Source organism: uncultured Ramlibacter sp. (assembly GCF_936925435.1).
Taxonomy (GTDB): Bacteria; Pseudomonadota; Gammaproteobacteria; order Burkholderiales; family Burkholderiaceae_C; genus Ramlibacter.
Genome location: NZ_CAKZHQ010000005.1, coordinates 54,957 through 164,777, shown reverse-complemented (window position 1 = coordinate 164,777; position 109,821 = coordinate 54,957). Strand labels below are relative to the sequence as shown.

General features: G+C 67.4%; 108 protein-coding genes, 1 pseudogene and 1 riboswitch (2 of these 110 running past the window's edge). Of the genes and pseudogenes, 48 read left to right on the top strand and 61 right to left on the bottom strand.

What is annotated here, in order from left to right; all coding sequences use genetic code 11:
- From Q0632_RS06170 to Q0632_RS06140, 7 genes are all read right to left on the bottom strand, one after another.
- Positions 1 to 575: the 5' portion of an ROK family transcriptional regulator gene (locus Q0632_RS06170; protein ID WP_298925813.1), read on the bottom strand. 568 nt of this gene lie to the left of the window's left edge; 575 of the gene's 1,143 nt are visible here — the first part of the coding sequence; its start codon is at positions 573 to 575; its stop codon lies off the left edge, out of view.
- Positions 576 to 588: 13 nt separating this feature from the next.
- Complete coding sequence (locus Q0632_RS06165; protein ID WP_298925810.1) at positions 589 to 1,362, bottom strand: ATP-binding cassette domain-containing protein; 774 nt, start codon at positions 1,360 to 1,362, stop codon at positions 589 to 591.
- Positions 1,359 to 2,549: an ABC transporter permease gene (locus Q0632_RS06160; RefSeq protein ID WP_298925807.1), complete on the bottom strand. Its 1,191-nt coding sequence runs from the start codon at positions 2,547 to 2,549 to the stop codon at positions 1,359 to 1,361. The genes Q0632_RS06165 and Q0632_RS06160 overlap by 4 nt, the downstream gene beginning before the upstream one ends.
- Positions 2,550 to 2,617: 68 nt before the next feature.
- On the bottom strand, positions 2,618 to 3,640 hold the full coding sequence (gene xylF, locus Q0632_RS06155; RefSeq protein ID WP_298925804.1) for a D-xylose ABC transporter substrate-binding protein: 1,023 nt from the start codon (positions 3,638 to 3,640) through the stop codon (positions 2,618 to 2,620).
- 138 nt (positions 3,641 to 3,778) lie between these two features.
- Positions 3,779 to 5,632: a potassium transporter Kup gene (locus tag Q0632_RS06150; protein ID WP_298926039.1), complete on the bottom strand. Its 1,854-nt coding sequence runs from the start codon at positions 5,630 to 5,632 to the stop codon at positions 3,779 to 3,781.
- Between the two features lie 235 nt (positions 5,633 to 5,867).
- On the bottom strand, positions 5,868 to 6,056 hold the full coding sequence (locus tag Q0632_RS06145) for a hypothetical protein (protein WP_298925800.1): 189 nt from the start codon (positions 6,054 to 6,056) through the stop codon (positions 5,868 to 5,870).
- A 268-nt stretch (positions 6,057 to 6,324) separates the two neighbouring features.
- Positions 6,325 to 7,350: a phosphotransferase gene (locus tag Q0632_RS06140; protein WP_298925798.1), complete on the bottom strand. Its 1,026-nt coding sequence runs from the start codon at positions 7,348 to 7,350 to the stop codon at positions 6,325 to 6,327.
- Between the two features lie 197 nt (positions 7,351 to 7,547).
- On the opposite strand from Q0632_RS06140, the gene Q0632_RS06135 reads away from it, so the two are divergent.
- The 4 genes from Q0632_RS06135 to Q0632_RS06120 are packed head-to-tail and all read left to right on the top strand — an operon-like array spanning position 7,548 to position 10,951.
- Positions 7,548 to 8,201, top strand: coding sequence for a GntR family transcriptional regulator (locus Q0632_RS06135; RefSeq protein WP_298925795.1), 654 nt, complete (start codon positions 7,548 to 7,550; stop codon positions 8,199 to 8,201).
- A complete protein-coding gene (locus Q0632_RS06130; RefSeq protein ID WP_298925792.1) occupies positions 8,188 to 8,820 on the top strand; it encodes an isochorismatase family protein in 633 nt (210 codons plus the stop codon). The genes Q0632_RS06135 and Q0632_RS06130 overlap by 14 nt, the downstream gene beginning before the upstream one ends.
- 15 nt (positions 8,821 to 8,835) lie before the next feature.
- On the top strand, positions 8,836 to 10,032 hold the full coding sequence (locus Q0632_RS06125) for a CoA transferase (RefSeq protein ID WP_298925789.1): 1,197 nt from the start codon (positions 8,836 to 8,838) through the stop codon (positions 10,030 to 10,032).
- Position 10,033: 1 nt separating this feature from the next.
- A complete protein-coding gene (locus Q0632_RS06120) occupies positions 10,034 to 10,951 on the top strand; it encodes a hydroxymethylglutaryl-CoA lyase (protein ID WP_298925786.1) in 918 nt (305 codons plus the stop codon).
- 15 nt (positions 10,952 to 10,966) lie between these two features.
- On the opposite strand, the gene Q0632_RS06115 is transcribed toward Q0632_RS06120, so the two are convergent.
- The 5 genes from Q0632_RS06115 to Q0632_RS06095 form a co-directional block, all read right to left on the bottom strand.
- Positions 10,967 to 12,469: an amidohydrolase family protein gene (locus Q0632_RS06115; protein WP_298925783.1), complete on the bottom strand. Its 1,503-nt coding sequence runs from the start codon at positions 12,467 to 12,469 to the stop codon at positions 10,967 to 10,969.
- Positions 12,466 to 12,873: a DUF3830 family protein gene (locus Q0632_RS06110; protein ID WP_298926037.1), complete on the bottom strand. Its 408-nt coding sequence runs from the start codon at positions 12,871 to 12,873 to the stop codon at positions 12,466 to 12,468. Before Q0632_RS06110 ends, Q0632_RS06115 begins: the two co-directional genes overlap by 4 nt.
- 100 nt (positions 12,874 to 12,973) lie before the next feature.
- Positions 12,974 to 13,954 carry a tripartite tricarboxylate transporter substrate binding protein gene (locus Q0632_RS06105; RefSeq protein ID WP_298925780.1) on the bottom strand — a complete coding sequence of 327 codons (981 nt, stop codon included), beginning with the start codon at positions 13,952 to 13,954 and terminating at the stop codon, positions 12,974 to 12,976.
- Between the two features lie 93 nt (positions 13,955 to 14,047).
- Positions 14,048 to 14,995, bottom strand: coding sequence for a dihydrodipicolinate synthase family protein (locus tag Q0632_RS06100; RefSeq protein ID WP_298925777.1), 948 nt, complete (start codon positions 14,993 to 14,995; stop codon positions 14,048 to 14,050).
- A 91-nt stretch (positions 14,996 to 15,086) separates the two neighbouring features.
- Positions 15,087 to 15,809 (bottom strand): FadR/GntR family transcriptional regulator, encoded by a 723-nt coding sequence (locus Q0632_RS06095; protein ID WP_298925774.1) that lies wholly within the window; start codon positions 15,807 to 15,809, stop codon positions 15,087 to 15,089.
- A gap of 134 nt (positions 15,810 to 15,943) precedes the next feature.
- Between Q0632_RS06095 and Q0632_RS06090 the strand changes: the two genes are divergently transcribed.
- Positions 15,944 to 16,915, top strand: a complete 972-nt coding sequence (locus Q0632_RS06090; protein ID WP_298925771.1) for a tripartite tricarboxylate transporter substrate binding protein — start codon at positions 15,944 to 15,946, stop codon at positions 16,913 to 16,915.
- A 42-nt stretch (positions 16,916 to 16,957) separates the two neighbouring features.
- Here the strand turns inward: Q0632_RS06090 and Q0632_RS06085 are convergent, their stop codons facing one another.
- From Q0632_RS06085 to Q0632_RS06070, 4 genes are all read right to left on the bottom strand, one after another.
- Positions 16,958 to 17,752 carry an HAD family hydrolase gene (locus Q0632_RS06085; protein WP_298925768.1) on the bottom strand — a complete coding sequence of 265 codons (795 nt, stop codon included), beginning with the start codon at positions 17,750 to 17,752 and terminating at the stop codon, positions 16,958 to 16,960.
- A 57-nt stretch (positions 17,753 to 17,809) separates the two neighbouring features.
- The gene (locus tag Q0632_RS06080; protein WP_298925765.1) at positions 17,810 to 17,953 is read right to left on the bottom strand and encodes a hypothetical protein; all 144 of its coding nucleotides are present in this window, start codon (positions 17,951 to 17,953) and stop codon (positions 17,810 to 17,812) included.
- A 52-nt stretch (positions 17,954 to 18,005) separates the two neighbouring features.
- Positions 18,006 to 19,634, bottom strand: a complete 1,629-nt coding sequence (locus Q0632_RS06075; protein ID WP_298925762.1) for a peptide chain release factor 3 — start codon at positions 19,632 to 19,634, stop codon at positions 18,006 to 18,008.
- Between the two features lie 78 nt (positions 19,635 to 19,712).
- Positions 19,713 to 20,750, bottom strand: coding sequence for an ATP-dependent DNA ligase (locus Q0632_RS06070; protein ID WP_298925759.1), 1,038 nt, complete (start codon positions 20,748 to 20,750; stop codon positions 19,713 to 19,715).
- Between the two features lie 76 nt (positions 20,751 to 20,826).
- Positions 20,827 to 20,895, top strand: a riboswitch (S-adenosyl-L-homocysteine riboswitch).
- A 70-nt stretch (positions 20,896 to 20,965) separates the two neighbouring features.
- On the opposite strand from Q0632_RS06070, the gene ahcY reads away from it, so the two are divergent.
- The 5 genes from ahcY to Q0632_RS06045 are packed head-to-tail and all read left to right on the top strand — an operon-like array spanning position 20,966 to position 25,159.
- Positions 20,966 to 22,408, top strand: a complete 1,443-nt coding sequence (gene ahcY / locus Q0632_RS06065) for an adenosylhomocysteinase (protein WP_298925756.1) — start codon at positions 20,966 to 20,968, stop codon at positions 22,406 to 22,408.
- Between the two features lie 4 nt (positions 22,409 to 22,412).
- A complete protein-coding gene (locus Q0632_RS06060; RefSeq protein WP_298925753.1) occupies positions 22,413 to 23,213 on the top strand; it encodes a TlyA family RNA methyltransferase in 801 nt (266 codons plus the stop codon).
- Complete coding sequence (gene metF / locus Q0632_RS06055) at positions 23,210 to 24,037, top strand: methylenetetrahydrofolate reductase [NAD(P)H] (RefSeq protein ID WP_298925750.1); 828 nt, start codon at positions 23,210 to 23,212, stop codon at positions 24,035 to 24,037. The genes Q0632_RS06060 and metF overlap by 4 nt, the downstream gene beginning before the upstream one ends.
- Entirely contained in the window at positions 24,037 to 24,474 is a 438-nt protein-coding gene (locus tag Q0632_RS06050; protein ID WP_367181171.1) for a septal ring lytic transglycosylase RlpA family protein, read from the top strand. The genes metF and Q0632_RS06050 overlap by 1 nt, the downstream gene beginning before the upstream one ends.
- 49 nt (positions 24,475 to 24,523) lie before the next feature.
- Positions 24,524 to 25,159 (top strand): hypothetical protein, encoded by a 636-nt coding sequence (locus Q0632_RS06045; protein ID WP_298925747.1) that lies wholly within the window; start codon positions 24,524 to 24,526, stop codon positions 25,157 to 25,159.
- Positions 25,160 to 25,174: 15 nt separating this feature from the next.
- Here Q0632_RS06045 and Q0632_RS06040 read toward each other — a convergent pair whose 3' ends face one another.
- Genes Q0632_RS06040 through paaA form a run of 5 tightly spaced genes read right to left on the bottom strand, consistent with a single transcriptional unit; the run spans position 25,175 to position 28,821 of the window.
- Positions 25,175 to 26,278, bottom strand: coding sequence for a 2Fe-2S iron-sulfur cluster-binding protein (locus Q0632_RS06040; protein ID WP_298925744.1), 1,104 nt, complete (start codon positions 26,276 to 26,278; stop codon positions 25,175 to 25,177).
- Positions 26,279 to 26,280: 2 nt separating this feature from the next.
- Complete coding sequence (gene paaD / locus Q0632_RS06035) at positions 26,281 to 26,781, bottom strand: 1,2-phenylacetyl-CoA epoxidase subunit PaaD (protein ID WP_298925740.1); 501 nt, start codon at positions 26,779 to 26,781, stop codon at positions 26,281 to 26,283.
- Positions 26,775 to 27,524 (bottom strand): 1,2-phenylacetyl-CoA epoxidase subunit PaaC, encoded by a 750-nt coding sequence (gene paaC / locus Q0632_RS06030; RefSeq protein ID WP_298925737.1) that lies wholly within the window; start codon positions 27,522 to 27,524, stop codon positions 26,775 to 26,777. The genes paaD and paaC overlap by 7 nt, the downstream gene beginning before the upstream one ends.
- On the bottom strand, positions 27,521 to 27,814 hold the full coding sequence (paaB, locus tag Q0632_RS06025) for a 1,2-phenylacetyl-CoA epoxidase subunit PaaB (RefSeq protein ID WP_298925733.1): 294 nt from the start codon (positions 27,812 to 27,814) through the stop codon (positions 27,521 to 27,523). Before paaB ends, paaC begins: the two co-directional genes overlap by 4 nt.
- A complete protein-coding gene (gene paaA, locus Q0632_RS06020; RefSeq protein WP_298925730.1) occupies positions 27,811 to 28,821 on the bottom strand; it encodes a 1,2-phenylacetyl-CoA epoxidase subunit PaaA in 1,011 nt (336 codons plus the stop codon). Before paaA ends, paaB begins: the two co-directional genes overlap by 4 nt.
- 45 nt (positions 28,822 to 28,866) lie before the next feature.
- Between paaA and Q0632_RS06015 the strand changes: the two genes are divergently transcribed.
- Positions 28,867 to 29,208: a CAP domain-containing protein gene (locus Q0632_RS06015; protein ID WP_298925727.1), complete on the top strand. Its 342-nt coding sequence runs from the start codon at positions 28,867 to 28,869 to the stop codon at positions 29,206 to 29,208.
- Here the strand turns inward: Q0632_RS06015 and Q0632_RS06010 are convergent.
- Positions 29,205 to 30,125: a 23S rRNA (adenine(2030)-N(6))-methyltransferase RlmJ gene (locus tag Q0632_RS06010; protein ID WP_298925723.1), complete on the bottom strand. Its 921-nt coding sequence runs from the start codon at positions 30,123 to 30,125 to the stop codon at positions 29,205 to 29,207. The genes Q0632_RS06015 and Q0632_RS06010 overlap by 4 nt on opposite strands.
- A gap of 217 nt (positions 30,126 to 30,342) precedes the next feature.
- Here Q0632_RS06010 and rplM point away from each other — a divergent pair, with 217 nt between their 5' ends.
- The 5 genes from rplM to erpA all read left to right on the top strand — a co-directional run bounded on the left by rplM (position 30,343) and on the right by erpA (position 32,823).
- The gene (gene rplM, locus Q0632_RS06005; protein WP_298925719.1) at positions 30,343 to 30,798 is read left to right on the top strand and encodes a 50S ribosomal protein L13; all 456 of its coding nucleotides are present in this window, start codon (positions 30,343 to 30,345) and stop codon (positions 30,796 to 30,798) included.
- Positions 30,795 to 31,187, top strand: a complete 393-nt coding sequence (gene rpsI / locus Q0632_RS06000; RefSeq protein ID WP_298925716.1) for a 30S ribosomal protein S9 — start codon at positions 30,795 to 30,797, stop codon at positions 31,185 to 31,187. The genes rplM and rpsI overlap by 4 nt, the downstream gene beginning before the upstream one ends.
- A gap of 77 nt (positions 31,188 to 31,264) precedes the next feature.
- On the top strand, positions 31,265 to 31,969 hold the full coding sequence (locus tag Q0632_RS05995; protein ID WP_298925713.1) for a DUF6776 family protein: 705 nt from the start codon (positions 31,265 to 31,267) through the stop codon (positions 31,967 to 31,969).
- 31 nt (positions 31,970 to 32,000) lie between these two features.
- Positions 32,001 to 32,396, top strand: a complete 396-nt coding sequence (locus tag Q0632_RS05990; RefSeq protein WP_298925710.1) for a polymer-forming cytoskeletal protein — start codon at positions 32,001 to 32,003, stop codon at positions 32,394 to 32,396.
- 61 nt (positions 32,397 to 32,457) lie between these two features.
- Positions 32,458 to 32,823, top strand: coding sequence for an iron-sulfur cluster insertion protein ErpA (gene erpA, locus Q0632_RS05985; protein ID WP_298925707.1), 366 nt, complete (start codon positions 32,458 to 32,460; stop codon positions 32,821 to 32,823).
- On the opposite strand, the gene Q0632_RS05980 is transcribed toward erpA, so the two are convergent.
- Both Q0632_RS05980 and Q0632_RS05975 read right to left on the bottom strand, forming a co-directional pair.
- Complete coding sequence (locus Q0632_RS05980; protein WP_298925704.1) at positions 32,820 to 33,932, bottom strand: anhydro-N-acetylmuramic acid kinase; 1,113 nt, start codon at positions 33,930 to 33,932, stop codon at positions 32,820 to 32,822. The genes erpA and Q0632_RS05980 overlap by 4 nt on opposite strands.
- 35 nt (positions 33,933 to 33,967) lie before the next feature.
- Positions 33,968 to 35,281, bottom strand: a complete 1,314-nt coding sequence (locus Q0632_RS05975) for a M23 family metallopeptidase (protein ID WP_298926035.1) — start codon at positions 35,279 to 35,281, stop codon at positions 33,968 to 33,970.
- A gap of 205 nt (positions 35,282 to 35,486) precedes the next feature.
- On the opposite strand from Q0632_RS05975, the gene tyrS reads away from it, so the two are divergent.
- Positions 35,487 to 36,722 (top strand): tyrosine--tRNA ligase, encoded by a 1,236-nt coding sequence (gene tyrS / locus Q0632_RS05970; protein ID WP_298925701.1) that lies wholly within the window; start codon positions 35,487 to 35,489, stop codon positions 36,720 to 36,722.
- Between the two features lie 92 nt (positions 36,723 to 36,814).
- Here tyrS and Q0632_RS05965 read toward each other — a convergent pair whose 3' ends face one another.
- The 4 genes from Q0632_RS05965 to Q0632_RS05950 all read right to left on the bottom strand — a co-directional run bounded on the left by Q0632_RS05965 (position 36,815) and on the right by Q0632_RS05950 (position 40,234).
- Positions 36,815 to 37,477: an ankyrin repeat domain-containing protein gene (locus Q0632_RS05965; RefSeq protein WP_298926033.1), complete on the bottom strand. Its 663-nt coding sequence runs from the start codon at positions 37,475 to 37,477 to the stop codon at positions 36,815 to 36,817.
- Positions 37,478 to 37,548: 71 nt separating this feature from the next.
- Positions 37,549 to 38,040 carry a heme-binding protein gene (locus Q0632_RS05960; protein ID WP_298925698.1) on the bottom strand — a complete coding sequence of 164 codons (492 nt, stop codon included), beginning with the start codon at positions 38,038 to 38,040 and terminating at the stop codon, positions 37,549 to 37,551.
- 101 nt (positions 38,041 to 38,141) lie between these two features.
- Positions 38,142 to 38,786, bottom strand: coding sequence for a response regulator (locus Q0632_RS05955; RefSeq protein ID WP_298925695.1), 645 nt, complete (start codon positions 38,784 to 38,786; stop codon positions 38,142 to 38,144).
- On the bottom strand, positions 38,783 to 40,234 hold the full coding sequence (locus Q0632_RS05950) for an ATP-binding protein (RefSeq protein WP_298925692.1): 1,452 nt from the start codon (positions 40,232 to 40,234) through the stop codon (positions 38,783 to 38,785). The genes Q0632_RS05955 and Q0632_RS05950 overlap by 4 nt, the downstream gene beginning before the upstream one ends.
- A gap of 33 nt (positions 40,235 to 40,267) precedes the next feature.
- Here Q0632_RS05950 and Q0632_RS05945 point away from each other — a divergent pair, with 33 nt between their 5' ends.
- The gene (locus tag Q0632_RS05945) at positions 40,268 to 41,182 is read left to right on the top strand and encodes a cation diffusion facilitator family transporter (protein ID WP_298925690.1); all 915 of its coding nucleotides are present in this window, start codon (positions 40,268 to 40,270) and stop codon (positions 41,180 to 41,182) included.
- A complete protein-coding gene (gene dtd, locus Q0632_RS05940; RefSeq protein ID WP_298925687.1) occupies positions 41,179 to 41,619 on the top strand; it encodes a D-aminoacyl-tRNA deacylase in 441 nt (146 codons plus the stop codon). The genes Q0632_RS05945 and dtd overlap by 4 nt, the downstream gene beginning before the upstream one ends.
- A 3-nt stretch (positions 41,620 to 41,622) precedes the next feature.
- On the opposite strand, the gene ybeY is transcribed toward dtd, so the two are convergent.
- Together ybeY and Q0632_RS05930 are read right to left on the bottom strand one after the other, a co-directional pair.
- Positions 41,623 to 42,072 carry an rRNA maturation RNase YbeY gene (gene ybeY, locus Q0632_RS05935; RefSeq protein WP_298925684.1) on the bottom strand — a complete coding sequence of 150 codons (450 nt, stop codon included), beginning with the start codon at positions 42,070 to 42,072 and terminating at the stop codon, positions 41,623 to 41,625.
- Between the two features lie 54 nt (positions 42,073 to 42,126).
- Complete coding sequence (locus Q0632_RS05930; RefSeq protein ID WP_298925681.1) at positions 42,127 to 43,062, bottom strand: PhoH family protein; 936 nt, start codon at positions 43,060 to 43,062, stop codon at positions 42,127 to 42,129.
- Positions 43,063 to 43,115: 53 nt separating this feature from the next.
- Between Q0632_RS05930 and ruvA the strand changes: the two genes are divergently transcribed.
- Positions 43,116 to 43,694: a Holliday junction branch migration protein RuvA gene (gene ruvA, locus Q0632_RS05925; RefSeq protein WP_298925678.1), complete on the top strand. Its 579-nt coding sequence runs from the start codon at positions 43,116 to 43,118 to the stop codon at positions 43,692 to 43,694.
- 13 nt (positions 43,695 to 43,707) lie between these two features.
- The gene (gene ruvB, locus Q0632_RS05920; RefSeq protein ID WP_298925673.1) at positions 43,708 to 44,766 is read left to right on the top strand and encodes a Holliday junction branch migration DNA helicase RuvB; all 1,059 of its coding nucleotides are present in this window, start codon (positions 43,708 to 43,710) and stop codon (positions 44,764 to 44,766) included.
- On the opposite strand, the gene Q0632_RS05915 is transcribed toward ruvB, so the two are convergent.
- The 5 genes from Q0632_RS05915 to ttcA form a co-directional block, all read right to left on the bottom strand.
- A complete protein-coding gene (locus tag Q0632_RS05915; protein ID WP_298925670.1) occupies positions 44,709 to 46,478 on the bottom strand; it encodes a lysoplasmalogenase family protein in 1,770 nt (589 codons plus the stop codon). The two genes, ruvB and Q0632_RS05915, sit on opposite strands and share 58 nt — an antisense overlap.
- A gap of 243 nt (positions 46,479 to 46,721) precedes the next feature.
- Positions 46,722 to 47,918, bottom strand: coding sequence for a DSD1 family PLP-dependent enzyme (locus tag Q0632_RS05910; RefSeq protein WP_298925667.1), 1,197 nt, complete (start codon positions 47,916 to 47,918; stop codon positions 46,722 to 46,724).
- The gene (locus Q0632_RS05905) at positions 47,887 to 48,531 is read right to left on the bottom strand and encodes a histidine phosphatase family protein (RefSeq protein WP_298925662.1); all 645 of its coding nucleotides are present in this window, start codon (positions 48,529 to 48,531) and stop codon (positions 47,887 to 47,889) included. Before Q0632_RS05905 ends, Q0632_RS05910 begins: the two co-directional genes overlap by 32 nt.
- Positions 48,532 to 48,563: 32 nt before the next feature.
- Positions 48,564 to 49,154, bottom strand: coding sequence for a DUF4136 domain-containing protein (locus tag Q0632_RS05900; protein ID WP_298925659.1), 591 nt, complete (start codon positions 49,152 to 49,154; stop codon positions 48,564 to 48,566).
- A 33-nt stretch (positions 49,155 to 49,187) separates the two neighbouring features.
- Complete coding sequence (gene ttcA, locus Q0632_RS05895; protein ID WP_298925656.1) at positions 49,188 to 50,111, bottom strand: tRNA 2-thiocytidine(32) synthetase TtcA; 924 nt, start codon at positions 50,109 to 50,111, stop codon at positions 49,188 to 49,190.
- A gap of 112 nt (positions 50,112 to 50,223) precedes the next feature.
- Between ttcA and Q0632_RS05890 the strand changes: the two genes are divergently transcribed.
- On the top strand, positions 50,224 to 51,057 hold the full coding sequence (locus Q0632_RS05890) for a hypothetical protein (protein ID WP_298925653.1): 834 nt from the start codon (positions 50,224 to 50,226) through the stop codon (positions 51,055 to 51,057).
- A gap of 12 nt (positions 51,058 to 51,069) precedes the next feature.
- Here the strand turns inward: Q0632_RS05890 and Q0632_RS05885 are convergent, their stop codons facing one another.
- Entirely contained in the window at positions 51,070 to 51,438 is a 369-nt protein-coding gene (locus Q0632_RS05885; protein ID WP_298925650.1) for a dihydroneopterin aldolase, read from the bottom strand.
- A 55-nt stretch (positions 51,439 to 51,493) separates the two neighbouring features.
- Positions 51,494 to 52,270 carry an SDR family oxidoreductase gene (locus tag Q0632_RS05880; RefSeq protein ID WP_298925648.1) on the bottom strand — a complete coding sequence of 259 codons (777 nt, stop codon included), beginning with the start codon at positions 52,268 to 52,270 and terminating at the stop codon, positions 51,494 to 51,496.
- Between the two features lie 17 nt (positions 52,271 to 52,287).
- Here Q0632_RS05880 and Q0632_RS05875 point away from each other — a divergent pair, with 17 nt between their 5' ends.
- Together Q0632_RS05875 and Q0632_RS05870 are read left to right on the top strand one after the other, a co-directional pair.
- The gene (locus Q0632_RS05875; RefSeq protein WP_298925645.1) at positions 52,288 to 53,382 is read left to right on the top strand and encodes an SAM-dependent methyltransferase; all 1,095 of its coding nucleotides are present in this window, start codon (positions 52,288 to 52,290) and stop codon (positions 53,380 to 53,382) included.
- Between the two features lie 2 nt (positions 53,383 to 53,384).
- Positions 53,385 to 53,579 carry a DUF2905 domain-containing protein gene (locus Q0632_RS05870; RefSeq protein WP_298925642.1) on the top strand — a complete coding sequence of 65 codons (195 nt, stop codon included), beginning with the start codon at positions 53,385 to 53,387 and terminating at the stop codon, positions 53,577 to 53,579.
- Between the two features lie 4 nt (positions 53,580 to 53,583).
- Here Q0632_RS05870 and Q0632_RS05865 read toward each other — a convergent pair whose 3' ends face one another.
- Entirely contained in the window at positions 53,584 to 54,474 is an 891-nt protein-coding gene (locus Q0632_RS05865) for a hypothetical protein (protein ID WP_298925639.1), read from the bottom strand.
- A gap of 80 nt (positions 54,475 to 54,554) precedes the next feature.
- Here Q0632_RS05865 and Q0632_RS05860 point away from each other — a divergent pair, with 80 nt between their 5' ends.
- On the top strand, positions 54,555 to 55,478 hold the full coding sequence (locus Q0632_RS05860) for an ROK family protein (RefSeq protein ID WP_298925636.1): 924 nt from the start codon (positions 54,555 to 54,557) through the stop codon (positions 55,476 to 55,478).
- A 1-nt stretch (position 55,479) separates the two neighbouring features.
- Here the strand turns inward: Q0632_RS05860 and Q0632_RS05855 are convergent, their stop codons facing one another.
- From Q0632_RS05855 to Q0632_RS05835, 5 genes are all read right to left on the bottom strand, one after another.
- On the bottom strand, positions 55,480 to 56,712 hold the full coding sequence (locus tag Q0632_RS05855) for a multifunctional CCA addition/repair protein (RefSeq protein WP_298925633.1): 1,233 nt from the start codon (positions 56,710 to 56,712) through the stop codon (positions 55,480 to 55,482).
- A gap of 21 nt (positions 56,713 to 56,733) precedes the next feature.
- Complete coding sequence (dapA, locus tag Q0632_RS05850; RefSeq protein WP_298925631.1) at positions 56,734 to 57,630, bottom strand: 4-hydroxy-tetrahydrodipicolinate synthase; 897 nt, start codon at positions 57,628 to 57,630, stop codon at positions 56,734 to 56,736.
- Positions 57,627 to 58,310 (bottom strand): glutathione S-transferase family protein, encoded by a 684-nt coding sequence (locus tag Q0632_RS05845; protein WP_298925628.1) that lies wholly within the window; start codon positions 58,308 to 58,310, stop codon positions 57,627 to 57,629. Before Q0632_RS05845 ends, dapA begins: the two co-directional genes overlap by 4 nt.
- A 78-nt stretch (positions 58,311 to 58,388) precedes the next feature.
- On the bottom strand, positions 58,389 to 58,889 hold the full coding sequence (locus Q0632_RS05840; RefSeq protein ID WP_298925625.1) for an MgtC/SapB family protein: 501 nt from the start codon (positions 58,887 to 58,889) through the stop codon (positions 58,389 to 58,391).
- Positions 58,890 to 58,905: 16 nt separating this feature from the next.
- Positions 58,906 to 60,900, bottom strand: a complete 1,995-nt coding sequence (locus Q0632_RS05835; RefSeq protein ID WP_298925622.1) for a lytic transglycosylase domain-containing protein — start codon at positions 60,898 to 60,900, stop codon at positions 58,906 to 58,908.
- A 9-nt stretch (positions 60,901 to 60,909) separates the two neighbouring features.
- On the opposite strand from Q0632_RS05835, the gene Q0632_RS05830 reads away from it, so the two are divergent.
- Positions 60,910 to 61,497 carry a 5-formyltetrahydrofolate cyclo-ligase gene (locus tag Q0632_RS05830; RefSeq protein ID WP_298925620.1) on the top strand — a complete coding sequence of 196 codons (588 nt, stop codon included), beginning with the start codon at positions 60,910 to 60,912 and terminating at the stop codon, positions 61,495 to 61,497.
- A gap of 11 nt (positions 61,498 to 61,508) precedes the next feature.
- Positions 61,509 to 62,459 carry a DMT family transporter gene (locus tag Q0632_RS05825; RefSeq protein WP_298925617.1) on the top strand — a complete coding sequence of 317 codons (951 nt, stop codon included), beginning with the start codon at positions 61,509 to 61,511 and terminating at the stop codon, positions 62,457 to 62,459.
- Here Q0632_RS05825 and Q0632_RS05820 read toward each other — a convergent pair.
- Positions 62,456 to 63,439: a LysR substrate-binding domain-containing protein gene (locus Q0632_RS05820; RefSeq protein ID WP_298925614.1), complete on the bottom strand. Its 984-nt coding sequence runs from the start codon at positions 63,437 to 63,439 to the stop codon at positions 62,456 to 62,458. The genes Q0632_RS05825 and Q0632_RS05820 overlap by 4 nt on opposite strands.
- A gap of 133 nt (positions 63,440 to 63,572) precedes the next feature.
- Between Q0632_RS05820 and Q0632_RS05815 the strand changes: the two genes are divergently transcribed.
- From Q0632_RS05815 to Q0632_RS05795, 5 genes are all read left to right on the top strand, one after another.
- Positions 63,573 to 64,085: a DUF2917 domain-containing protein gene (locus tag Q0632_RS05815; RefSeq protein WP_298925612.1), complete on the top strand. Its 513-nt coding sequence runs from the start codon at positions 63,573 to 63,575 to the stop codon at positions 64,083 to 64,085.
- Between the two features lie 92 nt (positions 64,086 to 64,177).
- Positions 64,178 to 64,777: a TetR/AcrR family transcriptional regulator gene (locus tag Q0632_RS05810; RefSeq protein WP_298925609.1), complete on the top strand. Its 600-nt coding sequence runs from the start codon at positions 64,178 to 64,180 to the stop codon at positions 64,775 to 64,777.
- Complete coding sequence (locus Q0632_RS05805; RefSeq protein WP_298925606.1) at positions 64,774 to 65,274, top strand: gluconokinase; 501 nt, start codon at positions 64,774 to 64,776, stop codon at positions 65,272 to 65,274. The genes Q0632_RS05810 and Q0632_RS05805 overlap by 4 nt, the downstream gene beginning before the upstream one ends.
- Positions 65,275 to 65,308: 34 nt before the next feature.
- Entirely contained in the window at positions 65,309 to 66,298 is a 990-nt protein-coding gene (locus Q0632_RS05800; protein WP_298925604.1) for an MBL fold metallo-hydrolase, read from the top strand.
- 96 nt (positions 66,299 to 66,394) lie between these two features.
- On the top strand, positions 66,395 to 66,715 hold the full coding sequence (locus Q0632_RS05795; protein WP_298925599.1) for a hypothetical protein: 321 nt from the start codon (positions 66,395 to 66,397) through the stop codon (positions 66,713 to 66,715).
- A gap of 30 nt (positions 66,716 to 66,745) precedes the next feature.
- On the opposite strand, the gene Q0632_RS05790 is transcribed toward Q0632_RS05795, so the two are convergent.
- On the bottom strand, positions 66,746 to 67,618 hold the full coding sequence (locus tag Q0632_RS05790; protein WP_298925596.1) for a DUF6279 family lipoprotein: 873 nt from the start codon (positions 67,616 to 67,618) through the stop codon (positions 66,746 to 66,748).
- 18 nt (positions 67,619 to 67,636) lie between these two features.
- Here Q0632_RS05790 and glmU point away from each other — a divergent pair, with 18 nt between their 5' ends.
- A complete protein-coding gene (gene glmU / locus Q0632_RS05785) occupies positions 67,637 to 69,037 on the top strand; it encodes a bifunctional UDP-N-acetylglucosamine diphosphorylase/glucosamine-1-phosphate N-acetyltransferase GlmU (RefSeq protein WP_298925593.1) in 1,401 nt (466 codons plus the stop codon).
- 23 nt (positions 69,038 to 69,060) lie between these two features.
- On the opposite strand, the gene Q0632_RS05780 is transcribed toward glmU, so the two are convergent.
- Positions 69,061 to 69,543, bottom strand: a complete 483-nt coding sequence (locus Q0632_RS05780) for an Lrp/AsnC family transcriptional regulator (RefSeq protein ID WP_298925591.1) — start codon at positions 69,541 to 69,543, stop codon at positions 69,061 to 69,063.
- A gap of 146 nt (positions 69,544 to 69,689) precedes the next feature.
- Between Q0632_RS05780 and glmS the strand changes: the two genes are divergently transcribed.
- A complete protein-coding gene (gene glmS, locus Q0632_RS05775; protein ID WP_298925588.1) occupies positions 69,690 to 71,537 on the top strand; it encodes a glutamine--fructose-6-phosphate transaminase (isomerizing) in 1,848 nt (615 codons plus the stop codon).
- Position 71,538: 1 nt separating this feature from the next.
- Here glmS and Q0632_RS05770 read toward each other — a convergent pair whose 3' ends face one another.
- The 4 genes from Q0632_RS05770 to Q0632_RS05755 are packed head-to-tail and all read right to left on the bottom strand — an operon-like array spanning position 71,539 to position 78,110.
- Entirely contained in the window at positions 71,539 to 72,468 is a 930-nt protein-coding gene (locus Q0632_RS05770) for an FUSC family protein (protein ID WP_298925583.1), read from the bottom strand.
- Positions 72,469 to 72,508: 40 nt separating this feature from the next.
- Positions 72,509 to 73,615: a porin gene (locus Q0632_RS05765; RefSeq protein ID WP_298925580.1), complete on the bottom strand. Its 1,107-nt coding sequence runs from the start codon at positions 73,613 to 73,615 to the stop codon at positions 72,509 to 72,511.
- A 24-nt stretch (positions 73,616 to 73,639) separates the two neighbouring features.
- Entirely contained in the window at positions 73,640 to 75,337 is a 1,698-nt protein-coding gene (locus Q0632_RS05760) for an aspartate:alanine exchanger family transporter (RefSeq protein WP_298925577.1), read from the bottom strand.
- 31 nt (positions 75,338 to 75,368) lie between these two features.
- Entirely contained in the window at positions 75,369 to 78,110 is a 2,742-nt protein-coding gene (locus tag Q0632_RS05755) for an aminotransferase class I/II-fold pyridoxal phosphate-dependent enzyme (RefSeq protein ID WP_298925574.1), read from the bottom strand.
- 408 nt (positions 78,111 to 78,518) lie between these two features.
- Here Q0632_RS05755 and Q0632_RS05750 point away from each other — a divergent pair, with 408 nt between their 5' ends.
- Genes Q0632_RS05750 through Q0632_RS05740 form a run of 3 tightly spaced genes read left to right on the top strand, consistent with a single transcriptional unit; the run spans position 78,519 to position 81,895 of the window.
- Positions 78,519 to 79,550, top strand: coding sequence for an extracellular solute-binding protein (locus tag Q0632_RS05750; protein ID WP_298925571.1), 1,032 nt, complete (start codon positions 78,519 to 78,521; stop codon positions 79,548 to 79,550).
- A gap of 16 nt (positions 79,551 to 79,566) precedes the next feature.
- Positions 79,567 to 81,216: an iron ABC transporter permease gene (locus tag Q0632_RS05745; protein ID WP_298925568.1), complete on the top strand. Its 1,650-nt coding sequence runs from the start codon at positions 79,567 to 79,569 to the stop codon at positions 81,214 to 81,216.
- A 1-nt stretch (position 81,217) separates the two neighbouring features.
- Positions 81,218 to 81,895, top strand: coding sequence for an ABC transporter ATP-binding protein (locus Q0632_RS05740; RefSeq protein WP_298925565.1), 678 nt, complete (start codon positions 81,218 to 81,220; stop codon positions 81,893 to 81,895).
- A gap of 36 nt (positions 81,896 to 81,931) precedes the next feature.
- Here the strand turns inward: Q0632_RS05740 and Q0632_RS05735 are convergent, their stop codons facing one another.
- The 4 genes from Q0632_RS05735 to Q0632_RS05720 all read right to left on the bottom strand — a co-directional run bounded on the left by Q0632_RS05735 (position 81,932) and on the right by Q0632_RS05720 (position 88,736).
- Positions 81,932 to 83,377 (bottom strand): efflux transporter outer membrane subunit, encoded by a 1,446-nt coding sequence (locus Q0632_RS05735; RefSeq protein WP_298925562.1) that lies wholly within the window; start codon positions 83,375 to 83,377, stop codon positions 81,932 to 81,934.
- A 1-nt stretch (position 83,378) separates the two neighbouring features.
- The gene (locus Q0632_RS05730) at positions 83,379 to 86,612 is read right to left on the bottom strand and encodes an efflux RND transporter permease subunit (RefSeq protein ID WP_298925559.1); all 3,234 of its coding nucleotides are present in this window, start codon (positions 86,610 to 86,612) and stop codon (positions 83,379 to 83,381) included.
- Positions 86,609 to 87,823, bottom strand: coding sequence for an efflux RND transporter periplasmic adaptor subunit (locus Q0632_RS05725; protein WP_298925556.1), 1,215 nt, complete (start codon positions 87,821 to 87,823; stop codon positions 86,609 to 86,611). Before Q0632_RS05725 ends, Q0632_RS05730 begins: the two co-directional genes overlap by 4 nt.
- Positions 87,824 to 87,902: 79 nt before the next feature.
- Complete coding sequence (locus Q0632_RS05720) at positions 87,903 to 88,736, bottom strand: alpha/beta hydrolase (RefSeq protein WP_298925553.1); 834 nt, start codon at positions 88,734 to 88,736, stop codon at positions 87,903 to 87,905.
- Between the two features lie 111 nt (positions 88,737 to 88,847).
- Here Q0632_RS05720 and Q0632_RS05715 point away from each other — a divergent pair, with 111 nt between their 5' ends.
- Both Q0632_RS05715 and Q0632_RS05710 read left to right on the top strand, forming a co-directional pair.
- The gene (locus tag Q0632_RS05715; protein WP_298925550.1) at positions 88,848 to 89,765 is read left to right on the top strand and encodes a LysR family transcriptional regulator; all 918 of its coding nucleotides are present in this window, start codon (positions 88,848 to 88,850) and stop codon (positions 89,763 to 89,765) included.
- 50 nt (positions 89,766 to 89,815) lie between these two features.
- Positions 89,816 to 90,511: a hypothetical protein gene (locus Q0632_RS05710; RefSeq protein WP_298925547.1), complete on the top strand. Its 696-nt coding sequence runs from the start codon at positions 89,816 to 89,818 to the stop codon at positions 90,509 to 90,511.
- 8 nt (positions 90,512 to 90,519) lie between these two features.
- On the opposite strand, the gene Q0632_RS05705 is transcribed toward Q0632_RS05710, so the two are convergent.
- The 5 genes from Q0632_RS05705 to Q0632_RS05685 are packed head-to-tail and all read right to left on the bottom strand — an operon-like array spanning position 90,520 to position 96,717.
- Positions 90,520 to 91,401 (bottom strand): NAD(P)H-hydrate dehydratase, encoded by an 882-nt coding sequence (locus tag Q0632_RS05705; protein WP_298925545.1) that lies wholly within the window; start codon positions 91,399 to 91,401, stop codon positions 90,520 to 90,522.
- Between the two features lie 2 nt (positions 91,402 to 91,403).
- On the bottom strand, positions 91,404 to 92,162 hold the full coding sequence (locus Q0632_RS05700; RefSeq protein ID WP_298925543.1) for a histidine phosphatase family protein: 759 nt from the start codon (positions 92,160 to 92,162) through the stop codon (positions 91,404 to 91,406).
- A 17-nt stretch (positions 92,163 to 92,179) separates the two neighbouring features.
- Positions 92,180 to 94,696: a DNA ligase D gene (gene ligD, locus Q0632_RS05695; RefSeq protein WP_298925540.1), complete on the bottom strand. Its 2,517-nt coding sequence runs from the start codon at positions 94,694 to 94,696 to the stop codon at positions 92,180 to 92,182.
- Between the two features lie 11 nt (positions 94,697 to 94,707).
- A complete protein-coding gene (locus Q0632_RS05690) occupies positions 94,708 to 95,769 on the bottom strand; it encodes a DNA topoisomerase IB (protein WP_298925537.1) in 1,062 nt (353 codons plus the stop codon).
- 15 nt (positions 95,770 to 95,784) lie between these two features.
- Positions 95,785 to 96,717, bottom strand: coding sequence for a PA2169 family four-helix-bundle protein (locus Q0632_RS05685; protein ID WP_298925534.1), 933 nt, complete (start codon positions 96,715 to 96,717; stop codon positions 95,785 to 95,787).
- 270 nt (positions 96,718 to 96,987) lie between these two features.
- Here Q0632_RS05685 and Q0632_RS05680 point away from each other — a divergent pair, with 270 nt between their 5' ends.
- The 7 genes and pseudogenes from Q0632_RS05680 to Q0632_RS05650 all read left to right on the top strand — a co-directional run bounded on the left by Q0632_RS05680 (position 96,988) and on the right by Q0632_RS05650 (position 105,476).
- Positions 96,988 to 97,458 (top strand): hypothetical protein, encoded by a 471-nt coding sequence (locus tag Q0632_RS05680; protein ID WP_298925531.1) that lies wholly within the window; start codon positions 96,988 to 96,990, stop codon positions 97,456 to 97,458.
- Positions 97,455 to 98,342, top strand: a complete 888-nt coding sequence (locus Q0632_RS05675) for a hypothetical protein (protein ID WP_298925528.1) — start codon at positions 97,455 to 97,457, stop codon at positions 98,340 to 98,342. Before Q0632_RS05680 ends, Q0632_RS05675 begins: the two co-directional genes overlap by 4 nt.
- A gap of 416 nt (positions 98,343 to 98,758) precedes the next feature.
- The gene (locus Q0632_RS05670; RefSeq protein ID WP_298925525.1) at positions 98,759 to 99,469 is read left to right on the top strand and encodes a hypothetical protein; all 711 of its coding nucleotides are present in this window, start codon (positions 98,759 to 98,761) and stop codon (positions 99,467 to 99,469) included.
- A gap of 102 nt (positions 99,470 to 99,571) precedes the next feature.
- A complete protein-coding gene (locus Q0632_RS05665; protein WP_298925522.1) occupies positions 99,572 to 103,834 on the top strand; it encodes an RHS repeat-associated core domain-containing protein in 4,263 nt (1,420 codons plus the stop codon).
- 66 nt (positions 103,835 to 103,900) lie between these two features.
- Positions 103,901 to 104,359, top strand: coding sequence for a hypothetical protein (locus Q0632_RS05660; protein ID WP_298925519.1), 459 nt, complete (start codon positions 103,901 to 103,903; stop codon positions 104,357 to 104,359).
- 135 nt (positions 104,360 to 104,494) lie between these two features.
- A pseudogene (locus tag Q0632_RS05655) lies at positions 104,495 to 105,043 on the top strand (IS3 family transposase); the annotation flags it as partial.
- 106 nt (positions 105,044 to 105,149) lie between these two features.
- Positions 105,150 to 105,476, top strand: a complete 327-nt coding sequence (locus Q0632_RS05650) for a sterol desaturase family protein (protein ID WP_298925516.1) — start codon at positions 105,150 to 105,152, stop codon at positions 105,474 to 105,476.
- A gap of 516 nt (positions 105,477 to 105,992) precedes the next feature.
- On the opposite strand, the gene metK is transcribed toward Q0632_RS05650, so the two are convergent.
- On the bottom strand, positions 105,993 to 107,177 hold the full coding sequence (metK, locus tag Q0632_RS05645) for a methionine adenosyltransferase (RefSeq protein ID WP_298925513.1): 1,185 nt from the start codon (positions 107,175 to 107,177) through the stop codon (positions 105,993 to 105,995).
- A gap of 132 nt (positions 107,178 to 107,309) precedes the next feature.
- Between metK and Q0632_RS05640 the strand changes: the two genes are divergently transcribed.
- Positions 107,310 to 108,134, top strand: coding sequence for a lysophospholipid acyltransferase family protein (locus tag Q0632_RS05640; protein WP_298925510.1), 825 nt, complete (start codon positions 107,310 to 107,312; stop codon positions 108,132 to 108,134).
- Positions 108,131 to 108,997: a lipid A biosynthesis acyltransferase gene (locus Q0632_RS05635; protein ID WP_298925507.1), complete on the top strand. Its 867-nt coding sequence runs from the start codon at positions 108,131 to 108,133 to the stop codon at positions 108,995 to 108,997. Before Q0632_RS05640 ends, Q0632_RS05635 begins: the two co-directional genes overlap by 4 nt.
- A 42-nt stretch (positions 108,998 to 109,039) precedes the next feature.
- Here the strand turns inward: Q0632_RS05635 and Q0632_RS05630 are convergent, their stop codons facing one another.
- A protein-coding gene (locus Q0632_RS05630) for an alpha/beta hydrolase (protein ID WP_298925504.1) crosses the window boundary here: on the bottom strand, positions 109,040 to 109,821 show its 3' portion. It continues 121 nt past the right edge of the window; the window shows 782 of its 903 coding nt (coding positions 122-903); its start codon lies off the right edge, out of view — the gene reads right to left on this strand; it ends in the stop codon at positions 109,040 to 109,042.

Below are 109,821 nucleotides of genomic sequence, written 5' to 3'. Positions count from 1 at the left end.
ACCGGAACCTCGGGCAGGCCGGCCGCCGCCAGCGCGCGTGTGAGCAGAGGCAGGAAGTCCACATTGCGCCAGCCCAGGTTGGGCGCGAAGCGCACCACGCCCGTGGCCTCGTCGAAGGCGCCGGGCAGGCCCAGGCCCACGCCCGACAGGCGCAGGCCGCGCGCGGCCATGCCGTCGTAGGCCAGGCGCGCCAGCCGCGCCGCCTGGGCGCACGCGGCCGCCGGCGCCGTGCTGGCCAGGGGCTCCTCGCCCGACCACCAGACTTCGCCCAGCAAGGACACGGCGACCACCCGCACGCAATCGACGGCGGTCTCGATGCCGATGATGCCGCGCGCATGGGGATGGATGCGCAAGGGCGTGGAAGGCCGGCCGATGCCGGCCGTGGTCGTGGCCGGTGCCTCACCGAGCCAGCCCTGCTCGACCAGTTCGCGCACCAGCAGGCTGACGGTGGATTTGGTCAGTCCACTGTGGCTGGCCAGTTGCGCGCGCGACAGGCCGGGGCGTTCGCGCACCAGTCGCAGCAGCACGCTGCGGTTGATGCGCTTGACGAGTTGCTGGTCGCCCGTGGTCTTCATGCGGGGCGCGGCGTCAGGTGCAGGTCCGCTCGGCCTGCGCCTTGCCCTCGGGCTTGCGCCCGCCGATGATCATGCCCAGCACCTCGTCCTCGGTCACGTCGGCCGTGTTGTAGGTGCCGACCAGGCGGCCGTTCTTCATCACCGCCAGGCGGTCGCTCAGGGCGAACACGTCGGGCATGTCGTGGCTGATCAGGAAGATGCCCACGCCCTGCGCCTTGAGCTCGCGCACCAGGGCGCCCACCATGGCGGTCTCTTCCGGACCCAGTGCGGCGGTGGGCTCGTCCATGATGAGGATGCGGGCGTTGAAATAGATCGCCCGCGAGATCGCCACCACCTGGCGCTGGCCGCCCGACAGGCGCCGCACCGGCGTGCGCACATTGCTGAAGTTTTTGTTCAGGCGCAGAAAGACCTTGCGTGCATCCGCATCCATGCGGTGGTCGTCCAGCGTGCGCCAGGGCGTCAGCAGCTCGCGGCCCAGGAACAGGTTGGCCACAGCGTCCAGATTGTCAGCCAGCGCCAGGGTCTGGTAGATCGATTCGATGCCCAGGCGCTGCGCATCCGACGGCGTGCGGATCTGCACCTTTTCACCTGCGACACGGACCTCGCCGCTGTCGATGGGGTAGGCCCCGGCCAGCATCTTCATCAGCGTCGATTTACCGGCGCCGTTGTGCCCAAGCACGGCCACCACCTCGCCGGGATACAGATTGAGGCTGACGCCGTCGACAGCGCGCACGCCGCCGAAGGATTTTTCGATGTGGCGCAGCTCCACCAGGCACCGTGCCGTCATGCTGTGTCCCCCGTCAGCTTGCGGTAGAGCACGTCGAACACCACGGCGACGATCAGCACCTGGCCAATGATGACGTAGCGCCAGCCGATGGCCACGTCCAGCAGCAGCATGCCGCTGTCGATGGACTGCATGATGAGGGCGCCCAGCACCGAGCCCAGGATGGATCCCGAGCCGCCCGACAAGGCCGTACCGCCGATGACGGCCGCGGCGATGACGTACAGCTCCATGCCCGTGCCCAGCGAGTTGGTGCCGGCGTTCAGCCGCGCGACCGAGACGACGGCGGCGACGGTCAGAAGCACGCCCATCAGCGCGAAAAGCATCAGCGTCACGCGCCGCACCGGGATGCCCACCAGGGCCGCGGCCTCGGGGTTGCCGCCCATGGCGAACACATAGCGGCCGAAGCGCGTGCGGTGCACCAGGAAGGACAGGCTGAAGGCCACCACCGCCCAGATCAGCACGGGCACGGGGATGCCCTGTGCGGCGTCCTTGTTGGGGATGCGGTAGCTGTTCATCGCGGCGGCGAAGCCCAGCACGATGGCCACAGGCACCAGCACCGCCAGCGTGTCCAGCCAGGCCGGATTGTTGGGCACGCCGTGCCTGTGCCTGGCGCGGCGCCGGGCCAGCATCAGCAGCACCAGGACGGCGCTCATCAGGCCGGCCAGCAGCCAGCTGGCCGTCACGCCGATGGCGCCGTCGTAACCGCCGCCCAGGCTCAGGAAGAAGGGATCGCTGATCGGCTGGGTCTTGCCGTCGGCCACCAGGAAGGCCGCGCCGCGAAACGACATCAGCCCGCCCAGGGTGACGACGAAGGAGGGCACGCCCAGCATCGCCGTCAGCGCGCCCTGGTAGACCGAGACCAGGATGGCCACGGCCAGCCCGGCCAGTGTGGCCTCGTACCAGGACCAGCCTGCCGTGTACTGCAACGCGGCGACCAGCACGCCGACGAAGCCCATCACCGAACCCACCGACAAATCGATGTGCCTGGCCACGATGACCAGCACCACCACGGTGGAGACGATGCCCACCACGGCCGTCTGCTGGGCGATGTTGTAGAGGTTCTCGGGCGACAGGAAGATGCCATCCGACAGCACATGGAAGACCAGGGCCACCAGCACCAGCACGGCGCCCATGAGCACCAGCCGCCAGTTGATGGCGGCCTGTTTGAAAGCGGTCAGGACATGGGTCATGGGGGCTATGGGGTCTTGAAACGAAACCGCGGGCCGGAGCCCGCGGAAATCCTTGGCGCAAGGCAGGGTTACTTGCAGGCAGCAGGCGCGCTGGCGCCCTGGACGCCCTTGCACAGCACGTCCTTCTTGATCCAGCCGGCCTTGAGCACGGTGTCCAGGTTCTGCGCGGTGATGGCGACGGGCTTGAGGAACTGGGCCTGCAGCGCCATCTTCTTCTCGCCGCCGCTCCAGCTGCTGGCGCCGTCCACCTTCTTGCCGCTGGCCAGGGCCACGGCAGCCGCAGCGGCGTCACGCCCCAGGTCGCGCGCGTCCTTCCAGACCGACACGGTCTGGCTGCCCAGCGCCACCCGGTTGAGCGCCGCATGGTCGCCGTCCTGGCCCGACACCGGCACGCCCTTGATGCCCTTGGCCGTGAGCGCCGCCACCACGCCGCCGGCCGTGCCGTCGTTGGAGGCCACGACCGCGTCGACCTTGCCGGCGTTCTTGGTCAGGATCTGCTCCATGTTCTTTTGCGCCACCTCGGGCTTCCAGCCTTCGGTGTATTCCTCGCCGACGATCTTGATATCGCCCTTCTTCACGGAGGCGTCGATCACCTCCTGCTGGCCGGCGCGCAGGAAGTTGGCGTTGGGATCGGTGGGCGAGCCCTTGATCATCACGTAGTTGCCCTTGGGCTTGGCGGCAAACACGGCGCGCGCCTGCATGCGGCCCACTTCCACGTTGTCGAAGGTGATGTAGAAAACACCCGGCGCCTCGATCAACCTGTCATAGGCCACGACAGGGATCTTCTGCTGGTTGGCCTTGTTGACCGCCGGCAGGATGGCGTCCTTGTCCATGGCCAGGATGATCAGGGCCTTGGCGCCCTTGGAGATCAGGCTGTCGATGTCGGCCAGCTGCTTCTCGGGCGAGCCGCCCGCATCGGCGCTGATGTATTTGGCGCCCGACTTGGCCAGCTGGGCCTTGATCGCGGCCTCGTCGGTCTTCCAGCGTTCCTCCTGGAAGTTCGACCAGCTGACGCCGACCGTGACCTGGGCCAAGGCGCTGACAGCGGACAGGCCAAAGGCCAGGCCGGCAAGACATTGTTTGATCTGCATGAAGGTCTCCCTGGGTTAGTTCGAGCAACGCACAAATTGTGGTGCGGCCCATGGCACAAGCCATTCGGGACTAACCCTTAGGATGTATTGACGGCCGGGCTGGCCATCACCAGAACCCGGACGCTGGGGCATCGCCGCTCAAGTGGTGGCAGGGCGCCGCCCCAACTCCACCACCCGTCCGGCCGGCAGGCCGAAGTAATCCGAGGCCCGGCCCGCGTTGCGGTGCAACCAGGTGAAGAGCATCTGACGTACCCGCCCCATTTGCGCCAGGCCGCCGGTACCCAGCGTCTCGCGCGAGGTGAAGTACGAGGTCGCCATGGCCTGCGCGGCGATGCCGTGGCGGTAGGACAGCAGCTTCATGAATTCCGGCACATCCGGACGCTCCATGAAGCCGTGGCGGAACACCACCTGCCAGATCCCCGCAGCCAGCGCCTGCGCTTGCACCCGATCGGCCGGGTCCACCCGCGGCGTGTCGGCGGCCTCCACCTGCAGCACAACCACGCGCTCGTGCAGCACCTGGTTGTGCTTGAGGTTGTGCAGCAGGGCATGCGGCACGGCGCCGGCATCGGAGGTGAGGAAGACCGCCGTACCACGCACCCTGTGCGGCGGCTGCGCGGCCAGGGCTTGTGCGAAGGGGGCCAGCTCCACACGGCCGGCCTGCGCAGCCTGCCGGTTCAGGTTGCGCCCGCGCGCCCAGGTCGTGAAGACCAGCAGCACCACGGCCGCCACCACCAGTGGCAGCCAGCCGCCGTCGGCGATTTTCAGGCTGTTGGCGACGGCGAACATCAGGTCCACGGCCAGCAGCGCTGCGGCGCCCACGCCCACCAGGACAGGGTTCCAGCGCCACAGCTTGAGCGCCACCACCGCGGCCAGCGCCGTGGTGCTCACCATGGTCAGGGCCACGGCGATGCCATAGGCCGCCGACATCGCGCCCGAGGTCTTGAAGCCCAGCACCAGGGCCAGCACGCCGGCCATCAGCAGCCAGTTGACGGCGGGCAGGTAGACCTGGCCCATGGCATCGCCCGAGGTCTGCACGATGCGCAGCCGCGGCAGATAGCCCATGCGCATGGCCTGCGCCGTCAGCGAGAAAGCACCGGAGATCACGGCCTGCGAGGCGATCACCGTCGCCGCGGCGGCCAGTACCACCATGGGCACGATGGCCCAGGACGGCACCAGGCGGAAAAAGGGGTTGTCGATGGCGCTGGGGTCGCGCAGCACCAGCGCACCCTGGCCGAAGTAGTTGAGCACCAGCGCCGGCAGCGCGATCAGGAACCAGGCCTGGCGGATGGCCCGGGCGCCGAAGTGGCCCATGTCGGCATACAAGGCCTCGCCGCCCGTGACCGACAGGAAGACCGCGCCCAGCACCACCAACGACTTGGCAGGATGCTCGGCCAGGAACTGCACGGCCCACATGGGGTTGATGGCCTGCAGCACCTGCGGCGCCTGCGCGATTTGCTGCAGGCCCAGCCAGGCCAGCGTGCCGAACCACAGCAGCATGACGGGGCCGAAGATCTTGCCCACCAGGCCCGTGCCGTAGCGCTGCACTGCGAACAGGCCGAACAACAAGCCGATCGCCAGCGGCAGCACGAAACGCTCGAAGGCCGGCGTCGCCACCGTCAGGCCTTCCATGGCCGACAGCACGGAGATGGCCGGCGTGATCAGGCTGTCGCCGTAGAACATGGCGGCGCCGGTCAGGCCCAGCGCGCCGATTGGCAGCCGCCAGCGCCGGCCCGCAGAAGCGCCGCCGACCGCGTGGCGGGCCAGGGCCTGCAGCGCCAGGATGCCGCCTTCGCCGTCGTGGTCGGCGCGCAGCACCAGCAGCACGTATTTGAGGGTGACCACGATGGTCAGCGCCCAGAAGATCAGGGACAGCAGGCCGAGCACGGCCGCCGGCGTGAGCGCCACGCCATGCGCGGGGCTCAGGGTTTCCTTGAAGGCGTAGAGGGGAGAGGTGCCGATGTCACCGTAGACGACACCGAGGGCGGCCAGCATCAGGCCGGCCTGCAGGCGTTGGCCTGCGGGAAGCGCGCCCGGTTGGGGCGGCAGGGTCAAGGCATTCATACATGCGATAGAAGTGGAACAGGGGGCGAAGCTTAGACCTGTTTGCTGCGGTGCAGCAAACGTCTGCAAGACAGAAAAGTCGATAGCGATCCGGCGCTTATGACTTTGCGGATGAGGCCATGCAGGAATCGATACCAAAGGCCACGGACATCCGTCAGCCCTGCCTTTAGCGCTGCACTTTCCAGATGTTCCCTGCCTCGAGCCTGGTGCTACCCGCTTCCGGCACCAGGAAGTCGACCTCCACCTCGTCACCCGGCTTGAGCGATTCGAGGTCCAACACGCGGTCGTTGATGTGGACGACAGCGGTACGGCCGCTTTCATCGCGCAGCTGCAGGGTGTCGGTCTTCGCGTCCACTCCGGCTACGACAAACACCCCCGGGTAGGCTCCCGACGCCACGCCAGCTTGCGAATCGAAGCGGCCTGGAGCCAGAGGCAGTCCCGGACGCTGGCCCGGTGGGCGTGCGATGGGATGCGCTGGACGCTGCGCGAGGGCGTTGGAAACCAGGCAGATGCCAGCCGCTGCGATGCCCGCGCGGCCGAGTCCAGAAACGAAGGTGCGTCGCTGCAGCATGTAGACCCTTTTGACTTTCAGCTGGCCGCTATTGTGCTCCGCGGGCAGGCCGTCAGGCGCGCAGGTCCAGCCCCTGCCACGCCTTGAACACATCGACCTGCTTGCGCAACCAGTCCACAGGCACGGAGTTCGTCCCCCAGTGGTGCAGCCGCCCGGCCGCCTCGCCAAGATTCCACAGGTGCCGCAGCTGAAGGAACAGGGGCAACGCCGCCAGGTCGCGCTCGCTCACCTGGCCACCGCCCGCGCGGTAGCCGCGCAGGTAGTGCATCCAGCGCTCGCGCAGCGCGTCGTCGGGTTCCTTCAGGCTTTTGCGAAACAGGTACGACCAGGGCAGCACGCTCAGGTCGTAGGCCAGGAAACCCGGGCCGGCATCGTCGAAGTCGAAGAACACGTTCTTCCTGGCGCCGGCCGAGTCCGCTCCCACATGGTTGTTGAAGCCGTGCGTGTCGCCGTGGCAGAGCACGCGTGTCAGCCCGCCCTCGGCCGCGGCCAACTCTGCAAGCAGGCGCTGGACCAGCCGTTGGTAGGTTTCGAACAGCTGCGCGCCCAGTTCCGGGTAGACCTGCAGGTAGCCCAGGGTTCGGCCGGCCAGGTGATGGCCGTCCAGCGTGTAGCGGCTTGGCGGGCCCGCGTAGTCGCGCGCCGCCCCGTGAATCTGGGCCAGGGTGCGGCCGGTCAGTTCGAAGTCTTCCAGCGTCTCGGGAATCTCGCCTTCGGCATGGCGGAACAGTGCCAGGGCGCGCTGGCCTTCGGGGAACTGCAGCTGGACGCCTGCGCGGCCGTCCGCAGCCGGCACCGCTGCCGCCACCCCCACGCCCCTGGCTTGCAGGTGGGCAAGCAGCGCGACTTCGAAATCGACATTGAAGCCGCCGCGCGGGCGGATCGAGTACAGCCGCGCCACATAGCGGGTTCCGTCGGCCGAGCGCAGCGCGTAGTTGTCGTTCAGGCCGCGGCGAATCAGGTGGCACTCCTGCACCGCAAGGCCGTGGTGGCGCGCCACCCAGCGTGCGATGGAGGAGGGGGCGGCGGTGGTGTGGGTGGGGATGAGATCAGGGTCGTGTCGCGGGGTGTCGGGCATGGCGCATTGTCCTTGCAGCGCTGCGCCACCTGTTTTGTCGGTCCCGGAGCGGGGGGTGAAGAGGGTTTCAGTGCCTGAATTGTCGACAATGAATAGCCGTCTCCGTTTGAGATTGGCTTTATCTCCAATGGAGATTGGATGATGCGCATTTTCAATGTGTACAATTTGTCGGAAATCTCCACCCAAGGACTGAAGCCGTGGAAACCGTCGCCGCGCGCATCCATGGCGCGATCAAGGAACAGATCATCGAGGGCCGCTACCCGCCAGGGGCGCGCATCACCGAGCAGAATGTGGCTGCCGAGTTCAGCACCTCGCGCACGCCGGTGCGCGAGGCGATGCGCCAGCTTGTGGCCGACGGCTTCGTCCGCTTCAAGCCCAACAGCGGCACCGTGGTGCGTGAGTGGTCCACCGAGGAGATGCGCCAGATCTTCGAGTTGCGCATCCTGATCGAAAGCGAGATCGCCGGCCACGCGGCCCAGCGCATCACGGATGCGGAGATTGCCCAGCTGGCGGGCATCCAGGACGACATCGAGTCCGGCGGCGCCGATACGGACCCCGAGAACGCCGCACGCATCGGCCGTCTCAACCGCGAGTTCCACCGCATCCTCGCCCAGGCCAGCCACAACGAGCGGCTGATCGCCATGCTGGCCAGCGCGATCGAGATGCCCATCGTGCAGCAGACCTTCCGGCGCTACACGCCGCAGCGGCTGGCGCGCAGCTTCAGCCACCACCGCGAACTCATCGACGCCCTCACTGCGCGCGACAGCGCCTGGGCCAGGAGCGTGATGAGCAGCCACATCCATTCGGCCAAGCAAACCCTGTTGGGAGAACAAAAGCATGGAAACACCTGACACCCAATCGCTGCACGCCAACTACGGCCGCGGCGCGTTCGGCGCCGGCCTCGGTCTGGGCACGCGGCAAGCCCTACTGATGGTCGACTTCGCGCAGGCCTACTTCGTGCCCGAATCGCCGCTGTTCGCGAACAGCCCTGAGGTGGTCGGACGTGCAGCAGCCCTGCTGGCCTGGGCCCGCGGGCGCGGGATGCTGGTCTGCCACACCCGGGTGGAGTACCGCGCCGACGGACTGGACGGCGGCGTCTTCTTCCGCAAGATCCCGGCGCTCAAGGCCTTCTGCGCTGGCAACCCGCTTGCCGACTACGTGCCAGCGCTCGCACCGCAGGCCGAAGAACCTGTGGTCACCAAGCAGTACGCCAGCGCCTTCTTCGGCACCTCGCTGGCCAGCCTGCTGCGCGCGCAGGGCGTGGACTGTGTGCTCATCGCCGGCATGAGCACCAGCGGCTGCGTGCGTGCGAGCGCGGTCGATGCGATCCAGAACGGCTTCATCCCGGTGGTCGTGGGCGAGGCCTGCGGCGACCGCCACCCCGCACCGCACGAAGCAAACCTTTTCGACCTGAACGTGAAATACGCCGACGTCGTCTCTTTGGCGCAGCTGCAGTCCGCGCTGGCCTGAACCAACGGAATCCCCATGGCACTCGAACACATCACCGTCCTGGACCTCACCCACATGCTCTCCGGCCCCTACGGCACCATGCTGCTGGCCGACCTGGGCGCGCGCACCATCAAGGTGGAGCCGCCCGGCGCCGGCGAAGGAACGCGGCGCTTGCTGGAGAACGACCCCGACTACTCGCGCGACGGCATGGGCGCCTACTTCCTCACGCTCAACCGCAACAAGCAGAGCGTGTGCATCGACCTCAAGAGCGAAGCCGGCCGCGCCGTGTTCCTCGACCTGGTGCGCCAGGCCGACGTGGTGTTCGACAACTTCAGCGTGGGCGTTCCCGCGCGCCTGGGCATCGACCACGAGACGCTGGCGGCTGTGAACCCGCGCATCATCACCTGCAGCGTCACCGGCTTCGGCGAGACCGGGCCGGACACGCAGCGACCGGCCTTCGACCAGGTCGTGCAGGCCATGGGCGGCGGCATGTCCATCACGGGCTCACCCGAGACCGGACCGATGCGCAGCGGCATTCCCATGGGCGACCTCGGCGGCGGCATCTTTGGCGCCATCGGCGTTCTGGCGGCGATCGCCGAACGCGAGCGCAGCGGCCGCGGCCAGCATGTGGACATTTCGATGCTGGACGCGCAGGTCTCGATGCTCAATTACATGGCCACCATGCACCTGATGTCGGGCAAGGTGCCCCAGGGCATAGGCAACGGCCACTTCGTCCACGTCCCGTACAACTGCTATCCCACGGCGGACGGCCACATTGTCGTGGCCTGCATCGGCGACGCGTTTTTCGAGCGCTTCGCGCAATTCATCGGCATCCCGGAGCTGCTGGACCCGGAATTCAAGAAGCAGCCGGTGCGCTACGCCGCCAAGGAGCGCATCGATGCGCTGGTGTCGGAGCGCCTGCGCACCCAGCCGACAGCGCACTGGCAGCAGCGCTTGCAGGAGGCACGCATTCCCTGTGGCCCGGTCAACAATTTCGCCCAGGCGCTGGACGACACGCAGGTGCGCGCGCGCGACATGGTGGTGGACGTCGCCCTGCACACGGGCGAGACCGTGCGCATGCCAGGCAACCCAGTGAAGCTCTCCGGTGCCGCCGGCACCGCCTTCAGCGCGCCGCCGCTGCTGGGCCAGCACACCGACGCGGTGCTGATGGATGTGGTCGGCTACGACGCCGAACGCGTGGCAAGCCTGAAGGCCAAGGGCGCGGTGGCCTGAGATGGAACGCATCCACATCACCGACGTGGCGCCGCGCGACGGCTTGCAGAACCAGGCCGTGGCCGTGAGCACCGCGGACAAGCTGGCCCTGGTGGAACGCCTGGCCGCGGCCGGCGTTGCCAGCGTGGAAATCACCAGCTTTGTCTCGCCCAAGGCCGTGCCGCAGATGGCCGACGCCGGCGAGCTGCTGCCCCTGGTGCAGGCCAGGCTGCCGGCCCTGCGCAGCTCGGTGCTGGTGCCCAATCTCAAGGGGCTGGAGCGGGCGCATGCGGCCGGCGCGCGTGAGATCGCGGTGGTGCTGTCCGCCACCGAGACCATGAACCGCAAGAACATCAACATGGGGCTGGAGCAGGCGGCCGAGGTCAGCGAGCAGACGCTGCGGGCGGCGCAAGCCCTTGGCCTGCACACGCGCGCCTATATCGCCGTGGCGTTCGAGTGCCCGTTCGAAGGAACGACCCCGCTGGATGCGGTGGTGGCGCTGGCGCAGCGCATGGCTGCGGCGGACGCCGGCGAGATCGTGATCGCCGATACCATCGGGGCTGCGGCACCTGCCGAGGTCAAGCTGCGGCTGGCGGCGCTCATCGCCGCGATCCCGGCCGAGCGTCTGGCCGTGCACTTCCACGACACCCGTGGCCTGGGCGCCGCCAACGCCTGGGCCGCGCTGGAAGCAGGCATCCGCCGCTTCGACGCCAGCGTGGGCGGCATTGGCGGCTGTCCCTTCGCGCCCGGCGCGGCCGGCAACCTGGCGACCGAGGACCTGGTGCTGATGGCTGAGCGCAGCGGCTTCGCCACCGGCATCTCGCTCGACGGGCTCATGGGCGCCATCGACCTGGCCCAGGACCTGCTGCAACGGCCGCTGGGCGGCCGCTCCATCGCCTGGTTGCGCCGCCAGCGCGACAAGCAGCAAGCCCTGGCCTGACCAGACCCCTGCGACTCAGCCGTCCAGCGGCCGTCCGCCGTGCACGTGGAAGGGCGTGCGGCCTATCCCGCAGCAGAACGCGCTGACCCAGGGCCGCATCGCCTGCGCGAGATGGCGGCCTTCGGTGTTGAGCGCATCCAGCCGGTCGGCCGCCGCCTGCGCGTCGCGTCGCAACTGGGCCTCATCGATGGTGAGCACGCGGCCGCGGTCGACCACCACATCGCCCGCGACCAGCACGCGGTCCACCGCTGCGCCGTTTTCGCCGTGCACGAGTTGCCGCACAGGATGGCGCAGCGGGACGTAGATAGGTTGGGCCAGGTCGAGCAGCACCAGGTCGGCCTCAAAGCCGGGGGCGATGCGGCCGATCCGGTCGCCCCAGCCCAGCGCATGGGCACTGCCTTCGGTTGCCATGCGCAGCGCCTCAGCGGCATTGATCCAGCGGTCCTCATCGGGGGTCATCACCCGCGACAGGAAGGCGGCGAGCCGCGTTGCCTCGAAGAGATTCTGCGTGTCCGAGGTGTTGGCGCCGTCGCTGCCGACCCCCACGCGCAGTCCGCGCTCGAGCATGCGCCGCACCGGCGCGATGCCCGAGCCCAACCGCAGATTGCTCAGGGGGTTGTGGATCGCGGTCACGCCGGCCGCCGCGAGCCTGTCGATGTCGTCGTCGGAAATCCAGATGCTGTGGGCCGTGCTCAAGCGGGGACTGAGCAGCCCGAGCTCGGCCAGGTGGGCGACCAGGCTTTTGCCATAGCGCTGTTCGCCGAACACCGCCTGCATCTTGCTCTCAGCCAGATGCGTCTGCATCGGCAGGTCGTGGGCCTGCGCCAGGCGCGCGCATCCCAGCATGAACTCGTCGGAGCAGTGCAGCGGAATGGTTGGTGCGATGCCGGGACGCACGCGGCTGCGATCGAAGGGCCAGTCGCGTGCCGCGGCGTCCACCGCGGCGAGGCAGGCGTCCGGCAGCGTGGCCTTGAGCGCAGCGGCGCCCGCGCGCAGCGGCTCGGGCAGGCTGGAGAGCAGCTCCGGGTAGGCCTGGTACAGCGTGCGGTCGGCGAGCATGGGCGAGACCACAGCCCGGATGCCCAGCCGCATGTAAGCGCCGGCCACCGCGTGCAGCCCCTCGGTCGTGGGCAGGGGGAACTGCGTCGTCATGTCGAAGAGCGCGGTGCAGCCCTTCTTCAGAAGCTCAACGCCGGTCAGCGTCGCGCTCAGCGCCAGGTCGTCGAGCCCGCGCTGGCCGTTGATCGCCGGCGATGCAGCGAGGAAGCCTTCGAGGGCGACGTCGTCCACCGCGCCGCGGCCCAGGCCGCCGTGGGCGTGGGTGTGGCCATTGACCAGGCCGGGGATGACGAGCCTGTCGGTCGCGTCGATGCGCGGCACTGCAGCATCCACGCCGGAGGCGCCGCGCTCGGTGATGGCGAGAATGCGGCCGTCCTCGATCAGCAGGTCGGCCGCCTGTGGCGCAGATGCGGCGTCGGCGACGACCAGTCCGCCTTCGACCAGCAGCCGGCCTTTCACAGCGAGAACTCCACGTCCTGCGCGCCTTCCCAGAGCGTGCGCGTGCCCAGCTCCCGCAGGTGCTCTCGGCCCTCGACGATGGTCAGGAAGTGGTTGCCGGCGAGCTGGCCCATCTTGCTGGAGAAGCTGCAGCTGCCGTAGGCCAGGATGATCTCGGTCTCGCTGTAGCCGCCGGGGTAGAACAGGATGTCGCCCACCGAAGGGTGGCTGGTGTGGTTCTCGTAGCCCACGCCCAGCTCGAAGTCGCCCATCGGGATCCAGCAGCCTTCGCCGCTCCATCGCACGTGGATCAGCTTTTGCCGGTAGGGCAGCAGCTTCAGGAATGCGGCCACGGTCTGGGGCGCGTCGGGGTGGGTTTCGGCGACGAAGCGGTGACCGCCGGCGGTCATGTGGATGCGTGTCATGGTGTTGAAGGTCAGGAACCGGGTTGGGCTGCTGTCCATTGGCTCACAACGAAGAACACCAAGGGCACGCAACCGGGGCTATACGCCCCGGGAGCAAGAATCAGTCCAGGCCGGCGCCCGATTCCTTGACCGCCAGCTTCCAGCGCGCCACTTCCTTCTTCAGGAAATCGCTGAACTCGGCCGGGTTGTTGGCGACGATGTCGAAGGCCTGGTTGGCCATGCGCTCCTTGACGTCGGGCGCGGCCATGGCCTTGACCGCGATCTGGCTCAGGCGCTGCACGATGGCCGGTGGCGTGCCGGCCGGCGCGGCGAAGGCCTGCCAGCTGGTGACCTCGATGTTGGCGCCGGTCTTCGCGGCGATCGGCACGTCGGGCAGCTGCGTTGCCGGCTTGGCGGCCGTCAGCATCAGGGCCTTCATCTTGCCAGCCTTGATGAAGGGCATGGCCGGGCCCAGGTTGCTGAACATGAAGTCGGCCTGGCCGGCAATGATGTCCTGCATGGCAGGCGCGCCGCCGCGGTAGGGGATGTGGACCGCATAGCCGCCGATGGCCTTCTTGTACAGCTCCGCCGTCAGGTGGTCGGACGAACCCGCACCGGAGGATGCATAGGACAGCTTGCCGGGGTTCTTCTTCATGAAGTCCGCCAGCTCCTGCGCCGTATTGAACTTCGAGTTGGCCGGCACCACCAGCACGTTGGGCGTGGAGACCAGCACGGAGATCGGCGCGAAGTCCTTGAGCGGGTCGTAGGGCAGCTTGCTGTACAGGCCGGCATTGATGGCGAAGACACCGATGCTGCCAACCAGCAGGGTGTAGCCGTCCGGCGCCGCCTTGGCCACCACCGCGGCGCCGACGCCGCCGTTGGCGCCCGAGCGGTTTTCCACCACCACCGTGGCCTTGAGCTCGTCACCCAGGGCCTTGGCGACGATGCGGCCGATCTGGTCGGAAGCGCCGCCGGCCGGGAAGGGGACGATGATCTTGATGGTCTGGCCGGGTGCCGGCCAGGGTGCCTGGGCCAGCGCGCCCAGGGGCAGCAGCGCGGCGGCCGCCAGCGCGATCAGGGATTTGCGTTTGATGAGGTTCATGTCTTGTCTCCTTGTTTTTGAAATCAGATGGCGCCGTGCGCTTCCACGTACAGCGCGTACAGCGAGTGCGAGCTGGCCATGTACAGGCCGCACTCAGGCGGCTTGGCGCTGCTGTCCGAGGGCCGCGTCGTTGTGCGCCAGCAGGGCGCGCGCGATGGGCGCCAGTTCGGCCAGCACCTTGGGGTCGCCGATGACGGAGAGGAACTCGCCGATCGGGCCGGTGGCTGCGATGCCGGCCAACTCCACGGCCGCATGCAGGATGCGGATGGGCGAGTACTTGTCGCGTGCGTCTTCCAGCGGGATGAACAGTTCGCGCGTGGCGGCGGCGCTGGCATCGTCGTTGGCGTGCAGGGCTTCGCGGATGCGGTTGGACAATGCCGGCGCCACGCAGGTCGAGCCCGAGGTGAAGGCGCGCAGGCCGAAGCTGCGGAAGTGGTCGATCACCGGCCGCTCGCCGATGCCGCTGATCAGGATGTTGGGGTCGACGCGCTGCACCAGGTCGGCCAGCACAGCGTCCTTCTTCGGATCGTCGCGCACGATGGCGTACTTGACGGCGCAGACCGCGCCGTCCTTGACCAGGGCGGCCAGTTCCTTGTTGTCGATGTAGCCCTCATCCTTGACGTAGGCGATCACCGGCTTGCCGTAGCGCGCGGCCAGCTTGCCGATGCCGCTGGCGGCGCCAGCCGGCGTGGCCGGGAAGCGCAGCGGCAGGACCATGGCGGTGGGAAAGGCGCGTTCGCGCAGCAGGTCGATCTGCTCGGCGGCCTTGCCGTAGTCGGCGCCCACCGAGGGGATCAGCCAGTCGCCCGCTGCCAGCAGGGGGGTCAGGCTGTCGAGCACGCGGCCCAGTTCGGCCACACCCAGGTTGTAGAAGTTGGCATTGCCGCCATACATGAAGGTGGTGACGCTGCCGGCGCGCAGGTGGGCCAGCACGCGGCGGTTGCCTTCGGCGTGGAAGCTGCCGTCCGCATTGCGCGGCATCGGGGGAACGGCGAGGACGGAGCCGCGCAGGTCGGCGGGCGTGACGGAGGTGGTTTTCAAGATGCAGTCCTGGAAAAGTTGGGCGCAAACAGGCGCACGCCCATTTGTTTGACAACTTTACCAATCAACCGCGAAGTTGTAAACCTGGGGTTTACCTGTCCAGATGCCGGTCCAGCAGGCGGTTGCGGGCCTGGTCCAGGTGGTAGCGCATGGCGATGCCGGCGCTGTCGGCGTCACCGATGCGGATGGCATGGACGATGCGGTCGTGCTCGTCCAGCACCCGGGCGCGGCGCTGGTCCGAGGCCTCGCGGGTCAGCGACAGCGTCACGTTCATGCCGCCCTTGACGCGGTCGGCCAGCTGGTCGAGCGCCTCCACCAGCATGGGGTTGCCCGAGCCCACGGCAATGGCGCGGTGGAAGGCGTAGTCGGCTTCCTTGGCCTGCGGCCCCTGGCCAAAGACCTGGTGCAGGGCCAGCCGGGTCTGCTCGATGCTGCGCAGCTGGTCTTCCGTGCGGTTGCGCGCCGCCAGCCGGGCCGACAACTCTTCCAGCGCCAGCCGCAGCTCCAGGCATTGCAGCACCTCGTGCAGGCTGTATTCGCTGGTGAGTTCGGCCACGCGCTGCGAGGGGCTGCGCTGCACATAGGTGCCCGAACCCTGGCGCGAGATCACCACGCCGTCGGTCTGCAGGCGCTGCAGCGCCTCGCGCACCACCGGCCGCGACACCGAGAAGCGCTGCGCCAGCTGCAGCTCGGTGGCCAGGCGGTCGCCCGGCGCCAGCCCGCCGGCCATGATGTCCTGCAGCAGCTGGCCATAGACCGTGTCGGACAGGCGCGGCCGTTCGATGGGGGAGGGTGGAAGCTCGGCGGCGGACATGGCGGGTGGCGCGATTCTACAAATGCGCGTGCCCAGCTTGTTCTGCACAGCGAGCGGGCACAGCCGGGAGAGTCCCGATTGCCCGTGCCGCAAGAGGCGGGTCCAATGGCGGCAACCATTTCAGGAGACCTTCCATGCGCCGCCGCCACCTCGTCCAGCTTGCCGCCGCAAGCCTGGCCGCCCCCGCCATCCACAGCTTTGCCCAGTCCGCCACCACCTTCCCGGCCAAGCCCATCAAGCTGGTCATCGCCTTCCCCGCCGGCGGTCCCACGGACATCACCATGCGCCAGCTGGCCGACAACGCCGGAAAAATCCTGGGCCAGCAAGTGGTGGTGGAAAACAAGCCCGGCGCCGGCGGCACCCTGCCGGCCCAGCAGCTGCAGTCCTCGGCGGCCGACGGCTACACCGTGGCGCAGATTCCGCTGGGCGTGTTCCGCCTGCCCTACACCACCAAGATCAGCTGGGATCCGGTCAAGGACATCAGCTACGTCATCAACGTCACCGGCTACGCCTTCGGCATCGTCGTGCCCAATGACAGCCCGATCAAGAACTGGGCCGACTTCGTCGCCTATGCCAAGGCCAACCCCGGCAAGCTCAGCTACGGCTCGACCGGCACCCTGACCAGCCCGCACCTGACCACCGAGCTGATCGCCCAGCAGCTGGGCATCCAGCTCAATCACATCCCGTTCAAGGGCAGCGCCGACCTGGCGGTGGCCATCAGCGGCGGCCACATCATGGCGGCGGCCGACTCCACCGGCTTCGCGCCCCTGGTGCAGGCCGGCAAGATCCGCGTGCTCAACACCTGGGGCGAGAAGCGCCTGGACAAGTTCGCCGATGCGCCCACGCTCAAGGAGCTGGGCATCAACATCGTGCAGAACTCGCCCTTTGGCATCGGCGCGCCGCGCGGCACGCCGACCGACGTGGTGGCCAAGTTGCATGACGCCTTCAAGAAGGCGATGGAAGACCCCAGCTACGTCGCCGCCCTGGCGCGCTACGACATGCTGCCCATGTACATGAGCAGCAGCGCGTACACCAAGTTCGCGCAGGACACCTTCGCCACCGAGAAGGCCCTGGTGGAGAAGCTGGGCCTGGCCAAGCCCGGCTGATTGCTCATCTTTCGATAGCGCCTCGCGTCCATTGGACGGGGGCTAGCGGCCTGTTTGGCTTGAAAGAAGGGCCTGCACGACCTCGCCGAAGCCCTCGCCGCGCTCGCTGGGCGTGATATAGCGCGGCGCGTGCGTCAGCTGCGCCTCGAAGCGGCGGATGTTGGCCACGCCCACGCTGTGCGGGAAGTGCTCGAACATCAGCACGTCGTTGGTCGAGTCGCCCACATAGACCCAGCGGTCGATCTCGGCGTCCAGCGCGCGGCCGAACAGTTCGCGCAGGATCCAGCGTGCACCGGCCAGCTTGTTGTGCCCGCCGTACCAGCCGTTGATGTGGATGGAGCTGACGGTGGCGTTCATGCCCGCCTCCTGCATCAGCCGCACGGCCTGGGCGATGCCCTCGGCCGGCAGGTGGACGAACTCGCTGTGGTCGATGGCGATGTCGGTCTCGCGGCCCACGCTGTCGCGCGAGATGGTGGCGCCGGGCACCTCGCGCACCACGCGCTGCGCCACCTGCTGCATGCGCGCGTAGTTGGCAGTGCGGGTGGCTTCGTCCTGCTGGTAGAGCTTGCGCAGGCTGCCGTCGTCCTGGCGCACCAGTGCCACGGCGCCGTTCTCGGCGACGATGGCGTCGACTGGCCAGGCCAGGGCGAAGGGCTCGCTCCAGCCCACAGGCCGGCCGGTGATGGGAATGACGTGCAGGCCGGCATCGCGCAGCGCCGTCAGCGAGCGCAGCACGCTGGCGGGCACGGCGCCGTCGGTGGTCAGGGTGTCGTCGATGTCGGTGAAGACGCCGGTGATCTGGCCCGGCGCGGGCCGGAAGTCGCCAAGGGGTTGCATGTCAGGACGGTAGGGAACGGGCCCCGCGCCGCGGCGGCGCGGTGGCAGGGCAAAAGCCTATTTCTGGTTGCAGACTTCCGGGCTGCCGTTGCAGGTGCCGGCGTTGTCGCCGCCACCGCCGCAGCCCGCCAGCAGCGCGGCGAGCACTAGCAAGATGCCGGCGCCGGTGCGGCGCAATGCTTGCCTGTGGGTACCCATCATGGTGCCTGCTCCTGTGCGGTTGGAATCCGCGCGATTATCCACGCGCGCCGCCTCAGCCCGCGTTCTGCAGCGCCAGGCCGGCGTGTTCGCGCAGCGGGTGGAAGTGGATCTTGGGAAAGCGCTCCTGCGCCAGCCGCACGTCGTAGGGGCTGGTGCACAGAAAGGCCAGGGTGTTGGCCGCGTCCAGCGCCATGCGCTGCGGATAGGCGTCGGTGAAGGCCCGCAGCTCGGCCGGGGTGTCGGCCGTGATCCAGCGCGCGCCTGTGTACTGGCTGGACTCCAGCCGCACGTCGGCGTCGTACTCGGCCTTCAGGCGGTGCTGCACCACCTCGAACTGCAGCTGGCCGACCGCGCCCAGCAGCATGGCGCCGCCGATCTCGGGGCGGAAGACCTGGATCGCACCTTCCTCGCCCAGCTGGGCCAGGCCCTGCTGCAGCTGCTTGGTGCGCAGCGGGTTCTTCAGGATGACGGTGGTGAACAGCTCGGGCGCGAAAAAGGGCAGGCCGGTGAACTGCAGATTCGCGCCGTCGGTGATGGTGTCGCCCAGCTGCACGCCGCCATGGGTGGTGAAGCCGATGATGTCGCCGGCGTAGGCCTCGTCCACCGCCTCGCGCCGCTGCGACAGGAAGGTGACGACTGAGGTCGGCCGCAGCTCTTTGGAGGTGCGCTGGACCTTGAGCTTCATGCCTGGCGTGTACTTGCCCGAGGCCATGCGCACGAAGGCGATGCGGTCGCGGTGGTTGGCGTCCATGTTGGCCTGCACCTTGAACACCACGCCGGCGAAGTTGGCGTCCTCCGGCCTGATCTCCTTGACCACCGGCTGCCTGTTGACCAGCAGCTGCGAGGTGCGCGGCTGCGGCGAGGGCGCCAGGTCAACCAGGGCGTCCAGCACTTCCATCACGCCGAAGTTGTTGACGCCCGAGCCGAAGAACACCGGCGTCTGCTTGCCGGCCAGGAAGGCCTCGTGGTCCCAGGTGGGCGAGGCGCCGATGGCCAGCTCCATGCTCTGCTCGGCGGTCTCGAACTCGTGGCCGAAGCGCTTGAGCAGCTCCTCACGGTTGGCCAGGTCTATGGTCTCGAACTCTTGCGGCAGGCGTTCCTTGCCCGAGTCGAAGACCGTCATGGTTTTCGTGCGCAGGTTCATGATGCCGCCGAAGGTCTTGCCCTGGCCGACCGGCCAGGTCATGGGCACGCAGGGCATGCCCAGCTCGCGTTCGATCTCGTCCAGGATGTCCAGGGGCTCGCGCACCTCGCGGTCCATCTTGTTGACGAAGGTGATGATGGGCGTGTCGCGCTGGCGGCAGACCTCGATCAGGCGCCGGGTCTGGGCTTCGACGCCGTTGGCCGCGTCGATCACCATCAGGGCCGAATCGACCGCCGTGAGCACGCGGTAGGTGTCTTCGGAGAAGTCCTTGTGGCCCGGCGTGTCCAGCAGGTTGATGACGTGCTCGCGGTACAGCATCTGCATCACCGAGGAGGCGACGGAGATGCCGCGCTGCTTTTCGATCTCCATCCAGTCCGAGGTGGCGTGGCGTGTGGCCTTGCGCGCCTTGACCGAGCCGGCGATCTGGATCGCGCCGGAGAACAGCAGCAGCTTCTCGGTCAGCGTGGTCTTGCCGGCGTCCGGGTGGGAAATGATGGCAAAGGTGCGGCGGCGGCGGGTTTCGGCGGCGAAGGACAAGGCGGAATCCGGTGGGAGAGGACAGGGGCCGGCCCGCGGGGCCGGCGCGACCGCCGGTGGCGGCGCGAAGCCCGGATTTTAAGGCCTGGGCCCGCTTTTGCGGCCACCGGCCAGGACCTGCGCCAACTCGGTGGGCGTGGCCACCTCCAGCTGGCCGTAGCCGCAGTCGCGCGGCGCCTTGTCCTCGCGCCAGCGCACAAAGACGGTGGCGTCGCGGAAACGCTCACCCTGCAGGTGTTCGTACTGCACTTCCACCACCCGTTCGGGCCGCAGCGGTTCCCAGCCCTGGGTCGCGTCTTTCCAGGGATGGTCCTGCAGGGCGTTGGCACGCAGCGGTTCGAGCTCCAGCGCCAGCTGGCGGCGCGTCTCCATGCTGAACGCCGAGGTGACGCCGGCGTTTTGCAGCACGCCGGCATCGTCATACAGGCCCAGCAGCAGCGAGCCGACCACGCCTTCGGTGAATTCCTTGTGCCAGCGAAAGCCCGCCACCACGCAGTCGGCGGTGCGCTCGTGCTTGATCTTGAACAGGGTGCGCTTGCCCGGCTGGTAGGTCGCGGCCCCTGGCTTGGCAATCACCCCGTCCAGCCCGGCGCCGGCGAAGCGCTGCAACCAGTCCTGCGCCTGGGCGCGGTCGCTGGTGGCCGGCGTCAGGTGCAGCGGCGCCCGGGCCTGGCCCAGCAGGCGCTCCAGCCGCAGCCGGCGCTCCGATTGCGCCAGCGCCATGGTGCTGGCGCCGCCGGCGGCCAGCAGGTCGAAAGCGACGAAGGCGGCCGGCGTTTCCTTGGCCAGCCGCGCGATGCGCGAGGGCGCCGGATGCAGGCGCTGCTGCAGGGCATCGAAGTCCAGGCCGCCGGCAGCGGCGACGACGATCTCGCCGTCGAGCACGCAGCCTCGGGGCAGCTGTTCGACCAGCACCTTTTCGAGTTCCGGGAACTGGCGGTTCAGCGCCTTGCCGTCACGGCCTTGCAGGGTGACGCCGCTGGCGTCGCGAAAGACCAGGGCGCGGATGCCGTCCCATTTGGGCTCGAACAAAAAGCCTTCGCCGGTGGGCAGTTCCTGCGCCACCTTGGCAAGCATGGGTTCGATCGGCGGTCGGATTTGGGTTGGTTGGGACATGGGGTGTTTGTAACGCATGCCGGGCCTGCTAGGCGGATTGCTTACGGTCGGGCTGGCCGCTTCCGTATAATTGCGCCTGTCCGAGGAGCGTTGCAGCACCGCACGGTGCGAGGCTCGGATTCATTCGCAACGACGCTCGCCCACTGGTCCGTGTGAGGTGAGCCTTCTCCCCCAATGCCCGTGGTCCTTCTTCGAAACTGCTTTTGGAGCATGCAATGAACGCCGTTCTCAAACCCACCGCCGTCGCCACCCAGGACTGCGCCATCGCCGATCTGTCGCTGGCCGCCTGGGGCCACAAGGAAATCCGCATCGCCGAGACCGAGATGCCCGGCCTGATGGCGATCCGCGATGAATTCGCCAAGACCCAGCCCCTGAAGGGCGCGCGCATCACCGGCTCGCTGCACATGACGATCCAGACCGCCGTGCTGATCGAGACGCTGGAAGCCCTGGGCGCCACGGTGCGCTGGGCCTCGTGCAACATCTTCTCCACCCAGGACCACGCCGCCGCCGCCATCGCCGCCAACGGCACGCCGGTCTTCGCCATCAAGGGCGAGACGCTGGAAGACTACTGGGACTACACCCACCGCATCTTTGACTTCGGCCCCAAGGGCAGCGAAGGCGAAGGCCCGAACATGATCCTGGACGACGGAGGTGATGCCACGCTGCTGATGCACCTGGGCCAGAACGCCGAGAAGGACGCTTCCCTGGTCGCCGGCAACGGCGCCAGCGAGGAAGAGCGCATCCTCTTCGCCGCCATCCGCAAGAAGCTGGCCGAAGACGCTACCTGGTACACCCGCAAGGCTGCCCAGATCATCGGCGTGACCGAAGAGACCACCACCGGCGTGCACCGCCTCAACGAGATGTCGGCCAAGGGCACACTGCTGTTCCGCGCCATCAACGTCAACGACTCGGTCACCAAGAGCAAGTTCGACAACCTCTACGGCTGCCGTGAATCCCTGGTCGATGGCATCAAGCGCGCCACCGACGTGATGATCGCCGGCAAGGTCGCCGTCGTGGCCGGTTACGGCGACGTGGGCAAGGGCTCAGCCCAGGCCCTGCGCGCCCTGTCGGCCCAGGTCTGGGTCACCGAGATCGACCCCATCAATGCCTTGCAGGCGGCGATGGAAGGCTACCGCGTGGTGACCATGGAATATGCCGCCGACAAGGCCGACATCTTCGTGACCACCACCGGCAACAAGGACGTGATCACCCACGCCCACATGCTGGCCATGAAGGACCAGGCCATCGTCTGCAACATCGGCCACTTCGACAACGAGATCCAGGTCGCCTCGCTCGAGAAGTACCAGTGGGAAGAGATCAAGCCCCAGGTCGACCACGTGATCTTCCCGGACGGCAAGCGCATCATCCTGCTGGCCAAGGGCCGGCTGGTGAACCTGGGCTGCGGCACGGGCCACCCCAGCTATGTGATGTCCTCCTCCTTCGCCAACCAGACCATTGCCCAGATCGAGCTGTTCACCAAGCCCGATGACTACCAGGCTGGCAAGGTCTACGTGCTGCCCAAGCACCTGGACGAGAAGGTCGCGCGCCTGCAGCTGTCCAAGCTCAACGCCCAGCTGTCGGTGTTGACCGACGAACAGGCGGCCTACATCGGTGTGAGCAAGTCTGGCCCTTACAAGCCCGACAGCTACCGTTACTGACCGGATGCGCGCCGACCAGTTGTTGGTGGAGCGCGGTCTGGCAAGCAGCCGCTCCCAGGCCCAGCGCATGATCACCGCCGGCGTGCGCTGGCGGCCGGCCGGGCAGGACGATGTCGCCTGGAAGGCCGTTGTGCGCAACCGCGACGAGCTGTCCGATGACGCGCAGATCGACCTGATGGATGGAGCCGAGGCGCGCTATGTCTCGCGTGGCGGGCTCAAGCTCGAAGGCGCGCTCCAGTCCACCGGCATCGCGGTGCAAGGCAAAACCTGCCTGGACGTGGGCCAGTCCACCGGCGGCTTCACCGACTGCCTGTTGCAGCAGGGCGCGGCCCATGTGACCGGCGTGGACGTGGGCCAGGGCCAGCTGCACGCCAGCCTGCGCGAGGACCCGCGCGTGCTGTGCATCGAGAGCGTCAACGCCCGCAACCTGCAGGCGTCCGACCTGCTGGATGCGCCGGACCTGATCGAGGAAGACGAGCAGCCGCAGCAAGATGCGCCCAGTTTTGACCTGATCGTGGGGGACCTGTCCTTCATCTCGCAGACCCTGGTGCTGCCGGCCCTGGTGCCCATGCTGGCGCCCGGCGGCGACCTGTTGATGCTGGTCAAACCGCAGTTCGAGCTGCAGCCCGGCCAGGTCGGCAAGGGCGGCATCGTCAAGGACGAGGCCTTCTATCCGCTCATCGAGCAGCGCATCCGCGATTGCTGCGCCGACCTGGGGCTGGAGGTGCGGGGCTGGCACGACAGTGCCATCGAGGGCGGTGACGGCAACCGCGAGTTCTTCGTCCATGCGAGAAGGACGCCATGAAGCTCCCGATCAGCCTTGAATTCTTTCCCCCCAAGACGCCCGAAGGCGCGGCCAGGCTGCGCCAGGCGCGCCAGGCGCTCTATGCGCTGGAACCCGAGTTCTGCTCCGTCACCTTCGGCGCTGGCGGCTCGACCCAGGACGGCACGCTGTCGGCGGTGACCGAGATCATGGCCGAGGGCCGACCGGCCGCACCGCACCTGAGCTGCATCGGCCAGACCCGCGACAGCATCCGCGAGCGGCTGGCGGCCTACAGCGCGGCCGGCATCGAGCGCATCGTCGCGCTGCGCGGCGACTTGCCCAGCGGCTACGGCGCCAGCGGCGAGTTCCGCTATGCCAGCGAACTGGTGGCCTTCATCCGCAGCGAGACCGGCAAGCGCTTCCACATCGAGGTGGCGGCCTATCCGGAAGTGCATCCGCAGGCGAAGTCGCCGCAGTCCGACGTCGACGCCTTCATCGCCAAGGTGGAAGCGGGAGCGGATTCGGGCATCACCCAGTACTTCTTCAACGCCGACGCTTACTACCGCTACATCGACGAGCTGGACAGCCGCGGCGTGCGCGTGCCGGTGGTGCCGGGCATCATGCCCATCACCAGCTCGACCCAGCTGATGCGCTTTTCCGATGCCTGCGGCGCCGAGATTCCGCGTTGGATCCGCCTGCGCCTGCAGTCCTTCGGCGATGACACGGCTTCCATCAAGGCCTTCGGCCTGGACGTGGTCAGCGGCCTGTGCGAACAGCTGGCGGCCGCCGGCGCGCCGGGCCTGCACTTCTACACCATGAACCAGGCCCAGGCGACGCTGGAAATCTGCCGGAGGCTGGACGCGTGATGCGGCGCGCGGCGCCCTGGCTGCTGCTGGCGCTGGCCTGCGTGGCCCAGGCGCAGGACGACGGTGAGGGCGAGGGCGACAGCCAGCGCCATCCGGCCTCGGGCGAGATCCCACTGACCATCGAGGCGGCGCCCGCCGCTGGCGAGATCGGCCGCGGCATCGCGTCCTGGTACGGCCCGCGCTTCCATGGCCGGCGCACGGCCAGCGGCGAGCGCTTCGACATGCATGCGCTCACGGCCGCCCACCCGAGCCTGCCCTTCGGTACCGTGGTGCGGGTGCGCAGCCTGGTCAACGGCCGCGAGGTCGAGGTGCGCATCAACGACCGTGGCCCGCACATCAAGCAGCGGGTGATCGACCTCAGCCGCGCCGCTGCCAAGTCGCTGGGCCTTCTGGACAGCGGCGCCGGGACCAAGCCGGTGCTGATCAGCCTGCCCTGAGCATTCTTTTTGCTAGCATTCGCTCAGGGAATGCAATCAGAGGAACGGGATGCAAAAAGCAGCGGCAATCTGCCTGGCACTGGCCGGGCTGACGGGATGGGGCGGAGCGCAGGCACAGATCTACAACTGCCGCACCAGCGCCGGCACCAACTACCAGTCCGCCCGGCCTTGCGCGGCCACCACCGGCACGCAGGTGTACTCCAATTCAAGCTCGAGCCGCAATGGCAGCAGCAGCGGTAGCAGTGTCACCTACTACGGGCCGACTGAAAGCGACAGCCGGCCCCGCTACCAGCCGCCAACGCCTTCCGTTGGCGAGGCGCCGGCCCACATCAGGTACATGAGCCCGCGCTGCAGCAGCCTGCACGATGCCTTGCGCACTGCGTCGGCCCGGGGGCTCAAGCATGAAACCGTCAACGAGATGCGCAGGGGCTACCAGGTCGAATGCTCGGAAGACGAGCGCGAGGCCTACACCGCGCTGTCGCAGGAGCGCGGTGAAAAGAACCAGCAACGCCGCGCCGAGCAGAGCGCCAACATGGCCCAGAAGGAGCGCACCGCCTTGCAGCAGCAGCAGTGCGGCGAGTCCAAGCGCATCCTGGTCACCAAGCGCGCCCGCACCGACCTCAACGAGGGCGAGAAGGCGGAGTTGCAGCGCTTCGAGGACAACTACCGCGCCCGCTGCAGCTGAAGGCTGCCGGCGGCCTCAGCGCTCGTCGTAGCTCAGGACGACGCGCTCGGTCAGCGGCCGCGCCTGGCAGGTCAGTACAAAGCCCTGGGCGGTTTCCCAGGGCTCCAGGGTGAAGTTCTTCTCCATCTCGACCCGACCCTCGAGCAGGCGGGCCCTGCAGGTGCAGCAGACACCGCCGCGGCAGGAATAGGGCAGGTCCAGGCCGGCCTCGAGCGCCACGTCCAGCACCCGCGCGTCCGGCGCCATGGCCAGGTGGTGGGTTTTGCCGTCCAGCACCACGTCCAGCCGGATTGCGGCATGTTTTTGGGCTGTAGCCGGCGGAAATACTGCCTGTGCCGCTATCAAATTTGAAGCGGAAGGGGTGCCCGCGGCGAAGAAGCGCTCGCTGTGGATGCGTCCGGGCGCGACGCCGGCGGCCAGCAGGGCGCGCTGCACCGCCTCGATCATTCCCTCGGGCCCGCACAGAAAAGCCTCATCGATGGCGGCGGCCGGCAGCACCGTGCGCAGCAGTTCGGATGCCTTGGCCTCATCCAGCCGGCCATGGAGCAGGGCCACTTCCTGCGGCTGGCGCGACAGCAGGTGGATGAGGCTCAGGCGCGCCGGGTAGCGGTCCTTCAGATCGGCCAGCGCCTCGTTGAACATGATGCTGCCCACCCGCTGGTTGCAGTAGACCAGGCTGAAGCGGGACTGGGGCTGGGCCGCCAGCGTGCTGGCGATGATGGACAGCAGGGGCGTGATGCCCGAGCCGGCGGCAAAGCCCACGCGATGGCGCGCGCCCGCCACGCGCGGCGTGAAGCGACCGTCCGGCGGCATCACCTCCAGAGTGTTGCCGGGCGCCAGTTGCGCCAGTGCCCAGCGCGAGAAAAGGCCGCCTTCGACCGGCTTGATGCCCACATCGATCTCGCCTTGCTGGTCCAGGCGCTGGCGCGGGCTGCAGATGGAATAGCTGCGCCGCGTGTCGGCGCCGGCGATCTGGGCGCGCAGGGTCAGGAACTGGCCAGGCCGGAAGTCGAAGGCTTCTCGAAGTTCTTCGGGAACGGCGAAGGTGATGGCGGCCGAGCCGGCGGCGTCGGGCGTGACGCGCTTGACGCTGAGCGAATGGAAATGCGGCGAGGCCATGCTCAATACGGTTTGAAATGGTCGAAGGGTTCCAGGCAGTCCAGGCACCTGTGCAAGGACTTGCAGGCGGTGGAGCCGAAGTGAGAGGTCTCGGTGGTGTTGGCCGAACCGCAGCGTGGGCAGGCAACGGCGTCGGGCCGGGCGGCGCTGCGCATGAACTGCAGCGCGGTGCTGCCAGCCGCCTGCGTGTGTGGCGGTGCGATACCGTAGGCGCGCAGCTTGTCTCGCGCTTCCAGCGTGATCCAGTCGGTGGTCCAGGCCGGTGCCAGCCGCGTGACGACGGTGGCGTCCATGGCGTTGGCGGCGAGCGCGGCGCGCACGTCGTCCTCGATCTGGCCCATGGCGGGGCAGCCGCTGTAGGTGGGCGTGATCACCACCTCCAGCACGCCCTCGCGTTCGTTGACTTCGCGCAGGATGCCCAGCTCGCGGATCGACACCACCGGGATCTCCGGGTCCGGCACGGCTTCGAGCACGTCCCAGGCGCGTTCCACCGCATTCACCACTGTGTCCCAGGATGCTGGCGCGCCAGGCTTTGCATCTCGGCCAGCAAAAAACCCAGGTGCTCGGAATGCAGGCCTTCCTTGCCGCGCGGCACATGGCCGCCAGCGGCCGGCCGCTGCAGCGTGGCCTCGGCCAGCGCTTCATCGACCAGGGTGTCCCAGGCCGCTTGCAGCGCCGCGGTGCGCGCATCGGCGCCACTCCAGAACTCCTGGGTGTAGGGCATGAGGTGGTCCAGCGCCGCCTGCATACGCGCATGCGAGGCGTCGGTGCCGTCGCCCAGGCGCAGCAGCCAGTCGCGCGCGTGGCGCAGGTGGTAGCGGGTTTCCTTGAGCGACTTGGCGGCGATCGCGGCCAGCTGCGCGTCTTCGTGGGCCTGCAGCCCATCCCATAGCAGCAGCATGTGGGCGCTGTACAGGAAGTTGCGGGTGATGGTGACTGCGTAGTCGCGGTCGGCCGCGGCCGTGGCGGCCAGCGGGCCATGGTGCGGCAGCTCCAGCAAGGTGAAGTTGCGGAACTCGCGGGCGTCGCGGAAGTAGGCCAGGCTGTCTTCGGTCGCGCCGTTGCCGATCAAGCTTGCTGCATGCTGGTAGAGCATGCGCGCCTGGCCGACCAGGTCCAGGCTGATGTTGGCCATGGCGATGTCTTCCTCCAGCACCGGGCCGTGGCCGCACCACTCGGCGTTTCGCTGGCCCAGCACCAGGGCGTTGTCGGCCAGGTGCAGCAGGTAGTCGCTCTGCGCCGTCACATATGCCCCACGTCGTCTGGGATGGCGTAGAAGCTGGGATGGCGGTAGATCTTGTCGGCCGCCGGCTCGAAGAACTCGGCCTTGTCGTCGGGCTCGCTGGCCGTGATCAGGGCGGAGGGGATGACCCAGATGCTCACGCCCTCCTGCCGTCGCGTGTAAACGTCGCGCGCCATCTGCAGGGCCTGCTGCGCGTCCACCGCATGCAGGCTGCCGCAGTGCTTGTGCTCCAGCCCCTGCTTGCTGCGCACAAAGACCTCCCAAAGAGGCCACTCGTTGCGGGCGTCGCTCATGCTGCCTCCTTCAAGGCGCGGGCCTGTTGCTTGCGCGCATGGGCCAGGGCGGCGTCGCGCACCCACTGGCCGTCTTCGTGCGCCTTGACGCGGGTGGCCAGGCGCTCCTTGTTGCAAGGGCCATTGCCGTTGACCACGGCCCAGAACTCGTCCCAGGCTATGGCGCCGTAGTCGTGCTGCTGGCGCTCTTCGTTCCATTGCAGCTCGGGGTCGGGCAATGTCACGCCCAGGATCTTTGCCTGCGGCACGGTGGCGTCGACGAACTTCTGGCGCAGTGCATCGTTGCTGATGCGCTTGATGCCCCAACGCATGCCCTGGGCGCTGTTAGGGCTGTCGGCGTCGGGCGGGCCGAACATGGCCAGCACCGGCCACCACCAGCGGTTGGCCGCGTCCTGGACCATGGCGCGCTGGGCCGGTGTGCCTTGCATCTGCACCATCAGGCTCTCGAAGCCCTGGCGCTGGTGAAAGCTTTCTTCCTTGCAGATGCGGATCATGGCGCGCGCATAGGGCCCGTAGCTGCAGCGGCAGATCGGCACCTGGTTCATGATGGCCGCGCCGTCGACCAGCCAGCCGATCATGCCGACGTCGGCCCAACTGAGGGTGGGGTAGTTGAAGATGGAGCTGTACTTGGCCTTGCCGCTGTGCAGGGCCTCGACCATCTGGTCGCGGCTGGTTCCCAGGGTTTCAGCCGCGCTGTACAGGTACAGGCCGTGGCCGCCCTCGTCCTGCACCTTGGCCAGCAGGATGGCCTTGCGCTTGAGGCTGGGCGCGCGGCTGATCCAGTTGCCCTCGGGCAACATGCCGACGATCTCACTGTGGGCATGTTGGCTGATCTGGCGCAGCAGGGTGCGCCTGTAGGCCTCTGGCATCCAGTCCCGCGGCTCGATCTTGCGTTCGGCGTCGATTTTGGCGTCGAACTGGGCCTGCGCTCCGGCGGCGTCCGCAGGCGAGGCAGGGGCCTCCTGGGCTTGCTGGGGGTCGGGAAGGTCCAGGGCCTGGGTGTACATGGCGCCAGTCTAGCGCATTCACCGACCGACCGGTCGGTGAATTGTATGGATCGCGGTTTCTTCCGACAGCGCCGGGAATTCGGCGCGGCCAGCCGTCACTCTGGCGATATGGCGCGGCATGACTGCTTCTCGCACAGCGGGCGCGACGGTAGCCGCGTCAGCGACCGCGTCACGGCCCAGGGCTATGCCTGGGAGGCTGTGGGCGAGAACATCGGCGGGGGAGACACATCGGCCGACGCGGTGATCACCGGCTGGCTGGCCAGCCCGGGCCATTGCCGCAACATCATGAGCCCGGCCTTCGCCGAGGTGGCCCTGGCTTGCGTCCAGCGGCCAGGCACGCAGTGGGGCCGTTACTGGACCTTGGTGCTGGCCAGGCGCAAAGCCTAGCCGCCGTGTTCCACGGCCTGGCCCTTGCCGCGGCCGCGGCCCAGCACTTCCAGCAGCTGTGGCAGTGCCAGTTGCAAGGCAGCTTTCAAGGTGTGGGGCGGATTGACGATGAACATGCCGCTGGCCGTCAGGCCGGGCCGGCGCTCGGGCTCGCCGATGACAGACTTCTCATCGCGCTGTCCGATCGCCAGGGTGGCATGCAGCCAGGGCTTGCCGGCCTGGTTGGACAGGGTCTTGAGCCGGCGCGGCAGGTCGTGGGCCTCCGGCCGCGGGATCACCGGGTACCAGACGGCATAGGTGCCGGTGGCAAAGCGCTTCAGGCTGTCTTGTATGCAGGCACTCACTTTACCGTAATCGTTCTTGATCTCGTAGCTGGGGTCGATCAGCACCATGGCCCGGCGTGAGGGTGGCGGCAGGAAAGCCTTGAGGCCTTCGAAGCCGTCTTCCCGGGCCACGCTGACCTGGCGGCCGGCTTCCAGCTGGGCCACGTTGGCGGCCAGGGCCTTGCCGTCGGTGGGGTGCAGCTCGAACAGCTTGAGCTTGTCGCGCGCTTCGGTGCGCAGCAGGCCCTGGACCACAAAGGGCGAGCCGGGATAGACCTTGAGGGTGCCGCCGGGGTTGAAGCCGGCCACCATGGCCATGTAGTCCTCGATCAGCGGCGCTACATCTTTGATAGCGGGCTGTGCTTTGCCGGCGGGGGCTAGCGCCGAAAAAAGCTTCAAAATCCCGTCTTCGGCCTCGCCCGAGGTGCCGGCATAATCGCCGTCCAGCCGGTACAGGCCGGCGCCGGCGTGGGTGTCGATCACCGTCAGGGCGGCGTCCTTCTGGGTCAGGTGCTTGAGGACGGCAATCAGCACCATGTGCTTGAGCACGTCGGCGTGGTTGCCGGCGTGGAAGGCGTGGCGGTAGCTGAACATGCCCCAATGGTACCCCGCGGCTGGGGCGGGTTGCGCCAAGTCCTTGATTCTTCGTATAATCTTGGGCTATGCAGCGCCTTTGTGGTCCCGCGGCAGAGCAATGAGAGGCAAAACGACACTACGTTTTGCCAATCTGAACACCCACCTAAGAGATTCCCGTCAGAGGAACGCCGACCGTGGAAAAGGACCCGCCAAACCCTCTTTCAAGAGAAAACTCATGACCAAAACGTTCAGCGCCAAGCCCGCTGACGTGACGCACGAGTGGTTTGTGATTGACGCGACCGACAAGGTCCTCGGACGAGTAGCCAGCGAAGTTGCTCTCCGTTTGCGCGGCAAACACAAGGCCATTTACACGCCTCACGTCGATACCGGTGACTTCATCGTCATCATCAACGCAGCCCAGCTGCGCGTCACCGGCGCCAAGTCGATTGACAAGGTGTACTACCGCCACTCCGGTTACCCGGGCGGCATCACCGCGACGAACTTCCGCGACATGCAAGCCAAGCATCCCGGCCGCGCGCTGGAAAAGGCCGTCAAGGGCATGCTGCCCAAGGGCCCGCTCGGCTACGCCATGATCAAGAAACTCAAGGTGTATGGCGGTGCTGAGCATCCCCACACCGCGCAGCAACCCAAGGTGCTGGAGATCCCGGCGCTGTCGAAAGGCGCCCAATGATCGGTGACTGGAACAACGGCACGGGCCGCCGCAAGAGCAGCGTCGCACGCGTGTTCATGAAAAAGGGCACGGGCAAGATCACGGTCAATGACAAGGACATCGAAGAGTACTTCGGCCGTCAGACCTCGATCATGATCGTCAAGCAACCCCTGTTCCTGACCAACCATGTCGAAACCTTCGACATCAAGGTCAACGTGCACGGCGGCGGCGAATCCGGCCAGGCCGGCGCCACCCGCCACGGCATCACGCGCGCCCTGATCGACTACGACGCGGCCCTCAAGCCCGCCCTGTCGCAAGCCGGCTTCGTGACGCGTGACGCGCGCGAAGTGGAACGCAAGAAGGTCGGCCTGCACTCCGCACGCCGCCGCAAGCAGTTCAGCAAGCGTTAAGCAACGCAGCGCTATCTGTTCAGGGCCGCACAAGTTCGCTTGTGCGGCCTTGTCGTTTCAGGCCATCATCCAGCCCCATGCGTTTCAAACTCCTGCGTCGCCGCCTCACCATCAGCGCCCCCCGCATGGCCGTGCGCAGCGCCATGCCCTGGCCGTTGCGCTGGGCGGTGGTGGCCATCGTGCTGGGCTTTTGCAGCGCCATCGGCCTGTGGGCCTTCGAATTCGGCAAGAGCATCGCCGGCCTGGACAGCGGCGCCAAGGAGGAGCTTGTGCAGCTGCGCTCCGAGGTGGCCCAGCTGCGTGACGAGCGCGACAAGGCCCAGTCGGTGCTCAACACCTCGTCCAGCCTGATCACCTCCGAAAAGGCTGCCCAGGAGCGGATGGCGGCCCAGATCAGGGTGCTGGAGGCCGACAACCGGGCCTTGCGCGACGACCTGGGCTTTTTCGAGAAGCTCATCCCCGCCAGCGCCGAGGGCGTGGCCATCCGCGGCCTGCAGGCCGAGGTGCTGTCCGGCGCCCAGCTCAAGTGGCAGGTGCTGGTGATGCAGCCGGTGCGCAATGCGCCCGAATTCCGCGGCCGGCTGGAGATCAGCATCTCGGGCACGCTCGACGGCAAGCCCTGGATGATGGACCTGCCCGACGCCGCCCAGGCTCTGCAGTTCCGCCAATACCGGCGGATCGAGGGAATGGCCGTTTTGCCGGCCCAAGCCGTGGTAAAAAACGTTTCGGCCAGGGTGGTGGAAGGAAGCACCGTCCGGGCCGCGCAGAGCGTCAAGCTCTGATCCCCAAAAACCGCGTCGTTGAGGTGAATCCATGTTTGGCAAGAAAGCACAGCCGCCGATCAAGAGCCTGATCGCCCAGGGCAGCCGCATCGACGGCGATCTGACGTTCACCGAGGGCCTGCGCATCGACGGTGAGGTGTTCGGCAGCATCCGCGCCAAGCCCGACCAGCCCAGCATCCTGGTCATCTCGGAAGCCGCTGTGGTGCAGGGCGAGATCCAGGCCGACCACGTCATCATCAATGGCAGCGTGCGTGGCCCGGTGCTGGCGCGCGAGCTGCTGGAACTGCAGCCCAAGGCCCGGATCGAGGGCGATGTGTCCTACGCCGCGCTTGAAATGCACCAGGGCGCCGTCATCTCCGGCCAGCTGCGTCCGCTGGCGGACAGCGAGGAAAAGCCCTTACTCAAGCTGGCGGCAAACAATTTCTGAGCGGCCCGCCGGGCCGTAACGCAGTACCATCGAAGCCAAGAGTCACCCTGGAGAGCCATCCATGAGCGCAGTTGCCGAAAACATCCAGACCGAAATGCCCGCCGCCTTGCTGTTCACAGACAGCGCCGCGGCCAAGGTCGCCGACCTGATCGCCGAAGAAGGCAATCCGGAGCTCAAGCTGCGCGTCTTCGTCCAGGGCGGCGGCTGCTCGGGTTTCCAGTACGGCTTCACCTTCGACGAGATCACCAACGACGACGACACGGTGATGACCAAGAACGGCGTCTCGCTGCTGATCGACGCGATGAGCTACCAGTATCTGGTGGGGGCCGAGATCGACTACAAGGAAGACCTGCAGGGCGCCCAGTTCGTCATCAAGAACCCCAACGCCACCACCACCTGCGGCTGCGGCTCGTCGTTCTCGACCTAAGCCGGATAGACCGCACCCAGGACACGGGCGCCTCTGGCGCCCGTTGTGCTTTCCAGTTCCAGTTTTTCACGCAGCACGGTCTTGCGCGCCAGCCAGGCAAAGGCTGTCGCCTCCACCTGCAAGGGCGGCAGGCCGTGGTCTGCGCTGGAGCGCACCTGCGCCTGGGGCAGCAGGGCCTGCAGGCGCTGCATCAGGTGGGTGTTGAGCGCGCCGCCGCCGCAGACGATCAGGTGCCGCAGGTCCGGTTCGTGGCGCAGCACCTCGTTGGCGCAGGCCAGGGCGCTGAGCTCGGCAAGGGTGGCCTGGACGTCGGCGGCCGCGGCGCTTGCCCCCCGCACTTGCAGGCAGGCCTGCAGCCAGGCCATGTGGAACAGGTCGCGCCCGGTGCTCTTGGGTGGGGCCAGAGCGAAATAGGGCTCGGCCAGCAAGGCATCGAGCAGGGCCGGCAACACCGCGCCGCTGGCCGCCCAGGCACCCTGGTCGTCATAGGGGCGGCCCGTGTGCGCGCTGCACCAGCCGTCCATCAAGGCGTTGCCCGGGCCGCAGTCGAAGCCCAGCACGGCGCCGCCGGGGCGCAGCAGGGTCAGGTTGGAGATGCCGCCCACATTCAGCACACCAACGGTCTGGCCGGGCCGGCTGAAGAAGGCCTGGTGGAAAAACGGCGCCAGCGGGGCGCCCTGGCCGCCGGCGGCGACGTCGCGGCTGCGGAAATCGGCCACCACGTCGATGCCGCTGCGCTCGGCCAGCAGGGCCGGCTGGTTCAGCTGCAAGGTGTAGCCCGTGCCGTCGAACTGCTGGGGCCGGTGGCGCACGGTCTGACCGTGGGCGCCAATCGCACGCACCTCGTACGGCTGGATGCTGGAATCCGCCAGCAGGGCGTCCACCACCTGGGCATAGACCCGGACCAGCGCGTTGCCCGCCAGCGCGGCGCGGTGAAGCTCGTTGGGCCCGGCGCTATTGAGCGCCAGCAGTTCAGCACGCAAGGCGTCCGCAAAGGGCGCGCTGGCGTGGGCGATGACCAGGGGCGAGGAAGGGGAGAAGTCGGCCAGCACACCGTCGACGCCGTCGAGCGACGTGCCGGACATGAGGCCGATGTAGAAATCAGGCATGTGCGATGGTAGCGGGCCGCGGCCCGCCCACGCGCTTACTCGGCGCTGGCCAGGGTGGTGGCTGCTGCGCTCAGCTGTGTGCGCATGGACTGCGCGAGGCGGTCGAAGGCGGGACGGGCAGCCGCCGAGACCGGGGGAGCCGCGCCCTTGGCCACGGTGGTCGGGTCCTGGTGCACGCCATTGACGCGGAATTCAAAGTGCAGGTGCGGGCCGGTGGCCCAGCCGGTGGAGCCGACGTTGCCAATGCTCTGGCTCTGGCTGACCTTCTGGCCGACCTGGACGCCGATGCGGCTCAGGTGGGCGTAGACCGTCACATCGCTCTTGTTGTGGCGGACCATGATGACGTTGCCATAGCCGTTCTGCACGCCGGCGAACTCCACCACGCCGTCGCCTACGGAACGCACGGGCGTGCCGGTGGCCGCGCCGTAGTCCGTGCCCAGGTGGGCGCGCCAGGACTGCAGGATGGGGTGGAAGCGCATGGAGAAGCTGCTGGTGACGCGCGAGAACTCCATCGGCGAGGCCAGATAGGAGCTTTGCAGGCTCTTGCCGTCCAGCGTGTAGTAGCCGCCCTTTTGGCCCGGCTCCTGGAACCAGACGGCCTGAAAGGTCCGGCCGTTGTTGGCGAACTCGGCCGACAGCACGCGGCCGGCGCGCATCGGCTCGCCGTCGGCTTCCAGCGTCTCGTAGACCACGTTGAAGCGGTCGCCCTTGCGCAGCGCGCGGTGGAAGTCGATATCGCCCGAGAAAATCTCGGCCATCTGGATCGCCACAGCGTCCGGCACGCGCGCGTCGTCCGTCGCCTGGAACAATGTGGTGCGGATGCTGCCACTGCCCAGGCGGGCCGATGCGGCCAGCGGCGCGCTCTCGATGTGCGAATCAAAGCCCTGCGGCTGGCGTTCCACCACCAGGCGGCGGAACTGGCCGTCGTCTTCGGGTGTCCAGCGCACGGTCAGCCGGTCCAGGGTGTGGCCCTCGGTGGCTTCGATGCTGACCATGCGGCCGGTGCGGCCCAACGCCTGGGCGCGGAAATTGGGGTCGTTGCGCAGGTACATGGCGGCCGCGTAGTCGCTCACGCCCATGCGGGCCAGCAGCGACTCCACCGTGTCATTGGCGCGGGTCAGGTCGGAGCGAAACAGCCGCAGGCTGTGCAGGTCCAGCGCCTCGGACTGGGTGTGCAGCGGCAGCGGCTCGACCGCTTCCAGCACCTCTTGCACCGGCAGGGTCGCGGCATCCGGACCGAACGAGGCCACGGCAAAGGCGCCGCCGCCGCCGCCCAGCAGCAAGGCGGCCACGAGGGCCGTCACATGTTTCGGATGGTGCTCAAGCGCATGAACCGCGCGCGACAACATTTGTTGGGCCGCGGTGATCAAAGCTTTTTTCAATGGATATGTCCTTACACAGGGGCTCTGGTGGGTCCTACGGCTTTGTAGGCAGATCCCTACAGGTCCAAACGGAGGTTCCATAGCAACAAAGGTGCCCGGAACTAGAATCGCCTGGACGCAAACTGCCGCCAGTATAGCCAGCCCGGCTGCAGTCAATCTACGAAAAATCCTTATGAATCAAGCGCTTGTTACAAATAAGTACCCAGTCACGGACCGGGTCAAGGAGGCAATGGCGGTCTCTTTGCGAGGTTGTGAGGAATTGATTCCGCAGGACGAATGGCTGCAAAAGCTGGCCCGGGCGGAGGCAACGCAGGTTCCGCTGCGCATCAAGTTGGGTCTTGATCCTACAGCGCCTGACATTCATGTCGGGCATACGGTTGTCCTGAACAAAATGCGGCAGCTGCAGGACCTGGGCCATACGGTCATTTTCCTGATCGGCGACTTCACCTCTTTGATCGGCGACCCTTCCGGCCGCAACAGCACCCGGCCGCCGCTGACGGAGGAGCAAATCCGCGCCAACGCCGCGACCTACCGCGTCCAGGCCGACAAGATCCTGGACCCCGAGAAAACCGAGCTGCGTTACAACAGCGAGTGGAGTGACGCCCTGGGGGCCCGCGGCATGATCCAGCTGGCGGCCAAGTACACCGTGGCCCGCATGATGGAGCGCAACGACTTCCACGACCGCTTCAAGGCCGGCACCCCCATCAGCGTGCACGAGTTCCTCTACCCGCTGATGCAGGGCTACGACTCCGTCGCCCTCAAGAGCGACCTGGAGCTGGGCGGCACCGACCAGAAGTTCAACCTGCTGATGGGCCGCCACCTGCAAGCCGAATACGGCCAGGAGCCCCAATGCATCCTGACCATGCCCCTGCTCGAAGGCCTGGACGGCGTGGACAAGATGTCCAAGAGCAAGAACAACTACATCGGCGTCACCGAAGAACCCAACACCATGTTCGCCAAGGTGCTGTCGATCTCTGACGACCTGATGTGGCGCTGGTACACCCTCCTGAGCTTTCGCAGCGAGGCCGAGATCGCTGCACTGCGCAAGGAAGTGCAAGGCGGGCGCAACCCCAAGGACGCCAAGGTGCTGCTGGCCAAGGAGATCACGGCGCGCTTTCACAGCGCTGCCGCCGCCGAGGCCGCCGAGCAGGACTTCAACAACCGCAGCAAGGGCGGCGTGCCCGACGACATCCCCGAGGTGGCGCTGTCGGGCGCACCGCTGGGCATCGCGCAATTGCTCAAGCAGGCCGGCCTGGCGCCCTCCACGTCGGAAGCCACCCGCCTGATCGACGGCGGCGGTGTGCGCATCGACTCCACCGTGGTCAGCGACAAGGGCCTGAAGCTGGAGGCCGGGGTCTACGTGGTGCAGGTGGGCAAGCGCAAGTTCGCCAAGGTCACGCTGGGTTAATTCGCCCCCACGCTCGCGCACTGCGTGTAGCTCGCTGCCCCCCGAGGGGGCCGTCGCGTCTTGGGGCGGCCCAGCGGTGCTCTCAGGCCTGCTCAGGTCGCGCCGGCCGCCACCAGCATCTGCACCATGGCCGCATAGCCGCGGGCACGGGCCAGTTGCAGCGGCGTCAGGCCCTGGCGGTCCGCCAGTTTGAGATTCGCGCCGGCGGCTATCAGGGCGGCCAGGCTGCGCTGGTGGCGCGGCCCGCCGTCGCCCAGCACGACCACCTCGATGGTGGCCGTCCAGTGCAGATTGTTGACATGGTCCACCGGCGCGCCGGCGGCGACCAGCTGGCGCACCACGCCGTCGTGGCCCAGGTGGGCAGCGGCGATCAGAGCCGTGCCGTCGTAGCGGCTGGTGACCAGCTTGGCGCTGGCGCCTAGCGCCAGCAGCGCTCGCAATGTCTCCTCGTCGTCGGCGACCGAGGCGATGGTCACGGCGTCGTAGCGGTCGTTGTCCAGCAGTTCGAGCTTCGCGCCGGCTTTGGCCAGTGCACGGATGGCCTCGCGTTGGCGTGCGAAGGCGGCCACGTGCAGCGGCGTGCGGCCATTGGTGTCGCGCGCGTTCAGGTCGGCGTTGGCCGCCACCAGCGTGGCGATCTTGTCGGTATTGCCTTTGTGGGCTGCCGCATGCAGCCCCTGGTAGGCGGCTGCCTCGCTGGGGCTGGGCGCGGTCTGGGCCCATGCGGCCTGCGGCGCGACCATGGCGCAGGCCATGGCCAGCGCCATCGCCTGCAGGCTGGAGCGGAAGGGGATGGCGGCCATGGCTGTTCCTTGCAGTGGGTGGATTACTTCAGCTGGTCCTTGATCTTGTCCAGCGCGGCGACGGCGCAGGCCTCGTCCAGGTGGCCGCCGGGGGCGCCGCCGACGCCGACGGCGCCGATCACTTCATTGCCCACGCGCACCGGCACGCCGCCGCCCAGCAACAGGAAGCCGGGGATGTCGGTCAGGTTGGCGGCGGCCGGATTCTTCTGCGCACCTTCCATCATGACCAGGGTGTTGTTCTTGGCGGAGGCCGAGGTGTAGGCCTTCTGCAGGCTGGCGCCCAGGGTGTGCGGACCGGCGTTGTCGGCGCGCTGGACGGCGCGCACGCTGCCGGCGCGGTCCACCACTGTGGCGGCGACGGCGTAGCCGCTGGCCGTGCAGCTGGCGACGGTGGCCGCGGCGATCTGGTTGGCCAGCTCCAGCGACATGTTCTTCTCGGTGCGCACGGCCTGGGCGTGGGCGGCGGCGCCGGCCAGTAGCAGGGCGGCGAGGGCGGAAACTTGGATCTTGGTCATGCGTTTTCTCCGTTGCAACCGGTTCGATCAACCGTGGGAGAACTTTAAGAATCCGTGCAGCTTCGGGCCATTCGTGCGGCTACGCGAAGCGCTGCGTAGAACTACGCAGTGTCGGTCTCGTCGGCCAACGCGGCGTAGTGGCGGATCAACTGCGCCAGCGACTGCGCCTCCAGCTTGGCGAACAGGTTGGCGCGGTGGGTTTCCACCGTGCGCGGCGACAGCGTCAGCGCGCGGGCGATGTCCTTGTTGGTCAGGCCGGCGACGATCAGGCCCAGCACCTCGCGCTCGCGCGCTGAGAGCTGGGCATAGCGCTCGCGGGCACGCCGGTCGGCCTGGTTGCGCTCGCGCGACTTCACATGCTGGCGCACCGCGTTCTGCAAGGTCTCCAGCAGGGCTTCGTCGTCAACCGGCTTTTCCAGAAACTCCGCCGCGCCGGCCTTGAAGGCGCGCCGGCACATCTCCACCGTCCCATGGCCGGTCATCATGATCACCGGCTGGTCCACGCCCTGGGCCACCAGGGTGTCCAGCACCGTCAGGCCGCTGATGCCCGGCATGCGCACGTCCAGCAAGATGGCGCCGATGCTCTCGCGGTCGAAGCCAGCCAGGAAGTCACGCGGATCGGGCCAGGGCTGCACGCGCAGGCCCACCGTGCCGATCAGCAGTGCCAGGCTGGCGCGCACGGCCTCGTCGTCGTCGATCAGATGGACCAGTGGCGACAGCGAATGGGCCCCGTGCGGATGGCTCATGGCACTGTCAAGGGCAGGGTCAGGCGAAACAGCGCGCCCTGCGGCGCATGGTGGGCGGCGACCAGGCGCCCGCCCATGCCCATGGCCAGGGTCTCGCACAGGCTCAGGCCCAGGCCCAGGCCTTTCTCGCGGGTGGTGAAGAAGGGCTCGAAGACCCGCGCCAGCACTTCTGGCGCCATGCCGGGACCGGTGTCGGCCACGCTCAGCGCGCCCTGCTTGCCTTCGGCTGCCACGCTGATGTGCAGGCTGCGCTGGGCCTGCGGCACCTGCTCGAGCGCCTGCAAGGCGTTCATCAACAGGTTGTGGATGATCTGCTCCAGCGCCACCGGCTCGGCCTGCACCGCCAGCGGCGTGGCCGGCGCCTCCAGCCGGGACTTGAGGCCCAGGCGCAGCATCTCGGGCTCGAGCAGGTAGAGCGCGTCGCGCACCGCGTCCTGCAACACCATGGGTTGCAGCTGCGCTGGATTGGCGCGCTCGACCACGCGGCGCAGGCGCCCCACCACCTCGGAGGCGCGCCGCGCCTGCTGCGCCGCCTGGTCCATGGCGGTGCGCACCGTCTCCATGTCGGGGGTGTCGTCACGGAGCAGGCGCGCCGCCGCCTGCGTGTTGGCCAGCACCGCGGTCAGCGGCTGGTTCAGCTCGTGCGCCATGCCCGCCGCCAGTTCGCCCAGGGTGTTCAGGCGCGCAACCTGGCCCAGCCGCAGCAGTTCCTCGGCGCGCCGGCGCTGCTCGCGCTGGCGCTGCCAGGCCCGCAAGCCGGCCAGCAATGCCGCCACCGCCAGCGACCAGGCAGCGATCCAGAGCCAGGGCAGTTCGCCCCAGCCCACCTGGCGGGTGGCGACCACATAGAAGGGCTGGCTCTCGGCCGCCAGGTGCTTGCTGAACGCAAAGCGCCAGCCGCCATCGTGCAGCGTGCCGGGCTGCAACACGAAGGTCTGGCTGGCATGTTCCAGGACCACCCGCACCGGGCTGGTCCTGGGCGCCATCGGCCATTCGTTCCAGGGCACGACGGTCTGCAGGTCCATCAGCAGGACGAAGCTGGCCGGCTCGGAGGCCAGCACCAGCTCGTAGCGGCCGCGCGCGAGGTCCAGTCCGGCCAGCACCGGCCGGCGCAGGTCGCGCGACAGGGTTTCGGCGGCGCGTTCCTGGGCGTCGGGCCAGTTGGCCTCGCGCTCGCGCCGGTGCACGGCCAGGATTTGCGGGTAGAGCGCCGGCAGCTTCAGCTCGGGCTGCACGGCCTGCGCCGGCGGCTGCAACAGGGCCAGGGTGTTGAGCACCGCATCGTGCTGCACGACGCGCTGGCTCAGGAGGCGGTGGGCGATGCGCATGTCCACCTCGAAGACCTCGCGCAGGCGGGCCAGCTGCGTGCTGGACAAGACAATGGCTCCCAGCACGGAGGCAGCGAGCCAGACCGCGATCCAGATTGCATGCTGCCGCAGCCATGACATGGACGAATTGTGCCCTGCGCGACAATGCGCAGGATGCTCGCCGCACTGCCCCAAACCCTCACGCCCCAGGTGCTGCTGCGTGCCTCGATCGTGGTGGCGCTGCTGACCATCGCGCTCAAGGGCCTGGCCTGGTGGATCACCCAGTCGGTGGGCCTGCTGTCCGATGCGATGGAGTCGCTGGTCAACCTGGCCAGCGCAGCCTTTGCCCTGCTGATGGTGACCATCGCCCTTCGCCCGGCCGATGCCGAGCATCCCTACGGCCACAGCAAGGCCGAATACTTTGCCGCCGGCTTCGAGGGCTTGATGATCATCATTGCCGCGCTGGGCATCGCCTGGGCCGGTGTGCAACGCCTGCTGCAGCCGCAGCCCATCACACAGCTGGGCCTGGGCCTGGCGCTGTCGGTGCTCAGCTCGGCCCTCAACGGCGGCCTGGCCTGGCTGATGCTGCGCTCTGCCAGGCTGCACCGCTCGATGGCGCTGGAGGGCGACGCCCGCCACCTGCTCACCGACGTCTGGACTTCGGCCGGCGTGCTGCTGGGCGTGGGCCTGGTGGCCCTGACCGGCTGGCAATGGCTGGACGCCGCAACGGCCATCGCGGTGGCACTGAACATCCTGCGTGAGGGCGCGCACCTGATGTGGAAGTCCTCGCAGGGCCTGATGGACGAGGCCTTGCCGCCCGAAGTGCTGGCCACCGTGCAGGCGACGCTGGCGCAGTTCCAGCACCGCAGCGTGCGCTTCGACCACGTCATCAGCCGCGGCTCCGGCGCGCGGCGCTTCGTCGCGCTGCACATGCATGTGCCGGCCGAATGGACCCTGGGCCGGGCGGCCGCCATGCGCGGCGCGGTGGAAAGAGCGCTGATGGACAGCGTGCCGGGGCTGCGCGCCACCATCGAGCTGCTGCCCACCGATGTCGAGGCCCATGCGGCCACCGAGGAGGAATTGAATTGATCAGTGTGATCCAACGCGTGCGCCAAGCGCGTGTCGATGTGGCCGGCGCCACCATCGGTGAAATCGGCGTCGGCCTGCTGGTGCTGGTCTGCGCTGAACGCGGCGACAGCGAGGCCCAGGCCGACAAGCTGCTGGCCAAGCTGCTCAAGCTGCGCATCTTCAGCGACGAGGCCGGCAAGATGAACCGCAGCGTGCAGGACGTGAACGGCGGCCTTTTGCTGGTGAGCCAGTTCACCCTGGCGGCCGATACCAGCGGCGGCAACCGCCCCAGCTTCACCGGCGCCGCCGCGCCGGATGAAGGACGCAGGCTGTACGACTATTTCGTGGCCCAGGCGCGGGCTGCGCATCCCGAGGTGCAGACCGGCGAGTTCGCCGCCGACATGCAGGTGCATCTTGTCAACGACGGGCCGGTGACGATCCCGCTGACCGTGCGCTGAGGCTCAATAGGGGTTGGGCAGGCCCAGGCTGGCCAGCAGCAAAATCTCCGCCGCCTCCATTGCCAGCGCATCGCGCTCGTTGGTCTCGTGGTCCCAGCCCTGGGCATGCAGGGTGCCGTGCACCAGCAGATGGGCGTAGTGGTCCTTGAGCGCCTTGCCCTGGTCCTTCGCCTCACGTTCCAGCACCGGGCCGCACAGCACCAGGTCGGCCATCACCACCGGCTCGCGCGTGTAGTCGAAGGTCAGCACGTTGGTGGCGTAGTCCTTGCCGCGGTACTGCAGGTTCAGGGCCTGGCCCTCGGCCTCGCCGACGATGCGCACCGTCATCTCGGCCGGCCCTTGCAGGGCGTGGGCGATCCAGCGCGCCACCTCGGCGCGTTTGAACAGCGCCTTGTGGGCAGCGGCGCCGGCAAAGCTGCCAAATTGCAGCGACAAGTCGAGATTGGGAGTCATATCGGGCTGGAGCTCCCGGAAAATGGTCCTGGATTGCTATGCATTTGAGAGCAATCAGGCTTTGCGCGCGGCATCATAGGCGTCGACGATGCGCGCCACCAGGGGATGGCGCACCACGTCCTTGCTGGTGAAGCGGGTGTGGGCGATGCCCTTGACGCGCTTCAAGATGTGCTCGGCCTCCACCAGGCCCGACAGCTGGCCCTTGGGCAGGTCGATCTGGCTGACGTCGCCGGTGACCACGCACTTGCTGCCAAAGCCGATGCGCGTCAAAAACATCTTCATCTGCTCGGGCGTGGTGTTCTGCGCCTCGTCCAGGATGATGAAGGCGTTGTTCAGCGTGCGCCCGCGCATGAAGGCCAGGGGCGCGATCTCCAGCGTGTTGCGTTCGAAGGCCTTGGCCACGCGGTCCGGTCCCATCAGGTCGTACAGGGCGTCGTACAGCGGCCGCAGGTAGGGGTCGACCTTCTGGCTCAGGTCGCCGGGCAGAAAGCCCAGCTTCTCGCCGGCCTCCACCGCCGGGCGGGTCAGCACGATGCGCTGCACGCTGGCGCGCTCCAGCGCGTCCACCGCCATGGCCACCGCCAGGTAGGTCTTGCCGGTTCCGGCCGGCCCGATGCCGAAGGTGATGTCGTGGCTGGCGATGTTCTCCAGATAGACGCTCTGGGTGGGCGTGCGGGCCTTGAGGTCGCTGCGCCGGGTCTGCAGCAGCATGGCGCCATCGGCGTCCTGCGCCATCTCGCCGTCGCCGGCCAGCATCAGCTGCACCTTGTCGGCCGCGATCGGCCGCGCCGCGATCTCGTACAGCGCCTGCAGCACCTCCAGCGCGCGGTTGGCCTTGGCCTTGGGGCCGTCGATCTTGAACTGCTCGTGGCGGTGCGCGATGCTGACCTGCAGGCCGGCCTCGATGGTGCGAAGGTGTTCGTCCATCGGCCCGCACAGATGGGACAGGCGGGCGTTGTTGGGCGGCGCGAAGGTGTGGCGGACGATCAAGCTGATAATTCCGGTGAGCAAACAAGAAAGCTGGCTTTGTGCCAGGGGACCCCATGATAGGCAGATTGACAGGAACGCTGGCCGACAAGAACCCGCCCCAGCTGCTGGTGGACTGCAACGGCGTCGGCTACGAGGTCGATGTGCCCATGAGCACCTTCTACAACCTGCCCGGCGTGGGCGAGAAGGTCTCGCTGCTGACCCACTTCGTGGTGCGCGAGGACGCCCAGATTCTCTACGGCTTTGGTTCGGCCGCCGAGCGCGAGGCCTTCCGCCATCTGATCAAGATTTCCGGCGTCGGCCCGCGCACGGCTCTCTCGGTGCTGTCGGGCCTGAGCGTGGCCGACATCGCCCAGGCCGTGACGGCGCAGGACGCCGGCCGGCTGGTCAAGGTGCCTGGCATCGGCAAGAAAACGGCCGAGCGCCTGCTGCTGGAGTTGAAGGGCAAGTTCGGCGCCGACCTGGGCGCGCCAGCCGGTGGCCCCGCCGCCAGCGACAGCCAGGCCGACATCCTGCAGGCCCTGGTGGCCCTGGGCTACAGCGACAAGGAGGCCCAGGCCTCGTGCAAGGCCCTGCCCAAGGACGTGGGCGTGAGCGAAGGCATCAAGCTGGCCCTGCGGGCCCTGACCAAGTGATGAAGGGCGCGGCGTGAGCATCCAGACCGACGACTTCGCCATGCCGCCGCCCGAGCGGGTGGTCTCGGCCGCGCCGGCCTCGCCCAACGAGGAAGCGATCGAGCGGGCCCTGCGGCCCAAGCTCTTCGACGACTACGTGGGCCAGTCCAAGACCCGCGAGCAGTTGGAGATCTTCATCGGCGCCGCCAAGAAGCGCGGCGAGGCGCTGGACCACGTGCTGCTGTTCGGCCCGCCCGGCCTGGGCAAGACCACGCTCAGCCACATCGTCGCCCACGAGTTGGGCGTCAACCTGCGCCAGACCTCGGGCCCGGTGCTGGAAAAGCCCAAGGACCTGGCGGCCCTGCTGACCAACCTCGAGAAGAACGACGTGCTCTTCATCGACGAGATCCACCGCCTGTCGCCAGTGGTCGAGGAAATTTTGTACCCGGCGCTGGAGGACTACCAGATCGACATCATGATCGGCGAGGGGCCGGCGGCGCGTTCCATCAAGCTGGACCTGCAGCCCTTCACCCTGGTGGGCGCGACCACGCGGGCCGGCATGCTGACCAACCCGCTGCGCGACCGCTTCGGCATCGTCGCCCGGCTGGAGTTCTACACCCCCGAGGAACTGGCGCGCATCGTCAAGCGCAGCGCAGGCCTCTTGAACGCACCGATGGACGAAGAGGGCGGCGCCGAGATCGCCAAGCGCTCACGCGGCACGCCGCGCATCGCCAACCGCCTGCTACGCCGGGTGCGCGACTACGCCGACGTCAAGGGCACGGGCCGCATCACGCCCGAGATCGCGCGCAAGGCCCTGGCCATGCTGGACGTGGACCCGCAGGGCTTCGACATCATGGACAGAAAGCTGCTGGAGGCGGTGATTCACCGCTTCGACGGCGGCCCGGTGGGGCTGGACAACATCGCCGCATCCATCGGCGAAGAGCCCGGCACCATCGAGGACGTGATCGAGCCCTACCTGATCCAGCAGGGCTTTTTGCAGCGCACGCCGCGCGGCCGCATCGCCACCCTGGCGGCCTACCGCCACCTGGGCGTCATGCCGCCCAAGGCTGCGGGCGAGCTTTTCTCCGAGTAGCCGGCCGTCGGCACCGTGTTGCAGGCGATCAGCACCTGCGCGACGTAGTAGGTAGCGAGCACCCAGAACTGCGCCATCGGCAGCGGGAAGGCGAAGCGGTTGGTCGCCAGCAGCGAGTCGCTGAGCATGAAGAAGGCCGCGCCCACCGCCACCGCGATGGACTGCTTGTCACGCAGCACCAGCGCGCGGCCGATGGCTTGAGCCGCCATCAGCGCGATCACGATCACATAGGCGGCCACCGCCACCTTGAGCACAGCGTTCAGGCCGGGGAAGAGAAAGGCGTACATGGCCGCGCCCAGGCCCAGCGTGGCGGCCAGTGCGCGCTTGCTGGGGAACCAGGCCATGCCCTGCTTGAACACGGCGATGTAGAACAGGTGGGCGATGAGGAAGGCCACCAGGCCGGGAATGAACATGCCTTGCAGCATCAGGAAGCAGTCGCCGGCCAGCGAAAAAGCCAGTCCCAGCAGCAAAAATGCATTGAATCGGCCCCATCCTCCCGTGGAATGGACGCGGGTTGCTACCAAAAACAGAGCAAGCAGCAAGGCCAGCGGCTTGAAAACCAGGTGCGCTTCGACCATGCCCTGGGCCGATGTGGCCGTGGCCAGGGCGCAGGATTCGACCAGCAGCACGGTGCTGATGTGGATGCGGCCCTGCATCACGGCCCCCACCGCCCACAGGCTGGCCACCAGCGCCGCCAGCCAGACCGAAGACTGGGCCAGCGGCATCTGGTCCGCATGCCAAAGGAAGAGGGCCACGCCGCCTAGCAGCAGCAGGAACTGCAGGCCGCCGAACCAGGCCACGGCCGCCGTCATGGGCGGGTGGTAGCGCTGCACGGCTGCGATCTCGAAGGCCGGTTTGGGAAAGCGCTGTGCCACGTCGGCCGGCCGCCAGCCCGGTGGCTTGAACCAGACCCGCAGCTTGTCGGCCCAGCTGCGCGCATGCCAGCTGTCTTTGGCCAGGGCCCAGTAGACCTCGCCGTTGGACCACAGCGGGTCCCAGCTGTCCAGCGGGCTGCGCGTGCCGTAGACGCAGCGCTCGTCTTCTTCCTTGAAGCTGCCGAAGAGGCGGTCCCAGACGATGAGCATGCCGCCGTAGTTGCGGTCCAGGTAGCGGTCGTTCACCGCGTGATGGACGCGGTGGTTGGAGGGCGAGCAGAACCAGCGGTCGAACCAGCCCAGTTTGGGCACGTGCTCGGTATGCACCCAGAACTGGTAGAGCAGGTCGACCAGGGCCACCACACCGAACACCAGCGGCGGCACGCCGGCCACCGCCATCGGCACATAGAACAGCCAGCCGAGCAGGACGCCGCTGGAGGTCTGGCGCAGGGCGGTCGAGAGGTTGTAGTCCTGGCTCTGATGGTGCACCACATGGGCGGCCCAGAAGACGGCGCTCTCATGGCCGGCGCGGTGCAGCCAGTAGTAGCAGAAATCGTAGAACACCAGGGCCAGCAGCCAGCCGTACCAGGCCGTCCAGAAGGCCTCGTTGTGCCAGACCGCGACCAGGCTGTGGATGGCGGTGTAGATGCCGATGGTCAGCAGCTTCATGAACACCGCCGTCACCTGGCTGAGCATGCCCAGGCTGATGCTGTTGACCGCGTCGTTCAGCCGGTAGGTGTTGCGCCCCTTGGCCAGCCCCCAGGCGAACTCGATCGCGATGAGCAGGAAGAACACCGGTGTGGCCAGAACGATGATCTGGCTGGGACTGAGTTGCATCTGCGGATTGTCGCGCCGCGGTCGCCGGCTTTTGATGGCGGACAACCCTGAGCGTTGTTCGTGCAGCCTCTCTAGGTTTTGTCATCCCGGACTTGATCCGGGATCCATCGCTCCCTGCCACCTCGCTCGCACCGACCGGCGCGGGATCGATGCTGTTGGCGTGCTTGCAGTGGTCGGCCCATCGGCCATCCCAGGCGCACCGCTTTGACGGGGCTTCGACAGGCTCAGCCCGAACGGAATTCGCTAGGTCAAAGCCCCGCGCGCATCGACGCGGATGATGCGCGAGACCTTGCCCGTGTCCAGGCCGCCCTTCACGCCGATCAGGCAGTCGTGCAGGTTGACCGTGGGGTCGCAGTGGCCGGGGATCAGCCACAGCATCTGGCCGAGGGCGGGCACGCGGATGCCGGGGCCGGCGGGGCGCAGGATGCCGTGCTCGTCGCCGCCGTTGAAGTAGTTCAGGGTGTGGGCGTCGTCGGGCGCATGGACCTTGGGCAGGCCCGAATCGATGGCGTGGCTCTTGTGGCCGGCGTCGCAGACGGCGTGCTGCACGCCGCTGCTGATCACCTGGGTCTTGACGAACAGCGCGTGCTCGAAATGCGGCTGGGCCGGGTCGCGCTCGTTGGCCGCGTAGTCGGCGTCCATGAACATGAAGGAGCCGGCCTGCAGCTCGCCATAGACGCCGCTGGCGGCCTCGCAGACCATGCTGCCGGTGCCGGCGCCGGTGACCAGTTCGACCGGCACGCCCTCGGCCTCGATCAGCTTGCGGGTGAAGACCACGTCCTGCGCCGCGATGGCGATCAGGTCGCGCCGCTCCTGCGCGCTGCGCACGTGCTGCGCCTTGCCGTGGTAGGCCTGCAGGCCGGCAAAGCGCAGGGCCGGGTGCTTGCGGATCTCATGCACCAGGGCCACTGCGGCGCTGCCCGGTGCCACGCCGCAGCGGCCCTGGCCGACGTCGATCTCCACGAAGACGTCGATGCTGATGGGGTTGCCGCCGCTGGTGCGGCTGTCGTTCATCGCCTGCGCCAGCCGCGACACGCCTTCGACACTGTCCACCGCGATCGCCAGCTTGCCGTTTTCGGTCGCCAGCCGTCCAGCCAGGGCCGCCACGCGGGCCAGCTTGGCCGGTGCGATGACTTCGTTGCTGATGTAGATGTCGTGCACGCCGCCGGCCGCCATGGCCTCGGCCTCCGAGGTCTTTTGCACGCAGACGCCGATGGCGCCGGCCTGCATCTGCAGCCTGGCCAGGGCCGAGCTCTTGTGCATCTTGGCGTGGGCGCGCCAGCGCACGTCGTGCTTCTTGGCAAACTCCGCCATCCGCGCGAGGTTGCGGTTCATGGCGTCGAGGTCGACGACGAGGCTGGGGGTGTCGATGGCGCTGACCGGTTTCCCGACCAGTGGCTTGAGCTGCTCAGAAAGAGGTGTTTTCGTCAACAGGTGCATGGTCCAGGTGCTGGGTGTCGGACCAGCCGACCAGCGTAAAGCCTTCTGATGTCCAGAGCAGGCGGTTGATGGCACCGTTGGGCAATTGCCAGGTGCGCGGTGAATTGACTTCCTGGCCGGTGGCCACGCGGTACAGCGTGTCGAGCACGCCGCCGTGCGCGACCACCACGATCTGCTCGCCCGGATGGCGCGCCGCCAGGGCGTGCATGGTGCGGGTGACCCGCTCGCGCAGCTGCAGCAGCGACTCGCCGCCCTCGGGCGGCTCCCACTCGGGGATGCGCTTGCGCCAGTTGTGCGCATGGTCTGGCCAGGTGGCGTGGATCTCGTCGAAGGTCTTGCCCTCGAACATGCCAAAGCCGCGCTCGCGCAGGCCCTTGTCGGAGACCACCGGCACGCCGGTGGTCTCCGCGATGGACTGGGCGGTCTGATGGGCGCGGCCCAGGTCGCTGGAATAGACGGCGGTGATGGGTTCGGCGGCCAGGGCCTGGCCGACCCGCTGGGCCTGCCAGCGGCCGGTGTCGTTCAGGCCGATGTCGGTCTGGCCCTGGATGCGGGCATCGACGTTCCAGGCGGTTTCGCCATGGCGCACGGCGATGATGCGGGTGGCTTCCATTGGTGCTGATTGTAGGTGGGGGCCTTGCCACGTCACCTGGGGGTCGGGGCAACCTGCACGTTCACCCGGCGCGGGCCCGCCGGCGCGGCCGGAAAACCCTGCAACGCTGCATCAAACATGGCCGGCAGCACCAGCTCGTTGTTGAACCAGGGGCCGTCGCTGTGGGCATGGCTTTCGTAGACCACCTGGTTGCTGCCCAGGTCGCGCAGCACCACGCCGATCTCGCGCTGGTACCAGGGCGAATCCATGGCGGGGAAGGGCGCCCACAGGCCGTAGCCCGGGCCATAAAAGCCCCAGCCGCCATACCAGGGATCGGCATAGGGCGACATCACGCGCTGCACGCGGGCCGTGACCTGAACGCTGTACCGGGGCGCGGCGTCGTCGCGCCGCAGGCCGGCGCGGTGCAGCGCCGGGTCGGCCAGCAGCTCCAGCTGGGGCTGCATGGGGGCGGCCTGTTGCGAGGGCAGGCGCTCGAAACGGTAGCGCGGCTCGGACGGTACCGCCGGCAGGCTGGAGAACGACTGCACGTTGCTCTCGACCAGGAAGGGCCCGGCGCAGCCGGCCAGCAGCGACGCCGCAGCCAGCAGCAGGGCGCCGGCCCCGCGCGAAAGAATGCGCTTCATACCGAACCTCCCCGATCAAACAAGGGACAGGGGCTAGAGCTTGACGACTTGCAGGCCGGGCAGCGAGACGGGTGCAGGGGCGAAGTCCTCGCTGTCGAAGGCCTTGTCGCCGTCCTCGCTGGCCATGCCGGTGGGCGTCAGGCTCTTGAAATCGTAGTGCTTTCCGTCGGCCAGGTGCGAGGGAACAACATTCTGTAACGCGGTGAACATGGTTTCCAGGCGGCCCGGGTACTGCTTTTCCCACTCGCGCAGCATGGCGCCGACCTGCTTGCGCTGCAGGTTCTCCTGGCTGCCGCACAGGGTGCAGGGAATGATGGGGAACTGACGGTGCTCGGCCCAGCGCACCAGGTCTTTTTCGGCGACGTTGGCCAGGGGCCGGATCACGACGTGCTTGCCGTCGTCGCTGACCAGCTTGGGCGGCATGCCCTTGAGCTTGCCGCCGAAGAACATGTTCAGGAAGAAGGTCTGCAGCATGTCGTCGCGGTGGTGGCCCAGGGCGATCTTGGTCGCGCCCAGCTCGTCGGCCACCCGGTACAGGATGCCGCGGCGCAGGCGCGAGCACAGGCTGCACATGGTCTTGCCTGGCGCGATCTTGTCCTTGACGATGGAGTAGGTGTCCTGGTTCTCGATGTGGAAAGGCACACCGGTCTTGGCCAGGTACTCAGGCAGCACGTGCTCGGGAAAGTCGGGCTGCTTCTGGTCGAGGTTGACGGCGACCAGCTCGAAGTCGACCGGCGCGCGCGCCCGCATCTTTTGCAGGATGTCCAGCATGGCGTAGCTGTCCTTGCCGCCGGACATGCAGACCATGACCTTGTCGCCCTCTTCGATCATGTTGAAGTCGACGATGGCCTGGCCCACCTGGCGGCACAGGCGCTTCTCGAGCTTGTGGGTTTCCCGCTCGATTTTTGCGTCCCGCGACAGGGGGACAGGGTCGTTGTCAATCCAGACGGCACTCATGCCCCGATTGTCGCATTGCGGCCTTTTCCGGCCAGATGGGCCCAAATGCCCATGGCTGGGGCCTGGGGAGACGCGCAGAATGGGTTTCGCCTTCCAGGCGCAGGAGCATTTCATGCAAGCCTCTCTCAGGACCCGGTTGACGGCCTTGGCATGGGCTGCCGCCTGTACAGCGGCATTGGCGCCGGGCGGTGCCAATGCCCAGGCCGCCGGGTCGGTTAACTGGCGTTATGCGCTGTCGGTGTACGGCTACTTTCCCAGCGTGGACGGCCAATCCAACATTCCCACCGGTCCCGGCGGCGGCGACCTGAACATCAGTTCCGGCAACTTCATGGACAAGCTGCAGGGCGCTTTCATGGGCTCATTTGGCGCACACAACGGCCGCTGGGGCGTGTTCACCGACTTCATCTACCTGGACTTCGGCGACAGCCGCAGCGGCAGCCGCGACTTCAGCATCGGCAATGCCGGCCTGCCCGCCAGTACCTCGGCCAACCTGGGCCTGGACCTCAAGGCCAAGCTGTGGACGCTGGGCGCCGACTACCGCATCGCCCCGGACCCGGCGTTGACCGTGGACGTATTGGGCGGCGTGCGCATGCTGGACATCAACCAGTCGGTGCGCTGGGACATCTCCGGTGCGCTCGGGTCCATCGCCCCGGCGTCCCGGTCGGGCAGCTACGAGTCCAGCCAGACCCTGTGGGACGCCCTGGTCGGCGTCAAGGGCCGCTACGCCCTGGACAGCGCGGGCAAGTGGGCCGTTCCCTTCTACCTGGATGTGGGCGCGGGCGAGAGCCGGCTGACCTGGCAGGCCGCCACCGGCATCAGCTATGCCTATTCCTGGGGGGAACTGAGCGGCATGTGGCGCTATCTGGCCTATGAGCTCAAGCCCGGCAGCGCGGTCCGCGACGTGAACTTCAGCGGGCCGATGCTGGGGGCCACCTTCCGCTGGTGAGCGGCAGCCCTCCTACCACTGCCCGGTCTCGACCCGGATCGCCACTTCGCAGTCGTCGAAGATCTCCAGCTTGGCGATCTTCACGCGCACGCCCAGCACGCCGGGCAATTGCATCAGGCGGTGGCCCAGCCTGCCGATCAGGCTTTCCAGCAGGTTGACGTGTTGCGCCGTGCACTCGTCGATGATGATCTTGCGCACCTTGCGGTAGTCCAGCACGTGGCTGATGTCGTCGTCGCGCGGCAGCAGGGGCTGGGGACCGAGGTTGAGTTCTGCATCGACCCGGATGGGCTGCGGCGCGGCCTTCTCCTGGTCCAGGATGCCCAGGCTGGCGTCGAAGCGCAGGCCGGTGAGGGTCAGGGTCTGGTTGCCGGTGTCGCGCATCTTGGCCTTTCGATCAGTAGGGGTCAGAGCGCAATGCGTGGTCCGGCCCGCAAGCTCACATCATTGAAAAATCGCGGTCGAACTTCATCAGGTGCTGGCCGCCGTCCACCAGCAAGGTGGTGCCGGTGATGGCGTCGTTGTCCAGCGCGAACTGCACGGCCGCCGCGATGTTGGCGGGCAGGGAGGAGCGGCCCAGCGGCGCCAGCTTGTGCAAGGCCTCGAACCTGGCCTGGGGCATCAGGTGGCTGGTGATGGTCAGGCCGGGTGCCACGCCCACCACCCGCAGCTGCGGCGCCAGGGCCTGGGCCAGCATGGTGTTGGCCGCCTCCAGCGCCGCCTTGGACAGGGTGTAGCTGAAGAAGTCGGGGTTCTGGTTCCACAGCTTCTGGTCCAGCATGTTGACCACCACGCCCTGGGCGCCGCGCTGCACCAGGTGGCCGTGCAGGGCCTGGGCCAGCAGCACAGGCGCGCCGGTGTTGGCCGCCAGGTGGGCCGCCAGTGCCTGGTAGCTGAAGCTGGCAGCCGTGTCGTGCTCGAACAGCGAGGCGTTATTGACCACGGCATCGACGGCGCCGAAGCGCGCGACCACGCGCGGCAACAGGTCGCGCGCAGCGCTTTCCTCCGCCAGATCCGCCTGAAATGCATCGAACTGGACTGTACCTCCCGCCAATGCTGCGCAGTCTGCTACTGTTTTGCTAGCGTCTGCGGCCGATTCGCGGTAGTGCACAGCCACCTGCCAGCCGGCCTTGGCCAGCGCCAGCGCGATCTCGCGGCCCAGCCTTTTGGCGGAGCCGGTGACCAGCACGGTGCGCGCTCGGGACGGGGCGTTCATTCGGGGACAATCCGGGGGTGAAGACAGAAGCAACGAGTTTAACGAGCGCCCTGCAGGCCCTGCTGGAAAAATCCATCGCCCGCGCCGGCGGTTGGCTGCCCTTCGACCGCTTCATGGCCTTGGCCTTGTACGCGCCCGGACTGGGCTACTACGCCAACGGCTCGCGCAAGTTCGGCCGCGGGCCGGCATCGGGCAGCGACTTTGTCACCGCGCCGGAGATGACGCCCTTATTCGGCCAGACCCTGGCGGCCCAGGTGGCCGACGCGCTGCATGCCACCGGGACCGACGAGGTCTGGGAGTTCGGCGCCGGCACGGGTGCGCTGGCGGCCCAGCTGCTGGAGGCACTGGGCGACACCGCGCGCCGCTACACCATCGTCGACCTGTCGGGCAGCCTGCGCGCGCGCCAGCAGGAAACGCTGGCGGCCTTTGGCGACAAGGTCCAGTGGGCCGATGCCCTGCCGGAACGCTTCAAGGGTGTGGTCGTGGGCAACGAGGTGCTCGACGCCATGCCGGTCAAGTTGCTGCAGCGCAAGGATGGCGTCTGGCACGAGCGCGGCGTCGCCGTGCACGAAGGCCAGCTGGTGTTTGCCGACCAGGCCACGGCGCTGCGCCCGCCGGTCGCCATCGCCGGCGAACACGACTATCTGACCGAGATCCACCCCCAGGCCGAGGCCTTCGTGCGCACCCTGGCCGACCGGCTGGAGCAGGGCGCGGCCTTCTTCATCGACTACGGCTTCAACGAGGCGGAATACTTCCATCCGCAGCGTCACATGGGCACGCTGATGTGCCACAAGGGCCACCTGGCCGACCCGGACCCGTTGCGCGATGTCGGCCTGAAGGACATCACGGCCCACATCAACTTCAGCGGCCTGGCGTTGGCGGCGCAGGAGGCCGGCCTGCTGACCCTGGGCTACACCACCCAGGCGCGCTTCCTGATCAACTGCGGTCTTGTGCCCCTGCTGGCGGACGCGCCGCTGGCCGAGCGCATCGCCGGCCAGCGCCTGGTCCACGAGCACGAGATGGGCGAGCTGTTCAAGGTCATTGGCCTGCACAAGGGCAAGTTCTGGGACGCCCTTGGCTTTCGCGACGGCGACCGCACCCATACACTCTGAACATGCTTCGCTGGATCATCGTCATCTTCCTGGCCCTGATGCTGATCAGCTGGTTCACGCCCCTGCTGCAACGCATGGGCTTTGGCAAGCTGCCCGGCGACCTGCGCTTCAGGCTCTTCGGCCGCGAGTGGTTCATCCCGCTGACCACCACCATCGTGCTCAGCCTGGTGGTGGGCGTGATCGCCAAATTCGTCTGAGGCCTCAGCGAACGGGCTGGCCGGAAGCCACGTCCACCACCGAGCCGTCGGCCAGGTTGATGCGGTAGAACTCGCGCAACACATTGCCCGAGAAGGCCAGTTCCACGATGGACACATTGCGGAACGTGGTGGTCATGCCCTCGGGCAGGATCTTGTTGAAGTCCGCCGCCACCTGGTTCATGCCTGCCTGCACCTGGGGTGTGAACAGCGCCATGCTGTAGACCAGGGTGTTGTGCGGATTGTGCGGGCGCAGTTCCTTGCCATCCTTGACCACGTTGACGCCGCTGACGCCCACGGTGCGCACCAGCTCCTTGCCGGCATCGCCCATCTTGGCGTAGACCGGACCGGTGACGCGCGGCAGCGGCCCGTCGCGCAGCGGCGCGAGGGCGGCGGTGGCGCGGGTGTTGAAGGCCATCATGTCTTCATAGGCCTTGCCGGTCTTGACGATGCCCAGGTCCAGCCACCAGGGGTGGCCGGCGTCCTTCGCGGCCTCGGTGGTGTAGAAATTCTTCAGCACCACGCCGTCGAGCACCGGCGGCAGGGGCGGCATGGCCTTGAGCATCTTCATCGGCGTCGTGGGATCGGCGCTGTGGATGTGCACCACGGTGACGTGCGGCAGGTTGAAGGCCTGGGCCTCGGCGTTCAGGCCCATGCGCACCAGGTTCTGCTGCAGCGGCGTCGTGATCTTGGCCTCCATCACGTCGACCACGTCCTTGGGCAGGCGGTAGACCAGGCCGTAGGTGGCGACGTGGGTGCGAAAGGCAGGCTGGCCGATGGCGCTGTTGTCGATGGCGGGCGCGCTGGCGCAGGCGCCCAGCAGGGCCAGGGGCAGGGCGAGCACCAGGGCGGTGCTCAATCGGGTCCAGCGGCTGCGCTCTGTCGTCTTGCAATGCATCGATCACTCCTTGGGTTGGGGCTGAAAGGCCAGCGGCTGGTGTCATGCACCAGCCGTGCCAGCCAGCCTACACTCCAAATATGAAAGCCTGCATCGACATCGGCGGAACCAAAGTGGCCGTCAGCCTCAACAGCGGCGCCGGCCTGGAGCTGCTGGCGCGTCGCAGCGAGCCCACGGCCAAGACCGGCAGCAACGACGCCCTGGCGCGCCAGGTGCTGCGCCTGGTGGATGAAGCCTGCGCCGAGGCCGGCATCGATGCGGCCGGTGTGCATCGCGCCGGCGTCTCGTCCTGTGGCCCGTTTGTCCTGAACGCCGGCCTGGTGGAAGTGGCGGCGCCCAACATCTGCGGCGGCATGGCCGGCCCGGCGCGCGGCCTGCCCAACGACTGGACCACGGCCCTGCTGGAGGCGCCGCTGCGCGAGCGCTTCGACGAGCTGCGGGTGGAGAACGACTGCATCGCTGCGCTGGAGGCCGAGCGCCGCTGGGGCGCGCTGCAAGGCCAGGACCATTGCGCCTACGTCACCTGGAGCACCGGCATCGGCGTCGGCCTGTGCGTGGACGGCCATGTGTTGCGCGGCAAGAACGGCAACGCCGGCCACGCCGGCCACATGTTCGTCTCGGACAACAGCGACGCGCTGTGCGGCTGCGGCAACATCGGCGACGTCGAGGCCCTGGTGGCCGGCAATGCCGTGGCGCGGCGCTTTGGCGCCGGTGCGGCGCAGCTGCTGGAGAGGGCCCAGGCCGGCGACGCGCAGGCCGCCGCCACCGTCGACGAGTTGTGCCGGGTGCTGGGCCGGGCCCTGTACAACCTGGTGGTGACGCTGGACCTGCAGCGCATCAGCCTGGGCGGCAGCGTCTTCTGGCACAACCGCGAGTACCTGCTGCCGCGCCTGCAAGCCCAGGTGGCCGGCAAGATGCCGGCGCTGACGGCCGGCTGCGAACTGGTGGCCGCCGGCCTGGGCATCAGCGTGGGGGACTACGCGGCCTTGGCGCTGCTGGTCTAGCTCAGGCCGGCAGGCCCAGCGCCTGCGCCACGGCGGCAACCCGTGCCGCATGGATCATTTCACCGACTTTCGGACCGCTAAGCCCCGCAGCTTGGGCCTGGGCAGCTATTGAATTGGTAGCAACCGACTGCGCTGCGGCCAGCGCCTGCAGCAGGCGCTGGCGCTGCGGATAGGCCTGCTCCTGCAGCCCGCCGCGGCCGCGGGCATCGCATTCGCAAGCCAGCAAGACCTGCTCGAAGCGCTGGGGCTTGCGCATCGCATCGCAGCGCTCGAGCAGGCGCATGGTGGCGGTCGCGCCCAGATCGCCGCTGCGGTGGATGTTGCCGTGCTCGCGCGCCACCACGTCGGCCAGCTCACGGCAGTCGGTGGGCACGCGCAGACGCTCGCAGACATCCTTGAGCAGGCGCGCGCTGCGGCCTTCGTGGCCGATGTGGCGCGGCAGCACGTCGGCCGGCGTCGTGCCCTTGCCCAGGTCGTGCGTCAGGCAGGCAAAGCGCGCCGCCAGCGGCGCCTCCAGCCGTGCGCTCATGTCCAGCACCATCAGCAGGTGCACACCGGTGTCGACCTCCGGGTGGTAGTCGGCGCGCTGGGGCACGCCCCACAGGCGGTCGACCTCGGGCAGCAACACGGCCAGGGCGCCGCAGTCGCGCAGCACCTCGAACATGCGGGACGGCCTGGCCTCCATCAGGCCGCGCGCCAGCTCCTGCCAGACACGCTCGGCCACCAGGGCATCGGCCTCGCCCTCGGCGACCATGCCCCGCATCAGGTCCATGGTTTCGGGTGCGACGGAAAAGTCGGCAAAGCGCGCGGCGAAGCGGGCCAGCCGCAGGATGCGCACCGGGTCCTCGCGAAAGGAGTCGGTCACGTGGCGCAGCACGCGCTGGCGCACATCCTGCTGGCCGTGGAAGGGGTCGATCAGGCTGCCATCCGCGGCCTGGGCGATGGCGTTGATGGTCAGGTCGCGCCGCGCCAGGTCGTCCTCCAGCGTGACGCCGGGCTCGGTGTGGAAGGCGAAGCCGTGGTAGCCGCGCGCGGTCTTGCGCTCGGTGCGCGCCAGGGCGTACTCCTCCTTGGTCTGCGGATGCAGGAAGACCGGGAAGTCCTTGCCCACCGGCAGATAGCCCTCGGCCATCATTTGCTCGGGCGTGGCGTCCACAACCACCCAGTCGTGGTCGTGCACAGCCAGGCCCAGCAGGGCATCGCGCACCGCGCCACCGACCATGTAAATCTGCATGGCCGGAGTTTATAGGCGCGCTCAGTCCTGCAGTTGTGCCCAGACTTCGCGTGCGCGGTCCTCGGTGTCCGGCGGTGCCGGCGGCAGGGGGGCGCGGCATTGCCCCACCTCCTGGCCCAGGGTGCGCAGCATGGCCTTGATGGCCATCGGGAAAACGCAGTCGTCGCTGTTGACGTAGCGAAACGAGGGCTGCAGCCTGGCGTTGATCTCGCGCGCGGTGCGCAGATCGCCGCGTTCGAAGGCCTCGAACATGCGGCGAAACTGCGGCCCGGTCCAGTGGGTGCTGGTGCCCACGATGCCGACCGCGCCCACGGCCAGCAGCGGCAGGGTGTAGGGGTCGTCGCCCGAGTACAGGTCGAAGTGCTCTCCGGCTTCGGCCAGCAGGGCGGCGGCGGCGGGCGGGTCGCCGGTGGCGTCCTTGAAGGCGACGATGTTGGGCACCTCGCGCAGCAGGCGCAGCAGCACTTCCTGGGCGATGCGCCGGCCGGTGCGCAGCGGCACGTCGTAGAGCATCACCGGCAAGTCCGTGGCCGCCGCCATGGCGCGAAAGTGCGCCTCGATGCCGGCCTGGGGCGGCCGGTTGTAGTAGGGGCTGACAGCGATCACGCCGGCCGCGCCCAGGCCCTGGGCGCGCTCCGTCAGGGCGACGCTGTGGCGGGTGTCGTTGCTGCCGGTGCCGGCGATGACCGGCACGGTGACGGCCTCGCAGACCGCGCGCACCAGGTCGCAGCGCTCGTCGTCGTCCAGGGTGGATGCTTCACCGGTGGTGGCGGCCAGCACCAGGCCATCGCTGCCATGGGCCGCCAGCCAGTGCGCCAGGCGCTGCGCGGCGTCCAGGTCCAGCCGGCCCTGGGCGTCGAAGGGCGTGACCATGGCCGTGAGCACCTTGCCCCAGGTGCGGCAGATGCCGGCGTTCATCGCGAAGTGCGGTAAGGCTCGTCGAAGACGACGAATTCTTTCTCCAGCAGGGCTTCGTCGATCCAGGCTTTGACGCCGGGCAGCTCGCAGACGCGGCGCACGTAGTCGGTGATGTGGCCGGGCACGGGCAGGGCGTAGTTCTTGATGCGCATGCACACCGGTGCGAAGTAGGCGTCGGCAATCGAGAACTCGCCAAACAGCATGGGACCCTTGAACTCCTCCAGCAGGCCGGTCCACATGGCGACGATGCGCTGCACGTCGGCGCGCACATCGGGCTTGTCGCGCCAGGCCAGGGCGCCGGCCTGGGACAGCGAGGCCTCGATGTTCATCGGGCAGGCGCCGCGCAGGGCGCCAAAGCCCGAATGCATCTCGGCGCAGACACTGCGCGCGCGGGCGCGCGCCCTGGCGTCGCGCGGCCACAGCTGCTGCTCGGGGAAGGTCTCGGCAAGGTATTCGGCAATCGCCAGCGTGTCCCAGACGGCCAGGCCCTCATGCACCAGCACAGGCACTTTGCCCACCGGACTGACTTGCGCCACCTTGGCCTTGAAGGCCGAGTCGCCGTCGAAAGAGTCGAAGCGGGCCATCACCTCCTCGAAGGGGACGCCTGCCTGCTTGAGCAGCACCCAGGGCCGCATGGACCAGGATGAATAGTTCTTGTTGCCGATGTAGAGCTTGAGCATGGGTTCTCCTCGATGCAGGGATGCTATCGGGCCGCTCCGGGTCTATTGATGCAAAAAAGCGCGGCGATTGATGCCGGGCTAGTCCGGCCTGCCCGGCTTGCGGTTGCCCAATAGCCGGACCAGGGGGGCTTCGGCCCGCAGCACGGCAAAGGCCAGCAAGGCGCTGAGCAGGGCCGTCATCTCGCGGCCCATGCCGGCCGCCAGGCCGATGGCCGCGGTCAGCCACAGGCCTGCTGCCGTGGTCAGGCCGCGCACCTGGTCCTCGTCCTGCGACTTGAGGATGGTGCCGGCGCACAGGAAGCCGACGCCGGCGACCACGCCCTGGATGACGCGGCTCAGGTCCGCCGTTTCCATGCCGGCCTGCAGCGGCACCAGCACGAAGATGGCGCCGCCCAGGGCCACCAGGATGTGGGTGCGCAGGCCGGCAGCCTTGCCCGCACGCTCGCGCTCGAGCCCGAGCAGGGCGCCGAGCACGGCCGCCACCAGCAGGCGCACCGTGACGCGGGTCAGTTCCTCCAGGTCCTTGATGTCGGAGAACTCCGAGGCGATGGTGCCGGCGATGCGGTCCCAGGCGTTCATCGGGCCAGGGTCCGCTTCAGGGCAGGTCGCGGTTGGGTTCGGGCTGGGCCGCCTCGCGCGGGCCCACCGTGCCCAGCCTGGCCTTGAGCGACTGCGGCTGGCCGCTGAGGACGGCGGCATAGGTCGTGGTGTTGGCCAGCACCTTCTTGACGTAGTCGCGGGTCTCGTTGAAGGGCACGTTCTCGGCCCAGGCCGCCGCCTCGATCACCGGGCCGTTGCGCCAGCTGCGCGGCCGTCCGGGGCCGGCGTTGTAGGCGGCCGCGGCCATGGGCATGGAACCGTTGAAGTCGTCGAGCACCAGCTTGAGATAGCCGGTGCCGATCGCGATATTGGTCTCGCGGTCGTTGAGCTGGTCGATGGTGAAGCTGCCCATGCCGATCTTCCTGGCGGTCCAACGGGCCGTGGCCGGCATCACCTGCATCAGGCCGGACGCGCCGACATGCGAGCGCGCGTCCATGATGAAACGGCTTTCCTGGCGGATCAGGCCGTAGACATAGGCCGGATCGAGCTTGATCTCGCGGCTGCGCCGCACCACCGCATCCCGGTAGGGCATGGGAAAGCGCTGGTCGTAGTCGAACTCGGCGCGGGTGCGTTCGCTGGTGTTGATGCAGCGGTCCCAGACCTCGCGGTCGCAGGCCAGCTGGGCTGCGGCCAGCAACTCGCGGTCGTTCATGCCGCCGGCCTTGGCCAGGTTGGTGCTGTAGTTCCACTCGCGCACACCCTCGGGCCGCAGGCCCAGGGCAATGGCCTGGAGCGCGCGGTTCAAGCCGGCGTTCAGGCGCGCCGCGTCCTTCTCCTCGGCGCTCAGGGGGGCGGCCTTGGCCGGGACACTGATCTTCTGGCCCAGTTCCTCCAGCGCCAGCTGCTCATAGAAGCCGCGGGCCGAGGCGATGGACTCCAGCAGGCGCTGGGCTTCGCCGCGCTGCGCCTCGTTGGGGCTGCTGCCCAGCAAGGCGCGCGCCTTCCAGTAGACCCAGGCCGGGTCCTTGCGGCCTTCCTCGCTCATGGCGTTGGCGGCGGCCAGCACCTCGGGCCACTGCGGCGTGCGCCCTGCGCGCAAGGCGGCGCGCAGCTTCCAGGCCAGCATGTCGTCGGACAGGTGGCTGTCGCGGCTGACCTTGGCGTAGTGGCCCAGGGCATCGCTTTCCAGGCGCTGGGCCGACTGCTTGGCGATGAAGCCCCAGACCCAGTCGCGCTCCTCGGGCGTGAGCATGGGGCTCCATTTGGCGTCGAGCTGCCGTGCCGCGCTCTCGGTGTCGCTGGCCGCCAGCCGGATCAGGGCCAGCACGATCAGCTCCTTGCGTGTCCTGGAGGCGGCGACCACCTTGCTGGCGAGGAACTTGGCCGGATTGGCGAAGATCTCGCCCACCAGGTTGATCGACTCGGGGGCAACGATTTCCACCGCCGCCGCCGCGGCGCGGGGCCTGTTGGCCTCGGTCGCCAGCCGGGCCTTGCGCCAGGCGTCGGCCGCCGTCATGCGGTTGGCGCCCTGGCCCTCGCCGATCAGGCGGCTGGCCGCCAGGGCGCAGCCGTCGTCGGCCTCGCGCTGGGCGAACCAGGTGCGGCGCACGTCGTCGGCCAGGCCCGAGGGCGCCTGGTTGCCTTCGCGCAGGTGCTGCACCAGCACCGCGTAGCAGCGCACCTGGGCGTCGTCGTTCATGCGAAAGCGTGGGTGCTCGGCGGCAAACGTGGTCCAGTCGCGCCGCTGGCCCAGCAGCAGCAGCCAGTCGTTGCGCAAGCGGTCTTCCTGGTAGCTGCCGGCGTAGCGGCTGAAGAAGTCCTGCAGCTCCTGCGCACTGGCGCTGTCCAGGCGGGCACGCAGCTCCCAATAGGCAGCCCAGGGCTCCAGCGCATGGCCTCTGGCTTGCGGCAGCAGCTGCGCCAGGCGCTGGCGGTTGCCCTGCTTGAAGGCCTGGTTCATGTCCAGGATGAGATCGTCACCGCGGCCCTGGGCCTGCGCCGTCAGGGCGAGCACGGCGGTGATCCCTGTCAGAATCGTTCGAAACAGCATCGGACGATTATGGACAAGTCGGAAGAGAAAAGGGCTATGCGCCAACTGCTGATCCAGCAAAGGCTGGACATGCCCGACCGTCAGCAGCGCAGCAATCTGCTGCAGCGGGTCATGCGCATCTGGCTGGTCCACCGCCCCGATGTGGTGATCGGCGCCTACTGGCCCATCAAGGGCGAATTCGATCCGCTGCCGGCCCTGCACCGCTGGAAAGAGGACGGCGAGTTGCTGGACGAACCCCAGCCGCGCCGCATCGGCCTGCCGGTGGTCGACAAGCTGCACAAGACGCTGAAGTTCCACGCCTGGTACCCCGGTTGCCCGATGGAAGAGGACGCCTACGGCATTCCCAAGCCCAAGGACACCGAGGTGATCGTGCCCACCCTGCTGTTCGTGCCCTGCGTGGGCTATGCGCCCGGCGGCTTCCGGCTGGGGTATGGTGGCGGCTTTTACGACCGCACCCTGGCCGAACTGCAGCCGCGCCCCTTCACCGTGGGCCTGGGCTTCACCAATGGCTTCCTGTCCGAACTGGAGCCCGAGCCGCACGACGTGCCGCTGGATGCCATCCTCAATGACAACGGTGTGGTCTGGCCCGTGAACTAGGCGCTCAGACCTTGCCCCATCGCAACGACCATCCCTACCTGACCAACCGCAAGCTCGTCTTCCTGCTGGCGCTGTTTTGCTGCCTGCTGTGGGGCAGCTCCTATCCGGCGATCAAGAACGGCTACCTGCTGTTCGGCATTGCGCCCGGTGATGTGCCGTCCAAGCTGGTGTTCGCCGGCTGGCGCTTCCTGGCCGCCGGGCTGCTGTTGCTGGCCTATGCAGCGGCCAGCGGCAAGCGCATAGCCGGCTTTTCCGCGCGCACGCTGGGCCAGTTCGCCGTGCTGGGACTGACGCAGACCGCGCTGCAGTACGTGTTCTTCTACGTCGGCCTGGCCCACACCAGCGGCGTGAAGAGCTCGATCCTGAATGCGACGGGGACCTTCTTCAGCGTGCTGCTGGCGCACTTCATCTACCGCAACGACAGGCTCAGTTACAGCAAGGCCCTGGGCTGTGCCGTGGGTTTTGCCGGCGTTATGGTGATCAATTTCGGCGCCGGCCTGGGCGGCCTGCTGCAGTTCGAATTCACGCTGCTGGGCGAAGGCTTCGTGGTCATCGCGGCCGGGGTGCTGGCCGCTGCGAGCATCTACGGCAAACGCATCTCGCAGGGCATCGACCCCATCGTCATGACGGCCTGGCAGCTGGTGGTGGGCGGCGCGGCGCTGCTGGCCGGCGGCTACGGCAGCGGCGGCGCTCTGCACGGCTTCACGCCGGCGTCCACCGCGCTGCTGGCCTACATGGCGGTGTTGTCCTCGCTGGCCATCTCGATCTGGAGCCTGTTGCTCAAATACAACCGGGTCAGCATGGTCACCGCCTTCAACTTCATGGTGCCGGTGTTCGGTGCCGTGCTGTCGGCCCTGTTCCTGGACGAGAGCATCCTCGAATGGCGCAACGGCATTGCGCTGGCCCTGGTCTGCGCCGGCATCTGGCTGGTGACCAAGGAACCGGCGCCTGGCCGCAGCTAGTCGATGTTGTCGACGGTGTCCGGGTCGGGCACCTCGCCCACGGTCTGGCGGGTGGCTTTGGCCTGGCCCTTGAGCCATTCGCAAAAGGCCTTGATCTCGGGCCGCTGTTCGCTGCGCGAGCCGGTGATCAGCCAGTAGGCCATGGGCGAGTCCATGCGCCGCTGCGGCAGCGGCTCGACCAGGTCGCCGTTGGCCAGGCTCTCGGCCACCATGGGCATGCGCGCCAGCACCACGCCCTGGCCGGCCAGGGCGGCCTGCACCATCTGGTAGGCATAGTTGAAGTACAGCCAGCGCTTGGGCTGCAGCTTGGGCAATTGCTGCTCGTCGAACCAGCGCCGCCAGGTCAGCCACTCCAGATGGGTGCGGTGGGCGTCGCCCGCCTCGATCAGGGTGAACTGGGCCAGGTCCTCGGGCTTCTTGAGCGGGCTGCCGCTCTTGAGCAGCCAGGGGCTGGCCACCGGTGTCAGCTGCTCGCCGAACAGCCGCACCGCGTGCGCCGGCATCGAGGCCATCGGGCCATAGCGCAGCGCCAGGTCGACGTCGGCCATTTCCAGGTCGACCGCGTTGTCGGAGGCGTCGATGCGGATGTCCATCTCGGGGTTGTCACGCTGGAACTGCTCGAGCCGCGGGATCAGCCACATCGAGGCGAACGAGGCGAAGGTGGTCAGCGAAACGCTTTTGCGGCCCGCGTTCTGGCGGATCTGGCGCACCGCGCTGTCGATGCGCGGCAGGGTCTGCGACACGGCCAGCAGCAGTTGCGCGCCGGCGCTGGTCAGTTCCACCGCGCGGGTGTGGCGCAGGAACAGCGACACGCCCACTTCCTCTTCCAGGGCCTGGATCTGCCGGCTGACCGCCGACTGGGTCAGGGCCATTTCCTCGGAGGCTGCGCGAAAGTTCAGATGCCGGGCCACGGCTTCGAAGGCGCGCAGGTGGCCGGCCGAAATCGGCCGGCTGCGCAGGTGGGTTTGGGAGTGCTGCATGCTGTCGGGCGCTGTCAGGAGCGATGGCTGGATTGATGCGAATCGGGAATGAATAGCCTAGCCGCAATTCATTGGACTGCCAAGGGGCTGCCGACGATCATTCCTTCCCGAACCTGTCTGAATGGAGACCGCCATGTCCTCGCAAACGCTGAGCCAACTGCAACAATCCAGCGCCCCCGCCCTGCCCGGCACCTGGAAGCTGGACGCCGGCCGAGCGATCAGCCTGCGGCCCCGGGAAGATGGCGTGTTGCGCATTGCCCATGGCCGTCTGTGGGCCACCTTCGATGGCCCGCATGGCGGTCCGCCGAACGATCAGGGCGACGAGATCCTGGGTGTCGGCGACCAGCTGCGGCTGCGTACCGGCCAGCGGCTGGTGGTCGAGGCCTGGGATGCGCAGGCCCCGGCCTACTTCAGCTGGGAACCCGTGCCGCAGGCCGTGGCCAGCCCATCCCGGCGCTTCGCCCCTGTGCTTCAGCCCTTGGCCGACCTGCGGTTGGCTGCAGTCTTGGGCGCCGGTGCCGCTGCCCGCCTGGTGGCGGGCCTGGCGGCCCTGGCCCTGGGCGGGGTTTCCGGCCGCGCCGCGCGGGCCGATTGCGCCTTCAACGCGCAGTCCAGGGCCTGCCGCGCCCACGGCGCCATCAGCTGAGGCGACGCCAGCGCTTCCTGGTGGGCGCTGGCGTCCAGGGCGCCCGCACGCATGGCGGGCCGCCATCGCAGCGGCCCGCGATAATTCCAGGCATGGCGCGCCCCAAATCCCAGCAGCACGAACTCAAACGCGATGAAATCCTGGACGTGGCCGCCCAGTGTTTCGCCGACCGCAGCTACCCGGCCGCCAGCATGAACGACATCGCGGCTGCGGGCGGCACGTCCAAGGCGCGGCTGTACCACTACTACGAGAGCAAGGAAGCCATCCTGTTTGACCTGCTGGACCGCTACACCCAGCGCCTGCTGGCCGTCATCGGCCAGGCCGAGGCGACGGCGCAGCGTCGCAACCTGGATGAACGGGCCGCCCTGCACGAGCTGGTGCGCAGTTTCCTGGACGAGTACGAGACCTCGGCGACACGCCATGTGGCGCTGCTGCACGACACCAAATTCCTGGGCGAGGCCCAGCGCGAGCTGATCCTGGACCGCCAGCGCGACGTGGTCTCGGCCTTCACGCGCTTTCTGTGCCGCGCCTATCCCCAGCGGCTCACGCCGACCAACCAGACGGCCATCACCATGATGCTGTTCGGCATGATCAACTGGACCTTCACCTGGCTGCGGCCCGGCGGGACCATGAGCTACCCGCAGTTCGCTGAAGAGGTTGTCGCCATGCTGGACAAGGGCCTGGCCGCATGAGCGCGGTGCTGCATGTGGTGGTGATGGGCGTGTCCGGCTGCGGCAAATCCGAGGTCGGCCGCCAGCTGGCGCAGGCGCTGGACCTGCCTCTGATCGAAGGCGATGCCTTCCACCCGCAGGCCAATATCGCCAAGATGCGCGAGGGCCTGGCGCTAGATGACACGGACCGGGCCGGCTGGCTGCAGCGGCTGGCGGCCGAACTGCAAGCCCACAGCGGCGGCGCAGTGCTGGCTTGTTCCGCCCTGAAAACCGCTTACCGCGATGTCTTGCGCGGCGCCGTGCCCGGGCTGCACTTCGTGCATCTGGCCTTGACCGAGCAGGAGGCGCTGCGCCGGGTCGCCCAGCGCCCTGGCCACTTCTATCCATCCAGCCTGGTGGCCAGCCAGTTCCAGGCCTTGCAGGACCCGGCGGGGGAAACCGGCGTGGTGGTGGTGGACGCCAGCCTGCCGCCCGCGCAGGTGCTGGACCAGGCCCTGGCGAAATTCAACAATCCGTAATCGATTACGATTAGGTGAAATTCGGAGACACACCATGTCCAAAGCTTTCGCCAGCCAGGCCGATCTGGCCGACAAGAAGATCACCTTCGAGCAGCTCAGCGCGCATTGCTGGGCCTACACCGCCGAGGGCGACCCCAACTCCGGCGTGATCATTGGCGACAAGTACGTCATGGTCAGCGACTGCACGGCCACGCCCGAGATGGCGCGCGAGCTGATCGCGCGCATCCGCACTGTCAGCGACAAGCCGATCAAGTACGTGCTGCTCACGCACTACCACGCGGTGCGCGTGCTGGGCGCCAGCGCCTACGCGGCCGAGGGCGCGACCGAGATCATCGCCAGCCAGGGCACGCTGGACCTGATCGTCGAGCGCGGCCAGCAGGACATGCAGTCGGAGATGGAGCGTTTCCCGCGGCTGTTCCGCGGTGCCGAGGGCGTGCCCGGCCTGACCTGGCCGACCATGGTGATCGGCGGCGGCGACCCCACCCGGGGCGAGGTGCCGGGCAAGCTCACGCTGGACCTGGGCGGCGTCAAGGTCCAGGTCTGGCACCCGGGCCCGGGCCACACCCGCGGCGACACCATTGCCTGGGTGGAAGAGGAAAAAGTGCTGTTCTCCGGCGACCTGGTCGAGTACGAGGCCGGCGTCTACACCGGCGACGCCCACCTGCAGGAATGGCCGGCCACGCTGGAAGCCTTGCGCGCACTGGGCGCCGAGGCCATCGTGCCGGGCCGCGGCGAGGCCATGAAGGGCCGGGCCGATGTCAACAAGGCGCTGGACTATACGAAGCGCTGGGTCGAGATGCTGTTTGCGGCCGGCAAGGAAGCGGCAGCCGCCAACATGGACCTGAAGGCGGCGATGGCCCACACCCGCAAGGCGATGGACCCGGTGTTCGGCCATGTCTTCATTTACGAGCACTGCCTGCCGTTTGACGTCAGCCGCGCCTACGACGAGGCCAAGGGCATCCAGAACCCGCGCATCTGGACGGCCGAGCGCGACCAGGAAATGTGGGCTGCCTTGCAGGCCTGATGCTGTAGTCCGCCGCTGACAGCTGCGCCGCACGGCGGACGACAAACTGGCTCAGCGACGGCTCCTAAGCTGGCCCTCCGTTTCCAGGAGACCGCCATGTTCCAGAAAAAAGCCCCCCGCCTGCTACAGCAACAGCAGCCCAGGCGCGAGACCGACATGCAGCAGCAGCAGTCAGGTTCCAACGACTTCCAGCCCAAGTCCGGCACGCCACAGGCCGATGCCCGCAAGGGTCCTCAGCAGATGGGCGAAGGCAGCTACGAAGCCACCCGCGACTACCAGAAGAACATCGGCGACTACCTGAAGAAGGCCGATGTGGAAGCCGACGCGCAGGCTGCCAAGCCGCGTTCCGAGCAGGAAGCGCGCGACATCGAGCAGGCCGAGAAGGAAGGCCGCGCGCGCGCCAAGGGCGAACGCTGAACGTGCGGCGGCGGCGCTGAGGCCGGTGCTTCAGCGCTGGGCGGCCAGCTCGCGCAGGTCGCGTTGCCAGGCGCGCAGCCGGCGCACGGCGGCATCGCGCTGTGCCGCTGACGCACTGTTGTGGACGGCGGCAACGTTGCGGCAGGCTTCCTCGATCAGCTGCTCCTGCTCCCTGCGGGCGGCGGTGTCGGGCGGGTCCAGGGCGCGGGCCAGGTAGCCGCGCAACAGATCGCGTGCCTGCGACAGCGCAAGGCCGGGCGTTGCCATCTTGCGCAGGGTCTGCAAGGCGTCGTCCTGGCGGCGCTGACGCTGGGCCAGATTGCGCCGGGGATCGAACGCCGACTGTTCGAGCTGGCGGCGCAGCAAGATGCGCTGGGCCTCGTCCAGGCGCCCATAGACCATCTCGCTGCGTTCCAGGAACTGCTTGTAGCGCTTGTCACGCAGTTCCCCAGGCGTGAGCTCCAGCCATTCCTTGCGGTAATCGTTATTGTTGTTGCGGTACTTGCGCACCAGGTGCTGCAGCTGCTCGGTGCCCAGCTCCATGGCCAGGAGGGTGGCGGCCGGCTCGGCCTGGGCGGCCAGCGCGTTGAGCCGCTCGCGGATGGCGCCGCTGAACTCGCAGGCCTGGGCCGCCGTGATGTCGGCCGGCGCCAGCAGCTCCATCTTGTGCAGCAGCTCGGTGTAGCGCGGCAACTCCTGCTCGCGGTGCCACAGCTGCAGGCGGGCCAGGTCCTCGCGAACGCGCGGCGCCTGGCTCTCGCTGAAGTCCACATAGCCGTCCAGCCACCAGTAGGCGATCTCGGGCAGGCTGTTGTAGCCCAGCTTGACCGTGCTGCAGCCGGCCATGGCGGCCGCCAGGGCCAGCACGCCGATAATCCGGGCAAGTTGGAAACCGATGTGCATGGTGCGGAAGGGCTCTTTATGACAGCAGTCGATGTGGTGATCATGGCAGCAGGCAAGGGAACGCGCATGAAAAGCCGTCTGCCCAAGGTCCTGCACCGCCTGGGCGGCCGCGCCCTGGTGGACCATGTGGTCGCCCGTGCGCGCCAGTTGCAGGCCCGCCGCATCGTGCTGGTGACCGGCCATGGCGCCGCCCAGGTGGAAGAGGCAGTCAGCGCCCTGGAGCGCGGCGACGGCCAGGCCGTGCCGGCCTTCGTGCGGCAGGAGCCGCAGCTGGGCACCGGCCACGCCGTGCAGCAGGCCCTGCCGCAATTGCCCGATGACGGCATCGCTCTCATCCTCAACGGCGACGTGCCCTTGATCGAGGCGGCCACCTTGCAGGCCCTGGTCGACAGCTGCGCCGGCCAGCGCCTGGCCTTGCTGACGGTGGAGATGCCCGACCCCACGGGCTACGGCCGCATCCTGCGCAGCGGTGACGCGGTGCGGGCGATCGTCGAGCACAAGGATGCCGACGAGGCGCAGCGTGGCATCCGCGAGGTCTATTCCGGCTTCATGGCCGTGCCCAATGCGCTGCTCAAGCGCTGGCTGGCGCGCCTGACCAACGACAACGCCCAGGGCGAGTACTACCTGACCGACATCGTGCGGCTGGCGGTGGACGACGGCGCCGAGGTGGTCGCCGTGCGCACAGCCGACAAGCTGCAAGTCGATGGCGTCAACAGCCCGCAGCAGCTGGCCGACCTGGAGCGCGCGTTCCAGCTGCGCCAGGCCCGCGCCCTGATGGAGCAGGGCGTGCGCCTGGCCGACCCGGCGCGCTTCGACCTGCGCGGCACGCTGGACTGCGGCCAGGACGTGGAGATCGACGTCAACTGCGTCTTCGAGGGCAAGGTGCGCCTGGGCGAGGGCGTGCGCATCGGGCCCAACTGCGTGATCGCCAATGCCGACATCGGCGCCGGTGCGGTGCTCCATGCCTTCACCCATGTCGAAGGCGAATCCGCTGGCGTGCGCGTGGGCGAAGGCGCGCTGGTCGGGCCCTTCGCCCGCCTGCGTCCCGGCGCCGACCTGGGCCCGGAGGTCCACATCGGCAACTTCGTCGAGGTCAAGAACGCCAGCCTGGCGCGCGGGGCCAAGGCCAACCACCTGGCCTACCTGGGCGATGCCACAGTGGGCGAGCGCGTCAATTACGGTGCCGGTTCCATCACCGCCAACTACGACGGCGCCAACAAGCACCGCACCGTGATCGAGGACGACGTGCACATCGGCAGCAACAGCGTGCTGGTCGCGCCGGTGACCATAGGCCGCGGCGGCACGGTGGGCGGCGGCTCGGTCATCAGCAAGGACACGCCGGCCAACGCCTTGTCCGTGGCGCGCGCCAAGCAGGTGAGCATCGCCAACTGGCAGCGGCCGAAGAAGCAGCCCAAATAGTTTGCTACTGAATTAGTAGCATCTCAGGCGGGATTGGCGGGGCCTAGAGGCCAATTCGGCTGAAATTTCGCGCGCTGGAGGGAAAAGAAGGCCTTCACATTGCGAACATTGGCATCGCTGGTGAACTGGCGCTGTGCCAGCGCCAGGTAGGCCGGCATGTCGCGCGTGTGCACGATGAGGATGAAGTCCGGGCCGGGCGAGACGCGGTAGCACTGCTGCACCGCGCCGTCGGCGATGACGCGGCGCTCGAAAGCCTCCAGCTGCTCCGCGCCCTGGCGGTCCAGCGTGATCTCGACGATGGCTTGCAGGCCGTGGCCCAGCAGGCCGGCCAGTTTGCCGCCGTCCAGGATGGCGACCTGGCGCTCGATCAGGCCGGCCTCGCGCAGGCGCTTGACCCGGCGCAGGCAGGTCGGCGGCGACACATGGACCCGCGCCGCCAGGTCCTGGTTGCTCAGGCTGGCGTCTTTCTGCAACTGGTCCAGCAAGGCCAGATCGACTGCATCCATGGAGAATGAGTTCAAATTGTCTTCCACGGTGGAATATTATTCCGATATTTAAGTTTGTAGAAATTTAAATCTGCATTTGCAGGAATATAGAAAGCATATTTTTCCATGGCCGATCTACATTGGCGGCTCGAACAAGGAGCTTCCCCATGTGCGGCATCGTCGGCGCGGTTTCCAGCCGCAACATCGTCCCCATCCTGGTCCAGGGCCTGCAGCGCCTGGAATACCGCGGCTATGACTCCTGCGGCGTCGCCGTCTATGCCGGCGGCCTGCAACGCGCACGCAGCACGGCGCGGGTAGCGGAGTTGCTTGAGCAGGTCGGCAAGGACCACATCGAGGGCACGACCGGCATCGCCCACACGCGCTGGGCCACCCACGGCGCGCCTGCGGTGCACAACGCCCATCCCCATTTCAGCCACGGCCCGGGCGACGGCGCGGCCGCCAAGCCGGCGCGCATCGCCCTGGTCCACAACGGCATCATCGAGAACCATGACGAACTGCGCGCCGCGCTCCAGGCCAGGGGCTACGCGTTCGCCAGCCAGACCGACACCGAGGTCATCAGCCACCTGGTCGACAGCCTGTACGACGGCGACCTGTTCGAGGCGGTCAAGCAGGCCGTGGGGCAGCTGCAAGGCGCTTACGCCATCGCGGTGTTCTGCAAGGACGAGCCGCAGCGTGTGGTCGGCGCGCGCTTCGGCTCGCCGCTGATCCTGGGTGTTGGGAAAGAGGGCGAGAACTTCCTGGCCAGCGATGCCATGGCCCTGGCCGGCGTCACCGACCAGATCGTCTACCTGGAAGAGGGCGACGTCGTCGACCTGCAACTGGGCAAGTACTGGATTGTCGACAAGACCGGAAAGGCTGCCAGCCGGCCCGTCAGGACCGTGCATGCGCACAGCGGCGCCGCTGAACTCGGCCCCTACCGCCACTACATGCAAAAGGAAATCTTCGAGCAGCCGCGCGCCATCGCCGACACGCTAGAAGGCATCGAGGGCATCGTGCCGGAGTTGTTCGGTGATGGCGCTTACCGCGTCTTCCAGGAGATCGACTCGGTGCTGATCCTGGCCTGCGGCACCAGCTACTACAGCGGCTGCGCCGCCAAATACTGGCTGGAGGGCATCGCCCAGATCCCCACCCAGGTCGAGATCGCCAGCGAGTACCGCTACCGTGACTCGGTGCCCAATCCGCGCACCCTGGTCGTCACCATCACGCAGTCGGGCGAGACAGCCGACACGCTGTCGGCCCTGCGCCATGCGCAAAGCCTGGGCATGACGCAGACGCTGACGGTGTGCAACGTCGCCACTTCCGCCATGGTGCGCGAATGCAAGCTGGCCTACCTCACGCGCGCCGGCGTCGAGATCGGTGTTGCCTCCACCAAGGCCTTCACCACCCAGCTGGCCGGCCTGTTCCTGCTGACCCTGGCGCTGGCGCAAGCCAAGGGGCGCTTGAGCGAGGCGCAGGAAGCGGCCCACCTCAAGGCCATGCGCCACCTGCCGGCGGCGCTGTCGGCGGTGCTGGCGCTGGAGCCTCAAATCATCAGCTGGGCCGAGGACTTCGCCGGCAAGGAGAACGCGCTCTTCCTGGGCCGCGGCCTGCACTACCCCATCGCCCTGGAAGGCGCGCTCAAGCTCAAGGAGATCACCTACATCCACGCCGAGGCCTATGCCGCCGGCGAACTCAAGCACGGGCCGCTGGCCTTGGTGACCAGCGAGATGCCGGTGGTGACGGTGGCGCCCAACGACACCTTGCTGGAAAAGCTCAAGAGCAACATGCAGGAGGTGCGCGCTCGCGGCGGCGTGCTGTATGTGCTGGCCGACGCCGACTCGCGCATCGAGAGCGGCGAGGGCATCCACGTCATCCGCATGCCCGAGCACTACGGCCCGCTCAGCCCCCTGCTGCACGTCGTGCCCTTGCAGCTGCTGGCGTACCACACGGCCGTGGCGCGCGGCACCGACGTCGACAAGCCGCGCAACCTGGCCAAGAGCGTCACGGTGGAGTGAGTCAGCGGCCGAGCTTTTGCAGCGCGGCCTCGATCTTGCGCAGGCTCAGCGCCAGGCCTTGCAGGGCCGATTCATCTCCCAGTGGCGGCGCCTCGCCGGTGGGATCCCCATCGGGTGTGGTGCCAGAGGCAATGCGTTGTGCGATCTCTTGCGCCTGCCGGCGCAGGGGCTCGGCCTGCACCTGCGCGCCGGCCGGCAGTTCGGAATGGGCCAGCGCGGCGGCCAGTGCGCCCAGGCAGACCAGTTGGGCCTGGCGCACGCGCTCCTCAAGCGCTGCGGCCTCGCCGCCGACTTCCAGGTCGGCATCGTGCAACACCTTTTCCAAGCCCGTCATGCCGTCGAGAACCGCCACCAGGCGGGCGGCCTGTGCCGTCTGTTCTGAGCGTGCCAGCTCGGCCAGCAACTCGACCACGGCCTTCAAAGCGGTTCGCGTGGCGCGGGACACGGCGCGCTTGCCGCCCACCGGCAGCACCAGGTAGCTCACCAGCAGGCCGGCCGCAACCCCGACCAGGGTGTTGAGCAGGCGCATGCCGGCGTAGCTGAGCGCATCGCCGGCATGCAGCAGCACGGTGACCGCGCACAAAGTCGCGCCTATGCGTGCCGCCGGCATGCCCCAGCCAAAACCCATGCACAGGTAGGCGGTGACAGCCACCCCGAGCGCGACCGACAGCGCGGGCGGAAGGATGGCCGCTTGCGTCAGGATCAGCCCGGCGAGCATGCCTGCCAGGCTGCCGCGCACGCGGTTGGCGGCACCGCCGATGTCCTCGCCACGGCTGGTGCCGACGACCAGGGCGGCCGTGAAGGTCGAATAGATGGCGTAGGAGGCGTCGCCGATGGTCAGCAGATAGCCCAGCAAGGTGGCGCAGAAGACCTTGCCGCAATAGTGCAGCGCCGTGCCCAGCGGCCAATTCCAGTGGAATGGCAGGCGCACGGCGGTCCTGCGGCGGCGCGTCGCAGGACCCGCGCGGCGGCTAGAAGCTGTGCTTCAGGCCGATGTCGAAGCCGTCGCTGTTGCGGCCGAGCCCTGTCGTCGATCCGTTGAGCGCGACGGCCGCCGCCCCGTTGTTGTCGGCGTGGGCATAGGTCAGATAGGCTTGGGTGCGCTTGGAGAAGCTGTAGACGCCGCCGATCGCGAACTTGCTGGTGCGTGGATCGCCTGCGGCGTCTGTCTCGAACTGCGAGTAGGACGTTTTCAGTTCCCATTTCCCGATCGGGAAGCGGCCGCCGATGAGGAAGCCCTTGCCGGTCAGCTCCGTCGTCCTATCGATCTTGTCCTCGTAGTAGCCTGCCGACAGCGTGCCGAAGTCGAAGCTGTAGTGACCGGCAATGTTCCACACCGAGGCATCGCCCGTGCTCGCCGTGGTCGCGTATTTCGTCAGCCCGTACGCGGCGGCGATGCCCCAGGGGCCCGCCACGTAGCCCAGGCGCGCCTGGTAGCCGTTGCCGTCGCTGTCGGTCGCGGTGCCAGACAGGTTCTCGCCCATGTAGAGCTGCGCCTCGCCGAAGAAGCCGCCGAGCGAGGACGGCAGGAAGTAGCCGATCATGTTGGAGGCGCGCGTGGCCGTCACGCCCATGAGCGTCGAGACATCGGCCTGGTTGGTGCCGACGCCGACGGTTCCGAAGGGGTCGACCTGGTCGCGGTTGCGGAAGGTGGACACGTAGTCGCGGCCAACGCGCAGTTCACCCCAGCTGCCCATCAGGCTGGCGGTCGAGCGCCGGTTGAACATGAGGCCCTGGCGTCCTGGGACCTCCGCCCCGGCCCCGGTGGGCTGGTTGTTGCTGTTGCTGGCGCTGCCTGTGCCGTCGTCGGTATTGACGCCGGCTTCCAGCCAGATGCCCGCGAACGTCCCGCCACCCAGGTCGTCGAAGGCGCGAAATCCCAGCCGCGAGCTGGTGTTGGCGCCGCTGACCAGGCGCAGCCGGTCAGCATCGCTGCCGCTGCCCCAGGCCAGCGCGGCATCCACCACGCCGAACAGGGTGACGCCGCCAGTCACCGGCCCCTGGACGTTCGGCCCGACCTGCGCGAAGGCCGCGCCAAGCGGAAGAACGGCGAGTGCAAGTGTTCCAAGTTTTTTCATGCTTGTTCTCCTTGAATTCTGAATTTACTGCGCAAGCACCATGGCGAAGTAGCCGAAGATGGTCAGCAGGATGCCGGAGATGGCATAGGCCACCGGGAAGCCGATCCAGGGCACGGTGCTGTTGATCTCCTTGGCCGCCTCGCGGCAGGGGCCGGAGTGCGAGCGCGCACCTGCCACGCCGCCCATCAGGATGGCCGGGTTGATCTTGAACACGTGGTAGCCCAGGATCCAGACGACGAAGGGCGGGACGGTGCAGGCAATGAATCCGACGAAGAAGATCTTCAGCGCCAGGACGCCGGTCAGCTGCGCCAGCAGGGAGTTGCCGGCGTTGATGCCGACGATGGCCACGAAGACCACCAGGCCCAGATCCTCCAGGATGTTGCGTGCCGCATTGGGCGTGTTGCCAAAGAAGCGCAGGCGCGACTGCAGGGAGGACACGATCACACCGGACACCAGCAGGCCGCCGGCATTGCCCAGGCCGACGCTGGCGCCGAACGCCGGAAAGGAGATGGCGCCGATCAGCAGGCCCAGGATCATGCCCGCCGACAGCGTCAGCAGGTCTGTGCTGGTGTTGGGCTGGGCGAAACGGCCGAACAGCTCGCCGACGCGTTTGACCGCGTCGTTCAAGCCGGCCAGGAAGACCACGTCCATGCGCTGCAGCTTGGTGTCGTTGCCCACCGGGATCGGCGCGCCGGCGCGCTCGATGCGCAGCACTGCCACCTGGCCGGACAGATCACCCTTGAAAGAGCCCACCGTGCGATCAACCGCATCCTTGTTGGTCACCAGGATTTCGGCCTGGCCCAGCGGCACGCTGAGCACCTTGGGGTCGTCGATTTCGGTGCCGATCAGGCCCAGGTTGGTCGCCATGTCGCTGCGCGTGCCGGCCAGCGCCAGAACGTCGCCCGTCTGCATGCGCAGCGCCGGGTCGCTGCCCAGCAGCTCTTCGCCGCGGCGGATGTTCAGCACACGGTACTCCGGGTACTTCTGGCGGAACTCCGAGATGCTCTTGCCCTGCCATTCGGGGTTCTCCAGGCGGTAGGCCCGCGTGGCATAGGGACGGTAGCCGGTCAGGGCGGCGTCATCGACATTGCGAACGCCGTGCTCACGCTCGTATTCCAGGGCGGCTGCGCGCGCATCCAGGCCCCACCAGCGAGGCAGGTACTTGCAGATCAGGATGATGCCCACCGTGCCCCAGATGTAGCTGATGCCGTAGGACAGCGCGATCATGGCCGAGACCTGTTCGGCGGTCTGGCCGTCCGCGAGCTTCACCACACCCTGCGTCACGGCCTGTTCGGCCGAGCCGATGGCCGCCGACATGGTCTGCGAGCCGGCCAGCAGGCCGCCGGCAGCGCCGGTCGGCAGGTCGAACATCTTGGCGCCGAGCACGCACAGGCCCAGGCCCAGCAAGGCGGCGACGAAGGCCAGGAAGGTGAACTTCAGGCCGTCACCCTTGAGGCTGTTGATGAACGAAGGGCCGACCCGCAGGCCCACGCCGTACATGAACAGGTAATAGAACAGGCTTTTGGCGAAGTTGTTCAGTTCCAGCTTGACGCCATACAGAGAGCCGACGGTGGACAGCGCGCATCCCACCACGATGGCGGCCGCCACCATGCCCAGGCCATAGCCCTTGAAACTGAGTTTGCCGATGGCAACGGACAAACCGACCGTGAAAAACAGGAGAACGAATGGGTTCTCCGCGAGCCATTTGAAAAACGACAACATTCTTGACCTCCGCCTGTCAGGCTTTTCTACGTTAACGATCCGTCGGAACTGCTTTGTTCTTGCGCTTGTCCAGCACTTCAGGCTTGAGCAGCTTCAACCCGAGCTGGGCGTTGTAGCCGTGGATTTCCTTGACATCGAGTTCGCGCATGAACTGGATGGTGTCGGCGGCGATGACCTGGCCCGGCACCATGATGGGGAAGCCCGGCGGATAGGGGATGACGAAGGTGGCAGACACCAGGTCGGGGCCCTTCTTCAGGCGGTCGTCGATGGCCTTGTCCGACAGCTTGACGTGTTCGCAGTCCTCCTCGCGGTAGGCGGTGTAGAAGGCCGCGCGCATATGGCCTTCACTCGTGGCGCTCTTGGCGTCGTCGCGGAAGGCGCTGTGGAAACCGCTGAAGTTGGGCAGGTCGGGCACGTCCTCGATCAGCGACTTGACCCGCGCGGCGAAGGCTTGCTGCCCGGCCTTGCCGCCTTCCTTGAGCTTGCCATCGATGTCGCGTGAAATGTCGGCCAGCACCTTGAGCAGGTGGGCGATGTCGCTGCGCGTGTTGTTGATGTTGGTCTGGACCAGGATGGAGTTGCGCGAGGTCTTGTTGATCTGCACGTCGTACTTGGACGCCAGCAGGCCCTTGAACTGGGTGCCGTCGTAGCCGGCGCGGCCGGTGACCAGGGTGATGCGGGTGGGGTCCAGCGCGAACTCGTCGTTGTCCCAGGCCTTGATGATCTCGTTCCAGCTGGCGTTGGGCCGGCCGTAGTCCTCGATGCCGGAGGCACGGAACTCCTTGGGCACCATCTCGCCGGGCGTCAGGATGTGGAAGTACTTGGAGATCAGCGGATGGGTATTGACCTGGCGGCGCAGGTCCAGCGCCAGTTCCACCGCCTTCATCACGAGTTCGTAACCCTCCAGCTCCATCTGCCTGCGCGCCACATCCAGCGAGGCAATGATCTGCTGGTTGGGCGAGGTCGAGGTGTGGGTGTAGAAGGCCTCGTGGAATTGCTCCTCGATCTGGTGGAAGTCCTGGTCACGCACCAGGATCATCGAGCCCTGGCGCAGCGCCGACATGGACTTGTGGGTCGAGTTGGTCTGGTAGACCCGGATGCGCGCCTTGTCCGGATCCGGCAGCAGGCGCATGTCGAGCAGAGAGGCATCCTTGGGGTCCAGGTCATCGCCGGTCTTGCCCTTGAGCTTGGCCTTCCAGGCTGCGTATTCGGCGCGGTACTCGGGCGAGGCCAGCTGCTCTTCCAGCGCCGCCGCTGCGCCCATGCCGGTGCGGCGGCGATGGAAGGGCGAGAAGCGCGCAAAGGCGAACCATGCCTCGTCCCACAGGAAGATCAGGTCGGGCTTGATGGCCAGGCACTCTTCCATGACGCGGCGGCAGTTGTACATGTGGCCGTCGAAGGTGCAGTTGGTCAGGTCGACCACCCGGGCCTTGTCCAGCTTGCCTTCCGCCTTGAGCTGCAGCAGGGCCTGCTTGATGCTGCGCAGCGGCACGGCACCGTACATCGAGTACTCCACCATCGGGAAGGCTTCGAGGTACAGCGGTTGGGCCCCGGCAAGCACCAGGCCGTAGTGGTGCGACTTGTGGCAGTTGCGGTCGATCAGGACGATGTCGCCGGGCCGGCACAGGGCCTGCACCACGATCTTGTTGGAGGTGGAGGTGCCGTTGGTGGCGAAGAAGACCTTGTCGGCGCCGAAGGCGCGCGCCGTCATGTCCTGCGCGTCCTTGATGTTGCCGGTGGGGTCGAGCAGGCTGTCCAGGCCGCCGGTGGTGGCCGAGGACTCGGCCAGGAACAGGTTGGCGCCATAGAACTGGCCCATGTCCTTGATCCAGTTGGACTTGAAGATGGACTTGCCGCGTGCCAGGGGCAGGGCGTGGAAGGTGCCGATCGGGCGCGCCGCGTACTTCTTGAGGTTGTCGAAGAAGGGCGTGGCGTAGCGCTCGCTGACGCCGCCCAGGATGCTCAGGTGCATCTCCATCAGTTCTTCGACCTCGTAGAACACGCGCTTGACGGCCTTGGCCTGCATGCTGGTCGCGGTCTCGTCCAGATTGCGTTCGGTCACCAGGTAGATGTCGAGCTCGGGCCGGATCTTCTTGAGGAAGTTCGCCAGCAGCAGGCCGTGGTCGTGCGGCAGGCCGTCGTCGTCGATGCGGCCGAAGTGCTGGACCAGCTCGGCGAAGCTGTCCAGGGCATAGCGGGACTTGAAGCGGAAGCCGTCATAGATCACCACGGCCTGCAGGTTGAAGTTCAGCACCGTGGCGACAAACGCGTCCTCGAAGCTGAAGGTCTGCACAGCCTCGTAGGTGAAGGGGTCCTCCGGCCGCCGCAGCTTGCGCAGCTCGCGCTGCAGGCCGCTGGTGCGCGAGATCCCTGGGGCGACGGTGAGCAGCTCGAAATAGGGTTTGTGGTTGCCATCGGCCCCCAGGCCTGGCGGGATGCGGTCGCTCAGGGAGGCTTCCCCGTCGTCATCGAGGTCCCAGGCCGACACGTCGTGCCGGTAGGAGCCGGAGAAGATGCCGGTCTTGATACGCAGCACCGCGGCGGCGAAGCTGCCGCGGTTGCCATCGGCGAACAGCTCGCGCAGTGACTGCATCAGCTTTTCGCCGGGATAGGCCCAGAAGCTTTCCAGCGGCTCCAGCGCATCGAGCAGGGCGGGAATCTCCGCCAGCAGTTTCTCGTTGGGCGTCTGGCTGTTGGTCAGGGCGTCGGCACAGGCCAGCAGCCGGCTCCAGCGCTCGCGCCGGGCTTCAGCGGCCGAAAAGAAGTCCGACATGGACAGATCCTTGGCTGACGCGGGTGATTTCGAGGTGGCCATGTACTTCCTTGTTTGCAGGGAAACAGAATAAGCACCGCCTCAGGGAAGCGACCACAGGACTGGGGAAGCCTGGTTCGCCCCTTACCCCATGGGCAGAGCTTGAAATGTTGCGCCGCAACAGGGCAGGCCGACGGCCTGCCGAGCGCCATGCGCGAGCGGATGTTGGCCTTACTGGCGCTTTCCCGAAATGGGACTTTGGGGATGGGTGCTTGGCTTGCCGCCCCCCTGCAGTGCCAACTACACTCGCCTCCTCACCAAGCCAACCCGCTTCCGCCAGTCCGTGCCGGAAGCCACAAAAACATGCAGATGGGCGAGCCAGGTGGCGTGCGGTCGTTGTTGCCGCAGACCTTTTCACGGATGCATCCCATGACACTACGTTTTTGCAATCCCCTGGCGGCCGGCCTGGCCGCCACTTTGTGGCTCGCCCCTTTCGCCGCCCTGGCCCAGCAGGAAGTGACCCTTTACACGACCCGGGAGCAGGGCCTGATCCAGCCCCTGCTGGCCAGCTTCTCTGCCGAGAGCGGCGTGAAGGTCAACACCGTCTACCTGAAAGACGGCCTGCTCGAGCGCGTCAAGGCCGAGGGCGAGCGCTCGCCCGCCGACGTGCTGATGGCGGTGGACATCGGCAACCTGGTCGACCTGGTCGATGGCGGGGTGACGCAGCCGGTGCGCTCGCCGGCCCTGGAGTCGGCGATTCCGGCCAACCTGCGCGCGCCCGATGGCCAGTGGTTCTCGCTGTCGATGCGTGAGCGCGTCCTGTACCTGGACAAGGCCTCACCCCTGACGGCGTTCCGCTACGAGGACCTGGCCGATCCCAAATACAAGGGCAAGGTCTGCATTCGCGCCGGCCAGCACCCTTACAACACCGCCCTGGTGGCAGCCATGATCGCCCATGACGGCGCGGAGGCCACCGAGAAGTGGCTGCGCGGCGTCAAGGCCAACCTGGCGCGCAAGGCTGCTGGCGGCGACCGCGACGTCGCACGCGATATCGTGGGCGGCATCTGCGACATCGGCATTGCCAATTCCTACTACGTCGGCCAGATGAAGACTTCCGCCGCTGGCACTGATGCGCGCAAGTGGGGCGATGGCATCAAGGCCATCCGGCCCACCTTCGCCAGGAGCGGCGGCACCCACGTCAATGTCAGCGGCGCGGCGGTGGCCAAGAACGCGCCCAACCGGGCCAACGCGGTCAAGCTCCTGGAGTACCTGGTGTCCGAGAGCGCCCAGGCCCAGTACGCCAGGGGCAACTTCGAGCAGCCGGTGCGCGCCGGCGTGAAGGCCGATGACACTGTGGCGGGCTTTGGCCCGCTCAAGGTCGACCCGTTGCCGCTGGGCGAGATCGCGAAGAACCGCAAGCAGGCCAGCGCCCTGGTGGACAAGGTCGGCTTCGACCAATGAGCTGCGGCCCTTGCGCGTGAGCGGCCTGCGCCTGCGCGTCGCCAACCCGTTCTGGCTGCTGGCATCGGCGGCGCTGGCGCTGGTGGTGCTCGCGCCCGTGGCCAGCCTGGCCTGGCTGGCCAGCGGCAGCAGCCTGGCCCACTGGTCCGAGCTGGCCAGCCACGTGTTGCCGCGCGCGGCATTGAACACGGCGGTGCTGCTGGCCGGTGTGGGCGTGCTGGTGACGCTGATCGGCGCCGGCTGCGCCTGGCTGGTGACGGCCTACGACTTTCCCGGCCGGCGTGTCTTCGACTGGGCTTTGCTGCTGCCCCTGGCCATGCCCACCTACATCGTCGCCTTCGCCTACCTGGATCTGCTGCATCCGCTGGGGCCGGTGCAGTCGGCCCTGCGCTGGATGCTGGGCCTGGACAGCCCGCGCCAGCTGCGCCTGGGCGATCTGCGTTCCATGGGGGGCGCCATCTTCCTGCTGGGCAGCGTGCTCTATCCCTATGTCTACCTGACCGCACGGGTCATGTTCATGACGCAGCCGGCCCATTTGCTGGAGGCGGCGCGCACGCTGGGTGCTGGCCCGATGGGCGCCTTTCTGCGGGTGGTCGTCCCGCTGGCCCGGCCGGCTCTGGCGGTGGGCCTGAGCCTGGCCCTGCTGGAGACGCTCAATGACATCGGCGCTTCCGAATTCCTGGGCGTCAACACGCTCACGGTGGCGATCTACACGACCTGGGTCACGCGCTCGGACCTGGCCGGCGCGGCCCAGCTGGCCATGTTGATGCTGCTGTCGGTGCTGGGCTTGCTGCTGCTGGAGCGGCGCGGCCGCGCCCGGCAGCGCTTTGCAAGCATGCAGCGCATGCGGCCGATCCAGCCGCGCCGCTTGGCTGGTTGGGCTGCCCTGACCGCCACACTGGCCGTGGCGGCGCCGGTGGCTGTAGGCTTTGCCATTCCAGCCCTCTACCTGGCCACCGAGGCGGTCAAACGGGTGGCACGCACCGGCATTTCGCCGGCGCTGGCCGGCGCCGCCCTCAACACCTTGCTGGTGGCGGCGCTGGTCACACTGGCCGCGGTGGCAGCGGGCCTGGTGATGGCCTGGACCACGCGCCCCAGCGTCACTGCGCCGTCCGTGCGGCGGCTCTGGCGCACGGCGTTGGCGCGCAGCGCTTCGGTCGGTTACGCCGTGCCGGGCACGGTGCTGGCCGTCGGCTTGCTGGCGCCGGCGTTGGCACTGGACTACGCGCTGGGTGACCTGCTGGGACACAAGAAGCTGCTGCTGCTGGGCAGCGGCGCAGTGCTGGTCGCCGCCTGCACCATCCGCTTTGTTGCCATCCCGCTGGGCGCCGTCGAAGGCGCGTTGCTGCGGCTGCCGCCCGCTCTGGAGCAGGCCGCCCGGCTGCTGGGGGAAAGCGCCAACCGGACGCTGGTCCGGGTCCACCTGCCCTTGCTGCGGCCGGCGCTGGGAGCCGGCGCGATGCTGGTGTTTGCCGATGCAATGAAGGAGTTGCCGGCCACCTTGCTGCTGCGGCCGGTCAACTTCGAGACCCTGGCCACCTTGCTGTACGCCGAAGCGGCCCGTGGTACCTACGAGGAAGGTGCTGTGGCTGCCCTGGCCATCGTCGCGACCGGCCTGGTGCCTGTGGCCCTGCTGGCACGCGCCCAACTGCGGCCCGGACACTGACATGGACAAGACACTTCGCATTGACCAATTGCGCCTGGGCTACGAGAGCCCGCAGGGCTTTCACACCGTGGTCGACGGCCTGTCTCTCATGCTCGAGACCGGCCAGATCGGTTGCCTGCTGGGGCCGTCGGGCTGCGGCAAGACCACGGTCCTGCGCGCCATCGCCGGTTTCGAGCCGGTGCGTTCCGGCTCGATCACGCTGGCCCACGTGCTGCTGTCCTCGCCGCAGGTGCATCTGCCGCCGGAAAGCCGCCGTGTCGGCATGATGTTCCAGGAGTACGCGCTCTTTCCCCATCTCAGTGCCGGGCAGAACGTGGCGTTCGGGCTGCGCCGCAGTCCGCCGGACGTGCGCCGCGCACGCGTGGCGCACATGCTGGAGGTCGTGGGGCTGGAGGGGGTCGCCCAGCGCTACCCGCATGAGCTGTCGGGCGGCCAGCAGCAGCGCATCGCGCTGGCGCGCGCCCTGGCACCGGCGCCGGCTCTGCTGCTGCTGGACGAGCCGTTCTCCAACCTCGATGCCGCCACCCGCCGCCGCCTGCGCGGCGATGTGCGCTCCATCCTGAAGGCGGCCGGCCAGACCGCCATCCTGGTGACCCACCACGAAGGCGAGGCGCGCAGCATGGCCGACTGCATCGGCACCATGCGCGAAGGGACGCTTCAGGGCTGGGACGGCGCCTGAGACGGGCTCAGGCGAGCACGGTCTTGCAGTCTTGCGTCAGCGCGTGGCCGCCAGCCGGGTGGCGGGCGGCGGCTGGTCGCCCACCGCAGCCGGCCCATCCCAGCCGCCGCCCAGGGCGCGGACCAGGCTGGCCGTGGCCTGGAACTGCGCGGAGCGCACCTGCAAGGCCTGGCGCCGGTTGCGCAGCTCGCTGCGGCGCGCGTCCAGCAGTTCCAGCTGGCTGACCAGGCCGTTGCGGTAGCGTGTGTCGGACAAGGTGGTGGCCCGGCTCGCCGCATCGACGGCACGGCCCTGGGCCTGGGCCTGCTGCTGCAGCAAGCCCAGCGCCGACAGCTGGTCTTCGACCTCACGCAAGGCTTGCAGCACCTGTCCCCGGTAGCTTGCCGCCGCCGCATCCAGCTGCGCTTGCGCGCCCTGGACGCCGGCTTCGCGCCGCCCGCCGTCGAACAGCGGCAGCGAGAGCAGGGCGCCGACGCCCCAGGCCCGGGCCGACCATTTGAAGATGTCGCTGAACTCGGACGACGCGTAGCCACCGGCGGCCGTCAGCGACACGTCCGGGAACCACGCTGCCTGCGCCACGCCGACCCGGGCCTGCGCGGCCAGCAGGGAGGCCTGCGCCGCCGCCACATCCGGGCGCCGCGCCAGCACCGTGGCGGGAATGCCTGCCGGGATGGCCGGCAGGGCCGTCTCCCAGCCGCCCGGCGCGAGCGAGAACTGCGACGCCGGTTCTCCCACCAGCGTGGCCAGCGCGTTTTCCATCGCGGCGCGCTGCCGGTCCAGCGCCAGCGCCTCTGATTCGGTCGCGGCGAGTTCGGCTTGCACGCGCACCACATCCAGCTCGGCGACATCGCCGGCCTGGTGGCGACGCTGGATCAGGCGCAGCGTGCCGGCATAGGCCGCCACCGTTTCGCGCACCAGGGCGCGTTCCGCATCCAGGGCGCGCACGCCGAGGTAGACCTGGGCTGTCTCGGCCTGCACCAGCAAACGCGTGCTGCGCAACAAGGCCTCGCGGGCCTGCGCGTCGAGCGTGGCGGCATCGTGCGCGCGCGCCAGACGGCCGAACAGGTCGGCTTCCCAGGACAGCCTGACGCCGCCCCACCCAAGCGTCTCGGGCACGATGCCGCCGGGGGTGTCCGCGCCGGCCTGGCGCAGGGCGGTGGCGCCCAGGCCGACCTGCGGCAGGCGGTCGGCATGGGCATTGCGGACCAGGGCGCGGGCCTGGGCCAGCCGCGCCACCGCCTGCTGGATGTCGGTGTTGCCGGTGGCTGCGCGATCGACCAGGCCATCCAGCACTGGGTCGGCAAAGGACTTCCACCAGGCGCCGTCGGCCTGCGCGGCTGCCGGCGTGGCAATGGTCCAGCGCTCGTTGCTGGATTTGAACTGCAGCGGCGACTGGGGCTGGGCCGGCAGTTCGGGCAGGGCGGTGGCGCAGCCCGCGAGCACGAGGGCGGCGGCCAGCGGCGCAAGTAGAAAGTGTTTCATGTCAGGCTTCCTTGTCGTTCACAGGTGCGGCGAGCACTGCTTGCACCGAGGCTCCCCCACCTGCGAAGCCCTCGAAGTGCGGCACCTGGCCATGCTGCTTGAGGGGGCGGTTGCCGGCCAGGCGGCGCAGCACCACGTAGAACACCGGCGTCAGGAACAGGCCGAAGGCAGTGACGCCTATCATCCCGGCGAACACCGCCACGCCCATGGCCTGGCGCATCTCCGAGCCGGCGCCGCTGGACAGCACCAGGGGCAGCACGCCCATGACGAAGGCCAGCGAGGTCATCAGAATGGGGCGCAGGCGCAGCCGGCTGGCCTCGACGGCGGCCTGCACCGGTGTGCGGCCAGCGAACTCAAGCTCGCGCGCGAACTCCACGATCAGGATGGCGTTCTTGGCCGACAGCCCGACCAGCACCATCAGCCCGATCTGCGTGAACACATTGTTCTCGCCGCCTGACAGCCACACGCCGGTCATCGCCGCCAGCAGGCCCATGGGCACGATCAGGATGATGGACAGCGGCAGCGTCAGGCTCTCGTACTGCGCGGCCAGCACCAGGAAGACCAGCAGGATGGCCAGCGGGAAGACCCAGACGGCGGAGTTACCGGCCAGGATCTCCTGGTAGGTCAGGTCGGTCCACTCGTAACCGATGCCAGGAGGCAGGGTTTCGGCGGCGATGCGCTGGACGGCGTCCTGCGCCTGGCCCGAGGAGAAGCCGGGCGCGGCGCCGCCATTGATGTCGGCGGTGAGAAAGCCGTTGTAGCGCATGGCGCGCTCCGGGCCGAAGCTGGCGTTGACCTTCATCAGGGCCGACAGCGGCACCATCTCGCCGGTCGCCGAACGCACCTTGAGCGCGCCGATGTCCTCGGCCCGCGCACGGTAAGGCGCATCGGCCTGCACGCGCACGCTGTAGGTGCGGCCGAACTTGTTGAAGTCGTTCACATACACGCTGCCCAGGTAGGTCGACATGGTGTCGAAGACGTCGGTCACGGCCACGCCCAGCTGGCGCGCCTTGGTGCGGTCGATGTCGGCGTACAGCTGCGGCACGTTGACCTGCCAGCTGGTGAACATGCCGGCCAGCTCAGGCGTCTGGTACGCCTTGGCCATGAAGGCCTGCACGGCCTTGTCCATCGCGCCGTAGCCCAGCGAGGCCCGGTCTTCCAACTGCAGCTTGAAGCCGCCGGTCGTGCCTATGCCCTGCACCGGCGGCGGCGGGAACATCACGATGAAGGCGTCCTGGATGCCGGCATAGGCCTGATTGAGTTGCCCCGCCACCGCGCCACCGCTCTGGTCGGCGTTCTTGCGTTGCTCGAAGGGCTTGAGCATGGCGAACACGATGCCCGAGTTGGAGCTGTTGGTGAAGCCGTTGATCGACAGGCCGGGGAAGGCCAGCGTGCTCTCGACGTTGGGATTTTTCTCGGCGATCTCGCCCATCTTGCGGATCACCGCCTCGGTGCGGTCCAGGGTGGCGCCATCGGGCAATTGGGCGAAGCCGATCAGATACTGCTTGTCCTGGGCCGGCACGAAGCCGGCGGGCACGGCCTTGAACAGGCCGACCGTCGCCACCGCCAGCACAGCATAGACGCCCAGCATCACGGCCTTGCGGCCCAGGGCGCCGCGCACGCCGCTGCTGTAGTTCTCGGCGCCGCGCTGGAAGACCCGGTTGAAGCCGCGGAACAGCCAGCCGAACCAGCGGTCCATGAAGCGGGTGAGCGCGTCCTTGGGTGCGTCGTGGCTGCGCAGCAGCAAGGCGGCGAGCGCGGGCGACAGGGTCAGCGAGTTGACGGCCGAGATCACGGTGGAAATCGCGATGGTCACGGCGAACTGGCGGTAGAACTGGCCTGTCAGGCCGCTGATGAAGGCCAGTGGCACGAACACGGCCACCAGCACCAGGGCGATGGCGATGATGGGCCCCGAGACCTCCTTCATGGCGCGGTAGGTCGCATCGCGCGGCGAGAGTCCCGCTTCAATGTTGCGCTCCACGTTCTCCACCACCACGATGGCGTCATCGACCACGATGCCGATGGCCAGCACCAGGCCGAACAGGCTGAGCGCGTTGATGGAAAAGCCCAGCAGGTGCAACACCGCAAAGGTGCCGATCACCGATACCGGCACAGCCAGCAGCGGGATGATGGAGGCGCGCCAGGTCTGCAGGAACAGGATCACCACCAGCACCACCAGGGCAATGGCTTCGAGCAGGGTGTGAACCACCGACTGGATGGAGGCGCGCACGAACTGCGTGGGGTCGTAGGCGATGCGGTACTCCACGCCCTCGGGCATGGTCTTGGCAATCTCGTCCATGGTGGCACGCACCTGGGCCGAGATCTCCAGTGCATTGGAGCCCGGCGCCTGGAACACGCCGATGCCCACGGCCGCGTCGTTGTTCAGCAGGGAACGCAGCGAATAGTCGGCCGCGCCCAGCTCCAGCCGGGCCACGTCGCGCAATCGCGTCACCGCGCCGTCCGCGCCGGCCTTGATGATGATGTCGCCGAATTCCTCTTCGTTCTGCAGCCGGCCTTGCGCATTGATCGACAGTTGCAGATCGACGCCGGGCAGGCCGGGCGAGGCGCCCACCACGCCAGCGGCGGCCTGCACGTTCTGCTCACGGATGGAACGCACCACGTCACCGGCCGCAAGACCGCGCTGCGCCACCTTCTGCGGGTCCAACCAGATGCGCATGGCGTATTCACCACCGCCCCAGATGGCGACCTGGCCCACGCCCGGGATGCGGGCCAGCCGGTCCTTGACGTTGAGCACGCCGTAGTTGCGCAGGTAGTCCATGCCGTAGCGGCCGTTGGGCGAGACCAGATGCACCACCATCGTGATGTCCGGCGCGCTCTTGACAGTGGCCAGGCCCAGGCGCCGTACCTCTTGCGGCAGGCGCGGCTCGGCCTGGGCCACGCGGTTTTGCACCATCTGCTGGGCCTTGTCGGGGTCAGTGCCCAGCCTGAAGGTGACGTTGAGCGTCATCAGGCCGTCGGTCGTGGCCTGGCTGCTCATGTAGAGCATGCCTTCCACGCCGTTGATGGCTTCCTCCAGCGGCGTGGCCACCGTCTCGGCGATCACCTTGGGATTGGCGCCGGGGTAGGTGGCGCGCACCACGATCGTGGGCGGCACGACGTCCGGGTATTCGGAGATCGGCAGGGCCTTGAGCGCGATCAGGCCGGCCAGGAAGATGAGCACCGACAGCACGCCGGCAAAGATCGGCCTGTCGATGAAGAACTTGGAGAAGTTCATGCTTTTGCTTCCTTGCCGTCCATGGCCACGGGCTGCGGCTCAACCACCGCGCCGGGGCGGATGCGCTGCAGGCCGTTGACGACCACGCGCTCGCCGGCCTTCAGGCCGGTTTTCACCACGCGCAGGCCCTCGGCCGGCGCGCCCAGCGTCACTTCGCGGTATTGCGCGGTGTTGCCTTCGCCCACCACCATGACGAACTTCTTGTCCTGGTCGGTGCCAATGGCGCGCTCGCTGACCAGCACGGCACGGCTGCTCTGGGCATGGCCCATGCGGATGCGGGCGAACTGGCCCGGCATGAGCGAGCCATCCTTGTTGTCGAAAGCGGCGCGCACGCGGATGGTGCCGCTCTTGGCGTCGACCTGGTTGTCGATCAGCTGCAGCTTGCCGGTGTAGGGTGTGTCGCTCATCGCAGCCGTGCCGATCTGCACGGGGATGCGCTCGATCAGGCTGCGGGCGCTGGAACCGCTGGACATGTCCTTCAAGGCCTTGGCGATCACCTGCTCGTCGGCGTCGAAGCTGGCGTAGATGGGACTGACCGAGACCAGATTGGTCAAGACCGGGGCGCCGGGGCCGGCGGCCACCAGGTTGCCCACGGTCACTTCCAGCTTGCCGATGCGTCCGGCCACGGGCGCGCGCACCTGGGTGTAGCTCAGGCCCAGGCGCGCGGTCTGCAGCTGGGCCTGGGCTGCGCGCAGATTGGCAAGGGCTTCGCGCTCGCCGTTGGCGCGCTCTTCCAGTTCGCGCTGGGCGATGGCGCGCTCTTCCCACAGACGCTGGGCCCGGGCGAATTCGCTCTGGCTGTGGGCCAGCCTGGCCTGGGCGGCGGCGGCCTGGGCGGCGGCGCGTTCGGCTTCGGCGGCGTAGGGCGCCGGATCGATGGTGATCAGCAGATCACCCTTGGCCACCAGGGCGCCTTCGCGGAAGTGCACGGCCTGCACCTGGCCGGCGACGCGCGAGCGCACCTCCACCCGCTCCACCGCTTCGAGCCGGCCGGAGAACTCATCCCAGGCGTTGATCTCGCTCTCGGCGACGGTGGCCACCGACACCTGCGTGGGTGGCGGCGCGCCATTGGCCGTGGCCTGGGCCTTGCCGCCGTGCAGGCTGATGACGGCGGCGGCGATGACGGACAGGGCCGCCACGGCGCCGGCCGCAGTCCAGGCGCGGCCGCGCCGCGACAGCAGGACGGCGGGGGTGAGGTTTCTTGCTTGCATGGCGATGGTCCTTTTTGAGGCTGAGTTCGTCCAGCCCGGCGGATCACACCGGGTTGGCTTGTTGATGGAGGGCTGGCGCCTAGGGGGTGTCGGCTGCGGGCGGCGGCGTCGGCGCGTGCAGGAAGGCGCGCAGATGGCCTTGCACTGTCTGGACGCAAAAGCTGGCCTGCGAGGCATCGCCCAGCGACTCAGGCCAGCCGCTGGCCGGGATCATTGCCGTGGCCACGCTGATCCCGGCGTTGTGCAGCCGCTGCGCATAGGCCATGGCCTCGTCGCGCATCGGGTCGTCCTCGCCGGCCAGCACCAGGGCCGGCGCCAGGCCCGCCAGGCGCTGGGCCCGGGCCGGCACGGCGTAGGGATGTTCGGCGTCGCGCGGGCTGCGCAGGTACTGCTTCCAGCCGTCGGTCCACTTGCAGCAGGTGTCCTGTCCCACGGCCTCACGCAGCGAGGCGGTGCCGGTGCAGGGGTCCAGCATGGGGGCCACCAGGATCTGGCCGGCCAGTGGCGGGTGGCCGCGGTCGCGCGCCATCAGCGCGATCGCCGCCGCCAGATTGCCGCCGGCCTCGTCGCCGGCCACGTACAGTGCCGCGCCATTGCCGGCCAGCTTGTTGCGCTGCTTGTAGAGCCACTCCATCGCCGCGTAGGCCGCTTCCACTGCCTGCGGGAAGGGATGGGCCGGCGCCAGCGGGTAGGCCAGCGACAGCACGACCGCGCCGGCGCCTGCCAGCATTTGGGCCAGGCACTCGCCGCTGGCCAGATCGCCGTCGACGAAGGCGCCCCCGTGCAGGTGCAGCACCAAGGGGGCGGCGCCTGCGGCCGGCTTGCTGCCATACAGGCGCGTGGCCATGGGTGCGTGGCCTGGCAGGGCCAGCGGGCTGGCACCGGGACGGGACGTGGGCAGACTGGTCAACATGGTCTCGACTATAGGCACGCCCGGCGTGCGGATAAACAGCCCTCCTGCCAGTTCTCTGTTTCCAGGACAGGAACAATCCAGTCCTGCAAAGAACACAGCAAGGACTCAGGGATGGACCAGATTCAATCGATGCGGGTGTTCGCCCGGGTGGTGGAGGCCGGGACTTTCACCAAGGCGGCCGAGTCGCTGGAGCTTCCCAAGGGCACGGTGACGCGCCTGGTGCAGCACCTGGAAGCGCGGCTGAAAGTCAAACTTCTCAACCGCACCACGCGGCGCGTCACCGTGACGCCCGATGGCGCCGCCTACTACGAGCGCACCGCCCGCCTGCTCAACGACCTGGACGACATCGAGGCCAGCATGGCCAATGCCCAGGCCAACCCCAGCGGCCGCCTGCGCGTGGACGTGGGTTCGTCGGTGGCGCGGCTGATCATCATCCCGGCCCTGCCGGAGTTTTACCGCCGCTTTCCCGAGATCCAGCTGGACCTGGGGGTGAGCGACCGGCCGGTGGACATCATCAGCGACAACGTGGACTGCGTGATCCGTGGCGGCGAGCTGATCGAGCAGTCGCTGGTGGCGCGGCGCATCGGCAACCTGGCGCTGATCACCGTGGCCACGCCGGGCTATCTCCAAAAGCATGGCACGCCGGCGCACCCGGATGAGCTCGACGGCCTGAAGCACCACACCATCAACTACTTTTCACCACGCACCGGCCGGCCGTTCCCCCACGTCTTCGAGAAAGATGGTGAGACGTTGGAGATCGCCGGCCGCTACCAGTTGGCGGTCAACGAAAGCAATGCCCACACCGCTGCCGTGCTGGCCGGCCTGGGTGTCTCGCAGGCCGCGCTGTTCGCTGTCGCGCCGCACCTGGCCAGCGGTGAACTGGTCGAAGTGCTGCCAGGCTGGAAGCACCCACCCATCCCCATCCACGTCGTCTACCCGCCCAACCGCCACCTCAGCGCCAAGGTCCGCGCCTTCGTCGAGTGGACGGCCGACTTGTTCGCCGCCCATCCCCTGATGGCTCGGCCTTGACCGCCTGCTGAAGTTGACAAGGCGCAGGCGGGGTGAAATATTCAAGCCGCATGACCTCACCCACCGTCCCGGCCGAAGCTCAGCAGCAAACTGTTGCGCCGGCCGCTGTGGAGGCCGCCCGCTACGCCTTGCTGCGCCGGCTGGCGCCGGCGATGCGCCACCACCTGGTGGTCAATCTTCAGCCCATCGGCATGCTGCACGAGGTGATGGACCGGCGCCTGCGCGCGGCTGAGCCGGACCTGGCCAAGCTGCATGAGGGGGTTCACAAGATCAACGGCTTTGCCCGCGCCGCCCTGCAGTCCAGCATCGACATGGTGACCTGGCTGGCGCCCGAAGAGGGCGCCGTGACCACGGTGGCCGATGGCGTGCGCGAGTGCATGGGCCTGGTGGCCACGGGACTGGGCTTTCGCGGCTATGCGCTGCGCCACGAGGCGGCGGATGTTCCCGGCACCGTCGGCCGCGCCGCGCTGCGCAACGTGTTGACGGCCGCCTTGCTGCATCTCACGGATGAGGCCACGCCGCCGGCGGACCTGGTGCTGCAGGCGCAAGCCAGGGACCATGGCCTGGAACTGCAATTGCAGCGCATCGCCACCACCGGTGATGCGGGCTTCAGCGTCGACCTGGGTTACCGGCCGCTGGCCCGGGCCGACCTGGAGGCGCTGGCGGCTGCCGAAGCGGTGGCCTTGGTGTGCGAAGCCGCGTCCATCCGTCTGACCCTGGCTTGGGTCCAGCCCCCTGCGGCCTGAGCCGCTCCTCAGGCCTGCAATGCCGTGAGCGCGGCCAGCATTTCCAGCGGCAATTCGCGCGCCAGGTAACCGACCGGGCCCAGCCGCACCGCCAGGCGCTCGCCAGCCTGGGCATGCAGCACCACGCCCCAGGCGCAGGCCTGCTCCAGCGCAGCGCCGCGTGCCGCCAGCCCGGCGATGGCACCGGCCAGTGTGTCGCCCGAGCCCGAGGTCGCCAGGCCGGCGTTGCCGCCCTGGTGCCGCCACAGCGTGCCCTCTGGCGTGGCCAGCCAGGTGGTGGCGCCCTTGAGCGCCACGCTGGCATTCCAGCGCCGCGCGGCTGCCAGCGCTGCGGCTTGCGGGTCGGCGCAAACGGCCTGCTTGCTGATGTCCAGCAGATGGGCCATCTCGCCTGCATGCGGTGTCAGCAGAATCGGCTGTCCGAACGCGGCGTGTGCACGGACAGCATTGATCGCCAGTGCATCCAGCACCACCGGTGTGCCGGCCACCAGCGGGAGCAAGGTCGTGATGAAAGCGCAGCTGGCGGCCTCGTCCATCAGGCCCGGCCCGGCCACCAGTGCATCGGCGCCTTCCAGCACCTGGCGCAGCAGCGCAATGCCGTCCATGTGCAAGCCGCCCGAAGGCGTTTCCGGCAACGCGATCACCCGTGCCTCGGGCATGGCCACGGCGATGTGCGGCGCCACGGATGCAGGCGTGGCGATCGCCAGCTTGCCTGCGCCGACGCGCAGCGCCGCCATGGCCGCCAGCAGGACGGCGCCGGCGATCTCGCGGCTGCCGGCCAGCACCAGGATGCGGCCGCGCTCTTCCTTGTCGGCGTCGCTGTCCAGAGCCGGCAGGGGCCAGGTGGCCAGTGTGGCCGCGTCGAGCGTGCGGTGGGTGGGCACTTCCATGCTCAGGGCTTGGCGGCGACCGGCGCATCCGGCGCGGCCGTCACCGGCGTGCCGGCCTCGCGCAACGGCGCGATGAAGTTCACCAGGTCGTGCACCATGGCGTCGGTCTGCGGGTCGTATTCGTACGAGGTGATGCCGCAGTTGGGCACGTCGCCGAGCTTGTCGATGGCCAGGATCTGCGCCTCGTCCATGCACTCGAGCAGGTAGCGCAGGCAGTTGACCGTGACCTGGTGGGCCACCACCAGCACCCGCTGGCCGCCGTGCTCGCGGGCCACCATCTCCACCAGGCTGCGCAGGCGCAGGATGACATCGCACCAGCTCTCGCCGCCCGGCGGGCGGAAGTAGAACTTGCCGACATGACTGCGCTGCTCGCTCAGTTCGGGATGTTTGTCGCGGATGCCGTGCACCGTCAGCCGGTCGAGGATGCCGAACTCCTTTTCGCGCAAGCGCTCGTCGACGCGCAGGCGCGTTGCCTTGGGCGCGATACCGGCGGCCTCCAGCAACAGCTGTGTGGTTTCGCGGGCGCGCAGGTAAGGCGAGCACAGCACCACCTCGGGGTGCCGGCCCGCCGGCAATTCGCCGAACCAGTGCCCCAGGGCCTGCGACTGCAGGCGGCCTAGCGCCGACAGCGGTACGTCGATATCCCGCTCGGCGATGTCGATCACGTGCAGGCCGCCGGCCTCGGCGGCGTCGCGCGCCACGTTGCCGGCGCTTTGGCCGTGGCGGACGATCCAGAGCGTGTGCGGCCAGCTCGCTTGCATGGTGTGTGCGTTTCCCTTCAACGGTCGGGCTCGAAGCCCAGCTTTTTCATGGCCGCCGCCAGACCGGTGGCGCTGCTGGCGTAGCCGGCCCAGGGCGTGTTGCCCACATCCAGCCGTTCATGCGCGGTCGCCACCTTCCAGTGGCTGCCCGATTGCAAGCCGGCCAGTTCGTCCCAGCCCACCGGCACCGAGATGCCCAGGCCGGGACGGGAACGGGCCGACCAGGCCGCGGCCGTGGTCGCGCCAAAGCCATTGCGCAGGTAATCGATGAAGATCTTGCCGATCCGGTTCTTGCCGCCGCTCTTGGCGACGAAGCGCTCGGGCAGGGTGGCGGCCATGTGGCGCACCACGGCCAGGGAAAAGTCCTTCACCGTGTCCCAGCCGTACTGCTTGCGGATGGGCACAACCAGGTGCAGGCCCTTGCCACCGCTGGTCTTGAGGAAGGCCGGCAGGCCCAGCTCCTGCAGGAAGGCGCGCAGCAGCTGGGCCGCTTCCTGGATCTGCGGCCAGTCCACGCCCTCGCCGGGGTCGATGTCGAAAGCGATGCGGTCGGGCTTGGCGATGCTGCCCTTGACCGCGTTCCAGGTGTGGAACTCCACCACGTTCATCTGCGCGGCCGACAGCAGGCCTTGGGCGGTGGCGATCTCCAGGTAGGGCGGATGCTCCGGGTCCAGTGCCGGGTCCAGCGGGCGCACCCCGGCCATCTGGTAGCGGTCCAGGTGTTTCTGGAAGAACAGCTGGCCGGCAATGCCGTCGGGCGCGCGCACCAGCGAGACAGGCCGGTTCTTCAGGTGTTCCATCATCAAAGCGCCCACCAGGGCGTAGTAGCGCACCAGGGCGATCTTGGTCGTGCCGGTGCTGGGGTCGATCACCCGGTCGGGATTGCTCACGCGCAGCGAAGCCGGCAGACCGGGCTGCTGGCGTGGCGTGGCCTTGGCAGGCTTGTCCACTGGCGCGCCGTGGCGCGGCTCCTCGCGCACGATGGCGGCCGGCTTCTTGTCGTCGCGCAGGCCGTGGAAGACGGAATGGCGGATGCGGTGCTCGCGGGTCCATTCGCCGAAAGCCACCTCGCAGACCAGTTGCGGCCGCACCCAGTGGGCCTTGCCGGCGATGGCGGTGGTGGCGGCGAAGGGGCTGCTCCCGGCCTGCAAGGCATCGAGCTTCTCGCGCAGTTCGCGCAAGGTCTTCTCGTTGAAACCCGTGCCGACGTTGCCGGCGTACTGCAGTGCGCCCTTGTCATCGTGCACGCCCAGCAACAGCGCGCCGATGCCGGTGCGCGAGCCCTTGGGGTCGGTGTAGCCGCCGATGACGAACTCCTGCCGTCGCCCGCACTTGAGCTTGACCCAGTCGCTGGAGCGGCGTGTCACATAGGCCGAGTCGCGCCGCTTGGCGATCACGCCTTCCAGGCCCAGGCGGCACGCCGACGCCACAACGTCCTCGGGCCGCGCCTCGAACACGGCGGAAAAGCGCACCTTGTCCTGCGGCTTGCGCTCGACGATGCGCTGCAGCACTGCGCGCCGCTGCTCCAGCGGCACCTCGCGCAGGTCATGGCCGGCGCAGTAAGGCAGATCGAACAGGTAGTAGACGATGTTCGCGGTGCGGGCCGACTCGAAGGCGCCTTGCAAGGCCTGGAAGTCCGCCGGCACCCGCTCGCCGGGCATGATGATCTCGCCGTCGTACCAGCCGTCGGGCAGGTCCATCGCCTCCAGCGACTTGTGCAAGGGGCCCAACTTGTGGGTCCAGTCATTGCCATTGCGGGTGAACAGTTGCACCTTGCCGTCCTGTGCGCGGCAGAGCATGCGGTAGCCGTCGAACTTGATCTCGTAGATCCAGCGCTCCACGTCCTTGGGTGGCGCATCGACCAAGGTGGCCAGCTGGGGTTGCAAGGTTGCGGGCAGTGCTGCCTTGCGCGCGCCTTCGGGCGGCCCCGAAGCGGCGGCCGGCGGTGTGGCCGCCTGCGGCGCGGGCCGGTCCTCGCGGTCCTTCACGCTGTCGGGCATCTCGTCGACCACGCTGAACGCGCTGGCCGGCAGCGCGTGTTCATCCTTCTCCTTGATCAACAGCCAGGGCTGCTGGCGCTCGCTGCCTCGGCCCTTCATGCGCACCAGGGTCCAATGCCCATGCAGCTTGTGGCCGCGCAGCTCGAATTTCAGCTTGCCGGCCTTGTAGCCCTTGCGCGGGTCGTCCAGCGGCAGCCATTGCCCCTTGTCCCAGATGATGACCTTGCCGCCGCCGTACTGGCCCTTGGGAATCTCGCCCTCGAAGCGGTTGTAGGCAATGGGGTGGTCTTCCACCTGCACCGCCATGCGCTTGTCGGCCGGGTCGAAGCTGGGCCCCTTGGGCACGGCCCAGCTCTTCATCGTGCCGTCCAGTTCCAGCCGGAAGTCGTAGTGCAGGCGGCTGGCCCAGTGCTTCTGGACCACGAAGGCACGTTCCTGCGCGTTGGCCGTGCCGCCATCGGCGGGCTCGGGCGTGAGGTCGAAGTTGCGCTTGTCGCGGTAGGTCTTGAGCGCGCTGGAAGAGCGGTCGGCCATGGCTGCGGTTTTCAGCGGATGCCTTGCAGAAAGGCGACCAGGCGCCGCTCGGCCGCGCCCAGGCCGGTGATGGCGCGGGCGGCCGGCAGCCTGCCCTCAATGGGGCCGGCGTCTTCGGCTGCCATGCCGGTGGCCAGGTCCAGCACGGCCGGGTGGATGTAGGCCTTGCGGCAGACCGCCGGCGTGTTGCCCAGCCTTGCCGCCACATCGGCCAGCAGTTCCTTGAGCGTGAAGCACTTGCCGGCGGCGCAGGAGCGGTGCAGCGTCTGCAGCGCCAACGCCGTGCCGTGCCAGGTGCGGAAGTCCTTGGCGGTGAAGCCTTCGCCACAGGTGGCCCGCAGATAGTCGTTGACATCGCCGGAGCTGACAGCATGGGCCGTGCCATCGGCATCACGGTACTGGAACAGGTCCTGGCCCGGCAGGTGCAGGCAGCGCCGCACGATCTGGCAGACGCGCGCATCGCGCACCGCCACCTCGTGCTGCACGCCGCTCTTGCCGCGGAAGGCCAGGGTCAGGCCCTGGGCCTGCAGGCGCACATGGCGGCTGCGCAAGGTGGTCAGGCCGTAGGACTTGTTGTCCTTGGCGTACTGGTCGTTGCCCACCCGAACCAGGGTGGTATCGAGCAGGCGCACGACGGTGGCCAGCACCAGCTCGCGTGAATGCGCCTGGTCCTGCATGTCGCGCTGAACGCGGCGGCGCAGCCGTGGCAGCGCGGCGGCGAAGGCCAGCAGGCGGTCGAACTTGCCGCTGTCGCGCTCCTCGCGCCAGCGTGGGTGGTAGCGGTACTGCTTGCGGCCACGGGCGTCGCGGCCGGTGGCCTGCAGGTGGCCGTTGGGCGAAGGGCAGATCCAGACGTCGCGGTAGGCCGGCGGGATGGCCAGCTTGTGGATGCGCTCGATCTGTTGCCTGTCGCGAATCCAGCTGCCCTGCGGATCGCGGTACGCAAAGGCCTTGCCCTTGCGCACCCTGGCGATGCCCGGGCGGGCATCGCTGGAATAGAACAGGCCGGCGGGGACGCCGGCCTGTGGGGCTGCCGCGTCCGCCGTGCTGGTGGAGGCCGGTGACAGCAGCATGGTGGCGTCAGCGCATCAGGAAGCGGCGCGGAACTGGTCGCGCAGCGCCTTGACCTGGTCGTGGTTGCGTTGGGCGCCTTGCAGTTGGCGCTCCACCAGGATGCGCACATCGGCCGGCAGGTCCTGCTTGAGCGCCTTGCGGTATTGGGCCAGTGCATGGTCCTCGCCGCGCTCGCACTCTTCCAGCACTGCCTTGTCGTCATAGGTGGACAAGCTGGCCTTGACCGAGACCCAGCCGCGGTGCATGGCGCCGGCGGCCGTGCCGCCGTCGTCGGGCTTGCCGCCCAGGCTGCGGATCTGGGTGTACAGCTCCTGCGCGGCGCCGCGGCAGTCATCGGCGCGTTGCAGGAACAGCGCCTTCAGGTCCTGGCGCTCGGCTTGTTCGGCGCAGGCACGGAAACCGTACTCGCCGTCCTTGCAGGTCTCGGCCAGGTCGTCCAGGGTGTCGACGATGTCGCCGTTGTTGATGCCCTTGCGGTCGCGCCGGTAGCTGTCGACGCGGTCCCAGGCGGCGCGGCTGGCCGGTTGGGCCTGCGGCCAGCTCAGCGAGGAGCCGGCGCGTGCGCTATCCCACTCGGCCGCCAGGCGCGGCTCGGCGATGTCCCAGTCGTCCTCGTAGCGGGTGCGGCCGGTCAGGCCAAGGCGGTAGGCCGGGCCGTAGTCGTCGAAGCTGCGGCCGGCCTCGTAGTAAGACGCCTTGCTGTAGTTGTCGCGCCAGTAAGCCTCTTCGGCCGTGGGGTTGACGGCCTCGCCGGCGGCCTTGCCGGCCAGCCCGCCGACCACGGCGCCCAGCACGCCGCCGACGGCCACGCCGATCGGGCCTCCGATGGCGCCAGCGGCAGCGCCTGCCACTGCGCCGCCGGTGGCGCCGATGCCGGTGCCGATGGGGTGAGCGCCGGGCTCATCGGTGATGGGATCGCGGTTCATGTCTCGTTCTTCTGCAGCCATGGAAATGCTCCTTTGTGTGGGGTGGATGGATGAACTCACGCGGTTTGTGGGTGTCCAACCCCGCGTGTCTGCAGCCATCTTCCGGCGCGGCCCGTGGGGCCTACCGTCGGTCAACACTCGCACTGCCTGTAGGAGAAGGCGCTACCTCCTCCATAAGGGGGTGGGCAAGCGCAGCGCACGCGTGAATCCTGCCTTGTCCTACACCTTGCCGGCCGGCGCTGGCGCACCCTTGCAAGAGCACACAGAACAGCACGCCAAAGGGGACAGACCATGAAGCATTCCTTGCGCAAAACAGCTTCCCACCTGCACCTCGCCTACAAGTACGGCGAGAGCAGCGACAGCCTGGCGGGCCGGCATTTCATGCTGGAAGAAAATGGCCGCGAGCTGACACTTTGCATCGACCTGAGTCCCAACTTCCACATCCGCAACAAGAGCGCCGCCAGTTACCTGAACGCGGTCACCCTGGCGCACGAGCACCACAAGCTCAAGTTCCTGCAATGCAGCGACAACCTGGTGCGCGCCCGTCTGATCAAGGCCTGGGAGCGTGTGGACCAGCCGCATCTGCGGCTGCTGTTGGACCTGGGCCTGCACGGCCGATACATGTATTCTGTGCTGCCGCACTCGCTGTTCATGGGCGGTATCCAGTTCGACGTGCTGGATGTGCTCGAGGATGCCGATGAAGCCCCGTCGCGCAGCCGCCTGATCCGCCATGACCACAGTAGCCCGAGGCCCCACGCATGACACTTTCCCTTGTTCGCCGCCTGCTGGGCACCATCACCGCCGTGGTGCTGGGCCTGGCGTCCTTCAACGCCTGCGCCGACGCCGCCGGCCTGCGCGCCAAGCACGCCGAACTGCGCGAGAGCCTGCGCAGCAATGGTTACCAGCGTGCCATGCACATCGACTCGCATGAAAGTGGCGACACCCTGGCCGGCGACGTCTATGCGGTGCTGGACCACCCCTTCGCCAAGGTCAGCGCCGCGCTCAAGGAGCCGGGCGGCTGGTGCGACATCCTGATCCTGCCCTTCAACACCAAGTACTGCCATCCGGTCAACAGCGGCGGTGGCCCGGCGCTGCTGGTGCGCATCGGCCGCAAATACGACCAGCCGGTGGACAAGGCCTACCGGCTGGAGTTCGCCTTTCGCAACGTCGCCGCTGCTCCCGACTACTTCGAGGCCCGCCTGACATCGCCCGAGGGCCCCTTGAGCACCCGCGACTACCGCATCGTTGTGAAAGCCGTGCCGCTGGACAGCGGCCACACCTTCCTGCACCTGGATTACTCCTATGCCTACGGCATGGCGGGGCGGATGGCGATGCAGGCCTACCTGGCCACGGTCGGCTCCAGCAAGGTGGGCTTCACCGTGACAGGCCGCAACGCCAGCGGCCAGCCGGAGTTCATCGGCGGCGTGCGCGGCACGGTCGAGCGCAACGCCATGCGCTACTACCTGGCGATCGACGCCTACCTGGACTCGCTGGACACGCCGGCTGCCCAGCGGGCGGAAAAGCGCATCCAGCAATGGTTCAGCGAGAGCGAGCGCTACCCGCGCCAGCTGCGCGAAATGGACCAGCCGACCTATGTGGGCATGAAGCGCCAGGAAGTGCAGCGCCAGCAGACGCTGATTCCGTAAGGGCGACTTTTTCGCTCGCTGGTGAGGCGGGGGCGGCAGGGATCTCCAATGATGAGTTGGAACGTTTGCAGCCTAGGTGTTTTCGATGTTGAACGCCTTCTGAATTGTTCAAGCTAATTCTATTGCGACGAAATCTTTAGTTTGACGGGCGCTATTCGCTTGCCTATTCTGCGCTGAGGTTAGGTGGGGAGGGAAAGATGGATGCACCGTCCGCATTCAACTGTGGCTTCTATCGGTTGGGCAGTGCCGCTGCCCATGCCCGGACCGAGTACAGGCCTCAGTTATGTGAAGTTAGGTCTCGAAGATGCCTTCCCGCGGCCAATGGTGCTGGCGCCTCTACCGCAAGCATTGGCCGCGAGTTTTGTTCCTTCATCCGGACGCGAGCCGTCGCTACCGGGCTCATCGTGGTGCTGAGCATGCACTCATGGTCCGCCACAGCTCAAAGTTCCTTGCCGCGATGTTTGGCCTGCTATGGATGCATCATCGCAGCGGGCGGGATCGTCGGTGAAAACCTCCTGGAGTCCGACCCCGACTATGGGGGGCGTGGCTCCACACCTAGTGAAGCGCTGGCGGCTGCTGTGGCGAAACACCTGGAAATCTGGGTGCCTCGGTTCCAGTGTGCCTATTCCGCGAGTCTGAATGGGACAAGTTCGCCGATGCAAGGAATGAATGCCACGGTGTATGGCGTATTCGAAAGTCGCACGCTTTACAACAACGATAAGAGCTGCGGAATTACGCAGACGCTTGATCATGTTCCGCCTGATGACCTGTGGTATGGCTTTGCAGTGCAAGGTGTTGTGTGCCTCAACGAAGCAACTTCTTCGAAAATTGAGCTAGTGGGTCCTTCTGCGACAACGGCGCTTCCCGCGGGCCCTGCGCTGCCGTACAGAGTCAGAGTAACCGAGAACGGAAGCCCGATTGCGGGGAGGCAAGTCACTATCAGTGTAGACAGCGGCGGGGCCATCAACGGCACGACCAACGCTGCAGGTGAGTTTGGCTTTATGTATGTGCCGCCGCTGCTGAGGAAGACAGTGGAGCAACTTAGCGCCACATGCGCCGGATGCGGGAATACGGCAAAAAAACAGATCAACGTCGAAGCTTGCGACATTTGCGAGGCGAAAAGATGACAGAAAAAGCAACCGGCCACGACGCCTGTCGTGGCCGGTGTTTTGGAGAGGGCTGACACGCTGCAGCGTGACTCTTCAAGAGAGTAGGTAGGGGGAAAGAAGATGGACACTCGACATTTTCAAAGGTGTACAGCATCGGTCGGAGCAATCCTTCTGATAGAACTGGCGTTGCTTGCGTTGCCGGCGCTGTCACAGATCCAGCCGGCAAGCGGCGAAGTGCAGTGGTCTGAAACAGACTGGATGGACGCCTCGCCCCATGGGCTGGACTTTAGGCGCCATTACCGCAGCCAAGCCACGCATGGCGCTGGCTTGGGAACGCCATGGAACCACAATTGGGGAGCCACGGCTGCCAAGGGTGACCTGGAAGCCGTCGTGCGCTTTGGCGATGGAAGCAAGGTGATCTTTCGCCGTGCGGGCGGGACGGAGCAGTTCGTCGCAGACAACCGCCGCGATAGCCTTGCACAGAACGATGCAGGCCTGCTCTATACAAGCGCCTCGGATGAAAGCAGTTGGCAGTTTGACTTGGGCGGAAGGCTCATCTCCCTCAAACAGCGCAACGGCTGGCAATACATCTTGACCTACAACTCGCAGGGCCAGCTCGCAACGGTTTCCAACGCATTCGGGCGTAGCCTGCACTTGGCTTACAGCGGCACCTCTCTGGTGTCGGCGCGCGCTCCGGACAGCGAGGCTATTGCTTATGGCTACGACGGAGTCGGCCGCCTGGCCGGCGTCGTATATCCGGACGGTGCTGCTCGCCAGTACCACTACGAGGACAGCCGTTTTGCCCAGGCGCTGACTGGCGTCAGCGACGAAGCCGGCGCGCGCGCGGCCAGCTATGGCTATGACAGCGCTGGTCGGGCTGTCGCCAGCCAGGGCCCAGGAGGTGTTGGCGCGATGAGCTATGCCTACCCGCAAGCCGCGGCGGCGGGCGGAACTCTGGTCGCCGGTGCCGCCGTCGATGCTTCGATCTACCGCACCAGCGCGCAGATTACTGATGCGCTGGGCAACACGCGCAACCTCACGTGGCAGGGCGGCGACGGGCAGGCCCGTCTGCTGGCAGCTGATCGTGCCGGTGATGACGCACCAATTGCCAGCCGCAGCTTCACAGGGGCGAACCTGCCAGACAGCGAGACCGACTTCATGAACGTGGTCACCCAATACAGCTGGGACTCCACGCGACAGCTCAGAACCGGAATCACCAAAGCCGCCGGACGCCCCGAAGCCCAGGCGGTGCAGCTTCAGTGGCACCCGAGCTTCCGGTTACCCATGCTAATCACGGAGGCAAACCGTACCACCGCCTACACCTATGACGCGCAGGGGAGAAAGCTTACCGAAGTCATCACAGACACCGCAAACGCAGAAGCCCGCACTTGGGCCTGGACTTGGACGACGCTGGGCCTGCCAGAAACAATGACCGATCCAAAGGGTGGCGTGTGGCGGTACGGGTATGACGCAATGGGCAACCGCAGCAGTGTGATAAACCCGCTGAACCAGCAAAGCCGCTATACCTATGACGCCGCTGGCAGGATGCTGACGCAGACTGAAGGCAACGGCCTGAAAACGAGTTACACCTACGACAGGCGCGGGCGCCTGCTCACGCAAAGCCGCGGCGCTGAAACGTCCACATTGAGCTACACGCCAACTGGACAACTCGCCACTGTTGTCTTGCCTAGCGGCTACCAAGTGACCTTCAGCTACGACGCCGCTCAGCGCCTGGTCGAGGCAAGCGACAACCGCGGCACGCAGATCACATACACCCTGGACGCAGCGGGTAACCGCGTGAGAGAGGAGGTCAAAGACGGCACGGGTGCCATCGGGCTGGTCGTTGGGCGTGCGATGAACCAGCTTGGCAAGGTCGCCGCCATCCAGGGTTCCGCAGGCCAGACAACAGCCATCGCGTATGACGCCAACGCGGAGCCCATCGCAAGGACCGACCCGCTCAACCACACAACCCGCCAGACGCTGGACGGCCTGCGGCGCCCTGTCACCACCTTCTTCGCGGACAACACCTCTTCCGTCCTGGCCTGGGGCCAGCTCGATGCACTTACGGGAGTTGCCGACCCCAAGGGCGTACGCACAAGCTACCAGACCAATGCCTTCGGTGAAGTCATGCTTGAAACCAGTCCAGACATCGGCAACCTCAGCTACACACGCGACCCGTCAGGCGACATTACGGGCCAGACGGACGCCAAAGGAAATACGACAACGATCATCAGGGATTCCCTGGCGCGGCCTATCGAAATTCGCCATGGACCTGGCCATATCGCGAGCTTCAGCTACGACAGCAGCCAGATCGGATACCTTCAGAGTATTGAAGACAAGTCTGGCCGTACGGCTCTCGAGCGCGACAAGCAGGGGCGTATCCTGACCAAGAGCCAATGGGTCAACGACAACCCGTCCAGCCCCAGCATTTTCAAGGTTAACTACGTGTACGCCAATGGCGAGCTCGTTGGCTTGACCTACCCCAGCGGCCTGAAGGTCTTTTACCGCCGTGCGGTTGGCCGGATCACGGACATCGATGTGCAGGAGCCAGGACGGAGCAAGCACGTTGTGCCTTGGGTGAGTGGCCTCACCTACACCGCTCTAGGCCAGCCCAAAGCGTGGAGGTGGAGCAGCGGAGACAACGCAGCGAGAACTTTCGATGCCGACGGCCGCATGACGGGCAATGAATTTGCCAGCTATACGCACGACGCAGCCGGTCGCATCATCAGCATCACGCAAAGCCTTTGGGCCAGTTCCATCGCCCGTGGCCCGGCCAACGTCTATGCGACGCCATTAGCCTGGAGTGTTGGGTACGACAACCGCAACCGTTTGACGAGTTTTTCCCGCGCCGGTGCGGCCACGAGCTACGCGTACGACGCCAACTCCAACCGCTTGACTGCCGTTGACAAGGTGACCAGCGACACCGACCTGGACGGCGAGTTCGACGATGCGGACTACAGCCAGTCCACCAGCCAAGTCCTCAACATTGACCAGACGAGCAACAAGCTGCTGGGCTTCTCGCAGACCCTCGTCAAAGTGCGTGGTGGTAGAACCGTCTCGACAGTCAGCACCCAGGTCAACCATACATTGGACGCCAACGGCGCAATGACCAGCGACGGCTTGCGCGAGTTGGAGTACGACGCGAGCGGCCGCCTGTCCAAGCTACGGGTCGTCAAAGACGGGGGAGCAGCAGGGATCAGCTATCTGCACAATGCCTTGGGTCAGCGCGTTTTCAAGGGCGAGCTCCAAGCCGAAAGGACAGTACCTAGTGCGGACCATCTGGGCCCGGACTTCATTGCCTGGCTGAAAAAGAAGTTTGCCTGGCTGTTCATGCAGGCGCCGGAAAACACTAGCCTCGGCACGGCCTATGTCTACGATGAAGAAGCCAATCTGTTGGGTGAGTATGACAACGGCAGTGCCAAAGGCGCAGGTCGGACTGAGTACATCTGGCTGCCCACCGATTCAGGTCACGTCATGCCGATTGGCTTCTATAGGAATGGCAAATTCTTTGCCATCCACGCCGACCATCTTGGTACGCCGCGCCTCGTCACCAACGAGGCCAACTCGCCCGTGTGGCAGTGGCCGTACTCCGCGTTTGGCCCGAACAAGCCGACAGGTGTGCTGCGCGCGACACCGAATCCCAAGGCTGCTGTCACGAACAATCCGGTGCTGCTCAAGGCAACCGACGCGATGGAATTCAATCTTCGATTTCCGGGGCAGTATTTTGATGTGGAGTCGAATTTGAGCTACAACTACTTCAGGAGTTACGATGCGAAAAATGGCAGGTACACCCAGCTTGATCCCATTGGATTGAAAGGCGGATTAAATAGGTTGACGTACTCTGGATCGGCCCCCCTATCGAACACCGATCCTCTTGGACTTGCCTACTTCGCATTTCGTCCACTGTCAAAACTTGCGCCATTCATGCTTCTGACCGGTACCCTTTTTACTTGGCAATTGGCGCACGAGTTGGTCATCTACGAAGATGGAGGCTTTCCGACAAATCAAGGATTTAGTGCAGACGGCGTAACCCCGGATCCCTTTCCCATCGGGTATGTCACAGCAGATGGTTCGTACAACGATTGTGTGATGAGAATGGCCGTATCCAGAAACATGTGGGCGGGGTCAGGCTACAGCTTTCTTTGTCACAATTGCCAGAATTGGGCTAACGCTGTCCGAAAAACTTATAACGAACTTTCAGCCAATCCGGCAGTCATTGAGAAGTGCGGCTGCGACGCGGCATCCCCGGCCGCAAATCGTACAGTGCCATCTTTCTTTTCGCCAGCACCAGTTTTCGACCTCCCAAGAGATCACCCCATCGTCCCCAAGGATTCGGCTAGCCCGCTCATATTTCCGGGACCATTTCGCGGAATTCGATTTTGATGGACAGGTATAGAAAAGATTTGACGCTTACGCATAGTTAATACATCAAGACAGGATTGAATTGGCTTGAACGCAACCCCTCTATTAACTTGGCTTCGGTGGATTGTCTTTCCGCCGGCAGATTTGTTTCTACCAGTTTTTGACATACCGACTCAAGTACAGCGGGATCACTTATCCGCAGAAGCCGTCTGTCTTCATAAGTACGCGACCCCATATGAAGTGGGCGTGAAGTGCAACGTGCGCATGCCAAATCCGATCAGCATATTAGGACGTTTACTGCTGGAAGTTTCCTGGGAGAATGCAACAGGCGATCAACTCTTGTGTCTCACAGTGGAGGTCGAGCTGAAAAAACCTTGGTGGGATGGCACGGCATCCAATGGCTTTAGCTTGTTGATATACACCGTCCCTGCTGACTTGCCAGTCAATATGCCACTTCTCTGCCGACTCAAGCTGACCGACACCGAAGGCGCGCTGTCCAGCTACCAACCTTGCAGCTTCTATGCAAGAAGCATCTGGATGCCTTGATCCGTACCTTGGACTCAAGGCGCAGGCGCGGAATGCCCCTCTCTAATATTTTCCCTTCATTTTTTCTCGTCGCCCTAACGGCAAGTCCAAAACAGAAGTCGCCGTTTCAACGAAAGCACTATGGTGACCGCCTGCAGGGGAATGCCAAGGGATCTGGGCGAGCGCAGCGCCGTCGCAGACAAACTCCTGGATCGCCAGTTCGCTGTCAGTGGCCCCAACCAGAAGTGGGCAGCGAACTTCACCTACATTTTGACGGCCGAGGAGTGGCTGTATGCGGCAGCGGTGATGGATCTGTACTCGCGCCGGATCGTCGGCTGGTCGATGCAGGACAGCATGACCTCGCAGCTGGTGGCCGATGCGCTGATGATGGCTGTATGGCGTCGAGGCAAGCTGGCTGCGTTGCTGCACCACTCTGACCAAGGAAGCCAATGCACTAGCGAGCACTTCCAGGAGTTTCTCAAAGCGCAGGGGATCATCTGCAGCATGAGCCGCGCCGGCGAGGTCTGGGACAACTCGGCGATGGAGAGCTTCTTCAATTCACTGAAGACCGAGCGAACGGCCAGAAATGTATACAGATCCAGGGAACAAGCGCGTGCCGACGTCTTTGACTACATCGAGCGGTTCTACAACCCAAGGAGACGGCATTCGACGGTGGGCTACGTCAGTCCGATAGACATTGAGAAAGTTCAAAAAGTTAGGTCAGTGTCCACGGAGCTGGCAGCAGCCCAGACTCCATCCTCGCCGGCTTCCCGATCTGCTACGTGTTTGGCGGTTCAGCGCTCGCCCGCGCGTGGACATCGTTCTTCGGCGCGGCGGGGAGTATTTTGACCATTCCAACATCCACACGCCGCAGTGGCTGGGCTGGTTCCTCCAGCGGCCCAAGCACCATACGGTCCACCACCAACTCGGCGCCCGCAGGTACAACTTCGGCGATCTCACTGTCTGGGACCGCATGTTCGATACGTTCAAAGAAGCGCCGGGATTCGCAGAGCACTGTGGCTTTCCCGGCAGCGCAGAGAGCCGACTGGCCGATATGCTGCGTTTCAAGGATGTGTACGACCACGCGTTGCCTGCCGCACCGCCGCCACATCCGAGCCTGCCCAGCCGAAGCTCTTGAAAGGCTCCCAGGAACCGTTTGTCGATAGCTGGCCGCAGCGCCGCGTCACCAGCCTCAGCGTTCGGCGAAAGCAAGTATTGTTGTAGCCGAGCCGGCGCCGAAGACCTAGCCCAGCCGCCGCGGGTGTCCATGTATTCGCGAATCTGCCGCACCTGGCCGTCGCGCACTTCATAGGCAAAGCAATAGTCGTTGACGCAGCGCCTGCCGTTGGCCAGCACGGCCGAGAAGCGGTGCTCCGCGAAGACCATCGTTGGCTGCCCCAGGCCTAGGGCCACTTGGGTGACGTTGCCGGCGCCGCCATCCACAGGACATCGTCGTGCAGCAGCACCTCAATGCGGCTGGCGTCGCCGCTGGCATGCGAGGCATACAGGGCGGTGACGGTTTGCTGGCGTCCGCGGCACGGTCGCGGTTGCTTGCTCAGGCTCGCCGGAAAAGTACACCTTCACCCGGCCCGAAGAAAAGCCGCTATTGAATCCATAGCGGCTTGAGTCCATTGGACGGGGGCTGGAGGCCGATTTACTTCAGGCCTGCTGCGGAGCGCAGCAGTGCGGCGCGATCCGTGCGTTCCCAGGTGAATTCCGGCTCTTCGCGGCCGAAGTGGCCGTAGGCGGCGGTCTTCTCGTAGATCGGGCGCAGCAGGTCCAGCATCTGGATGATGCCCTTGGGACGCAGGTCGAAGTGCTCGTTGACCAGGGCGGCGATCTTGTCGTCGGAAATGACGCCCGTGCCTTCGGTGTAGACCGTCACGTTCATGGGCTTTGCCACGCCGATGGCATAGGCGACCTGGATCTGGCACTGCTTGGCCAGGCCGGCGGCGACGATGTTTTTGGCCACGTAGCGGGCGGCGTAGGCGGCCGAGCGGTCGACCTTGGACGGGTCCTTGCCCGAGAAGGCGCCGCCGCCGTGCGGGCAGGCGCCGCCGTAGGTGTCGACGATGATCTTGCGGCCGGTCAGGCCGCAGTCGCCCTGCGGGCCGCCGATGACGAAGCGGCCGGTCGGGTTGATCAGGTAGCGCGTTTCCTTGAGCCATTCCTTGGGCAGGACCGGCTTGATGATCTCCTCGATGATGGCTTCGGTGAAGCTGGCCTTCATCTTGGTGGGCGTCTCGCTCTGGTCGGGCGCGTGCTGGGTCGACAGCACCACCGTGTCGATGCTGTGCGGCTTGCCGTCCACGTAGCGCATCGTCACCTGGCTCTTGGCGTCGGGGCGCAGAAAGGGCAGGCGGCCGTCGCGGCGCAGCGCGGCCTGGCGCTCGACCAGGCGGTGGGCGTAATAGATCGGCGCGGGCATCAGCTCGGGCGTCTCGTCGCAGGCGTAGCCGAACATCAGGCCCTGGTCGCCGGCGCCGATGTTCAGGTGGTCATCGCTGGCGTGGTCCACGCCCTGGGCGATGTCGTTGGACTGCTTGTCGTAGCAGACCATCACCGCGCAACCCTTGTAGTCGATGCCGTACTCGGTGTTGTCGTAGCCGATGCGCTTGATGGTGTCGCGCGCCACCTGGATGTAGTCGACGTGGGCGTTGGTGGTGATCTCGCCGGCCAGCACGACCAGGCCGGTGTTGGTCAGCGTCTCGGCTGCCACGCGGCTGCGCGGGTCCTGCTTGAAGATCGCGTCAAGAATCGCGTCGGAGATCTGGTCGGCCACCTTGTCGGGATGGCCTTCGGACACGGATTCCGAGGTGAAGAGAAAGTCGTTCGCCATTTTCAATAAACTCCGTTACTGGTTGCAAGGCGCGTTGCCTTGTGCCGGAGCTTGGGGCGAACGCTTTAGCAGAATTTTTTAACGTCGCCCCGCAAGTAGTTCATAACTCGGCGACGCCCCGATTTTAACCCTTTGACCACTTTGCTGCGTCTGCTGGCCCACCTGCCGCTGTGGTTGTTGCACACCATCGGCGCAGCCCTGGGCTGGCTCACTTTCCTGGTCTCGCCGACCTGGCGCCGGCGCTTTCGCGACAACGCCCGCCAGGCCGGTTACAGCCTGGGCCAGGTCGCGGCTGCCATCAGCGCGTCGGGCAAGCTGGTGGCCGAGGCGCCGCGCCTGTGGTTCGGTGCTCCGGTGGCCGTCGAATGGGAGGGCGAGGAACTGATCACGCAGGCCACCGCTGCCGGCCGTGGCATCGTCTTTTTGACGCCGCATCTGGGCTGTTTTGAAGCGACGGCCCAGGGCTACGCGGCGCGCCACGGCCGCATCACCGTGCTGTACCGGCCGGCACGCAAGCCCTGGCTGCGACCTCTGATGGACAGCGCGCGCCAGCGGCCCAACCTGGCGACCGCGCCCACCACCCTGGCCGGCGTCAAGCAGATGCTCAAGGCGCTGCGGGCCGGCGAGGCCGTGGGTCTGCTGCCCGACCAGGTGCCCCCGCAGGGCCTGGGCGTATGGGCGCCGTTCTTCGGCCGCGAGGCCTACACCATGACCTTGTCGGCACGGCTGGCGCAGCAGACCGGGGCCACGCTGCTGCTGGCCTGGGGCGAACGCCTGGGCTGGGGCCGCGGCTTTCGCATCCACCTGCGCGCATTTCCAGGCCCGCTGGCTGCGCAGCCGCAACAGGCTGCGGCCCAGGTCAACGCCCAGATGGAGCGGCTGGTGCGCGAGTGCCCGCAGCAATACCTCTGGGGCTATGCGCGCTACAAGGCGCCGCGCGTGGACCGCCAGCCATGATCAGCCGCCTGGGCGTGGTCTTCATGCACCTGCTGGCGCCGCTGCCGCTGCGCTGGATCCGCGCGCTGGGCTGGGCTGTGGGCTGGCTGCTCTATGGGCTGGTGCTGCCGCGCCGGCGCGTGGTGCGGACCAACCTGGCCCTGTGCTTTCCGCAATGGTCCGCGCAGGAGCGCGAGCGCGTGGTGCGCAAGGTCTTCATCCGCTTCACCCAGGCCTGGCTGGACCGCAGCTGGATCTGGCACGGCCGGCCCGAGCTGGTGCGCAGCCGGGTGCGGCTGGGCGGCAGCCTGCAGGAACTGCAAGGCAGCGAGCCCACCGTCATCTTCTGGCCGCACTTCATCGGCATGGACGCCGGCTGGACCGCGCTGACGCTGCAACTGCAGCGGCCCTTCATGACCCTGTACCGGCCGCAGTCCAACAAGGTGGTGGACCGCTGGATCCTCGAAGGTCGCCAGCGCTTTGGCGAGGTGCGGCTGTACCGCCGCGAGGACGGCGTCAAGCCGCTGGTGGCGGCGATCCGTGAGGGTGTGCCCCTGTGCCTGCTGCCCGACCTGAATTTCGGCACCGAGGACTCGGTCTTCGTGCCCTTCTATGGCATCCCCGCGGCCACGGTGCCCTCGCTGGCGCGTTTCGCGCGCATGGGCCGGGCCAAGGTCGTGCCCCTGCTGACCCGGCTCACGGCCACGGGCTACGAGGTGCAGGTGCTGCCGGCTTGGCCCGACTACCCCACGGACGATCTGGTGGCCGACACGGCGCTGATGAACGAGCGCCTGCAGGACTACATCGCCGACATGCCCGAGCAGTACTACTGGGTGCACAAGCGCTTCAAGAGCCGCCCGCCCGGCTCCCCTGGCCTGTACTAGAGGAAAACAAGCCTGTAACCCCCGTCCAATGGACCTAGGGTGCTATGGATTCGAGAGCAAAAAGGCGGCCAGGCGCTGCGCCACGAGCTGCGGGCGCTCGTGCACGATCCAGTGGCTGGCGCCTTCCACCTTCTCCAGGGTGAGCTTGGGGATGTAGCCGTCCAGCCCGTCGACCAGCTCCGGCGGCAGGGCGACGTCGTCCATCGCCCAGAGCACCAGGGTGGGCAGGCTGACGGTGAGCATGGAATGCGGCAGCTCGATCGCGGCCGCGCCCGGGTCCTGCGGTGTCGGCGGGCGGATGGGCGAGGCCCGGTAGTAGTTGCAGCCGCCGGTCAGCCCTCGGCTCCAGACCTCGCGGTACTGCTGTCTGACCTCCTCGGTCAGCCAGGGTGTGGGCGCGCCATTGGTCAAGAAGCCGAACAGGCGGCGAAAGTCATCTTCGGCCAGCAACTGCTCGGCGTCCGGCCGGATCAGGAAGTTCATGTAGGCGCTGGCTTGCTGCTGGCGCGGGTTGGTCTTGAGCTCGCGCAGAAAGGTGCCAGGGTGCGGCGAATTGACGATGGCCAGGCGGCGCGCCAGTTCGGGCCGCTGGTTGGCCAGATTCCAGGCCACGGCGCCGCCCCAGTCGTGGGCCACCAGGCACTCCAGTGGCGCGCTGCCGGCCTCGATCGCGATCAGGGCCGCGATGTCGGCCACCAGGTGCTTGGCGCGGTAGGCCGCCACATCGACCGGCGCGCTGGACTGCTCAAAGCCGCGCAGGTTCGGCGCCACGCAGCGGTAGCCGCCGTTCTCGGGGCGGGCAAAGTGCTCCAGCAGGGGGTCCC

What these genes read in the sequence shown, in the direction of transcription:
- Q0632_RS06165 (WP_298925810.1), bottom strand. Translation starts at nt 1,362, where the DNA reads ATGACGGCACGGTGCCTGGTGGAGCTGCGCCACATCGAAAAATCCTTC.
- Q0632_RS06160 (WP_298925807.1), bottom strand. Translation starts at nt 2,549, where the DNA reads ATGACCCATGTCCTGACCGCTTTCAAACAGGCCGCCATCAACTGGCGG.
- xylF (WP_298925804.1), bottom strand. Translation starts at nt 3,640, where the DNA reads ATGCAGATCAAACAATGTCTTGCCGGCCTGGCCTTTGGCCTGTCCGCT.
- Q0632_RS06150 (WP_298926039.1), bottom strand. Translation starts at nt 5,632, where the DNA reads ATGCTGGCCGCCCTCGGTGTCGTCTACGGTGACATCGGCACCTCTCCC.
- Q0632_RS06140 (WP_298925798.1), bottom strand. Translation starts at nt 7,350, where the DNA reads ATGCCCGACACCCCGCGACACGACCCTGATCTCATCCCCACCCACACC.
- Q0632_RS06130 (WP_298925792.1), top strand. Translation starts at nt 8,188, where the DNA reads ATGGAAACACCTGACACCCAATCGCTGCACGCCAACTACGGCCGCGGC.
- Q0632_RS06125 (WP_298925789.1), top strand. Translation starts at nt 8,836, where the DNA reads ATGGCACTCGAACACATCACCGTCCTGGACCTCACCCACATGCTCTCC.
- Q0632_RS06120 (WP_298925786.1), top strand. Translation starts at nt 10,034, where the DNA reads ATGGAACGCATCCACATCACCGACGTGGCGCCGCGCGACGGCTTGCAG.
- Q0632_RS06110 (WP_298926037.1), bottom strand. Translation starts at nt 12,873, where the DNA reads ATGACACGCATCCACATGACCGCCGGCGGTCACCGCTTCGTCGCCGAA.
- Q0632_RS06105 (WP_298925780.1), bottom strand. Translation starts at nt 13,954, where the DNA reads ATGAACCTCATCAAACGCAAATCCCTGATCGCGCTGGCGGCCGCCGCG.
- Q0632_RS06095 (WP_298925774.1), bottom strand. Translation starts at nt 15,809, where the DNA reads ATGTCCGCCGCCGAGCTTCCACCCTCCCCCATCGAACGGCCGCGCCTG.
- Q0632_RS06090 (WP_298925771.1), top strand. Translation starts at nt 15,944, where the DNA reads ATGCGCCGCCGCCACCTCGTCCAGCTTGCCGCCGCAAGCCTGGCCGCC.
- Q0632_RS06085 (WP_298925768.1), bottom strand. Translation starts at nt 17,752, where the DNA reads ATGCAACCCCTTGGCGACTTCCGGCCCGCGCCGGGCCAGATCACCGGC.
- Q0632_RS06080 (WP_298925765.1), bottom strand. Translation starts at nt 17,953, where the DNA reads ATGATGGGTACCCACAGGCAAGCATTGCGCCGCACCGGCGCCGGCATC.
- Q0632_RS06070 (WP_298925759.1), bottom strand. Translation starts at nt 20,750, where the DNA reads ATGTCCCAACCAACCCAAATCCGACCGCCGATCGAACCCATGCTTGCC.
- ahcY (WP_298925756.1), top strand. Translation starts at nt 20,966, where the DNA reads ATGAACGCCGTTCTCAAACCCACCGCCGTCGCCACCCAGGACTGCGCC.
- Q0632_RS06060 (WP_298925753.1), top strand. Translation starts at nt 22,413, where the DNA reads ATGCGCGCCGACCAGTTGTTGGTGGAGCGCGGTCTGGCAAGCAGCCGC.
- metF (WP_298925750.1), top strand. Translation starts at nt 23,210, where the DNA reads ATGAAGCTCCCGATCAGCCTTGAATTCTTTCCCCCCAAGACGCCCGAA.
- Q0632_RS06050 (WP_367181171.1), top strand. Translation starts at nt 24,037, where the DNA reads ATGCGGCGCGCGGCGCCCTGGCTGCTGCTGGCGCTGGCCTGCGTGGCC.
- Q0632_RS06045 (WP_298925747.1), top strand. Translation starts at nt 24,524, where the DNA reads ATGCAAAAAGCAGCGGCAATCTGCCTGGCACTGGCCGGGCTGACGGGA.
- Q0632_RS06040 (WP_298925744.1), bottom strand. Translation starts at nt 26,278, where the DNA reads ATGGCCTCGCCGCATTTCCATTCGCTCAGCGTCAAGCGCGTCACGCCC.
- paaB (WP_298925733.1), bottom strand. Translation starts at nt 27,814, where the DNA reads ATGAGCGACGCCCGCAACGAGTGGCCTCTTTGGGAGGTCTTTGTGCGC.
- paaA (WP_298925730.1), bottom strand. Translation starts at nt 28,821, where the DNA reads ATGTACACCCAGGCCCTGGACCTTCCCGACCCCCAGCAAGCCCAGGAG.
- Q0632_RS06015 (WP_298925727.1), top strand. Translation starts at nt 28,867, where the DNA reads ATGGATCGCGGTTTCTTCCGACAGCGCCGGGAATTCGGCGCGGCCAGC.
- Q0632_RS06010 (WP_298925723.1), bottom strand. Translation starts at nt 30,125, where the DNA reads ATGTTCAGCTACCGCCACGCCTTCCACGCCGGCAACCACGCCGACGTG.
- rplM (WP_298925719.1), top strand. Translation starts at nt 30,343, where the DNA reads ATGACCAAAACGTTCAGCGCCAAGCCCGCTGACGTGACGCACGAGTGG.
- rpsI (WP_298925716.1), top strand. Translation starts at nt 30,795, where the DNA reads ATGATCGGTGACTGGAACAACGGCACGGGCCGCCGCAAGAGCAGCGTC.
- Q0632_RS05995 (WP_298925713.1), top strand. Translation starts at nt 31,265, where the DNA reads ATGCGTTTCAAACTCCTGCGTCGCCGCCTCACCATCAGCGCCCCCCGC.
- Q0632_RS05990 (WP_298925710.1), top strand. Translation starts at nt 32,001, where the DNA reads ATGTTTGGCAAGAAAGCACAGCCGCCGATCAAGAGCCTGATCGCCCAG.
- erpA (WP_298925707.1), top strand. Translation starts at nt 32,458, where the DNA reads ATGAGCGCAGTTGCCGAAAACATCCAGACCGAAATGCCCGCCGCCTTG.
- Q0632_RS05980 (WP_298925704.1), bottom strand. Translation starts at nt 33,932, where the DNA reads ATGCCTGATTTCTACATCGGCCTCATGTCCGGCACGTCGCTCGACGGC.
- Q0632_RS05975 (WP_298926035.1), bottom strand. Translation starts at nt 35,281, where the DNA reads ATGTTGTCGCGCGCGGTTCATGCGCTTGAGCACCATCCGAAACATGTG.
- tyrS (WP_298925701.1), top strand. Translation starts at nt 35,487, where the DNA reads ATGAATCAAGCGCTTGTTACAAATAAGTACCCAGTCACGGACCGGGTC.
- Q0632_RS05965 (WP_298926033.1), bottom strand. Translation starts at nt 37,477, where the DNA reads ATGGCCTGCGCCATGGTCGCGCCGCAGGCCGCATGGGCCCAGACCGCG.
- Q0632_RS05960 (WP_298925698.1), bottom strand. Translation starts at nt 38,040, where the DNA reads ATGACCAAGATCCAAGTTTCCGCCCTCGCCGCCCTGCTACTGGCCGGC.
- Q0632_RS05955 (WP_298925695.1), bottom strand. Translation starts at nt 38,786, where the DNA reads ATGAGCCATCCGCACGGGGCCCATTCGCTGTCGCCACTGGTCCATCTG.
- Q0632_RS05950 (WP_298925692.1), bottom strand. Translation starts at nt 40,234, where the DNA reads ATGTCATGGCTGCGGCAGCATGCAATCTGGATCGCGGTCTGGCTCGCT.
- Q0632_RS05945 (WP_298925690.1), top strand. Translation starts at nt 40,268, where the DNA reads ATGCTCGCCGCACTGCCCCAAACCCTCACGCCCCAGGTGCTGCTGCGT.
- ybeY (WP_298925684.1), bottom strand. Translation starts at nt 42,072, where the DNA reads ATGACTCCCAATCTCGACTTGTCGCTGCAATTTGGCAGCTTTGCCGGC.
- ruvA (WP_298925678.1), top strand. Translation starts at nt 43,116, where the DNA reads ATGATAGGCAGATTGACAGGAACGCTGGCCGACAAGAACCCGCCCCAG.
- Q0632_RS05915 (WP_298925670.1), bottom strand. Translation starts at nt 46,478, where the DNA reads ATGCAACTCAGTCCCAGCCAGATCATCGTTCTGGCCACACCGGTGTTC.
- Q0632_RS05910 (WP_298925667.1), bottom strand. Translation starts at nt 47,918, where the DNA reads ATGCACCTGTTGACGAAAACACCTCTTTCTGAGCAGCTCAAGCCACTG.
- Q0632_RS05905 (WP_298925662.1), bottom strand. Translation starts at nt 48,531, where the DNA reads ATGGAAGCCACCCGCATCATCGCCGTGCGCCATGGCGAAACCGCCTGG.
- Q0632_RS05900 (WP_298925659.1), bottom strand. Translation starts at nt 49,154, where the DNA reads ATGAAGCGCATTCTTTCGCGCGGGGCCGGCGCCCTGCTGCTGGCTGCG.
- ttcA (WP_298925656.1), bottom strand. Translation starts at nt 50,111, where the DNA reads ATGAGTGCCGTCTGGATTGACAACGACCCTGTCCCCCTGTCGCGGGAC.
- Q0632_RS05890 (WP_298925653.1), top strand. Translation starts at nt 50,224, where the DNA reads ATGCAAGCCTCTCTCAGGACCCGGTTGACGGCCTTGGCATGGGCTGCC.
- Q0632_RS05885 (WP_298925650.1), bottom strand. Translation starts at nt 51,438, where the DNA reads ATGCGCGACACCGGCAACCAGACCCTGACCCTCACCGGCCTGCGCTTC.
- Q0632_RS05880 (WP_298925648.1), bottom strand. Translation starts at nt 52,270, where the DNA reads ATGAACGCCCCGTCCCGAGCGCGCACCGTGCTGGTCACCGGCTCCGCC.
- Q0632_RS05870 (WP_298925642.1), top strand. Translation starts at nt 53,385, where the DNA reads ATGCTTCGCTGGATCATCGTCATCTTCCTGGCCCTGATGCTGATCAGC.
- Q0632_RS05865 (WP_298925639.1), bottom strand. Translation starts at nt 54,474, where the DNA reads ATGCATTGCAAGACGACAGAGCGCAGCCGCTGGACCCGATTGAGCACC.
- Q0632_RS05860 (WP_298925636.1), top strand. Translation starts at nt 54,555, where the DNA reads ATGAAAGCCTGCATCGACATCGGCGGAACCAAAGTGGCCGTCAGCCTC.
- Q0632_RS05855 (WP_298925633.1), bottom strand. Translation starts at nt 56,712, where the DNA reads ATGCAGATTTACATGGTCGGTGGCGCGGTGCGCGATGCCCTGCTGGGC.
- dapA (WP_298925631.1), bottom strand. Translation starts at nt 57,630, where the DNA reads ATGAACGCCGGCATCTGCCGCACCTGGGGCAAGGTGCTCACGGCCATG.
- Q0632_RS05845 (WP_298925628.1), bottom strand. Translation starts at nt 58,310, where the DNA reads ATGCTCAAGCTCTACATCGGCAACAAGAACTATTCATCCTGGTCCATG.
- Q0632_RS05840 (WP_298925625.1), bottom strand. Translation starts at nt 58,889, where the DNA reads ATGAACGCCTGGGACCGCATCGCCGGCACCATCGCCTCGGAGTTCTCC.
- Q0632_RS05835 (WP_298925622.1), bottom strand. Translation starts at nt 60,900, where the DNA reads ATGCTGTTTCGAACGATTCTGACAGGGATCACCGCCGTGCTCGCCCTG.
- Q0632_RS05830 (WP_298925620.1), top strand. Translation starts at nt 60,910, where the DNA reads ATGGACAAGTCGGAAGAGAAAAGGGCTATGCGCCAACTGCTGATCCAG.
- Q0632_RS05820 (WP_298925614.1), bottom strand. Translation starts at nt 63,439, where the DNA reads ATGCAGCACTCCCAAACCCACCTGCGCAGCCGGCCGATTTCGGCCGGC.
- Q0632_RS05815 (WP_298925612.1), top strand. Translation starts at nt 63,573, where the DNA reads ATGTCCTCGCAAACGCTGAGCCAACTGCAACAATCCAGCGCCCCCGCC.
- Q0632_RS05810 (WP_298925609.1), top strand. Translation starts at nt 64,178, where the DNA reads ATGGCGCGCCCCAAATCCCAGCAGCACGAACTCAAACGCGATGAAATC.
- Q0632_RS05805 (WP_298925606.1), top strand. Translation starts at nt 64,774, where the DNA reads ATGAGCGCGGTGCTGCATGTGGTGGTGATGGGCGTGTCCGGCTGCGGC.
- Q0632_RS05800 (WP_298925604.1), top strand. Translation starts at nt 65,309, where the DNA reads ATGTCCAAAGCTTTCGCCAGCCAGGCCGATCTGGCCGACAAGAAGATC.
- Q0632_RS05795 (WP_298925599.1), top strand. Translation starts at nt 66,395, where the DNA reads ATGTTCCAGAAAAAAGCCCCCCGCCTGCTACAGCAACAGCAGCCCAGG.
- Q0632_RS05790 (WP_298925596.1), bottom strand. Translation starts at nt 67,618, where the DNA reads ATGCACATCGGTTTCCAACTTGCCCGGATTATCGGCGTGCTGGCCCTG.
- glmU (WP_298925593.1), top strand. Translation starts at nt 67,637, where the DNA reads ATGACAGCAGTCGATGTGGTGATCATGGCAGCAGGCAAGGGAACGCGC.
- Q0632_RS05780 (WP_298925591.1), bottom strand. Translation starts at nt 69,543, where the DNA reads ATGGATGCAGTCGATCTGGCCTTGCTGGACCAGTTGCAGAAAGACGCC.
- glmS (WP_298925588.1), top strand. Translation starts at nt 69,690, where the DNA reads ATGTGCGGCATCGTCGGCGCGGTTTCCAGCCGCAACATCGTCCCCATC.
- Q0632_RS05765 (WP_298925580.1), bottom strand. Translation starts at nt 73,615, where the DNA reads ATGAAAAAACTTGGAACACTTGCACTCGCCGTTCTTCCGCTTGGCGCG.
- Q0632_RS05760 (WP_298925577.1), bottom strand. Translation starts at nt 75,337, where the DNA reads ATGTTGTCGTTTTTCAAATGGCTCGCGGAGAACCCATTCGTTCTCCTG.
- Q0632_RS05755 (WP_298925574.1), bottom strand. Translation starts at nt 78,110, where the DNA reads ATGTCGGACTTCTTTTCGGCCGCTGAAGCCCGGCGCGAGCGCTGGAGC.
- Q0632_RS05750 (WP_298925571.1), top strand. Translation starts at nt 78,519, where the DNA reads ATGACACTACGTTTTTGCAATCCCCTGGCGGCCGGCCTGGCCGCCACT.
- Q0632_RS05740 (WP_298925565.1), top strand. Translation starts at nt 81,218, where the DNA reads ATGGACAAGACACTTCGCATTGACCAATTGCGCCTGGGCTACGAGAGC.
- Q0632_RS05735 (WP_298925562.1), bottom strand. Translation starts at nt 83,377, where the DNA reads ATGAAACACTTTCTACTTGCGCCGCTGGCCGCCGCCCTCGTGCTCGCG.
- Q0632_RS05730 (WP_298925559.1), bottom strand. Translation starts at nt 86,612, where the DNA reads ATGAACTTCTCCAAGTTCTTCATCGACAGGCCGATCTTTGCCGGCGTG.
- Q0632_RS05725 (WP_298925556.1), bottom strand. Translation starts at nt 87,823, where the DNA reads ATGCAAGCAAGAAACCTCACCCCCGCCGTCCTGCTGTCGCGGCGCGGC.
- Q0632_RS05720 (WP_298925553.1), bottom strand. Translation starts at nt 88,736, where the DNA reads ATGTTGACCAGTCTGCCCACGTCCCGTCCCGGTGCCAGCCCGCTGGCC.
- Q0632_RS05715 (WP_298925550.1), top strand. Translation starts at nt 88,848, where the DNA reads ATGGACCAGATTCAATCGATGCGGGTGTTCGCCCGGGTGGTGGAGGCC.
- Q0632_RS05710 (WP_298925547.1), top strand. Translation starts at nt 89,816, where the DNA reads ATGACCTCACCCACCGTCCCGGCCGAAGCTCAGCAGCAAACTGTTGCG.
- Q0632_RS05705 (WP_298925545.1), bottom strand. Translation starts at nt 91,401, where the DNA reads ATGGAAGTGCCCACCCACCGCACGCTCGACGCGGCCACACTGGCCACC.
- Q0632_RS05700 (WP_298925543.1), bottom strand. Translation starts at nt 92,162, where the DNA reads ATGCAAGCGAGCTGGCCGCACACGCTCTGGATCGTCCGCCACGGCCAA.
- ligD (WP_298925540.1), bottom strand. Translation starts at nt 94,696, where the DNA reads ATGGCCGACCGCTCTTCCAGCGCGCTCAAGACCTACCGCGACAAGCGC.
- Q0632_RS05690 (WP_298925537.1), bottom strand. Translation starts at nt 95,769, where the DNA reads ATGCTGCTGTCACCGGCCTCCACCAGCACGGCGGACGCGGCAGCCCCA.
- Q0632_RS05685 (WP_298925534.1), bottom strand. Translation starts at nt 96,717, where the DNA reads ATGGCTGCAGAAGAACGAGACATGAACCGCGATCCCATCACCGATGAG.
- Q0632_RS05680 (WP_298925531.1), top strand. Translation starts at nt 96,988, where the DNA reads ATGAAGCATTCCTTGCGCAAAACAGCTTCCCACCTGCACCTCGCCTAC.
- Q0632_RS05675 (WP_298925528.1), top strand. Translation starts at nt 97,455, where the DNA reads ATGACACTTTCCCTTGTTCGCCGCCTGCTGGGCACCATCACCGCCGTG.
- Q0632_RS05670 (WP_298925525.1), top strand. Translation starts at nt 98,759, where the DNA reads ATGCACTCATGGTCCGCCACAGCTCAAAGTTCCTTGCCGCGATGTTTG.
- Q0632_RS05665 (WP_298925522.1), top strand. Translation starts at nt 99,572, where the DNA reads ATGGACACTCGACATTTTCAAAGGTGTACAGCATCGGTCGGAGCAATC.
- metK (WP_298925513.1), bottom strand. Translation starts at nt 107,177, where the DNA reads ATGGCGAACGACTTTCTCTTCACCTCGGAATCCGTGTCCGAAGGCCAT.
- Q0632_RS05635 (WP_298925507.1), top strand. Translation starts at nt 108,131, where the DNA reads ATGATCAGCCGCCTGGGCGTGGTCTTCATGCACCTGCTGGCGCCGCTG.